The 115,343-nt window shown below is 47.6% G+C and carries 109 protein-coding genes, 3 tRNA genes, 1 other RNA gene and 1 other annotated feature (2 of these 114 cut by a window edge); of the genes, 11 read left to right on the forward strand and 102 right to left on the reverse strand.

Translation table 11 applies throughout. The annotated features are described in order from the left end of the window. Positions 1–109 carry the end of a tyrosine-type recombinase/integrase gene (locus tag DXC57_RS02560; protein WP_118651024.1) on the forward strand. It extends 1,103 nt beyond the left edge of the window, so 109 of the gene's 1,212 nt are visible here — the last part of the coding sequence; its start codon lies beyond the left edge, outside the window; its stop codon occupies positions 107–109. Positions 110–142: 33 nt separating this feature from the next. Here the strand turns inward: DXC57_RS02560 and DXC57_RS02565 are convergent, their stop codons facing one another. The 34 genes from DXC57_RS02565 to DXC57_RS02730 form a co-directional block, all read right to left on the reverse strand. Then, entirely contained in the window at positions 143–1,684 is a 1,542-nt protein-coding gene (locus tag DXC57_RS02565) for a recombinase family protein (RefSeq protein WP_118651026.1), read from the reverse strand. Next, on the reverse strand, positions 1,669–3,318 hold the full coding sequence (locus DXC57_RS02570; RefSeq protein ID WP_033143714.1) for a recombinase family protein: 1,650 nt from the start codon (positions 3,316–3,318) through the stop codon (positions 1,669–1,671). Before DXC57_RS02570 ends, DXC57_RS02565 begins: the two co-directional genes overlap by 16 nt. Next, positions 3,319–4,947, reverse strand: a complete 1,629-nt coding sequence (locus DXC57_RS02575; protein WP_118651027.1) for a recombinase family protein — start codon at positions 4,945–4,947, stop codon at positions 3,319–3,321. Positions 4,948–5,082: 135 nt separating this feature from the next. Next, complete coding sequence (locus DXC57_RS02580; protein WP_005361189.1) at positions 5,083–5,298, reverse strand: DUF6870 family protein; 216 nt, start codon at positions 5,296–5,298, stop codon at positions 5,083–5,085. Positions 5,299–5,486: 188 nt separating this feature from the next. Then, entirely contained in the window at positions 5,487–5,660 is a 174-nt protein-coding gene (locus DXC57_RS02585) for a hypothetical protein (RefSeq protein WP_243101264.1), read from the reverse strand. A 238-nt stretch (positions 5,661–5,898) separates the two neighbouring features. Further along, the gene (locus DXC57_RS02590; protein ID WP_015542925.1) at positions 5,899–6,321 is read right to left on the reverse strand and encodes a hypothetical protein; all 423 of its coding nucleotides are present in this window, start codon (positions 6,319–6,321) and stop codon (positions 5,899–5,901) included. Positions 6,322–6,825: 504 nt separating this feature from the next. Then, positions 6,826–7,218 carry a winged helix-turn-helix domain-containing protein gene (locus tag DXC57_RS02595; protein ID WP_117504585.1) on the reverse strand — a complete coding sequence of 131 codons (393 nt, stop codon included), beginning with the start codon at positions 7,216–7,218 and terminating at the stop codon, positions 6,826–6,828. A gap of 131 nt (positions 7,219–7,349) precedes the next feature. Then, positions 7,350–7,607, reverse strand: a complete 258-nt coding sequence (locus DXC57_RS02600) for a hypothetical protein (protein ID WP_015542931.1) — start codon at positions 7,605–7,607, stop codon at positions 7,350–7,352. Positions 7,608–7,653: 46 nt separating this feature from the next. After that, positions 7,654–7,914: a hypothetical protein gene (locus tag DXC57_RS02605; protein WP_118651031.1), complete on the reverse strand. Its 261-nt coding sequence runs from the start codon at positions 7,912–7,914 to the stop codon at positions 7,654–7,656. A gap of 51 nt (positions 7,915–7,965) precedes the next feature. Then, the gene (locus DXC57_RS02610) at positions 7,966–10,194 is read right to left on the reverse strand and encodes an ABC transporter permease (RefSeq protein WP_182457187.1); all 2,229 of its coding nucleotides are present in this window, start codon (positions 10,192–10,194) and stop codon (positions 7,966–7,968) included. Further along, positions 10,181–10,948 carry an ABC transporter ATP-binding protein gene (locus DXC57_RS02615; RefSeq protein ID WP_002578903.1) on the reverse strand — a complete coding sequence of 256 codons (768 nt, stop codon included), beginning with the start codon at positions 10,946–10,948 and terminating at the stop codon, positions 10,181–10,183. Before DXC57_RS02615 ends, DXC57_RS02610 begins: the two co-directional genes overlap by 14 nt. Before the next feature lie 101 nt (positions 10,949–11,049). Beyond that, positions 11,050–12,063, reverse strand: a complete 1,014-nt coding sequence (locus DXC57_RS02620; protein WP_118651035.1) for a sensor histidine kinase — start codon at positions 12,061–12,063, stop codon at positions 11,050–11,052. Continuing rightward, positions 12,060–12,731: a response regulator transcription factor gene (locus DXC57_RS02625; RefSeq protein WP_118651037.1), complete on the reverse strand. Its 672-nt coding sequence runs from the start codon at positions 12,729–12,731 to the stop codon at positions 12,060–12,062. Before DXC57_RS02625 ends, DXC57_RS02620 begins: the two co-directional genes overlap by 4 nt. Further along, positions 12,718–12,912 (reverse strand): helix-turn-helix domain-containing protein, encoded by a 195-nt coding sequence (locus DXC57_RS02630; RefSeq protein ID WP_118651038.1) that lies wholly within the window; start codon positions 12,910–12,912, stop codon positions 12,718–12,720. The genes DXC57_RS02625 and DXC57_RS02630 overlap by 14 nt, the downstream gene beginning before the upstream one ends. Before the next feature lie 115 nt (positions 12,913–13,027). Beyond that, positions 13,028–13,420, reverse strand: coding sequence for a winged helix-turn-helix domain-containing protein (locus DXC57_RS02635; protein ID WP_055158478.1), 393 nt, complete (start codon positions 13,418–13,420; stop codon positions 13,028–13,030). Positions 13,421–13,544: 124 nt separating this feature from the next. Continuing rightward, positions 13,545–14,315 carry a response regulator gene (locus DXC57_RS02640; protein WP_055201459.1) on the reverse strand — a complete coding sequence of 257 codons (771 nt, stop codon included), beginning with the start codon at positions 14,313–14,315 and terminating at the stop codon, positions 13,545–13,547. A gap of 187 nt (positions 14,316–14,502) precedes the next feature. Next, positions 14,503–16,887, reverse strand: a complete 2,385-nt coding sequence (locus DXC57_RS02645; protein WP_118651040.1) for an ABC transporter permease — start codon at positions 16,885–16,887, stop codon at positions 14,503–14,505. Between the two features lie 14 nt (positions 16,888–16,901). Further along, positions 16,902–17,567 carry an ABC transporter ATP-binding protein gene (locus DXC57_RS02650; protein WP_002586598.1) on the reverse strand — a complete coding sequence of 222 codons (666 nt, stop codon included), beginning with the start codon at positions 17,565–17,567 and terminating at the stop codon, positions 16,902–16,904. Positions 17,568–17,572: 5 nt separating this feature from the next. Further along, the gene (locus DXC57_RS02655) at positions 17,573–17,833 is read right to left on the reverse strand and encodes a hypothetical protein (protein ID WP_004611617.1); all 261 of its coding nucleotides are present in this window, start codon (positions 17,831–17,833) and stop codon (positions 17,573–17,575) included. 182 nt (positions 17,834–18,015) lie between these two features. Continuing rightward, positions 18,016–18,432, reverse strand: coding sequence for a hypothetical protein (locus DXC57_RS02660; RefSeq protein ID WP_004611616.1), 417 nt, complete (start codon positions 18,430–18,432; stop codon positions 18,016–18,018). Between the two features lie 27 nt (positions 18,433–18,459). After that, complete coding sequence (locus tag DXC57_RS02665) at positions 18,460–19,491, reverse strand: HAMP domain-containing sensor histidine kinase (protein ID WP_005361155.1); 1,032 nt, start codon at positions 19,489–19,491, stop codon at positions 18,460–18,462. Continuing rightward, positions 19,488–20,180, reverse strand: a complete 693-nt coding sequence (locus DXC57_RS02670; protein WP_005361153.1) for a response regulator transcription factor — start codon at positions 20,178–20,180, stop codon at positions 19,488–19,490. The genes DXC57_RS02665 and DXC57_RS02670 overlap by 4 nt, the downstream gene beginning before the upstream one ends. An 86-nt stretch (positions 20,181–20,266) precedes the next feature. Next, complete coding sequence (locus tag DXC57_RS02675; protein ID WP_118651042.1) at positions 20,267–22,675, reverse strand: ABC transporter permease; 2,409 nt, start codon at positions 22,673–22,675, stop codon at positions 20,267–20,269. A 365-nt stretch (positions 22,676–23,040) separates the two neighbouring features. Then, positions 23,041–24,450, reverse strand: coding sequence for a relaxase/mobilization nuclease domain-containing protein (locus tag DXC57_RS02680; protein ID WP_118651328.1), 1,410 nt, complete (start codon positions 24,448–24,450; stop codon positions 23,041–23,043). Between the two features lie 88 nt (positions 24,451–24,538). After that, the gene (locus DXC57_RS02685; protein WP_005361132.1) at positions 24,539–24,829 is read right to left on the reverse strand and encodes a CD1845 family protein; all 291 of its coding nucleotides are present in this window, start codon (positions 24,827–24,829) and stop codon (positions 24,539–24,541) included. An 85-nt stretch (positions 24,830–24,914) separates the two neighbouring features. Beyond that, on the reverse strand, positions 24,915–25,259 hold the full coding sequence (mobC, locus tag DXC57_RS02690; RefSeq protein ID WP_055158497.1) for a plasmid mobilization relaxosome protein MobC: 345 nt from the start codon (positions 25,257–25,259) through the stop codon (positions 24,915–24,917). After that, the gene (locus tag DXC57_RS02695; protein ID WP_118651044.1) at positions 25,256–25,954 is read right to left on the reverse strand and encodes a hypothetical protein; all 699 of its coding nucleotides are present in this window, start codon (positions 25,952–25,954) and stop codon (positions 25,256–25,258) included. The genes mobC and DXC57_RS02695 overlap by 4 nt, the downstream gene beginning before the upstream one ends. Continuing rightward, positions 25,954–26,874 carry a DUF4316 domain-containing protein gene (locus DXC57_RS02700; protein WP_118651046.1) on the reverse strand — a complete coding sequence of 307 codons (921 nt, stop codon included), beginning with the start codon at positions 26,872–26,874 and terminating at the stop codon, positions 25,954–25,956. Before DXC57_RS02700 ends, DXC57_RS02695 begins: the two co-directional genes overlap by 1 nt. Positions 26,875–26,887: 13 nt before the next feature. Further along, on the reverse strand, positions 26,888–27,520 hold the full coding sequence (locus tag DXC57_RS02705; protein ID WP_040446595.1) for a hypothetical protein: 633 nt from the start codon (positions 27,518–27,520) through the stop codon (positions 26,888–26,890). Positions 27,521–27,673: 153 nt separating this feature from the next. Further along, positions 27,674–28,042, reverse strand: coding sequence for a cysteine-rich VLP protein (locus DXC57_RS02710; RefSeq protein ID WP_055156923.1), 369 nt, complete (start codon positions 28,040–28,042; stop codon positions 27,674–27,676). A 5-nt stretch (positions 28,043–28,047) separates the two neighbouring features. Continuing rightward, positions 28,048–28,431, reverse strand: coding sequence for a hypothetical protein (locus DXC57_RS02715; protein WP_025580944.1), 384 nt, complete (start codon positions 28,429–28,431; stop codon positions 28,048–28,050). After that, entirely contained in the window at positions 28,428–30,536 is a 2,109-nt protein-coding gene (locus DXC57_RS02720) for a DNA topoisomerase 3 (protein WP_118651048.1), read from the reverse strand. Before DXC57_RS02720 ends, DXC57_RS02715 begins: the two co-directional genes overlap by 4 nt. A gap of 3 nt (positions 30,537–30,539) precedes the next feature. Further along, entirely contained in the window at positions 30,540–30,665 is a 126-nt protein-coding gene (locus tag DXC57_RS02725; RefSeq protein WP_117514294.1) for a DUF3789 domain-containing protein, read from the reverse strand. 65 nt (positions 30,666–30,730) lie between these two features. Next, complete coding sequence (locus tag DXC57_RS02730; RefSeq protein ID WP_118322750.1) at positions 30,731–31,240, reverse strand: SLOG family protein; 510 nt, start codon at positions 31,238–31,240, stop codon at positions 30,731–30,733. A gap of 149 nt (positions 31,241–31,389) precedes the next feature. Between DXC57_RS02730 and DXC57_RS02735 the strand changes: the two genes are divergently transcribed. Beyond that, the gene (locus tag DXC57_RS02735) at positions 31,390–31,704 is read left to right on the forward strand and encodes a helix-turn-helix transcriptional regulator (RefSeq protein WP_005361112.1); all 315 of its coding nucleotides are present in this window, start codon (positions 31,390–31,392) and stop codon (positions 31,702–31,704) included. Between the two features lie 119 nt (positions 31,705–31,823). Here DXC57_RS02735 and DXC57_RS02740 read toward each other — a convergent pair whose 3' ends face one another. From DXC57_RS02740 to DXC57_RS02950, 42 genes are all read right to left on the reverse strand, one after another. Beyond that, complete coding sequence (locus DXC57_RS02740) at positions 31,824–32,237, reverse strand: deoxyuridine 5'-triphosphate nucleotidohydrolase (protein ID WP_005361111.1); 414 nt, start codon at positions 32,235–32,237, stop codon at positions 31,824–31,826. Beyond that, positions 32,234–33,001 (reverse strand): FAD-dependent thymidylate synthase, encoded by a 768-nt coding sequence (locus DXC57_RS02745; protein WP_199596375.1) that lies wholly within the window; start codon positions 32,999–33,001, stop codon positions 32,234–32,236. The genes DXC57_RS02740 and DXC57_RS02745 overlap by 4 nt, the downstream gene beginning before the upstream one ends. Then, complete coding sequence (locus DXC57_RS02750; protein ID WP_223385985.1) at positions 32,997–33,338, reverse strand: hypothetical protein; 342 nt, start codon at positions 33,336–33,338, stop codon at positions 32,997–32,999. Before DXC57_RS02750 ends, DXC57_RS02745 begins: the two co-directional genes overlap by 5 nt. 59 nt (positions 33,339–33,397) lie before the next feature. After that, positions 33,398–34,396 (reverse strand): nucleotidyl transferase AbiEii/AbiGii toxin family protein, encoded by a 999-nt coding sequence (locus DXC57_RS02755; protein WP_118651050.1) that lies wholly within the window; start codon positions 34,394–34,396, stop codon positions 33,398–33,400. After that, positions 34,393–35,010: a DUF6088 family protein gene (locus DXC57_RS02760; protein ID WP_117514335.1), complete on the reverse strand. Its 618-nt coding sequence runs from the start codon at positions 35,008–35,010 to the stop codon at positions 34,393–34,395. Before DXC57_RS02760 ends, DXC57_RS02755 begins: the two co-directional genes overlap by 4 nt. Before the next feature lie 181 nt (positions 35,011–35,191). Then, complete coding sequence (locus tag DXC57_RS02765) at positions 35,192–35,674, reverse strand: hypothetical protein (RefSeq protein WP_015542949.1); 483 nt, start codon at positions 35,672–35,674, stop codon at positions 35,192–35,194. A gap of 62 nt (positions 35,675–35,736) precedes the next feature. Further along, the gene (gene srtB, locus DXC57_RS02770) at positions 35,737–40,638 is read right to left on the reverse strand and encodes a class B sortase (protein WP_118651052.1); all 4,902 of its coding nucleotides are present in this window, start codon (positions 40,636–40,638) and stop codon (positions 35,737–35,739) included. 39 nt (positions 40,639–40,677) lie between these two features. Then, positions 40,678–41,790, reverse strand: coding sequence for a DUF4366 domain-containing protein (locus tag DXC57_RS02775; RefSeq protein WP_117468867.1), 1,113 nt, complete (start codon positions 41,788–41,790; stop codon positions 40,678–40,680). Next, positions 41,780–42,025: a DUF4315 family protein gene (locus DXC57_RS02780; protein ID WP_025577937.1), complete on the reverse strand. Its 246-nt coding sequence runs from the start codon at positions 42,023–42,025 to the stop codon at positions 41,780–41,782. The genes DXC57_RS02775 and DXC57_RS02780 overlap by 11 nt, the downstream gene beginning before the upstream one ends. 18 nt (positions 42,026–42,043) lie before the next feature. After that, positions 42,044–44,722, reverse strand: a complete 2,679-nt coding sequence (locus tag DXC57_RS02785) for a CD1108 family mobile element protein (protein ID WP_118651054.1) — start codon at positions 44,720–44,722, stop codon at positions 42,044–42,046. 33 nt (positions 44,723–44,755) lie between these two features. Further along, positions 44,756–47,032: a VirB4-like conjugal transfer ATPase, CD1110 family gene (locus tag DXC57_RS02790; protein ID WP_117442489.1), complete on the reverse strand. Its 2,277-nt coding sequence runs from the start codon at positions 47,030–47,032 to the stop codon at positions 44,756–44,758. 97 nt (positions 47,033–47,129) lie between these two features. Next, complete coding sequence (locus DXC57_RS02795) at positions 47,130–47,564, reverse strand: PrgI family protein (RefSeq protein WP_117505240.1); 435 nt, start codon at positions 47,562–47,564, stop codon at positions 47,130–47,132. 36 nt (positions 47,565–47,600) lie between these two features. Continuing rightward, entirely contained in the window at positions 47,601–48,347 is a 747-nt protein-coding gene (locus DXC57_RS02800) for a hypothetical protein (protein ID WP_243101265.1), read from the reverse strand. Then, complete coding sequence (locus DXC57_RS02805) at positions 48,344–48,901, reverse strand: MT-A70 family methyltransferase (RefSeq protein ID WP_118447551.1); 558 nt, start codon at positions 48,899–48,901, stop codon at positions 48,344–48,346. Before DXC57_RS02805 ends, DXC57_RS02800 begins: the two co-directional genes overlap by 4 nt. Beyond that, positions 48,901–49,353: a SpoVG family protein gene (locus DXC57_RS02810; protein WP_118651056.1), complete on the reverse strand. Its 453-nt coding sequence runs from the start codon at positions 49,351–49,353 to the stop codon at positions 48,901–48,903. The genes DXC57_RS02805 and DXC57_RS02810 overlap by 1 nt, the downstream gene beginning before the upstream one ends. A gap of 38 nt (positions 49,354–49,391) precedes the next feature. Beyond that, positions 49,392–50,255, reverse strand: coding sequence for a VirB6/TrbL-like conjugal transfer protein, CD1112 family (locus tag DXC57_RS02815; protein WP_005361084.1), 864 nt, complete (start codon positions 50,253–50,255; stop codon positions 49,392–49,394). 10 nt (positions 50,256–50,265) lie between these two features. Next, complete coding sequence (locus DXC57_RS02820) at positions 50,266–50,481, reverse strand: Maff2 family mobile element protein (protein WP_005361081.1); 216 nt, start codon at positions 50,479–50,481, stop codon at positions 50,266–50,268. A 243-nt stretch (positions 50,482–50,724) separates the two neighbouring features. Further along, the gene (locus tag DXC57_RS02825) at positions 50,725–52,569 is read right to left on the reverse strand and encodes a VirD4-like conjugal transfer protein, CD1115 family (RefSeq protein WP_118651058.1); all 1,845 of its coding nucleotides are present in this window, start codon (positions 52,567–52,569) and stop codon (positions 50,725–50,727) included. After that, complete coding sequence (locus tag DXC57_RS02830) at positions 52,566–53,042, reverse strand: PcfB family protein (protein WP_330421660.1); 477 nt, start codon at positions 53,040–53,042, stop codon at positions 52,566–52,568. Before DXC57_RS02830 ends, DXC57_RS02825 begins: the two co-directional genes overlap by 4 nt. Before the next feature lie 45 nt (positions 53,043–53,087). Further along, a complete protein-coding gene (locus DXC57_RS02835) occupies positions 53,088–53,903 on the reverse strand; it encodes a hypothetical protein (protein WP_118174139.1) in 816 nt (271 codons plus the stop codon). Between the two features lie 17 nt (positions 53,904–53,920). Then, positions 53,921–54,337 (reverse strand): DUF3846 domain-containing protein, encoded by a 417-nt coding sequence (locus DXC57_RS02840; RefSeq protein WP_118651060.1) that lies wholly within the window; start codon positions 54,335–54,337, stop codon positions 53,921–53,923. Next, positions 54,334–55,161 carry a hypothetical protein gene (locus DXC57_RS02845; protein ID WP_118651062.1) on the reverse strand — a complete coding sequence of 276 codons (828 nt, stop codon included), beginning with the start codon at positions 55,159–55,161 and terminating at the stop codon, positions 54,334–54,336. Before DXC57_RS02845 ends, DXC57_RS02840 begins: the two co-directional genes overlap by 4 nt. A gap of 18 nt (positions 55,162–55,179) precedes the next feature. Then, complete coding sequence (locus DXC57_RS02850) at positions 55,180–57,108, reverse strand: LPD1 domain-containing protein (RefSeq protein ID WP_227087270.1); 1,929 nt, start codon at positions 57,106–57,108, stop codon at positions 55,180–55,182. Between the two features lie 126 nt (positions 57,109–57,234). After that, entirely contained in the window at positions 57,235–58,137 is a 903-nt protein-coding gene (locus DXC57_RS02855) for a hypothetical protein (protein ID WP_118651064.1), read from the reverse strand. Between the two features lie 82 nt (positions 58,138–58,219). Further along, on the reverse strand, positions 58,220–58,501 hold the full coding sequence (locus DXC57_RS02860; RefSeq protein ID WP_005361060.1) for a hypothetical protein: 282 nt from the start codon (positions 58,499–58,501) through the stop codon (positions 58,220–58,222). Positions 58,502–58,533: 32 nt separating this feature from the next. Further along, positions 58,534–58,758, reverse strand: coding sequence for a hypothetical protein (locus DXC57_RS02865; protein ID WP_055156485.1), 225 nt, complete (start codon positions 58,756–58,758; stop codon positions 58,534–58,536). 13 nt (positions 58,759–58,771) lie between these two features. Continuing rightward, positions 58,772–59,752 carry a DUF3991 domain-containing protein gene (locus DXC57_RS02870; protein ID WP_117514325.1) on the reverse strand — a complete coding sequence of 327 codons (981 nt, stop codon included), beginning with the start codon at positions 59,750–59,752 and terminating at the stop codon, positions 58,772–58,774. A gap of 77 nt (positions 59,753–59,829) precedes the next feature. Further along, positions 59,830–60,702: a DUF6017 domain-containing protein gene (locus tag DXC57_RS02875; protein ID WP_118651066.1), complete on the reverse strand. Its 873-nt coding sequence runs from the start codon at positions 60,700–60,702 to the stop codon at positions 59,830–59,832. Positions 60,703–60,731: 29 nt separating this feature from the next. Continuing rightward, the gene (locus DXC57_RS02880; protein WP_005361050.1) at positions 60,732–61,253 is read right to left on the reverse strand and encodes a DUF5720 family protein; all 522 of its coding nucleotides are present in this window, start codon (positions 61,251–61,253) and stop codon (positions 60,732–60,734) included. A 548-nt stretch (positions 61,254–61,801) separates the two neighbouring features. After that, a tRNA-Thr gene (locus tag DXC57_RS02890) sits at positions 61,802–61,874 on the reverse strand. 45 nt (positions 61,875–61,919) lie between these two features. Beyond that, positions 61,920–61,991 (reverse strand) — tRNA-Glu (locus DXC57_RS02895). Between the two features lie 18 nt (positions 61,992–62,009). Beyond that, positions 62,010–62,083 (reverse strand) — tRNA-Pro (locus tag DXC57_RS02900). Positions 62,084–62,213: 130 nt separating this feature from the next. Next, positions 62,214–62,549 (reverse strand): metal-sensing transcriptional repressor, encoded by a 336-nt coding sequence (locus tag DXC57_RS02905; RefSeq protein WP_022358560.1) that lies wholly within the window; start codon positions 62,547–62,549, stop codon positions 62,214–62,216. Between the two features lie 73 nt (positions 62,550–62,622). Continuing rightward, positions 62,623–65,295 carry a heavy metal translocating P-type ATPase gene (locus tag DXC57_RS02910; RefSeq protein ID WP_118651070.1) on the reverse strand — a complete coding sequence of 891 codons (2,673 nt, stop codon included), beginning with the start codon at positions 65,293–65,295 and terminating at the stop codon, positions 62,623–62,625. Between the two features lie 213 nt (positions 65,296–65,508). Continuing rightward, complete coding sequence (locus DXC57_RS02915) at positions 65,509–66,015, reverse strand: small multi-drug export protein (RefSeq protein ID WP_022358562.1); 507 nt, start codon at positions 66,013–66,015, stop codon at positions 65,509–65,511. Positions 66,016–66,018: 3 nt separating this feature from the next. Beyond that, complete coding sequence (locus DXC57_RS02920; RefSeq protein WP_118628581.1) at positions 66,019–66,594, reverse strand: zinc ribbon domain-containing protein; 576 nt, start codon at positions 66,592–66,594, stop codon at positions 66,019–66,021. Positions 66,595–66,843: 249 nt separating this feature from the next. Beyond that, positions 66,844–69,261, reverse strand: coding sequence for a DUF6449 domain-containing protein (locus tag DXC57_RS02925; protein ID WP_118651072.1), 2,418 nt, complete (start codon positions 69,259–69,261; stop codon positions 66,844–66,846). Continuing rightward, positions 69,236–70,135, reverse strand: coding sequence for an ABC transporter ATP-binding protein (locus DXC57_RS02930; protein ID WP_022358565.1), 900 nt, complete (start codon positions 70,133–70,135; stop codon positions 69,236–69,238). The genes DXC57_RS02925 and DXC57_RS02930 overlap by 26 nt, the downstream gene beginning before the upstream one ends. Then, on the reverse strand, positions 70,122–70,514 hold the full coding sequence (locus DXC57_RS02935) for a GntR family transcriptional regulator (RefSeq protein WP_022358566.1): 393 nt from the start codon (positions 70,512–70,514) through the stop codon (positions 70,122–70,124). Before DXC57_RS02935 ends, DXC57_RS02930 begins: the two co-directional genes overlap by 14 nt. A 183-nt stretch (positions 70,515–70,697) precedes the next feature. Further along, positions 70,698–70,991 (reverse strand): hypothetical protein, encoded by a 294-nt coding sequence (locus tag DXC57_RS02940; protein WP_118651074.1) that lies wholly within the window; start codon positions 70,989–70,991, stop codon positions 70,698–70,700. Positions 70,992–71,320: 329 nt separating this feature from the next. Beyond that, complete coding sequence (locus DXC57_RS02945; RefSeq protein ID WP_118651076.1) at positions 71,321–72,118, reverse strand: TIGR03915 family putative DNA repair protein; 798 nt, start codon at positions 72,116–72,118, stop codon at positions 71,321–71,323. 20 nt (positions 72,119–72,138) lie between these two features. After that, complete coding sequence (locus DXC57_RS02950) at positions 72,139–73,749, reverse strand: putative DNA modification/repair radical SAM protein (protein ID WP_118651078.1); 1,611 nt, start codon at positions 73,747–73,749, stop codon at positions 72,139–72,141. A gap of 286 nt (positions 73,750–74,035) precedes the next feature. Here DXC57_RS02950 and galE point away from each other — a divergent pair, with 286 nt between their 5' ends. Next, positions 74,036–75,061, forward strand: a complete 1,026-nt coding sequence (gene galE / locus DXC57_RS02955) for a UDP-glucose 4-epimerase GalE (RefSeq protein WP_117795725.1) — start codon at positions 74,036–74,038, stop codon at positions 75,059–75,061. Between the two features lie 199 nt (positions 75,062–75,260). Here the strand turns inward: galE and sigK are convergent, their stop codons facing one another. Both sigK and DXC57_RS02965 read right to left on the reverse strand, forming a co-directional pair. Further along, the gene (gene sigK / locus DXC57_RS02960; RefSeq protein ID WP_118651080.1) at positions 75,261–75,890 is read right to left on the reverse strand and encodes an RNA polymerase sporulation sigma factor SigK; all 630 of its coding nucleotides are present in this window, start codon (positions 75,888–75,890) and stop codon (positions 75,261–75,263) included. A 133-nt stretch (positions 75,891–76,023) separates the two neighbouring features. Next, positions 76,024–77,361, reverse strand: a complete 1,338-nt coding sequence (locus DXC57_RS02965) for an MATE family efflux transporter (RefSeq protein ID WP_118651082.1) — start codon at positions 77,359–77,361, stop codon at positions 76,024–76,026. Between the two features lie 475 nt (positions 77,362–77,836). Between DXC57_RS02965 and nhaC the strand changes: the two genes are divergently transcribed. Both nhaC and DXC57_RS02975 read left to right on the forward strand, forming a co-directional pair. After that, complete coding sequence (gene nhaC, locus DXC57_RS02970; RefSeq protein ID WP_107000099.1) at positions 77,837–79,225, forward strand: Na+/H+ antiporter NhaC; 1,389 nt, start codon at positions 77,837–77,839, stop codon at positions 79,223–79,225. A gap of 155 nt (positions 79,226–79,380) precedes the next feature. Then, entirely contained in the window at positions 79,381–80,259 is an 879-nt protein-coding gene (locus tag DXC57_RS02975) for an MBL fold metallo-hydrolase (protein WP_118651084.1), read from the forward strand. Positions 80,260–80,353: 94 nt separating this feature from the next. Here DXC57_RS02975 and DXC57_RS02980 read toward each other — a convergent pair whose 3' ends face one another. The 11 genes from DXC57_RS02980 to DXC57_RS03030 all read right to left on the reverse strand — a co-directional run bounded on the left by DXC57_RS02980 (position 80,354) and on the right by DXC57_RS03030 (position 92,973). Beyond that, the gene (locus DXC57_RS02980; RefSeq protein WP_118523160.1) at positions 80,354–81,148 is read right to left on the reverse strand and encodes an ATP-binding cassette domain-containing protein; all 795 of its coding nucleotides are present in this window, start codon (positions 81,146–81,148) and stop codon (positions 80,354–80,356) included. 44 nt (positions 81,149–81,192) lie between these two features. After that, the gene (locus DXC57_RS02985) at positions 81,193–82,101 is read right to left on the reverse strand and encodes an ABC transporter permease (RefSeq protein WP_118651086.1); all 909 of its coding nucleotides are present in this window, start codon (positions 82,099–82,101) and stop codon (positions 81,193–81,195) included. Positions 82,102–82,193: 92 nt separating this feature from the next. Continuing rightward, positions 82,194–83,273: an ABC transporter substrate-binding protein gene (locus tag DXC57_RS02990; RefSeq protein ID WP_227589780.1), complete on the reverse strand. Its 1,080-nt coding sequence runs from the start codon at positions 83,271–83,273 to the stop codon at positions 82,194–82,196. Positions 83,274–83,358: 85 nt separating this feature from the next. Continuing rightward, positions 83,359–83,696, reverse strand: a binding site (T-box leader). A gap of 292 nt (positions 83,697–83,988) precedes the next feature. Continuing rightward, positions 83,989–84,408, reverse strand: a complete 420-nt coding sequence (locus DXC57_RS02995) for a C-GCAxxG-C-C family protein (RefSeq protein ID WP_107000101.1) — start codon at positions 84,406–84,408, stop codon at positions 83,989–83,991. Positions 84,409–84,755: 347 nt separating this feature from the next. Next, a complete protein-coding gene (argF, locus tag DXC57_RS03000; protein ID WP_022358782.1) occupies positions 84,756–85,658 on the reverse strand; it encodes an ornithine carbamoyltransferase in 903 nt (300 codons plus the stop codon). Positions 85,659–85,660: 2 nt separating this feature from the next. Then, a complete protein-coding gene (locus DXC57_RS03005; protein WP_118468065.1) occupies positions 85,661–86,839 on the reverse strand; it encodes an aspartate aminotransferase family protein in 1,179 nt (392 codons plus the stop codon). Between the two features lie 31 nt (positions 86,840–86,870). Beyond that, entirely contained in the window at positions 86,871–87,737 is an 867-nt protein-coding gene (gene argB / locus DXC57_RS03010) for an acetylglutamate kinase (RefSeq protein WP_107000103.1), read from the reverse strand. After that, the gene (argJ, locus tag DXC57_RS03015) at positions 87,737–88,945 is read right to left on the reverse strand and encodes a bifunctional ornithine acetyltransferase/N-acetylglutamate synthase (protein ID WP_118651088.1); all 1,209 of its coding nucleotides are present in this window, start codon (positions 88,943–88,945) and stop codon (positions 87,737–87,739) included. Before argJ ends, argB begins: the two co-directional genes overlap by 1 nt. Before the next feature lie 295 nt (positions 88,946–89,240). Beyond that, entirely contained in the window at positions 89,241–90,179 is a 939-nt protein-coding gene (argC, locus tag DXC57_RS03020; RefSeq protein ID WP_118651090.1) for an N-acetyl-gamma-glutamyl-phosphate reductase, read from the reverse strand. A 22-nt stretch (positions 90,180–90,201) separates the two neighbouring features. Then, complete coding sequence (argH, locus tag DXC57_RS03025; RefSeq protein ID WP_118651332.1) at positions 90,202–91,593, reverse strand: argininosuccinate lyase; 1,392 nt, start codon at positions 91,591–91,593, stop codon at positions 90,202–90,204. Positions 91,594–91,722: 129 nt separating this feature from the next. Continuing rightward, positions 91,723–92,973: an argininosuccinate synthase gene (locus DXC57_RS03030; protein ID WP_022358444.1), complete on the reverse strand. Its 1,251-nt coding sequence runs from the start codon at positions 92,971–92,973 to the stop codon at positions 91,723–91,725. Between the two features lie 400 nt (positions 92,974–93,373). Here DXC57_RS03030 and DXC57_RS03035 point away from each other — a divergent pair, with 400 nt between their 5' ends. Both DXC57_RS03035 and DXC57_RS03040 read left to right on the forward strand, forming a co-directional pair. Continuing rightward, positions 93,374–94,528 (forward strand): NADP-dependent malic enzyme, encoded by a 1,155-nt coding sequence (locus tag DXC57_RS03035; RefSeq protein ID WP_118490588.1) that lies wholly within the window; start codon positions 93,374–93,376, stop codon positions 94,526–94,528. A gap of 87 nt (positions 94,529–94,615) precedes the next feature. Beyond that, positions 94,616–95,155 (forward strand): DUF4364 family protein, encoded by a 540-nt coding sequence (locus tag DXC57_RS03040; RefSeq protein WP_107000108.1) that lies wholly within the window; start codon positions 94,616–94,618, stop codon positions 95,153–95,155. A gap of 204 nt (positions 95,156–95,359) precedes the next feature. Here DXC57_RS03040 and glmS read toward each other — a convergent pair whose 3' ends face one another. Beyond that, positions 95,360–97,201 carry a glutamine--fructose-6-phosphate transaminase (isomerizing) gene (gene glmS / locus DXC57_RS03045; protein ID WP_107000109.1) on the reverse strand — a complete coding sequence of 614 codons (1,842 nt, stop codon included), beginning with the start codon at positions 97,199–97,201 and terminating at the stop codon, positions 95,360–95,362. A gap of 388 nt (positions 97,202–97,589) precedes the next feature. Between glmS and DXC57_RS03050 the strand changes: the two genes are divergently transcribed. Further along, entirely contained in the window at positions 97,590–98,579 is a 990-nt protein-coding gene (locus DXC57_RS03050) for a site-specific integrase (protein WP_118651092.1), read from the forward strand. Here DXC57_RS03050 and DXC57_RS03055 read toward each other — a convergent pair. Then, the gene (locus tag DXC57_RS03055) at positions 98,515–100,056 is read right to left on the reverse strand and encodes a carboxypeptidase M32 (RefSeq protein WP_118651094.1); all 1,542 of its coding nucleotides are present in this window, start codon (positions 100,054–100,056) and stop codon (positions 98,515–98,517) included. The genes DXC57_RS03050 and DXC57_RS03055 overlap by 65 nt on opposite strands. A 358-nt stretch (positions 100,057–100,414) precedes the next feature. Here DXC57_RS03055 and DXC57_RS03060 point away from each other — a divergent pair, with 358 nt between their 5' ends. Continuing rightward, a complete protein-coding gene (locus DXC57_RS03060) occupies positions 100,415–100,867 on the forward strand; it encodes an NUDIX hydrolase (protein WP_022358438.1) in 453 nt (150 codons plus the stop codon). A 524-nt stretch (positions 100,868–101,391) separates the two neighbouring features. After that, entirely contained in the window at positions 101,392–102,708 is a 1,317-nt protein-coding gene (locus DXC57_RS03065; RefSeq protein WP_118651096.1) for a 6-phosphofructokinase, read from the forward strand. A 203-nt stretch (positions 102,709–102,911) separates the two neighbouring features. Here DXC57_RS03065 and DXC57_RS03070 read toward each other — a convergent pair whose 3' ends face one another. From DXC57_RS03070 to leuC, 8 genes are all read right to left on the reverse strand, one after another. Beyond that, positions 102,912–105,218 carry a SpoIID/LytB domain-containing protein gene (locus DXC57_RS03070; protein WP_243101266.1) on the reverse strand — a complete coding sequence of 769 codons (2,307 nt, stop codon included), beginning with the start codon at positions 105,216–105,218 and terminating at the stop codon, positions 102,912–102,914. 47 nt (positions 105,219–105,265) lie between these two features. Next, a complete protein-coding gene (locus DXC57_RS03075) occupies positions 105,266–106,522 on the reverse strand; it encodes an AI-2E family transporter (protein ID WP_107000114.1) in 1,257 nt (418 codons plus the stop codon). A 120-nt stretch (positions 106,523–106,642) separates the two neighbouring features. Next, positions 106,643–106,823: non-coding RNA, 6S RNA (ssrS, locus tag DXC57_RS03080), on the reverse strand. A 138-nt stretch (positions 106,824–106,961) separates the two neighbouring features. Further along, positions 106,962–107,624 carry an HAD family hydrolase gene (locus DXC57_RS03085; RefSeq protein WP_118651098.1) on the reverse strand — a complete coding sequence of 221 codons (663 nt, stop codon included), beginning with the start codon at positions 107,622–107,624 and terminating at the stop codon, positions 106,962–106,964. 158 nt (positions 107,625–107,782) lie between these two features. Then, a complete protein-coding gene (locus tag DXC57_RS03090; RefSeq protein WP_022359395.1) occupies positions 107,783–108,604 on the reverse strand; it encodes a cell wall hydrolase in 822 nt (273 codons plus the stop codon). Between the two features lie 438 nt (positions 108,605–109,042). Continuing rightward, complete coding sequence (ybaK, locus tag DXC57_RS03095; protein WP_117796452.1) at positions 109,043–109,510, reverse strand: Cys-tRNA(Pro) deacylase; 468 nt, start codon at positions 109,508–109,510, stop codon at positions 109,043–109,045. 40 nt (positions 109,511–109,550) lie between these two features. Continuing rightward, positions 109,551–110,036, reverse strand: a complete 486-nt coding sequence (gene leuD / locus DXC57_RS03100) for a 3-isopropylmalate dehydratase small subunit (protein ID WP_022359393.1) — start codon at positions 110,034–110,036, stop codon at positions 109,551–109,553. Positions 110,037–110,219: 183 nt separating this feature from the next. Then, positions 110,220–111,485 carry a 3-isopropylmalate dehydratase large subunit gene (leuC, locus tag DXC57_RS03105; RefSeq protein ID WP_022359392.1) on the reverse strand — a complete coding sequence of 422 codons (1,266 nt, stop codon included), beginning with the start codon at positions 111,483–111,485 and terminating at the stop codon, positions 110,220–110,222. Positions 111,486–111,748: 263 nt separating this feature from the next. On the opposite strand from leuC, the gene DXC57_RS03110 reads away from it, so the two are divergent. Continuing rightward, positions 111,749–112,633 (forward strand): LysR family transcriptional regulator, encoded by an 885-nt coding sequence (locus DXC57_RS03110; protein WP_118651100.1) that lies wholly within the window; start codon positions 111,749–111,751, stop codon positions 112,631–112,633. A 95-nt stretch (positions 112,634–112,728) separates the two neighbouring features. Here the strand turns inward: DXC57_RS03110 and DXC57_RS03115 are convergent, their stop codons facing one another. The 3 genes from DXC57_RS03115 to ilvN form a co-directional block, all read right to left on the reverse strand. Beyond that, positions 112,729–113,892 carry an acyltransferase family protein gene (locus tag DXC57_RS03115; protein WP_182457191.1) on the reverse strand — a complete coding sequence of 388 codons (1,164 nt, stop codon included), beginning with the start codon at positions 113,890–113,892 and terminating at the stop codon, positions 112,729–112,731. A gap of 145 nt (positions 113,893–114,037) precedes the next feature. Continuing rightward, positions 114,038–115,060 carry a ketol-acid reductoisomerase gene (gene ilvC / locus DXC57_RS03120; RefSeq protein ID WP_118482033.1) on the reverse strand — a complete coding sequence of 341 codons (1,023 nt, stop codon included), beginning with the start codon at positions 115,058–115,060 and terminating at the stop codon, positions 114,038–114,040. Positions 115,061–115,196: 136 nt separating this feature from the next. Then, a protein-coding gene (gene ilvN, locus DXC57_RS03125; RefSeq protein ID WP_118651104.1) for an acetolactate synthase small subunit crosses the window boundary here: on the reverse strand, positions 115,197–115,343 show its 3' portion. The gene runs 354 nt beyond the window's last position; 147 of the gene's 501 nt are visible here — the last part of the coding sequence; its start codon lies off the right edge, out of view — the gene reads right to left on this strand; the stop codon is at positions 115,197–115,199.

Genomic DNA, 115,343 nt, shown 5'->3' on the forward strand with positions numbered 1-115,343 from the left:
AAGCGCCCTGCTGCCGCTTATTCCTCTGCACGGACTCCGGCACCCGTATGTCAAGCCCACGACAAAAAAATTTATAACTTTTTTTGAAGTTTTTCGGGCAGCCTCATAGCTGCCCATAGCTGTTTCAAATGGGTGTTCACGGTTATACCTCCTTTTCGGATTCCTTAGTTTCTAAGAAATCCTGTGTTGCATATTCAATCTCAATCCGATCTCCTGGAAAGACGTAAACTTTGTTGATAAGCCGGTCAATCAGAGCTTTTGTCAGCATGTTGGCGTTTCCGACTTCCTGCACAATTTCCTGTTGTTTCAGCTTAATCTCATAATCACTTTTTATCTGCTTTGTCTGTGCAGTGATGACAGCATGAACATTTTTGGCTTGTACCAGTTCCGTGTCATAAACCGCTTTTCGTGTTCGATAGGTTTCCAAATCAATCTCTCCGAGTGCATACTGCTCATAAAGATGCCGCTTGCTGTCTTGAATAGAACGGAGTTTTTCTTCATGTTCGGCCTGCTGGACTGTCTGCAAATCCAATTTATCCTTATTGCTATCAATTCCCAATGCCGGACACATTTGAGCCCGAATTGTTTCAAATACAACCTGCTCCAGATCTGCCATCTTTATGCGCACACCATGACAAGGAAGCGTTTCAGCCACCTCGGAATGACGGCAATAAAACCACGCACCATTTCGTAGAGACATTGCATGATCGCAGCATCCACAGAATACCTTACCACGGAGCAGATAATCACGCGGCTTTTTATTTAACAGAGAGAAACGCTTAATAGAAGCATTGGCTTTCTCAAATAGATCCACACTTACAATAGCCGGATGATGGTTCGGTATTTTGAACCACTCACTTTCATCCTTTAACTGTGTATGTCGGCTGCCAATCTCTTTTACCTTTCTCTTGCCAATTACATAGGTACCGATATATCTTTGATCTTCTAAAATACGCAGGACCGTTGATGTACTCCAAACGCCGTTTGTTCGGGAAACATTGTAATAGTCCTTGCCTTTAAGTTTGCGATATTCCCCAGGGGTGGGGATATTCATAGCATACAATCTTCTTGTGATCTCGGCTGCGGTGTTGCCTTCAGACGCCCATTGAAATATCATCTGCACATTCGGGGCAACATCCTCGTCCGGTTCCATACGTCCGTCTGCACTCTTGCGATAGCCGTAAGGACAGATGACACTCTGATATTCTCCACGACGCATCTTTGCGTATTTTGCACTTTTGGTTTTCATGGACATATCCCGGCTATAACACTCGCTAATAAGATACTTGAAAGCAATATCAATCCCTCCGGTATCACCTTTGAAATTAGCCGTGTCAAAATCATCACTGACGGAAATAAAACGGGTGTGGTAAAGAGGAAATACCCGCTCAATAAAATAGCCGGTTTCAATGCTGTTACGTCCAAATCGGGAAAGGTCTTTTACAATAATACAGTTGATCTTTCCAGCCTGAACCATTGTTAAAAGTTCCTGCACCGCCGGACGCTCAAAGTTTGTCCCTGTATGACCATTGTCAATAAATTCCAAAATCTCACTGTTATCCCATTCCGGCAGAGACATAGCTTTTTCACGAAGAATCAGTTTTTGATTTGGTATACTCAAACTTTCGGTTTTGAAATCTTCCACAGAAAGACGGATATAAAGGGCAATCACATAGTTGCGCACGGTTCCACCGCCTTTCCCTGAAATTCATTTTTGAAACGGAAGGTTACATGAATATTCCGCTCGTGGTCGATCTCAATTCGTTCAATGAGCCGTTCAATCAGTTCTGCAGTCAGTACATGATCCTGTGCCAGTGTTTTTGCATCCTTTTCCATTGCACGGTATCTGGCAAGCTGGTTGTCCAGGGAGTCCATAGATTTTTCAAATACTTCAATCTCACCAGACAGAGCATTGATAGCATGTTCATAATCCGCTTTCAATTCAAAGTATTCGTCATTTGTCAAAATACCCTGTACAAAATTTTCATATAGGCCACGGATCAGCCGGCGTGTTTTTTCAATTTCCTGTCGTTTGGCCGACATCTGAATTTTCAGCTTATCTTTTTCCTGTTTTTGTCTTGCCTCCAACTGAAAGAGTGGCAGCGACATTCCCAGCGCAACTGTCAGCTCTTTTTCAAGAATATCCGTAACAGTAGAAATCAGTTCTTTCTCCTGTATCATCGCACCTTTGCAGCTATCTTTTTCTACCCGGCTGTTTGTAAGGCAGTGGAACCAGTAAGTGTCGGGTCCTTTCCGGCGCTCGGCGCGTTGCCTGTGAAGGCTTCTGCCACAATCAGTACAGAACACTTTACCTTTGAAAATGTTTGGTGTGTAGGGACGTTTTGGAGTTGCTTTGCTTTCTTCACAGATCTGTTTTCTGTATTCCTGAACTGCATGAAACAACTCATGGCTGATGATCGGTTCATGGGTGCATTTTACAATAATCAGATTATCTTCTCCAGCCTTGACCTGCTGATGATCTACAATCTTTGTTTTCCCTTGCACCAGATCGCCTGTATAAACTTCGCTTTCTAAGATTTTCATCACTGTACGGGTCTGCCATTTGCCGCTTCCGATCAGTCCCGGACTGGTAATCTCGCCAGTGGTCTTTTTATAATGGCTCGGTGCCGGAATCCCCATCTCATTTAGGTTGCGGACAATCCGGTTCAGTGCCACATGTTCATGTGCCCATTCAAAAATCTGTTTTACTACAGGGGCAGTATTTTCATCAATCAGAAGTTTATGGCAATCATCCGGGTCTTTCCTGTAACCGTAAGGTGCCCGTGCACCAATATAGTCGCCATCTTTCATAGCCTGCCGCGCCTGTGCTTTGATTTTTCGCCCAATGTCCAGAGCATAGGCTTCATTGATCATATTTTTCAAAGGCAGCATGATACCGCCATGAAGATTTCCGGAATCCGCTGTGTCAAACTGATCCGTAACAGCAATGAACCGAACATTATGCGCATGAAAATATTGTTCGATATAATAACCTGTGTCAATAGAATTTCGCCCTAATCGGGAAAGATCCTTAACAATCACACAGTTAATGTGGCCTGCTTCAATATCAGATAGCATTTGCTGAAATCCAGGGCGGTGAAAATTTGTCCCTGTTGCTCCGTTGTCGATATAAGTATCATACACAACGAAGTCCGGTTTATCTGAAAGAAAGTCATTCAGTACCAACTTTTGGTTTTCTACTGAGCAGCCCCGCTTTTTGTTATCCTCCACAGAAAGACGGATATACAGAGCCACATGTACATACAAAGATGGTGCCGGCATGGGAGCTGCCGTCTGTTTTCTGCTTTTTCTTGCCATTTAGCCCACCATCCTTTCTTCGTTTTTTGTAGCAATCTGTTCCGCCAAAGAGATTGCTTTCTGATACTCATCCTGGTAATTAAATTCAATATGCAGTTCATCTTTACCCATTACCCGTATGCTTCGGATAAGCTGCATGACTGCCCGACGGTCAATACCCTCCATAGTAGAAAATTTCATAAAATGGTTGATCCAACGGTTTCGTTCGCTTCGGTTTTCCAATACATCTGTAAGTTTATCGTTCCATTCAGCGATTGCCTTTTGGAACAGTTCAATATCTGCATTGTATTTTCGCTTATAAGAGAGAAATTCTTCCTTTGTCAGAATTCCACTCACCAGATTTTCATAGAGTTTTGCCTTAAAGCCCTCGGTCTGTGCCACACGCTTTTCATTTACTCTGATCTGTGCGGCATATTCCTGCGCCAATTCCCGGTTGATCCGTTCCTGACTGATACTGGACAGCAGGGCATCCAGAGAAGCAACATTTTCAATATGTCCTTTCAAACTGTCCTGCACACATTCAATCAGATCCGACTCTTTCAGCATGACCGACGATGTGCAGCCATTCTTTTTGCCGGTCGGGCAGTAATAATAGTGATACTCTTTGTCTTTATAGCGGTTCGTCTTGCGGGTCATACGGCAGCCACAGCATCCGCAGATCAAAATACCGGAAAACAGGTAAACCTTATCCGATTTGGGAGAAGTCCTTGTGTCAATCCTGCGGAGCCGTTGCACCAGATCAAAATCGTGCTTTTGTATGATCGCTTCATGGGTTCCCTCCACACGAATCCATTCCGAAGAAGGTTTGTCCTCACGCTCTTTTAATTTGAAATGGGGCGTTGTCTGTTTGCCCTGGACCAGTGTTCCGGTGTAAGTTTCATCCTGCAAAATGCGGATGATTGTAGTTGCAGACCATTTGCAATCCTTTCGGTCTGTATAGCCACCTTTTGCATGAGGCATTCCGTGATTGCGCTTATACGCTAAAGGCGAAAGAATTCCTAATCGGTTCAGTTCATCCGCTATATGGGAAGCGCTGAATCCCTCCAGCCGTTTTCTGAAAATATCCCTCACAACATTAGCAGCATATTCGTCTACTTCCAAGCTCTTGTGTTTATCGCCGACTTTCACATAACCATAAATGGTAAAAGCACCTACAAAATCCCCGCTGCGCCGTTTTACTTCCAGGGCGCTCCGTGTCTTAACGGAAATATCCCGACAGTAAGCCTCATTCATAATGTTTTTGACAGAAACCGTGAGATCATCGGCAGCGTCATTTTCCGTGTCCACATTATCGTTAATTGCGATAAAACGCACTCCATAGGCTGGAAATACCCTGCGCATATAACGGCCTGTTTCTATGTACTCACGACCTAAGCGGGAGAGGTCTTTGACAATCACGCAGTTAGCTTCGCCTTGTTCGATCATCCGCATCATTTCCTGAAATGCCGGGCGATCAAACAAAACACCACTATAACCATCGTCAATTTTTTCTGCCACAACCTCAATTTCCGGGTGTCGGGCTATGTAGTCATCGATCAGGCGCCGCTGGTTAGCAACGCTGTCACTTTCTACTGTTTTATCATCCGTATAAGAAAGACGGATGTACTTAATCGCTTTGTAAACCTGCATAAAAAAACACTCCTTTCGTTGCACAGAAAAATCCCCGCAATTCAAGAAGTGTGGTTATGCCATATTCAATTCCTTTTCCGATTCTTATTCTACCATGCTTTTACGGAAAAGTCAGCCCCTTTCTTAAAATTGCACCTATCGCAAAATACCCTTGATACATTCTTCCAGGGTAGCACCTTCAGCAGAAAAGCTGGCCTGTACAGTAAAACGCCCACACTTAAAATGGTATGGATTTTTGATTTGCTGAACGAATTCTGCAATCCGTTCATCACGGGAAAGTTCTTTGTTGACAGAGACATCCCGAATGTCTACCAGTGTACCCACTTCACTGACAATGGTATTCAATTCCATAGTATCAACTCCCTTCTGAAAACTGTGTTATCAAAACCACATGAATAGGTCGGATCTATGGTTATTACACACATAAATCCGGCCCATTATATCTGATTTCGATTTTACTGCCGTATTTGCCACGCACCCCGGCAAGTCCTTCTGTTATAAGGACGGGGCTGTTACAGGCTGCGGATAGCGTCACCGCATCATAGTCCCGCATACGCCGCCGCTTTGCCAGAGCAAGCAAACGCCGCAGGAACTCTCCCCAAGTCTTTAGGAAGCTGTGAAGAAGTACCATTATGATCTGCGTCGTTATCGCGTCCGACCTGCCACAGCCGGTTTCGTAGGTTGCGTTTATCGCTCGGACAGCCTGGATCCATCACCTCCTTAGGCCGCCTGTCACCGCGCCGCCCCATCTGCCGCTCGGAACACAGAATGAAGTACCTGTAACAGCGTATATTCGGTTGTCAAGGAACAAGCAAGGGGCATGGCAGACAAATTGATATTGCAGTTGGGGTGGGAGGATGTATATGCTTCCTTACCACACCCGTCCAGCTTGTCCCGCCGAATATGTCCCTCTACTATTCAGTACATTTTTAGGGGCAAAGTTGCCGTCTGTTATAAAATTTCTTTGAAATATTTTTCCAGACTACGTAATCCGGCTTCGATAGAACGGGTGATCCGGCTTTTGTGTGTTCCTTCCGCTTTGGCAATATCTGCTTTGCTCATGCCAAGAAAAAAGTGTGCATAGATTCGTTGGCGCTGCTTTACCGGAAGTTTGGAAAGACCTTTATAAATCAACTCCGTCATTTGGCGCTGTTCCCAAATTTCTGCCGGGTTAAGAGGCTTTTGCAATATCTCACGCTCAATACCTTCGTCTCGATCCAGAGAGTAAAATGCTTTATAGCGGTATGTACGAATCCGATAGGCTTCTTCCAACAACATATATTCCCGAAGCAACAAAGCAACTTCATCCGGCACCTCAACGATCATGTCCTGTGTATAATACGGGTAATAATCCCGAAGATTGATTTTCTTCATAGTAATTTCCTCCAATTTCGATGTTTGAGTTGATGGCAAAAATCGAAATCAGAGGGTGGGCTGCGGCAGCGATAAGGTCTAAGTCTTTTTCTGATTAAAAAAAGGGTACAAAAAAGCGCGCCCGTACAAAGAACAGGCGCGCCAAAGCAGCAGTATGAAATTTTTCCGGGAGGTTGATAGCGAAAATGCTCAAACTTTGTCGAAACCAAAAACGCCGCAATCCATACGAGCTGGACTACGACGTATAGGTGACTGAATGTAAAGCAGTTTATCTGCGGATCTGTGTTGCATAGACGCATAGGCATTTCCTCCCATCAAGGAGGAGCCTGAATCGGCTGCTTGATACCTCCTTGGGAGAAAATTATATCGGTTATGTTTCCTGTATCAGTCCGCAGGCATTCGCTTTTTACTCTTTATATTCGCAATTTTCTACATATTCTGCTCTTAGAATATATGCTACAAAAAGCAAACCCACAAGGGGAAACGACACCTTGTGGGCTCATATTATAGTTGTTCAAATTTATAGCCGATCCCGGCGACACTCTCAATGTAGTTTGGAAGATCCGGTTCAAAACGCAATTTCTTACGCAACTTACTCATATGATTATGAATCGCTTTTCTCGAATAGAAATCACAATCCTCTTTCCAAACCAAATCGGTAATCAGTTCGTAAGTAAAAACACGTTTGGGATTGGCAATGAGCAATGCCAGTATATCAAACTCCTTACTTGTCAAGTTGATAATCCGTTCCCTAACCCTGACAGTGCGGTGTTCCAGACATAGATAAAGCTCGCCTTCTTGTATTTCTGTAAGAGGATTCTTCTCTGCTGCGGAGAAAGTGTGACAGGAATTGAATACTGTTCCATGACTGACTCCTTGTTCCAAAATATATTGCATTAGAGCATTCTTTTGTTCCTCGTTAAGAAGCAGAAATAACTTTTCACCAATCTTCTTGCCGGATTCTTCAATATCAAAAACAGCTAATGTCCCATCACATCATCACCTCCATATTTTGATAAATTTATTGATTAGAGCTCAATTCTTGCTTTCGATGGCTTATCTTCCCAATAGGTAACTTTAATCGTTGTTCCCTTGTCAGGAACGTTGTTTCCTGCACCAATCCATTTTCGGCAGATGTAATCTTTACCGTCTATCGTATATTTGACCTTGATAGTATGCGGAAAGGCTGCGCCATCCATAGCATGAGCGCGGACAGGTTTACGATTCACTTTTAACCACCATTGTTTTGTAACTGAAATTACAGTTCCCATTGTTTCTTTTTCCATAAGTTACCTCCAATGATATTTTTGATTGATAATACCTATTTTCTATTCAACCTTTTCTTTGTTTGTAGCAAATGCGGGACGCTGCTGCGCCAGTGGCCGCCAACTGCACCAGAATCAGCACAGCGAACAGGCCGAAGCTCTCATAATAGAACAGTTCATCCCAAAACAGGAGAACATCACAGAGAGAAGTCAAGGCAACCGTCCAGCGTATGTGCCGGGTCAGCCATTGCCGGAACACCAGCACAAGGGCAACGGGCGGGACGATCAGCAGCGCCAGATTCAAAATCAATGTCGGGGTCAGTTCCATTGCGTCGCCTCCTCGCTTTTGTTGATAAGGTCATTGTAAAATGCAAAAAGGTCAGGCAGATGCAGACTTATTAAACAAGACCCATGTACTAATAAAGTAACTTATTAAAAGGACATCTAAAATAGCCAACACAATCAAAAGCTGCTGTACCAATCGCTGTACTCCGATATACACTGCAATCTGCATATGGAATCCTACAAACAAAAATACAAGGAATGCGCCAGACAAGATAAGAGCCAGTATAACCGGAACACCAAACCATACAGCTAATTGTTTCAAAATCAACTTTCGTATATGTGGTTCTTCAACGCCCATATTTCTTAGAACCCGAAAACGATATTTGTATTTCCCGGAATCTGATAATTGCTGCAAAGCCAAGATAGTAAAACAGGTTACAAACAAGATGATTGCGCTATATGTCAATCCAGTTTGCATAATGAAAATAATAGCAGAATTATCATTAACCTCGATTGTCCGCATGGTAATGTTATAAGTTACAAGCGAATCAGTAAGACTTGAATTTTCAAAGTATGATTTTAATTCTTGAGCAATATCATAAGAAATTGTTTTATCTGCCATCATATACCGGAATGTATTAGCTGATGTCAGTTTATTGCAAATGTGATCTGGTACAATATATATCACACTTTGAAAATTATAAAAATCTTCACCTAAGTCTACTGTATGTGCAGAAATATCAGCAAGCTGTAAATCGCCTCCATCAGTTTTAATAGATTTGTGAGCTTCAAGATACTCCGAAATTGAATCTTGGGGCGTTATGGAAAGCCACTGGGTTGTAAATTCATGATCCCGTAAAGAAATTTCATCATAACCTGCCATCTTTAATAGATGGTTATAGTCGGACAAAGAAATCGCTGTGATGGGTGAGGCATTTTTCCTGCTATTCTCCAGTTGGTTATAAAAGTCAGTTTTGTTTACAAAGTATGTCTTAAAAGAGCAATCATCACGAACAGAAATATTCTTTTCAATGAAAGAATCAAGAAAACTATAATCCGTTACAGGCAGCTCTTTTTCGGACTGTATGCCGATATAACCAGACTGCATACCAATGTAGTCCGAAGAAATCTGTATATCAAAAGGAACTCTTTTTTCCAAAAAACCTTGTGCCCATCCAACAAGGAGTGGTGTTACAAAAAATAATGCCATGGACAATGTAAGTGTGAGGCAAATCAAAGTCATTGAAAGTGTTTTCGATTTTAATTTAGATAACAGTTGTCCAAAAAAGAACAGATTTTCTTCTTTATACTTCTGGCGTTCTTTGATAACCAACAAGTAATTACTAAACAAAACGAAAAATACACTCACTCCAAATACAACACACCAAAACAGAAATCCCATATAAACATTAAAAGCACCTTTATCCATCGGCATTGCAAGGTACACTTTGAAAACTGGCAATATGGAAAGAATAATCAGTTCCAACAGGCAAATACATTCAATCAAAAAGAGCTGCTTTACTGTGTTTTGTTCTTTTCTTCTGAATCTTTCCCTTATATGCGTAATCAACATCAGAATTGGTACAATAATGCTGATTGCAGACCATATTTTGATTACCAGTTCAAATTCTCCGTTAAAGTAGTAAGACAGGGTTCTAATATTATAAAAGGTAATCAGCAGATAAAGGACAAAATTTACTGGAAAGAGTTTGTATATCCATTTGTGGGGGGTTCCCAATATATCATTTTTTCGATCTGCATTTAGCATATCAATTATCTTTATTTTTCGTATCGTGCGAACTTGAGATAAACCAACTGTCGCAAAACATATGCAGAAAAATAGAATCGTCAAAATGATTGTATCTGGAAAAAGCATAAATGAAAATTCAAATGGTTTATGATACATTTGAAGCAACATAGCAGTAATGAATTGAGAAAACACACCACCTAATCCTATCCCCACAATAAGCGAAAAAATTCCCATTATTAGTGATTCTACAAAGAAAAGTCGAGCTATCGTTGATTGCTCCATTCCAATAATACTCTGAATTGCAAATTCTCTTTTTCGCCGTTGTATCATAAAGTGGTTTACATACTGCATAAGGAACATCAGCAATACAGTAATCAATAGAATCGCATATTTAATTCCGTCACCTAATATATCTAAATTAAATTCTGCTCCTATATTCGGATCATAATAATTGCTGGAAATGGAAAGGAAAGCATAAAACATAGATATACACGCCGTCAGAGTGACAATATATATCAAATAGTCTTTTGTAGATTTCTTTACATTTTCAAGTGCTAATTTAGCGTACATCATTCACGCCTCCTCCCATCATGGTAAGGACATCCAAGATTTTTTCAAAGAAAACCCTACGAGAATCACTGCCTTTGAGAATTTCCGTGAAGATTGCACCATCTCTTAAAAAGAGAATACGATTGGCATAGCTTGCCGAAAAAGCGTCGTGTGTTACCATCAGGATTGTGGCGTCAAGGCTTTCGTTAATACTCTGGATTGTGGAGAGCAAGGCTTGTGACGAGTGACTGTCTAACGCGCCGGTAGGTTCGTCCGCCAAGATCAGCTTAGGCTGGTTGATAATAGCTCTGGCACAGGCACACCGCTGTTTCTGGCCGCCGGACACCTGATAGGGGTATTTATCCAGAATATCCGTGATATTCAGCTTTCCGGCCATTTCCCGCACCCGCCCATCAATCTCGCCTGCGGGAACCTTGTTGATAGTCAGTGCCAAGGCAATGTTTTCCGAAATGGTCAGCGTGTCCAGCAGGTTAAAATCCTGGAACACAAAGCCAAGATTTTCCCGGCGAAACCGGGCAATCTGTTTTTCATTGATTTCCGTTACATCGGTTCCATCCAGATAGATATGTCCCGCACTGACGGTATCAATGGTGGAAATACAGTTGAGCAAGGTGGTCTTGCCGGAACCGGATGCGCCCATGATTCCTACAAATTCTCCCTCCTGAACGGAAAAGCTGATGTCCTGAATTGCTTTTGTAACATTCCCGCCATTTCCGTAATATTTTTGGATATGATCCAGTTTCAAAATTTCTTTCATTGTTATCACCTCTGATCTCTATTGTAGAATAAGAACGGCTTCGTTTGTATCAAGTTTTCTTACAAAGTTCTAACAAAAATGTAAGAAGTGCAGAACGGTTCTCAGCTCTGCACTTCATGAATCAGACAGTTAATATGAAAAGAAAGGGAAATGGCTGTGCCATGTTCCGACGACTCCGCCATAATGCCAATACCCAGCTTTTCACAAAGCCGTTTGCATAGGTACAGACCAATGCCCGTGGACTGCTGAACCATACGACCATTCTGACCGGTAAATCCCTTTTCAAAGATACGGGGCAGATCGGACGCAGCAATCCCGATTCCATTATCCTCCACGACAAGAACCACCTGATCCTGCCGTTTATGAGTAGAAATGCGGAGAACCGGCTGTTCCATACGATACTTGACCGCATTGGCGATCAGTTGATTTAGGATAAAACGCACCCACTTTTCATCTGAATAAACCGTGTCCTGCATTTCCTCCACTTCCAGACGCATACCACTTTGGAGCAGCAGATATTTATTATCTGCAATCGCCCCATGCACCACTTGGGACAGCGCCATTTCCCGGACAGAATAATCTTTCTCTGTATGCTCACTACGGGCGTAATAAAGAGCCTGTTCGGTAAAGCGGTTGGTCTTTTCCAGTTCCAGCAGAAGTTCCTTTGTCCAGTCCGTCCGGTGGTTTTCACATAGGAGTTTCATGGCAGTAATGGGCGTTTTGATTTCGTGAATCCATTGCTCAATGTATTCTTTGTACTCCAGGCGTTCCCGCTCGACTTCTCCAATCTGTTCCAACATGGATTTTCCAGCCATTTTCAAAAGCTGATAGTAAACCTGATCCTCGGCCTGTTCCGGCAGCTCCATCACTTCGGAAATGAGGTATCTTTCGGAAAGCTGCTCCGCCATATCCAGAAGTTTTTTCATCTGCCGCTTCCGTTTCCAGTAAGTGAGGACAAGTCCCGTCAGCAAAATCAATGCCCATACAATCAGGATCAATACTACTGCGGAAACCGAATTGCCGCACACCAACAAAAATACAGTGAGTGCAGCCATACAAACAAGGTTCGTCAGCAGAAATGGTAGCCTGTTTTTCCAATATCGTCTGCTGTTCATATCGTGTACCCCTGTCGGTGCTTTGTCTTGATAAAATCCGTCAGACCAATGCTCGCCAGTTTTTCCCGTATGCGGTTGATATTGACACTCAAAGCATTGTCATCCACATATAGCTGATTGTCCCACAAATACTCAATAATATCTCCACGAGAACAGATTTTCCCTCCATTCTTGAAAAGGTAATAGAGAATTTTTAATTCGTTTTTGGTAAGTTCTACACTATGTCCATGATAGTCCAGACTGCTGGACTCCAGATGCAGCACCGCATCTCCATAGACGATCTGTTCCTGCTGCTGTGCGGGATAGGCTTTTTTCAGTAGGGAAGCGATTTTCGCAAGCAGGATTGCTGTGTTATAGGGCTTCGTGATAAAAGCATCGCCACCCAGCATAATGCTGTTTAATTCATCCATATCTGTATTACAGCTCGTTACAAAAATGATCGGCACCTCGGAAAAGGTACGAATTTTAGAGCATAAAGCAAAACCATTCTCTCCGGGTAACTTAATGTCCAACAAAATCAGATGTGGTTTTTCATCCTGAATCTGTTCTGTCACAGCAGAAAAATTCTTTACTCCAATCGTTGTATATCCATTTCCATTCAATAATGTTTGCAATTCTCCTTGTATCACAGGATCATCTTCAATTATCATAATTTTATATCGTTTCATGCTTTCTGCACCTTCTTTGTTTTGTCCGGCCATCAATCGGCTTTTCTGCAGTTTTGGGAATCAGCCAAATGCCGGCCATCTTTACTGCTCCAGAAATACGTTCACCAGCACAATAATAATTTACCCTACGAGGCGTCACACCCCATTTTTCGGCGGCCTCTTTTAATGTCATATATTCCATATCGCACCTCCATAGAATCTATTATAGTTCTTTAGCTCGAACAATACAACCTTCAATATTAAGCGTTTGGAAGTGGATGTTAATTAAAGCCACAAGAAAATCTCGTGGCTTTAGCTTACAAATGTTCAAATTTATAGCCGATTCCGGCGACACTCTCAATATAGTTTGGAAGATCCGGTTCAAAGCGCAATTTCTTACGCAACTTACTTATATGATTATGAATGGCTTTTCTCGAATAGAAATCACAATCCTCTTTCCAAACCAAATCGGTAATCAGTTCGTAAGTAAAAACACGTTTGGGATTGGCAATGAGTAATGCCAGTATATCAAACTCCTTACTTGTCAGGTTGATAATCCGTTCACGAACCCTGACAGTACGGTGTTCCAGGCATAGATAAAGCTCGCCTTCTTGTATTTCTGTCAGAGGATTTTTCTCTGCTGTGGAAGAAGTGTGACAGGAATTGAATACTGTTCCATGACAGACTCCTTGCTCCAAAATATATTGCATTAGAGCATTCTTTTGTTCCTCGTTAAGAAGCAGAAATAACTTTTCGCCAATCTGTTTGCCGGATTCTTCTATATCAAAAACAGCTAATGTCCCATCACATCATCACCTCCATAAAATTTTTCAATTACTCCACAAAGAACAAAACCTGCCGGATCAGCTCCGGGATATTGACCGGGGCGGTGATATAGTCGTTCACGCCCTCATGCCGGTATTCATATTCCGTGGCAGGGTCGTTGTTCTCGGTGAGGATAAAGAACGGCAGAAGCCGGACAGGGGGATTCTTCATTTGGAACATCCCCGCCACCCGCCGTAGCGTATGAAACAGCTCCATTGCTGTGCCGTCCGGCAGTTCCAGATCGCACAAGATCAGTTCTATTTCCTTATCCTCAAAAATCCGGCGCTTGGCTTCCCAAATCGAGGAAACCAGAATCAGGTCAAAGCCCTTTTGTAGCATAGCAGCCCGCAGCACTTCGGCGCTGGTATCTTCTGCATAGACAAAGAGCAGCTTGTGAAAAGTCGGGGCCTTTTCGCCGGATAACTGCCGGTAGGCGTATTCCACCAGCTTATCTTGTAGTAGCAGTCCTTTCATTTTGTCCATGCACAGCGTCGCGCCCCGGCGCATAGCTTCCTGTTCGTAGTCGTCCTTGTCATGACAGGACGCCAGAATAAAAGGCAGCTCCTTGTCTGCGGCCCGCACCTCGTCCAGAAAGTCCATGCCGGAACCGTCCGGCAGGTCGAGATCACAGCAGACCACCAGCGGCATTTCCTCTTGGATGGCAGTCCGCGCTTCTTTCAGCGTACAAGCCGTTTTTACCGGGTAGCCCCGGTGCTGTAAGTATTTTTGCAGGCACCATGTATAGGTGTCGCTGTCGTCGATCAGCAGTATCTTTTTCATGTGTCCTCACCCCCAATATTGATTTACCACAAGCATAAACTACAAATGTTACACAAATGTCCGAGGTGCCTTTGATTTCGACAGAAAAACAGGCTGAATTGTTACAACGCTCGGACATTTCAAAAATTTCTTTGAGAAATGGCGAAAAAAGCGGGGCAGCACACGCCGCCCCGCCGATCCCATACGGCTATTCCATCGTCCTGATTTGCTCAACAAGAGATTGCTTTTTCAGATTTCCAGTTGTGTAAGAAATCAAGGTGAATTGCACAATCAGCAGGATTGCTAAATATATCAATACGATCAGCCACGGAAATGAATAGTAAAAGTATGGATTCATCGTTTTCACAACGACCTGTACGGATAGGAAGCCCAGTCCAGTCCCCAAAACCAATGTTACCAGCGTAGCAAAAACTGAATAAATTAACCCCTCATAGCACAGCATTTTGATAAGCTGCTTTTTACTCAAACCAATCGCCTGTAACATTCCAATTTCCTGCCTACGGGATAAGAAGTTTGTGATTGTCGTATTGACAAGGTTGATTAAAGAAAAGCACACAACAATAACAGCCACGATCAACAATACCCCGAAAGAAAGTTGTTGAAGTCCGCTATAATAAGTGATACTTTCTTTTATGGTTTCCATAACCAAATCGCTATTTCCGTCTATCAGTTGATTTAATGCAGCTTCTACCGTATCATATTTTTTCATATCGGTAATTACGGAAATCGTACCTGTGCAATCTATCCCGGTCGCTTCATTCATAAACTGCTCCGGAAGCGCAAAGCATTTTGAGAAGCCGGAGTAAGAATATTCGTTTACAATGCCCATGACGGTATAGGCCTTTGTGCGAATTTGGCCGGATTCGGTTTTATAGTCCACTTCGACGGTATCACCCAACGCAGCCTCAATATCATAGAGATCGGCACGCTCTTGAAGCAAGACAATTCCATTGCCTGCCACCAGTTCATCATAATCAGTCGTTCCCGCAATTCGCTCTTTCTCCAAATTCTGCTGTTCATCTCGGCAAAAGCCCTGAATCCATTTTCCAGAATTACCATTTACACGATATTCTGCGTCCGTGTAATACCAGTGCTTGATTCCTGTAACGCCATCAATAGATTCTACTGCATTTATAAAATCGGCATTTAGAAAATTCTTTTGCTGCAATCCAGACAAAGAAATACCAGCAGTGTCCCACGATTGATTTGCGTTGAGCTGAATGTTAAATTCACCGACAGGGAAAGCCCTGCCTCTTGCCTCTGCAACGCCATCATAGGAAACTAACATTGTCGAAATCAATACAACCAATACTCCGCCGAGTGAAAGAGAAAGTATTGTTAAAGTGGACTTTGCCTTTTGTCTGGACAGATTCATTTTAGCAAGTGAAGCAGGCGTTATTTTACGGTGCAACACGGAACTTTCTTTCATTTTCCCCTGATAATCGGAATATCGCAATGCTTCCAGCGGAGATACTGCCGCAGCTCTTTTTACAGGAGTATGAATGGCAATCATCACAATAATAAATGCAAAAAGGCCAACCCCGACCGTCACACATAAAGTAGTCAGCCAGTACCAACCGGCAGGAATCAGGAAGTACCCAATCACATTTCCAATAACCAAACCAATCGGGATAGCAATGGCAGCAAGTAATTTCCCCTCGCGGTAAACCATCTTTTTGATCTGCCGTTTTGTAGTTCCGATTGTGCGAAGCTGTCCATAGTTACGGATACTGCTTGCTACTGAAATATAAAAAATCGAATAGATCACAATGCCGGAACCAATGAAAGTTACAAAACCGATCAAGAAATAGAACAGCATATCGCTTCCGTGATTTTCGTCCTTTAAGTTAAAATATGTGGAACGGACAATCACATTATCATCGGAAATTTTTAATTGCTGCGCCAGAGTGTTTGCATAGTTGGTGGCTTCTTCCTCGCTCATGTTTTGAGCGCCTTTCAGCCCAATGTAATAATCAATCATGCCTCCGTCGCCATACTGCTGTCTTACTAATTCTTTCGATATAATGGCTGTATAGCGCCCAATATCGCCGGTTTTCACATCTAAGATTCCCGTCAATTTGAAATCATGGGTAGTGCCGTCAGAAAAGGGGATTTGAATTGTCTGTCCCAATTCATTTGAATAGCCCAAACTATCCAAAAAGGATTCCTGCACTACAATTTCATTCTCCGAAGCTGGTAAATCTCCCGAATAGGGCATACTTTGGGATGTTAGCATATCTGCATTTGCATAAGTAAAGTTCACGGTTGAATGGTTTACCTGTTCAGAAAATGCGTTGAAAAATTCTCCAACCCACGCAATTTCTTCTTGCTTGTATAGTTCCTGTCCCTGTTGTTCAGAAATCGCATGATACATAATCTGCGCTGTTTTTTGGTTGCGGTTTTGCGTTTCCTGCATAACCCCAAAGCCATAGAGTACAATAGCAGATAGCAATGCGCTGGCAAGTACAATCGTCAAAACAATAAAGATATTTCTTTTTCGATTTGCCGATATACTGCGGTTTGATATGCGCTTTACAATGCCGCTGGTATCATTTTCAAAAGGCCATGTCATAGCCTGCCACCTCCTTACTCCACGATCTTACCGTCCTCAATGCGGACGATCCGATCGGCAAGGCGGGCAATGTCGTTGTTGTGGGTGATCATCACAACGGTTTGTCGGAACTCCGCACTGGTACGCTTGATCAGCCCCAGCACCTCGGCGCTGGTCTTGCTGTCAAGGTTGCCGGTGGGCTCGTCGGCCAGCACAATAGCCGGTTTGGTGATCAAGGCCCGGGCGATAGCCACACGCTGCTGCTGTCCGCCAGAAAGATTGTTCGGCATATTTTTCAGTTTATCTTCCAGTCCCAGCAGGTGAACGATCTCGTCCAAAAACTTCTGATCCACCGTGTCCCCGTCCAGCTCCACCGGCAGGACGATGTTCTCATACACATTCAGGATCGGAACAAGGTTATAGTTCTGGAAGATAAAGCCGATGTTGCGGCGGCGAAAGATGGTAAGCTGTTCGTCGTTCATCTTCGACAGTTCTTTGTCCCGGACAATCACATTGCCAGAAGTAGGGGTGTCCAGCCCGCCCATCATGTGAAGCAGGGTAGACTTGCCGCTGCCGGAGGTTCCCACAACGGCCACAAATTCGCCGTCCTCCACGGAGAAGTTCACACCGTCAAGGGCGCGGGTGATGTTCGGCTCTGTGCCGTAATACTTTTTCAGGTCGATAGTCTGTAAAATGCTCATAAAATTCAATCCTTTTTTTGTTTGTTGTAAATGCGGAACGCTGCTGCGCCGGTGGCCGCCAACTGCACCAGAATCAGCACAGCGAACAGGCCGAAGCTCTCATAGTAGAACAGTTCATCCCAAAATAGGAGAACATCACAGAGAGCAGTCAAGGCAACCGTCCAGCGGATGTGCCGGGCCAGCCATTGCCGGAACACCAGCACAAGGGCAACGGGCGGGACGATCAGCAGCGCCAGATTCAAAATCAATGTCGGGGTCAGTTCCATTGCGTCGCCTCCTCACTTTTGTTGATAAGGGTATTGTAAAACCCAAATGTCCGCGAAATGTTACAGCGGCCAAAAAATTTCATTGAAAATCGGGGTGAAATGTTACAACGCTCGGACATTTCAAAAAAATTCACGGCGGACAGCTGGAAATGGTCGTCCGCCGAATCATACTACACAATCTTTTAGATAGATTGATTGTGAAATAATTTCAATCCAATCACCACATCTATCATAAGTTCCACAATGAGAATTATACTAATGGCAACATTAAAATTACATAGGTTATATAATCCGATATAGATTTCACAAGTAAGAAATACAACTTGCAGACACAAATTTAAGTATGTCACTAAATGCTCGTTAGTTCTATTCCACAATCTAAACAGGAACATTGTAAAAATAGGTTTTCCCGTAAAAGCAAAAAGCACTGACAATACCGGCACCAAAAATACATAGTAAGAATCTACTGCATTGCTGGGGGATGTACCTACCCATTGAATTGCTATTTTATCAGGAACAACGAAAAATAAAACAATAGATAAAATAACATTGATTATTAAGATGATTGTTGTTGCTTTGCAAAAATTGATTTTTTTCATGGTGTTTTCTCCTGTTATAAGTGTGCTTTATTTAGTCGGCAACATAATGGAAAATTCCGAACCCTTGCCCGGCTCCGAAACCACTTTGATATAGCCGCCCTGCCGTGTTACGATCTCGCGGGCCAGATACAGGCCAATGCCCACGCCCTGCTGTTCGTGTACTTCTTCCTCACGATAGAAGCGCCGGAAGATGGCGGCCTGATTGCTTTCGGAAATGCCCTTGCCGGTGTCGGCTACTTTGATTTCCACATACATTTCCCACAGCACCACCGACACAGCGATTTTCCCGCCTGCCGGGGTGTACTTCACCGCATTGTCCAGCAGGTTAAAAAGGGCTTCGGATGTCCACTTGCTGTCATGGAAAACGGTCAAATCCTCCGGGCAGTCCACGGACACGACGATTTCCTTTTTCTCTGCTGCATACACAATTCCACTCATGGCCTGTGCCACGGTATCAAAGAGGCGGCCCGGTTTCTTATCCAACTGGATCACGCCCGTTTCCAGCCGGGAAGTTTTCACAAGGGCCTGAAAGAGAAAGTCCAGCTTATCCGTCTGGCTGCGGATTCCCCGGATAAAGTCGGTGCGCTCCGCCTTGGTCATAGGCTTTTCCAGCAGCGTGTCCGTCGCCATTTTCAGATTGCTTACCGGCGTTTTCACTTGATGGGAAATATCCGATACAAGGGTCTGTAACTCCTGCCGTTCCTCGTCCACCCGGCGGCGGTTCTCCTGCATGATCTGATAGAGCCTTGCCAGCCGGTGTCCAATTCTGGCAAGCTGGGTTTCGCTGTCCTCTGGCCGCTGGGGCGCTTCATTTCCGGCGATCATGTGGTCTAAAGTCTGGCATAGGTCAGCGGTAAACTGCGACAGCCGCTTTCCAAACGCCTGCGTCAGTACAAAAATCCCCACAAGGGCGCACAGCAGCAGCGCCCCGCCCGTCAGCAGCACCGCCGTCTGTTTTGTCACAAGAAACAGGGCTATGGTGATCCCGGACATGGAAAGGACAAGCCCCATTGCTACCCGGCCAAACAGCCGCTTTACCGAGAGGTTTTGCAACTTCATTTTGCCTCGCCTCCCGTCCATTGATAGCCCATGCCGTAAACAGTTTTGATGTAGGGCGCGCCGCCGTCGGATTCGATCTTACTCCGAATCCGGCTGATGGAGGTTGTCAGGGTGTGTTCGTCCACAAACTTCTCGTCTATATCCCACAGCTTTTCCAAAAGCTGCCCACGGGTCAGCACTTGCCGGGGATTTTTACGGAACAGGTTCAGCATTTTGTACTCCATCGGGGATAGGGTCAGGGGCTTGCCGTTTAAGGAAGCCGTCTGCTCCGAGAAGTCCAGAAACAGCCGCCCGTCGTCGTAAATGTCCTTGGCCGGTTTGTGGTGTTCCAGCATGGCGAACATGGCTTTGATTTTTCGCTGCAAGGCCCCGATCACAAAGGGCTTTGTGATGTAGTCCACCGCGCCCACCTCATAGCCCCGTATCTGGTCGCTCTCCTGATCGTTAGCGGTCAGGAAAATCACAATGGTGTCCGGGTGCTGGGGCTTTATCAGTTTGCACAGCTCAAAACCGTTGCCGTCCGGCAGGTTGATGTCCAGCAGCACTAAGTCAAATTCCCGCTGGCGTATGGCTTCGGCTGCGGTTCTGGCGTTTAGGGCAGAAGTCACGCCGTAGCCGTCTGCGGTCAGGTTATAGGCCACCATCTTATTCAAAAAACTGTCGTCCTCGACAATTAAAATCTGCTTCATATCCTCACTTCCTTTGCTTTTTGTAGATAGTATAACAGGCAAATGTCCTTTGTTGCAGAAAACATAATTTTCTGATAAAGGAAAATTTACTCCATTGTTTTAATGCGCTCGATCACAGGATGTCTTTTGCTATATCGTACAGAGAAAACGGAGTAAGCGGCCAGTATGAAGAAAAGCGCTACAAAATATATGCTTATTTCTAAAACTGGAAAATGATAAGTCAATGTCCCGAATGTCCCAACCTGATTGAAAACTTTGCAAAGTACAAATCCTGTTAAAGTTCCAATCGTTAAAGTTAAAATAGCCGTACCAGAAACATAATAGAAACATTCTGTTTGCAGCATTTTGGAGAATTGCTTACTGCTCAATCCCACAGACTGTAAAATACCAAATTCCTGCTGTCTTGATATAATGTTTGTCATTAGCGTGTTGATAAGGCTGATTAGCCCAAAAACAGCAATGAAAAATACCAATCCGTATAACGGCATTTTTATGTTATCCATTTCCTCTTGCAGATAAGTAATAATATCGCTGATACTGAAAACTTCTATACCTCCACGATTTTCCGCCAACTGGAAAATCTTATTCTCAACTTCTGTAAGCTGATCTCTTTCCACATCTACAATGCAGGTTATGTTGAAGTTGGAAACATTTTCTTTCATCATAGGTAAGAGTTCCTGCGGAAAATAGAAAGAAGCTGAATCCCCACCGAGATTAGGAGCTTTCCCAATCCCCATTACAGTAAATTCTTCCCATTGTCCATCCGCTGTTTCCACTTTGACTATATCGCCAATTTGAGGAGTGTAATTATAATAGTCGCTTAACAGCTTGGCGGAATTATCTACGATAACTCCTTTTCCGTTGATAAGTTTCTGGCGGTCTGCGGTTCCCTCAATTAGTCCTTGTGAAAAGGCCTCGTACTGATTTTCGGGGATTCCAATTTGGGTAAAGAAATGGCTGTTACCATCCTTGAAAGGAGTGGGAAATTCCATATTTGAAACACAGCCCTGTATAAATTCAATATTCTTTACGCCATCCATATCTGAAATCGTTTCTTCCAAAACTTCATCCAATGGATTTTTCGTTTGAAGTGCATTGATCCCGGCGGGGCGATCTTCCGCATTTGTGTTGGCGGGATCAAGGGAAAGTACAATGTCGCCATTTGCAAATTGCTGTTTTGCCATGCTTTCTACATCAGTTGAATTAAGGTAGGTGGCGGCACACATCAGTAAAACTCCGGCAAATCCCAAAGACAATACGGTTAGTATAGCTTTTTTCTTGTTCCGGGCAAAGCTCATTCGGGCAAGCGAAGATGGCGTAATTTTTCGATGTTCGATCCGCGTTTTTTCTGTCGCCGGTGTATCAGTCGTATTGATTCGCAGCGCCTCAATAGGCGATACCATAGAGGCTTTCTTTACAGGGGTATGGACAGCAATTTTCAAGGCAATTTCTGTAACAAGGGCAATCACAACGGCACATTCCAGTGTAGTCATCCAATGCCAGCCGTCCGGGACGAAACAATAGCCCAAAACACTTCCCAATACAACACCGATAGGAATTGCAGCACAGGATAACAAAAAACTTTCTTTTCGCACGATACGCTTGATCTGAACCGATGTAGCCCCCAGCACACGCAGTCTGCCATATTCATGTGTTTTCCCGATAACAGAAATGTAGAACAGGCTGTAAATAACCAAAGAACAGGCCAGTACAATTAAACTGCTTGCTCCGATAATCACCAATAGCTCCAGCGTGGATTTTTCTTCTGCCAATCCAAAGTAGGTAGAGCTATACATAACATACTGTTCAGGTACACCGCTTTGTTCCGCAATTTCGTTTATCAGCAGTTTCAAAGTTTCGCTGTCCATATTTTCGGTATTTTTCACGCGAACCAAAAGATCGTAACAGTTTGCTTTTTCATACCGGCTATATAAGCCATCCGATACAATGACTTGATAAATACGGGACGCATTACTGCTTTGAATAATGCCGCAAACATGATATGTCTGATTTTTTCCAAAAGGCATATCCAGTGTAACGGTTTGATCCAGTTGAACCGGCAACCCTAAATGCTCCAAATAGGACTGTTCCACAATGATTTCATTTTCTGCCTCCGGCATTTTTCCCAGCAAGTCAGTAACGCCTTTTAGTTCAAGTGCATTTTGATCTCTGTAATACACATCCAAAGTATAGTCATTGATACGGCTCGTTCCCATTGCAGCCTCTTTGCCGACTGCTTCAATCTGGTTGTTATGTTCCAGTTTTTCAAAGACGGTACTGGTACTGTTAATAAAGCTGCCCTGATAGCGTCCTTGCAGATAAAGCCTATTTTCACGGTCTGTTCCGAGATTATATAGTGCTAATACCATCATCAAACTAACTGCAAAAGCAATCGTTATGATAATAAACGCATTGCGTCTTTTATCCGCTTTCATGCTTCGGTCTGCTAATTTTTTTACAATGGCGCTGGTGTCATTCTCAAAAGGCCATGTCATAGTTGTATCACCTCCATATTTGATAAGGCCATTGTAAACCCCAAATGTCCGCGAAATGTTACAGCGGACAAAAAATTTTATTTTTTTGCATTTCTCTGTTATAGCAGTTCAAAATAATAACTCTATTATAGGCAGTTATCAAAGGTTTATCAATGCGGCAACTGTAAACAGATTCTCTGCCAAAGACTCTTAAAACTACTGGCAAGCAATGCAATCTTACGTAAGATTGCGTATTTAGCAGAAATCCCGTTTCCGGAATTCCTGCTAATGCTTGTTGGTGACATATCCCCAAACCCCTGAGATCATTGCCGGTGGCAATGGCTGCGCGTTCCGTTGGAACGCTGAAAACCAAAAGCAGACAAATCTTATTGACGGGATTTTTCTGTGCTGCGCTGCGGTTGTGGTGGGGAAGAAATCTCTAATAGATATTCCACATTGGCCCGAACATTATGAAGTTCTTTCATATCATTTTTGGCCTGCTTATAGGCAGAATAGGCTTTCCGTTTTTGTTCCAGAAGATCGGTGTATTCCTCTCGGAGAGATTTGACAGAGGGGAGCTTTTTGATTCCCAGCTCGTCAAAATGATTCTTTGCCGCCTGGTGCAGCAGAATTTCAGCTTCATGTTCTGTTCGGAATTTTTTGCTGTACCCGGCTTTGCGATATTCTACATAGACAGCCCGCGTTTTCGCATAGTTTACGATCTGTTTTTGCAGCTCGGCATTGGCGTTCATTTTTGACTCCAGATCTTTGATCTGAACGGATAAGGTATTGAAATTAGTGGTAGTGGCGTTGGCTTTTTCCAGAAGATCCTCATAACCCATATCGCCATGTTCTTTTAAGTAGAGCACTGCCTGAGAAAGCTGCTTTAGGTTGAACACTTTTGCCCAGCGCTCATAACCAGAGCCCTTGCCGGAACGGATTGCAACTTCAATATCAACCAGCAATCCAACTTTGGAAACCGTTTTTTTAGAAAAGGCATGGCGGGGTTTTACTGTCCGTGTACCGGCAATCCGTTCTTTGATGGCTTGTTCTGTATAATCGCCTTTGAGCGTATCGCATCGGGTATAATTTTCTTGTCCCGGAACTCGGAACCGAAGATGTTTTCTTTCACGGTTGACTTCCAGCCCAGCAGTTTCCAGCTTCTGTAGAAGTTCCTCAAAATCTTTTGGCTTTTCCTCTAATGCAGCATCAATAGCAATGCGTATCTGCTCCTGAAAGGAAGGCTGCTTTTTATTTCCCAGCCATGTGCCATAATGCTCCCGGCTGGGTTTCGGATTTTCTACAATCGAAAGTCCATGCTCCAAACACAGCTTGTCATTCATTCGCCGGATTGCCCAGGTAGAACCCCAGAAGTTGCGAAATTTTTTCTGACAGTCCAGTGTAGTAGAGTTGATAATGATGTGATTATGGACATGGTGCTTATCCACATGGGTGCAGACAACAAAGGCATGGTTTCCTTTTGTGAGCTTCAGTGCCAGCTCCCTGCCGATCTGATTAGCTTCTTCTGGCGTAACTTCGCCGGGCTTAAATGCCTGACGGAGATGGTAGGCGATCACATCATCTGCACCCTGATTTCTGCCGGTCAGATTTGCATACTGTCGTTTGGACAGAAGAAACTCTGCATCAGCAAGCCGGGTATCACACTCATAGCCATAAATGAATTTTCCAAAATCGGTTTTCTGCGGATTTTCTACATAATCAATAATATCTGAGATCGCAGTAGAGATATTCCGACCTTTTCCTACATGCAGAGGCATCAGTCTTGTGGTCGCTATTTTCGTCACCTCCTTAACTTAATTCCAATCAGAGAAGTTATAATTGCAGAAAAAGAGCGGGGCTGCCTATGCGCCCCGCCAAATCTGCTTAACCAAATATAAAATCCTTTAAGGCACTGTTTGCCCCGCCAATGATCCCTACCAGCCATGCAGCCGCCAGAGGCAGACCGTATGGACTGATAAGAAAGGCGATCATAAGCCATGCAAGACCCGGCAAAAATCCTGCGACAAAGAACAGCACCAATGCCGCCAGAAAGATGATCCCAGAAAGAATCCCAAGTACCGCACCGGAAAGAACCACTAAAAATTTACATACCAGATAAAGAATCCCCGTAACCAGCATAAAGGGAAGTGCCAGTAATTTACCTATCAAACGCATACGCTTTGCCTCCTTTCAGAAGGGCATCTGCCCTTATAAAAATTTTACCGTGACGGCAAAAAGAAAGCAACGGCTTTCCGGCTGTTTATGAAATGTTTGCAAATCCCCGGATCAGTTTGTCCATGCCATCCCAAAGGCTGTCCAGACGGGTGCGGATGTCATCTATATCTGCGGCATAAATATTGCCGGTCTCATTGGCCCGTCTGGTATATTGGTTTAAGTTATTGGAACAAATGCGGAGAAGCCGGATCATTTCCTGAATATCTCCCATATCAAGGTGGATGATGTAACCGTCTACGGCCATCTTTCGCAGATATGCCGACAGGTTGGTAATGCCAAGTTCCGCCATGCGTTCTTTTACCAGTTCGGCCTCCGCTTCGGACATGACAAATTCGACGCGGACGGATTTTTTGTTATGCCCGCCATTCATCGTTCCAACCCTCTTTTATGAGATGAGACCTCCTGCGTCGAAACCGCCGTCTTTGCTCTTTTGAGTTTTTCCCGCAGGGTGGTCTTTTCCAGCTTATCAAGATATTCCTCCAGATTTCCGGCTGTCGCATGATAGCTGCGTTTGAGGCGTTCCCGTTTTAGAATTATCATCAGCTCCGGCTCATTTTCTGGCAGATAAGTCATTGTTTTAGGGACTCCATGCTCTGGCATAAGCCGGTTCATAAATTGTCTCCGTTCCTGATAGGGAATCGTGATAACATTTCCATCCTCAAAAGCAACGGCTACATTTCCGATTGGACAGGTCAATTTTTTCATCCGTTCCACATGTTCTCTATAATTTAGCGGATAGAGATCGCCAAATATTTTTCCGTCCCTGACTTCTTTCAAAGAGATGGCATAAGCCAAAACGGGATCATTTGTCTGCTCCTGGTAAAACCGCCACACTTTGTTTTCATGGCTGCCCTCCAGATAAACTTCCCGTTCGCGCAGGGTATAGGTTCCGCAAGGGCGTGACATCCAAAGAAGCTGTTTATCCTCTGAACGCTCTGACACAGCCAGTTTTGAGATCAGTTCCTTATCCAGGTCAAAGTCCTCTTTATAATGTTGGGTATGAAGATCTACGATACGGGAAAGAGCACCCAAAAGATCTACATCCTCAAATCTTACCCCGGCCATCAGCGTTCCCTTTCCGGCGCCGGAGGGATCATCTGCCTTGCTTCATGCTCCGGTTTGTCTGCTTTCAAACGGTCCATCAAAGACGGCTTTGCTTCCGGCACCAGCTCCCGGATTTCTTCATCCGTCTGTCCGTCTGTCAGATCCGGGCGCACAGGAGGTTCGTTGTTCAGCCTGCCATCCAGCATATTGTAGTTGCCGGTCTGACCTTCCTCATAAAGTTCTGCATTGCGCAGATAACTCTCCGGCGCCTGAAATGGCTGTCCGGCAAACAGAATTTCTCTTTGGGTGGTAAACTGTGCAAGGACCCCATTTTGCAGTCTTGCAAATTCTTCATACTGGCGCAGGGTAAGCCCTCGTTCCAGCATTTCCGCCTGGGTATGCGCCCAGCCTTCTCCATAGAGAAAATAGTACATGTCGGGCTGATCACAGACAAAACACAGGGAATCGTCCTGATTGTCATAGTAAGATGGCTGCATATTCTGGTAATGGCAGCGTTCCTCACGCCCCAAATACACACGGTTGTCCGCACCCAGCATAGCGACCATACCCGCGTAATTACTATGGACCGCAGAGCGGATTTCTACCAGCGGATCTGTTTGAGAAGGAATCTGTCTGCCCGGAATCTCATTTTGTTTTTCCGCTGCATCATTTCTTGGTATCACTTCTTCATGGCTGCGTGCATCCAGCTCCGGTTGAGATGTTCCTTTCCGAACAGCACCGGGCTCCGGTTCTTTTTCTTTCACATAGTATCGGACATTTGCTGTCGTATGTTCGTTGGCTTCCTTTGCATAGTTTTCAGCAGCAGCTTTGGTATCAAACTCCAACGGTTTTCCATTTTCCTTGCACCAGCTTTGTGCCGGTCCGAAAATAGAAGTGCTGCTTCGTACTGCCCATACACCATAGGTCCGTTTCTTTTCCATTCCGCATCCCTCCTTATCGTTCCTGCTGTTTGGAAGTTTGTTGCTTTTTTACCGGGTCTGCCGGTTTTGTTGCTTTTAGCTGCTGACGGAGAGAATTCTTATGCTCCAGTTCGGAATCTGTGATGTTGACATATTCGCCAATGATACAGAGCGCTTCTCCATAACTGCCGGAAACAAATACCCGATCAGACATTTCTTTTGCCTGTTCTTTCAAACCATGCTCCCGCAAAGTACGGGAAGCAATACCCAGCAGATTAAAAATGTTCCCATCTGCTCCGATCAGCGGACAATCCGGTTTATCTGCCAACGCTTCCGGTGTTTCTATAAATCCGCCTAAATAATTCGGCACAAAGTCCGACAGCCATGTGCCGCCATAGACTTCATGGGTCTGTAAACGCCACAGGGCAAGTTTTCCTATATCCAGTTTCACATCATCAAACGGGTAAAGCAGACAGGTCAGTTCGCCGTGCTGAAAAGCAGCCACATTCTCAAACTGACAGCCATCTTTCAATATGCCTGCTTTTGTCAGCATTTCATTGATCCCGTCCACCCACTCTGTCAGATCCCCGCCACAGCCCTGTAAAATCAGTCCTTCCTTATCCGGCATGCGGCGAAGGTCCTCCGCGGTAATCGTGTTGATATTCAAAAAATCGCCTCCTATCGTTTTTGTTAAAATATATGTTTTGTCCGCAACTTAACCTCATTTCAAAGCACCGGAGTATTCTTATACAGCTCCCTTGAAAACAGGTGCAAAAAGCCCTTGAAAATCAAGGACTTTTAAGGCTAAGTTGCGGACATATCATGGTTGGTTTTGCCGCTTCCGGCGTTTGCGTTCCCGCTCGGATTTCCGTCTTGCATAGACCCGGCAGGCAGCGGAACAATATGCCTGGCTGGTTGTAGGAAGATATGCCTTTCCACACACAGGGCATATTTTCTGTCTCATGGAGGTGTCCTCGCCGGTAATGGCTGATTCCAGTGCTGCATCCACCGGCAGCACCGCTTTTTCAAAGTACCTGCAATAAGCACCGGTCCACCATTTATTCAGCATGTAACAAGGGCTGTCCAAAGGAAGGCAGATCTTATCCTGGGAGTCATAGTTGGCGCAAAGCTCCGTAACCAGCTTTCGGATCGTAGCCCGCTCCGAGCGGTTCAATTCTCTCTCCGCCATAACGCCTACCTTTCCGGGGCTCTGCTTTGCCGACCGCTGGAAATTTCGGTTGTATCAGTAACATTCCTGGGCTGTGAAAGGGCATCGGCGATAGAGTTCCGCTTTTTCTGTTTTGGTTCATGGTAAATAAAAAGTTCATTTTTTCCTGGTACATACAACAATCCATTTTCTTCGCAGCGGAAAATATCACATTCTTTGTCTGTTGAAACGGTATAAAAGTCTTTGTAATCATAAGGTGCTTTTTGCCGATCCTGATAGGTACACAGCCCTAAGTTGGGGTCACTTGCCAGCCGTTTCGATATGGCGAAAAAGTCGCCTTCTTTTTTGTGAAATTTTCGTATGGGCGTGAAGTGATAACCGCCATATTCAAAGGTTTTTCGATCGCTCATTTACGCCTGCCTTTCTTTACTGGAAATTCCAGCTTGAAATTCACATATTTACCGCCGGTATCATCCAGAATCACTTCCGCATCATAGGTCTTTCCTGTTTTTTCACTGTAAAGCCCGGACATAGAAATACGGCCCTCTTTCAAAAGAGCCGCTGCCACAGACTTTGTGATGGATTTTTTCTTGCTGGAAAAGAAACGGTTATCTTTCCAAAGAGCAAAAGAACATTCCCTGTTGTCGCAGAAAAAACCTTTCTTTCCTTCATATACCGGGGCTCCGCAGCGAGGACATACCCCTACGGCTTCATGTGCAGTTCCTCTGGAAGAAGGAAACAGATCCGCAAAACGTTCTTCCGGGGTAGTATGTTCTTTTACCAGCGTCCGGCTCATATCTGCAATCTGATCCATAAAAGATGTTGCCGACAGTTCGCCATGTTCCACTTGTTTCAGCATGGATTCCCATTCTGCAGTTAAGATGGGAGATTTGATATTGTCCGGCAGGACTGCGATCAGGTTCTTTCCTTTTTCCGTAGGAATGAGCTGCTTTTTCTTTCGCTGTACAAATCCGGCAGAAACCAGCTTTTCCAGTGTTGCCGCACGGGTAGCCGGAGTACCCAATCCTTTACGCTCGGCATCTTCCGGCATATCTTCCGCACCGGCAGTCTCCATAGCGGACAGCAGTGTGTCCTCCGTATAGTGTTTCGGCGGTGAAGTTTTCCCTTCACGGAGACTTGCTGATACAGCTTCAAAAGTCTGTCCTTCCTGCAGCACAGGGAGAGCGACAGCTTCATTTTCTTTGTGTTCCGTTTCACTCTGCCTGATACTCATACGGTGAATCCGTTCCACCTCTTTCCAGCCGGACTGTAAAATAGTCTTTCCTTTTGCCGTAAAAGTATATCCCTGGCAGTCCAATATAGCGGTGACCGCTTCAAATCGGTGTACCTGCGTTGTGGCACAAAGCAGTCTGACGGCAAGCAGGGTAAGCACATCCCGCTCCCCGGAAGGAAGCTCTGACAGGTCTGTCCGTGCGATTTCCACAGTTGGGATAATGGCATGGTGGTCAGTCACTTTGCTGTCATCTGTTACCCGGTCAATGTCCGGCTCTCCGGCGTAGCCTTTTCCAAAGGGCATATTGTCACGCAGCCACAGGATCAGGGAAGCGGCGGTTGCCTGCATGTCCTTCGTCAAATACTGGCTGTCCGTTCTCGGATAGGTTGCCAGCTTCTTTTCATAGAGAGATTGCACATAATCAAGGGTCTGTTGAGCCGTATAGCCATAAATACGGTTACATTCCCTTTGCAGAGTTGTAAGGTCATAAAGGCGGGGAGGCTGTATAGTTTTTACCTGCTTTTCCACAGAACGCACAAAAGCGGAGTTGTGGTCACAGTCCATACGGATTTTTTCAGCCTCGGATCGTTCCGTCATTTTTTCGCCGGAAGCAGTAAAACCTCCGCAGGTGATTTCCGGCACATAAAAAGGCTTACTGATGAAGGATTCAATATCCGACTCACGCTGTACCAAAAGTGCCAGTGTCGGTGACATAACACGGCCGACATTTAGGGTGACACCATACAGGACAGAAAAAAGCCGGGTGGCATTGATCCCGATCAGCCAGTCGGCTCCTGCCCGGCATACTGCCGCATCATAGAGCTTATCGTAATCACTGCCGGGACGGAGATGGTCAAAACCCTCACGGATCGCCGCATCCTCCATACTGGAAATCCAAAGGCGTTCCATAGGCTTATTACATCCGGCATATTCATAGACCAGACGGAAGATCAGTTCTCCTTCACGCCCGGCATCCGTAGCGCATACCACGGAATCAACCCGTTTGTCCTTCATCAGCCGACACAAAAGAGCAAGCTGTGTTTTCTTATCCTTTGGAACTTCATATTTCCAGTTTTCCGGTAGGATCGGAAGATCCTCATACCGCCATTTGGCATACTGTTCTTTGTAAGCCTCCGGCTGTGCCAGTTCCAAAAGATGTCCCACGCACCAGCTCACCAGATAGCCGGAACCTTCGAGATAACCATCTTTTCTTTCCGTTGCGCCTAATACTGCTGCCAATGACATAGCAACAGAGGGCTTTTCTGCAATCACAAGTTTCAATTTTTATTCCTCCTTCATAGTTTCAAATTCTTTATCCGCAAGTTTTCCGGTTTGCATAAGACACATCAGCATAACGCCGGAAACTATCCCTCCGGCAAAGGTAAGGAAATGTAAGATCAGGTTCCACATAAGCATTCCTCCTAAAAATGGGTAAAGAAAAACGCCCACTTCAAAGTGAGCGCATCAACAGGTATCTATTTTGTTTTTGGTTTCAAGTGATCCGGCAGGACGATTTCTCCAACTGGGATTTCCCGCAGTTCCTTCTTCATCCGATGGGTAAAGCGGATCGTCTTTGCTGTACCTCCGGTTTCCCGTCCGTCATATACAGCGATCACTCGGTCGGAGTGTTCCACCATATAACGATTTCTGTGGGAGTAGACGCTTGGGAGATATTTTTCCTGTATCACAACAACATCCGCACAAGCCTCCAGCAGTTCACGGGTTCTTGTTTTCTTATTTAGGCTGTCCAGACGCTTGCGGTAAGGGATCACTGCGATCAGCTCCAGTGCCGGGGTGGTCTGCTTTCTTTCCAGCACCAGCTCCACAAAATACTGGTCTACGCCATCTGCAAAACCGCTCATAAAACAGGTGAACCCATCTGTAACAGCAGCATCGATCTCATGTGCCAAGGTTGTTTTTATTTTGTTGATCTCATTCTGCGGTAAATCCCTGTGTCCGGTAACACAGCAAGTTTTTCCTTTCATCGGTCATCCCTCCATCTGATAGGTAAAATTCTTCACTTTTCATATAGTAATAGATTTAATTTAGCAAGTCAACGATAATACCCTTTTTCCTTTTGCGGATAATAAAGGGGCGTGAGGTACAATCTATTACAGAATGGGAGGTGAAGGCGATGTATGAAGATTTTGTCCCGGAACGATTAGCGAAGCTGCGGACACAAAAAGGAGTTTCCGCACGCGATATGTCTTTATCGTTAGGTCAGGCAAACAACTACATCAATAATATTGAGAATAAAAAGTCACTTCCCGCTATGCAGTCTTTTTTCTACATCTGCGAATATCTGGGTGTGACACCGCAGGAATTCTTTGATGAAGGAAATACCTACCCGGAAACCTTAAAGGAATTCATTGCAGAGGCAAGACAGCTTGATCCTCAATCCATGCAATATATCCTCGGTATTATGAAAGAACTCAATAGCAGAAAGTAAGCGGTCACGGTAATGGCCGCTTTTTTCGTGACTTTCTTTATTATATTTTATAATGTTCTCGAAATGTCCGCTCCCTATACCGATAAGTATTCAAAAACTGTTCTCCAAACAGCCTTTTTCTATTCGCCGGTACTGCCAAAGCTGCCGGTTCCTCGTTCTGTTCCCAGATCGGTTACAAAATCCGCAATGACGATCGGCGTGATCACAAGCTGCCCGATACGGGCTCCCTTAAAAAGAGACTGCGCCTGATTGCTTACATTGCTGATGATCGCATGGATCTCTCCACGGTAGCCGGAATCCACAGGCGGCAGTTCACAGACCAGACCTTTTACCGCCATGCTGGTACGGGGAAAGATATATCCCGCATATCCATCCGGTATTTCCAGTCCAAAACCCAAAGGAATTTTGGCGATTTCTCCGGGCTGTAAGGTACAGTCATAGGGCAGATAAACATCCGCTCCGGCATCATTGCCATGCGGACGGTAAGGACGCTGGTGCTCCGGTACGCCAAAGTCGATCAGTTTTATTTTCATCGGCAGTCTCCTTCCCAAAGAGCAGGATAATCTTTTTCCAAAATATCCTCCGGCGTCATATTTGCCTGCAGTTTTCGTCCGCAGGTCATTTTCCCTTCCAGACATCGATCCATCTGACAAAAAGGCCCGGTCAGTGATGGGGCAAACAAAGTAGGGCTTAGTTCATAAAGTTCTTTCCAGACCTTTAGCAGCACGATCCTTGTTTCATCTGTATTTCTCCGGCATACCCGCTGGCTGATGATATGTTTCCACTGATAAGGGGTGGCGCTGATGAGCAGTACATTCCGCAATCCCTGGGGCGTGGCATAGCCGGCCGCATCGTGCCCGCTTCCGGCAGTGCACAGGGCTTCATAACATTTCATGCTTTCATTACAGCTTTTTAAGTACAGTTCCCGTACCACTGCCGGAGCCGTCATAATAGAATACGGGACAGCGAAATCCGCCTGTCCCGTATAGTTGCTGTACTGCAGCGATGCACTCATAAATTTTACTTCGTTCTGGTGGCGGGTGATCTGCGCCAGAAAACGTCTGCTGGCGCCGACAATGGCTACCGTGATCACCGCAAATTTCTGGATGGTAGGATGGGGAAGCGCCCCCATAGCTGCTACTGTCTGAACGCTGAATGATTTTTCGTAGAGCTCCATCAGGTCGTCCATTGAGGCAATCTTATGTCCCTGCTGGGTAAGCCTTGCCGCAAAGACCATGTTTTTTTCTGCTTCCGCTACCGCCTGGCAGTTCAAAATTTTTACTTCAATCTGTTTAATTGGTATGTCCCTCCTTTACAATCGCTTTCAGTAAGAACAGATAGTTAAGACTGTCTGTGATCTTTTCGTCCCATGTGTCCATCGGATAAACCACTTCTTCGGCAAAGCACATATCGTATAGAGAAACAATATGCTTTGCCAGCATACCGGCAAGGGCACGCTGGGGCGTTGTGTGCTGTAAAGCTGCCGCTGCCTTAAATGCACCCAGCCGGTCCGGGTCATCCCCGGTGTATTCTTTGGTTTTCCGTTTCAAGGTATCAGCACAGAGCCGTACCTGTTCGTCAAAAACGGCATTGACTTCATTTTGTGTAATATAGCATCCCTCCTTTGAAAACAAGAAACCGGCTATTCTAAAGCATCTTAGAATAGCCGGCAAATAAACGGATATGTAATTGTTTATAGTGTATTGATCTCTTTTTCCAGTTCCCGGACCGCTGCTATGACTGTCTCAAATGTCGGAACATCCCCATACAACATATCCTGCATAGAGTTATAGTCCGCTTCCAATGCTGCAAACCGATATTCCGGCGGGAGTAATTTTAATGTGCCCGGCACAGCCTCCGGGTACTTCGCCCATGATCTGGGATAGAATTTCATTTTGAAATCTACAACTTTCTTCAGGAGGTCAAGCCTGGAAAAAGCAGCTTCTTTAACCGGTGTTGCAGCCATGCGGTAGAGATCATAATAATGTCTGGAATACCGCTGCGGCATTTCCAAATGTTCCGGTCTGTTCGCTTCATGGTGCAGGATTGTGGCTTTTTCCCAGAAGGTCCGTTCCGGGGCAACGGTAAGGATTGCAGTTTCTTTTTGCTCAAAAATCTTCGGATAATATTTTGCCGCGTATGGTTCGATCAGCGCTGTTTTTGCAGGAGTCCACGCTGCCAGCGCACCAATCTCTAAACGGATCACCTGTAAAGTCGCCGTATTCATAAAAAGGTGCGGATAGGCGAAAATGACCGTCTGTTTATCCTTTTCATCTATGTAGACATTTGCTTCACAACCGATTTCCTGGGATAAGCCGGCTTTGACTGCCGGGCAGAATGTTTCGGACAGAAATACTTCCGCACGCGCATTGGCTTCTTTGTTAAAAGCGTCCTGTTTTGTATTGGAACGTTTCTCCCATGGTTCATCTTTGCCATATCCCAATACACGCCAGTCCAGAATCAAATCAATATCTTCTGAAAACCGGCTGATCAGGTGAAAGGCTTTTGAAAGGCTGGTACCGCCCTTAAAGGTAATGGACTCTTTCCATGGTGAGCGGTGAAATAAATAATCCAGCGTAAAACATACCCAAAAGTCTTTTTCCACGATGGCATCATTCAGCCCCATTTTATCTGCTGTATTTCTGAACAGTTCCCTGCGGTCGTTATCTGAAAGTCTTGCTATATTTCTCATTGTACCTTTTCACCTCCACAAATCTGCCGTATCGTATCGTAAACCCAATCCGTAGACTCTGTTGCTTCCTTCAAACAAGCCTGTTTATCTTTGTCTGTCAGTTTTTCGGAAAGCATCTGTATGACTTCTGGCGTAACATTCGATTTGCCAAGCGTTTTTAATGCCTGTATAACCAAACTTGTCATATAGGACAATCCGGTAATCTCCTTATTGGTCCGGTGCTTAAATTCCAGTTTTGTAGAGTTCCACTCGTAGGTCTTATATGGACCATCGCTGATATAGGACCATACTGCTGTTACCTGTGTTGAAAGACCTAACAGGTTCAATGCTGTATTCCCACATGGGGCAATCGTCCAGTGATAACTTCGCGCCAATGCGTTTGCCACCGCTTCCGGGTCTGCCGCCACATATTCATCCAGAAGTTTGCTATATTTTGGTTTTTCATAAACACCTTTCAAAATGCGGCGCAATATTCCTGATTGCACTAAACGACTTAAACTTTGACGAATAGTGGATGTATCTGCAATATCCGCAAAATCAGACATCACAAAAACAGTTCCATCTTCAAGAGAAAGAACACGCTCCCGTATTCGTTTTGTATATCCGTTGTCCACAATACCGCCTCCCTTCATGTCACGAATATTATATATTATTCGTGACATGATTGCAATAGGTCCTATTCCTCTTATTTTGAGTGTTCCCATTAAAAATCTGATGTATACATCAAAAATCAAAAATTTTGCAAGGCAGTACAGTTTTCATATATGTCACATATTTTATATATTATTCGTGACATCAGGCAGTTGGCAGGTAGATCCAGTCGTGCATCAGGCACACGCTGGGTTCATCCTCCCTGGGAACCAGACGGTAGGTACATTCCCCATAGACCGTGCGTTTGTCCTCGATCTCCATGCCATAGGCTTTATAAAAGCGGTATTCCAGATTGGAGATAATGCAGCGCAGGGTTTGCAGAGCCTCCCTCTGAGCTGATACGATCAGGTCACGGTCAATGCTGCGCTTCAAAAACAGCAGCGATTTGTAAAGCTGTACCTCTGTGCGGTAAGGGCGGCAGTCTTTCGTTTCCAGCCATCCGCAAAAAGCGACCGGTCCGCTCTGGATCACACTGCGGTCCGGGTGATAATACTCATAGCAGTCCAGGTTTGCCGTATTCAGAAGATAGAGCATTTCCCGGACTTCATTTTCCGGCATGTCGTAAAACCGCAAAAGCGAGCGGTAAAGATGGACATAGCCGGGAATGGAAATCATGGTATTTACCATAAAATAAAATCCTCCTTGTAAACAGCAGGTGCGGGAGCTTTTGCCCCCGCACCGTCTAAAATCTATATTTCGTTATCTACTTTCACGAGTTTTCCCATGACAAGGAAGCGTCCTGTGCCGCCCGGCGTACAGGTAGAAAGGGTCAGTACCTTATCGCTGCAGGTCACAGTCACATCACTTTCCACCGCAGAACGTTCCTTCATAGCTGTAAGCCAGGTAGTATAAGCACCGTCATCCTTCCAGGAAAGCTGCCAGGGAGAAGTTTCACTGCCGGATTCTTCCGGCTTTGCTGCAAAAGCCGCAAAGATCTCCATGACATAACCCCCCTTCGGAGTAACGAGATACATCTGCCTGTGAGCATCAAAGTAACTTTGTTCATCGTACCGGTTCAGCAGCGCAAACATGGAACCATCCCGCATATTATGACCATAAATGATCGTATTGCGGTCTGAAAAATCTGCCCGGTTTTCATAATCGGCAAACAGGCAGCCAACCTTGTTATAGGTTCCGTCATAAAGATGGTTCAGGTAATATTCGTTGTTGTCGGTCTGCGTTACCGGATAATTGAGCACCGTATCAGGAAGGGAAAGCCATCCGATGATGTCCGGTCCATTTTCACGGAGCGTTTCAAAGTCTACCGAAGGCAGGACAATATCGGCATCGTCCTGTTTTGTTTCTGTCGGATCGGTTGCCTGCTCCGGGGAGTCTGTCTGCTCCGGTACTCCTACATATCCGGCAAGATTCCGATAGGCGTCTTTACTCTCGGCATACTGGTTCAGGTCACGGAACACCAAAAATCCGCTGCCAAGAGCCACCAGAGCGCAGAGTGAAAGGACAGAAGCCCCGACAGCCATTCTTTTCAGGGAAGTCCTGCTGTATTTTCCCTTTTTGAAATAGTACACAGCAAATACGCTGCCGCCGATCAGTGCGGCTGCCAACAGTCCGCCATATAGGAAAATATACGGATCATCCCCGGTCTGCGGTACCGGCTTTTGAGGGGTGGAAGGATTGGACGGAACAGAAGGCTTTTCCGGCTTCCCCGGCTTTTCCGGTTTTTCATTAAAGAACTGGACCGTAGATGTCTGGTCAGCTTTGATCTCCACCGTAGCGGCATCAGGAATGATGTAATCCTTGCTTGCCCGGTTTGCAACTTCTGTTACGGTATAAATACCAACACGAAGGCCCTTGACTTCAATTACACCGGATTTTGGAGTGGTGAATGTCTCGCAGTAGGAGCCGTCCGTGCTCTTGACCTCGATGGCAAAACCATCTTTGCGCCCGTCGCTGGAATCCTTTGTGATCTTTAAGTTGCCGCGGTAAGCCTCATTGGTAAATCCGTGCCCGGCTTCTCCATTTTCCACAACTGCGATCTGTCCATCTTCTGTGATGGAAAAATAGTAAGCGTTTGGGTCAGGCTGATAGCCCTCCGGCGCTTTGCTTTCTTTGATAAAGTAGCCGCCAGCCAGAAGGTTTTCCGCCGTATGATAGCCTGCATCGGTTTCTTTCAGCGTACCGATCTTTTGATCGTCAGGATCATATTCCTGGTTGGCATTGGAATCCGCATACAGGTCGAACACCGCACCGGGCAGGAAACGCAGGAAAGAATTCTTGTCTTTCTTATCCTCCTTTTCCACAGGGGACGGTTCCTCCACAGCTTCGGTTTTAGTTACCTGCACACTGCCGCGGATCAGGGTGTTTTCCACACGGATCTCGATATGCTGTCCGTCTGCACCGATATATACATGGTGCTGCTGCGGGCTTACCGTATAAAGGTCAGGGGCAGAGATCTCCTTGACGATCCAGTGTCCGTAAGGAATGTTCTCAAAGGAAAAACTGCCGTCTTTTCCGGTAACAGCAGTAAGCAGTGCATTTTCTTCGGTAAATTCTTCTGTATCAGGTCTAAACAGTCCCATGAGTGCACCGGCTAGCGTGACATCTTCGCCGCCTTCCGGGTTTTCCCCAACTTTTACACCGTCTACACGCCCGCGGAGAAGTTCATTGGAAACAGCATCGCCTTCATTGACAAGGATCTGTACCAAGGCAGTTTCCTGTCCGGCATATTCAAAGACGACCGGATATTTCTGATCCGAAAGGATATAGGCGCCGTTGGTCGTGCGTTCCTTGACATAATAGCTGCCAAAAGGCAGGTCGGAGGCGAAGGAAGCACTGTAACCGTCGGATTCATCAGACGAAACAGAGACCACTTCCAGAAGTCCATCTGCCGGGATCACGCTGCCATCTGCCGCCGTCAGGTCTGCGGAAGCATAAAGTCCAAAGGAAATATCCTTATATTCCTCGTTCATGCCAAGACCGAACAGATCATCGGTCTCCATTGCCTTGAAAAGTGTGACATCCACTTTCTGTCGTTCGTCATAAAGACCTGTCGCTGCCTGTGTGACCTCCACGGTCTCACCCGCATAGGTCAGTTCCACATATTCCGGTTGAGGATTCAGCACACAACCGGAAGGAGCCTGACGTTCCTCCAGACGGTAACGGCCAAGATAGAGAAGCCCGCTTTTCGCTGTGCCGTCCTCGCCGGTCGTAAGGGTTTCCACAACCGTATCTTTTTCTGCCCGCAAGGTACCGTCACCGGTATAAATATCTTCATCTGCGATCACGTCATAGACCGCTCCGGGAAGTCCGGCAACCTCATACACCGGCTGGTACAGTCCGTCGTTTTCCTGGACAGAAGCAAATACTTCTCCGGTCTTTGTGATGGTAAGCTGGCCTTTCTGCGGCATATTGTACTGAGTGACCGTCACAACCGCCTCGCTGCCGTCAATGGTAAACGGTACCGGCTGATCGGAAAGCACATAGCCATAAGGGGCAGCCACCTCATAAAGTTCATAATCCCCGGCGGCCAAAGGCTCCGGCAGCATCAGCCAGCCCTCGTCAGAAACATAGAAGGTATCCAGTGTTTCCGGGTTCGGATAGTAGACGGTCTGGGTGATAAATTCCCCGGTGGAAAGATCCTTGATCTGAAAACCGGTTCCGGTCACAGGGATAATCTTTCCGGTCTCTGCGTCACATTTTTCAACTTTCAGACGGGCTGTGATGGTGCGGTTGTTCAGGATATAGCTGTAAGTCTTGCCGTCAGAGGAAATGAATACCGTAAAGTCCGGGACAAAGGCTTTGCCTTCCTCGCCTGCGATCTGATGGACCGTATAATGCCCATAAGGAAGCGGTTTACTGGAAGCAAAACCATCCGCATCCGTGGTAAGAAGGTCACGTTCACTTTCCTTTGCCGCGTCATAGCTCCCGGCTGCCTTTAAGTAAACTTCAAAGACTGCGCCTGCTTCCGGGCGTTCGATGATACCAGCATTGGGATCGTCGGTATTTTCGCCCTCAGGCACATCCGGGTCCAGGTCATCGGTGTGCTTGACAAGCTGGATATTTCCGTAAATAACCGTTTCCGTCACCTGATTTTCTGTGGTATTGAGTTCCACTTCATACAGGGAAGGGGATGCACCCACTTCATAAATGGTTTCATTCAGAAGATACCCGGTGCTCGGTTCGATTTCCCGGATCGTCCAGCCATCCCCGCATACATAATAGCGGGTCATAAAGCTGCCATCCGGTCCGGTAGTATAAGTGTCGATCAGTTCGCCATCACGGAAGATCCCATAGGCCGCCCCTGCAAGCGTGGCATCCCCCTGAGCATTTCCGGTGTCAGCATCACTCTTTACCACATGGACGCGAAATTTCTTCAGAATATTGCTGAAATGTACCGAAGAAGTCTGCCCGCTTTCAATGGTCACGTACTGTGCGGAAGGGGTCACATAGCGGTCCACCGGAAGTTCTTTTACCAGATAGGTTCCCGGCAGGAGCTTCTTTTCAATCTGGCCGTTTTCTCCGGTCGTAACTTCCTCATTGACTTCATTTCCCAAAATGTCCGTACCGGAGATATGGAAGGTGATACCGGAAACAATGCCGTCCTCACTGGTCTTGACAAGTTTTGCGGTACCGTAAGTTTCCGTTTTGAATTTTACAAAGAAGGAAACCGGATCGCTGGCGCCGGTCATCATGGTCTGGTAGCCGGGTCTGCCCCAGATTAGCATGTCGTTTGCCACCGGGATATTCTTTCGGAATTCAAACAGCACCGGGTCCATCATCATCTGCCTGCTGGTAAAGGTGTATTCATTTCCGTTTCTTGTCACAGAAACGCCGCTGCCTTTCAAAGCCTCCAGATCGATCTTCAAGTTATTGGTATCTGTGACCGTCAGGGTATAGACCTTTTTTTCAACATCCCATTTCAGTTCCAGTTCCGGTGCTTCGCTTTTCTTAGAAGAAGTAAAGGAAGGGACTGTGGAATGGGAAGCTACCTGTGCCAGAATCCAGTCATAGGCTTTTTCTGCCGGTCGTCCGGCGATCACGCTGAAATACTGGTCGGCGTCTGCGTGGCCGTTTCCGTGGCGGCTGTACGGATCGCTTCTAAGCTGCTGCTGGTATTCCCAGAGGATGATCTGGGTCGCCATCTTATAGTCGTCCTCGTTGATCCCGGAAACAGGGAGCGCCGAACCGGGTTTCCAGCCATAGATTGCAGTCAGGGTGATCCCCCTCCTTGCCTCGGCAGGAAGCAGGTTCAGATATTGGCTGTTGGTCCCGCTTTCCGAAACATAGGTGTTTTCCGAAGTATGGTAAGGAATCCCGCTCTCCACACAGTAAACCTGGTGGCTGATCCCGTCAGAATCCGTCAGCATATAGTGCCGGTAAGCATTGCCCCCGGAACTGGTGTGTACATCGATGGTTCCGTCTGCATGGTAGGCAAGATAGGTGTAAGGCGCCGGGGCACGGTAGTGGTTCCCATCAGAGCCCACATACTGGTCGCCCAGCCAGGAGCTTGCCGTCTGTCCGACAGACATGGCAAAAGCCTGAGCCGGAAGAAGCCCCAAAATGATTGCCATACAAAGCAAAAACGCCAACAGCTTGCGAAAGCCGCGGCGTCTGGTTATGATATGTTCCATGAAAAAATCCTCACTTTCATAAAATCTAAAAGGACAGCCTTATTTGCTGTCCTTGTCGTCAAAATCATCCTCGGAAAGATATTCCGGTTCCCCGTATGCCTCATCCGGGTCAAAGCCTTCGCCATAACCGTCATCCTCAAATTCCGCATCGTCCTCGGCCTGCTGTTTCGGACGCACGATTTTTACATAGTAACCGATCCCGCCGACCGCAAGTAAGGCAGCAAGGATAAACAGGATCGTGCCGACGCTGCCGGTTTCTTTCTTCGGCTTTTCCGGTTCTGCCGGTTTTTCAGTTTCCGCCGGCTTTTCTTTTCCTTTGCAGCCATTTAAGTCATTTTTGCAGACCGGACAGCCGGTATTAACCTTTCCTGCCTCACATTTTTCTGTGCAGTTACAGCTTTCTTCCTGGGGGATCATGCTCATGCTGCCATTGTTCTTTTCTGCAAGTGCCATCAGGTCAGACTCTGTGACGCCGTTTAAGAAGTAGACATTGTTATCTTCCCGTTTCCCGTCGATCACCAGATAAAAGACATTGCCCGCGTCCGTAGTGATGGTGTAAAACTGTTTTTCCCCATCCGTACCGCTGATGTTGTCCTGTACCGTTCCGGTGCCTTCCGGGGTAAATGCACCTTCCGGGATCGCAGAAGTATTTTCCTGCTGTCCGGTACTGTTATCTGAACCGGAAGAATTTCCGCCGCCGGAAGGGGTTGCAGCGTTTGAGCCGGAAGGTTTTTCTTCCTTAGGCGGTTTTGTCTGTGTACCGGACGGACTCTGGGGTGCTGTCGTAGCAGGTTTCTTTTCAGGAGCCGGTTCTTTGTAATACGGATTATCCAGCTTTACCACATCAGAACGGTTGCCGGCATAATCTTTTGCGTATATGCTTACCTGTTTTTCTGTTCCGGCATAATCTTTCAGTGCGACCGACGCTTTCCCGTCGGTGAGGGAGTTGATACGGTTTTCATCAACAAAGACCGCCTCCACGCCGGATAGATCGTCACTGCTTTCTATTTTCAGGGCATCGCCCTCCATGGAAGCAGTCAGCGTTGGAGGTGTGGTGTCTTTGGAACCGCCGGCATGAGCCGTTACAGGTAATGCGCTGACACTTACAAGAAGCGTAAGCGCCAGCAGCAGGGAAAGTTTTTTAAGCCTCATGCACATCCTCCTTCTCCTGCGGTAAAACAGTTTCCGAAGGGGCTGCCTGCTGTGATTTCAAAAAATCCGCAAGCTGCTGGGGCGTCAGTTTGAAACTGCGCGCCACCGCTACATAATCGGTATTTTCCAGCTCTGTTTTCTGTTCCTCCAGCTTATGGAGCTTTGCCTGCATTTCCGCAATCTTTGTTTTGGTCTTTTCAATTTCCTTTTCCAGTTTTTCAATTTTAGGATTCAATTTATTACCTCCAATCTGTTAAGGCAGACGCCCAAATGTATAAAAATGCTGCTGCCAGTAGCTTGTATTGATGTTTGCATAAGAAATCGGGTCTCCACAGTGGATCATCATTCCATTTCCCACATAGATCCCTACATGGCTTGCGCCGCTGGTGTTGTAGGTCCCCTGGAAGAAGATCAGGTCGCCCGGTTTTGCATCCGCACTTGATACCGGCGTACATACACCTAAAAGACCATCCGCGGTCAGCCTTCCGAAATTCCAGCCAACGCCGCAGTTGTTGATCACCCAGGACACATAGCCGGAACAGTCAAAGGAAGTGGAAGGGCTTGCGCCTCCCCATACATACGGATAGCCAAGATATTTTTCCGCCTCGGCCATCATTGCGGCAAACTGTTCATCCGCAAGGGCTTCCGGTGGAATGTCATAATCGAAGTAGTTTCCTGTGCCGCCTGAACCAACTTCCGGCAGGTGCCGTTCGCTGGTATCGCCGGTATCGGCAAAATACAGGGGATTCAAATACTGGCCGTCAACCAGGACTTCTAAGTGCAGGTGGGCCCCGGTAGAATTTCCGGTATTCCCGACCTTTGCAATCACATCCCCGGCTTTGACCTCCTGCCCGGCAGAAACAAGGATCTGGGAACAGTGCCCGTATTTGGTCGTCAGGGTATGTCCTTCGTATGCCTCGCCTTCAATAGCGACACACAAGCCATAACCGCCGGCATTTCCCGCAAGGGTGACCGTTCCGTCATGCCCGGCAAGGATCTCTGTGCCCTCCGTCATCCCGATGTCCACACCGGTGTGATAGTTCTTTTCCCCACTGATGGGATGTACCCGGTAGCCGTAATAACTGGTCACATAAGGGAGCCAGTTGGTGCCAAAGACATTTTTGACATACTGGCGGTTTCCTTTTGTCTGCAGCAGGATCTCGCAGATCTCTTTCTGGTCTGCGTTCATCCGGGAAACGACCAGGTTTTCTAGAGGTGTGACTGTGAGCTTGACATTTAAGATGCGCCATTCATAAGGCACTTCCTCCTGGGTTTCTTCCCCGGTTTCCGGATCAACGGAAGTTTCGGTGCGGTAACGGATCTCGGTTTCTTCTGAAAAGGACAGGGTATATTGTTCCTGGAAAAGCTGCCGCAGCACGCTTTCCACTTCATCGTAAGTAAATCCCTGATAAGCAGAAGTCAGATACCCCATCAGCACATACGGGTCATGCTCGATTGCGCCCAGGTTATACCGGTATTCGTCATAGCCGGGGCGGTCTGATTCCACCCGGTCTATTTCCATTTGCAGATCCGTTTCCCATTCGGTATAGGTAAGCTCCGCCTGGTTGATGTCCTGATCATCTGCAAGATAGGTAGAAGCAGCCAGACTTCCCAGACCGCCGGTCCCGATATTGGAGAACGTGGAAAACAGGGATGTGATCAGGAAAATTACCAAAAGGAGAAGCAGGAGGACAAGGCAGATTACAGGGTGCCGTTTGACCGCATGGACAATACCGACGCTGACCCTCTCTGTTGCGACTGCGGCATTTTTTGCCTGTTTCCCGGCTTCACGGGCAGCCTTGGCATACTGCCTTTTCAGTTTTTGTTTCTGCCATATCCGGGCAATCGCATGTTTCTTCAGCTCCGGGTGGTCGCTAAGAGCCTGCCGGTAAGCAAGTCTTGCGTTTGCTTTTGCTGATTTTTGCTGTAATTTCGCTGCCTTTCGGTAGGGGGCAGTTTTATGCCGGTGATATGCCGTGCGAAGCCCTGCCTCGCCCACAAGTTCAGAGCGGTGGGCTGCCTTGATGCCCACATTTTCATCCTCTGCCTCATAAATCTTTTTATGAGCGTAACCAATGGCAGTATTGGCGCCCGCCTTGACCGGACGCAGGGGTACAGGTCCTTTTACATGGACCTTTTGGGATTTGACCTCCTTTTCAAATTTTAAGTGTTTTTTGGCTTTTCCGGTCTCCGGGTCGGAAACCGTCTCCATGCGCAGTTTCTTCCGGGCAGGTAGACGATTTTGCGCCTGCTCTGCTTTTTGTGCAGTCCGTTCCGCCTTCCGTCTTGCATGGGTGAGCTTTTTATCCTTTGTCTCCGGCGGTAGTTCATCCGCAGTAAATTCCAGCTTGGATGTTTTCGGCGGTTCGCTATCCATACCCTTTTCCTTCTGCGCTGCCTGTTCCTCCGCCTGTGCCGCTTCCTGAAAACGCTGCTGATATTTGTTCCCATGCTGGTGTGTTCGGTAACGGTGTTCCTGACCGGATCTGTCTGTGCCGTTCGGTGGGGCTGAGCCTTCGGAAGAAGGAGCATATTTTCCGGTATCATGGTCTGTCACATCCTCTGTTACAAAAGAACGCCTGGAAGCCTCCTGCCGGAAATTGCTTCGCACGTTGTCCTGTATCGGGGGCGCTGTCCTGGTAGCATCCGGTGTCTCAAAGTGTTCCGAAAAACCATCCAAAGCGGTTGCATACGCTTCGCCCTGTTCCAGCAAGGACGCCGGTGTTTCCGGTGACAGATGGGAAAATTCCGTCTGTACAGGGATGTCCTGCCTGTGTGTCTTGCCGTTGACAGAAGAAGGGGTGTCCCGTGCCCTGCGCAGGTCAAAATCCTGTTCGGTCTGCCTGGCTGCCGGTTGATCCTCCCCGTGGGAATCACGCACCGGCATCCGGGTATCTTTGCGCCTCCTTTGAAATTCCCTGTCGTGTGCCATTGTTCTCACCTCCGATCCATTTTAATTTTTGTCTCACGCTTTGGTCCCCGCTACTTCATCCGGTCTTGTGGTAAGCACGCTGTACAAGAGTGTGTCCTTCGGGAAGTGGTCCACAAAAGGGATGATCACATTTCCAAAGAACAAAAGCCCCTCGCCGGGACCGGAATGGGTCACATAGGAAAGCTGGTGCGGGGAGATTCCCAACTGCTTTGCCAAAATCTGACGGTCTCCCTGGGCCTGGTTGAGCATATAGATAAAGTCCGAGTTCTCAAAAATATTTTCGATCTCACGGGAAGCCAGAAGGTCCTTGACATTCTGCGTTAAACCTGATGGGATTCCGCCCCATTTACGGAAGCGTTTCCAGATCTCCACGCTGAAACTTCCTGTCTGCCCTTTCAAAAGAAGATGGAATTCGTCGATATAGAACCAGGTTGTTTTATGTTTGGAGCGATTGGCCGTGACACGGTTCCACACCGCATCCTGCATGATCAAAAGCCCGATTTCCTTTAAGGCTTTTCCCAGTGACTTAAGCTGGAAACACAGTACCCGGTGTTTATCCATCTGGATATTGGAACGGTGGTTGAACACGTTAAGGGAACCATTGACATAGATTTCCAGCGCCGTTGCGATATTCTGTGCCTCCGGTTCAGACTGTTTCAAAAGCAGCTCGTAAAGATCACCTAAGATCGGCATATTTTCCGGGCACGGGTCCTGCAGGTATTCCCGGTACACCAGTCTGGTACAACGGTCGATGATCGTCCTTTCAATGGGGGAAAGTCCTTCTTTGCCGCCGATGATAAGGTCACACAGCGACAGGATAAAATCACTTTTCAAAGTGATCGGGTTTTCATCATCGGAATAGTCCAGATTGATGTCCATCGGGTTGATGTAGTTCGTGGAAGTAGGGGAAATATCAATGACCTGCCCCTGGGAACCGAACTGCTGTACCAGCGGCCCATACTCATTTTCCGGGTCGGCGATAATGATGTCGTCCTCCGTCAGAAGGAACACATTGACGATCTCACGCTTGGCAGAGAAAGATTTGCCGCTTCCTGGGGTACCGAGAAACAGCCCATTGGGGTTTTTCAGCGTTTTTCTGTTCGCCATGATCAAGTTATTGGAAAGGGCGTTCAGGCCGTAATACAATGCCTCGCCCTCCTGGAACAGTTCACAGGTGGTAAACGGTACAAAGATCGCTGTGCTGCTGGTCGTAAGCCCGCGCTCAATTTCAATCTGGTTCGTACCAAGAGCAAGCGAGGACATAAGCCCCTGTTCCTGCTGGTAATCCAGCCGTTTTAAGGCACAGTTGTATTTCTGTGCCACACCCGAAGCGGCAAAAATATCATTGAACAGCTTCTGACGTTTGGCAGCGATATTTTCCACCAGTACCGTCACAAGGAACATGCGCTCATTGCGGCTCTGTAAATCCTGCAAAAGATTTTTGGCTTCTTCTCCATAGGTGGCAAGGTCGGTGGGAATGATGTCCATGTCATACCCAGATCGGACCGCTTTCTTTTGTTCCTCAATGGTCATTTTCTGCAGGTCCGACATTTTACGCTTGATGTTTCGGATCGCCTGCGCCTGGTCGATAGACTGGATATGCAGGTTGACGGTCACGGCGTCGTTTAAGTCAAGAAGATCCGCTAAAAGCCGGTCGGTAAGCTCCGGCGCCAAAATCTGCAAAAAGGAGACAGCACCGGAATGATCGCCTACCCGGAATGTCTTTCCATCCTTTGAAAAAGACAGCCCGGATGGGGAAATGAAGTCTTTGGTAGAAAGACCGGTCTTAGGCAGATCCGACCACTGGAAATGAAACTTTTCCTGACCGTCCGGGTGAAGCTGGCTGTGAAGAAGCTCCAGACGTTCCAGTCCGTTTAAGGATCTTGCCTGGACTCCAAGGGTCTTGAAATTTGCCAGCACATCCGTTTCAATGCGTTCCAGACGCATTTTCGCAGTACGCAGGTCATCTGCCTCGATCCCAAAGGTAATGTATTTACGTTTGGTGAGACCGTTATTTCCTTTCTGCAACTGGTTCTTTAACATATCCCCGTATTCCCTGCGGATTCCGTCATACTCGTCGCCGCGGGGAGGGATGTCAATGCTTCTGGTAAAATCCTGCATATTGGCCCGCTGGTTGATAAAGGTAAGCTGCACATGGATCGAGGCGTCGAAGTAATTTAAGAAATCGCAGTAACCCTCGAAGATCTGTGCTTTATCATCTGCCTGTGCAAGCTGATAGTTAATATCAAAAAACTGCACCGTTTTGGTGTAAAGGGTATCAGTCAGCCGGCAGATCCCATCCCGGTACATTTCACGGTAGGGAATGCTCTGCTGGACCGTCTGCGGGGCATCTGCTTTCAGCCCGGCAAAAAAGCCGCCTTTTTTAGACGGCTTGGAACGGGCAGACTTAGTTTTGCCCTGCTTTGCATCGGCTCCGGTCTTTTTGGCCTGCCTGATGTTTTTTTGCAGACGCTTTTCCTGAGCTTCCTGCTGCTTGTTTTTTGGCAATCTTTGTAACCTCCTTCTTTGACATAGATTTATACAGGTTATCCGTCCTGTATGGACGGTCCTTCGGCCAGAGCTTATAACGGAGCCGGTTCTTCAAGATCTTTTCTGCCGGCTGCCCGTCACGCTCATACATGGCGAAGAAGAAAAAGGGCATCATCAGCCCGATCATCAAAAGTACAGCCGCCGAATTGCCGATCGCCCCGCGGGTAAAGAAATACACCGGAAGGCCGACAAGTCCGGCAAGGCTGAAACAAATAAGCTGGCGCTTCGTCAGATTGAAGGCCAGCTTAGTCTTAACTTTGGTTAAATCCTTTGGTACAGGTACATAAGGCATCTATACACCTCCCATCGTAATATAATTTCCGGCCCATTACCGTGCACCGAAATCGCGTACCGGTTTCTCCGCAGCCGGACATTCCCGCACTTCCTGAGCCGCATTTTGCAGCCGTGCCAGGACAGAAACAGCCGGCTCTCTCTGACACAGGTATTCCTGGCTGTCTCGGATTCCGGCAATATTTTCCCGAATATCCATATCCACGTCGAACACATCTGAAACCGGCATAAGCCAACGGTCTGCAAAGTATTTCAAAGGATTCTCAAGCGCCAGCACATCATCCAGCATTTCATCCCTGAACTCAAACTTTGTTGTCAGATAGGAATACGCCTCCTGCATGGCTGTAATTTCAGCAGCTTTTTCAATTAAGGATTCCTTATCTCTTGACATAAGGCTTTCCCTGTAAGCAAAGTAATTCTGTCCCAGCCGTTTCATCAGGAGCGTATATTTGTCCTGTGCGGAAGGTTCGCTTGTGAAATGTTCAAATTTTTGCTCTGCATCAATTTCTTTGAGAAGATCACAGATCGGGAAACTGTGTTCATGGTTATTTTCTTCCCAGCACCATCGGGCTACATCCAACGGGTCCTGAAAAGAAAGAAGCGACTCTACTTCCGCCGGAGTAAATACATGCTCAACCTTCAGATAATAGTGGAGTTCCGAAAGTCCCTGTAACTCGTAAATACTGCCGATGTTCTGTGCATCCAGCATATCCGCATGAACCTTCAAACACTCGTCCAGCCGTTCCATAAGCAGCCGCTTTGCATCTTGTTCTATCAAAATCACCCCTTTCGCTCCGGCATAGTCAGCGTACAGTTCACTTCATTGCCCCATACATCCCAGCCGGGTGTCTTTTGTCTTGCAAACAGCTCCACTCTGGGCTGATCGCCCATAAGCTTTACGATTTTATCCCGCACCTCGTCCGGTTTCTTGCTGTGCTGCTCAATATGGGAGATCACAAACTGATGGATTCCCGCACACTGGCGTTTCGGTCGGCCTCTGGTTGCCAGCAGGCAGACCTCCGCGTTTGAGCGGGTCCAAAAGCCCATACCATAAAACCAGCTATCCGCTTTCCGGTTCTGTTTGAGCCATAGAAAAGCCAGCGTTTTATATTTGAAACCCCAGGCATCGATCACCCGGAAGGCTTCATTAAGCTGCGGAAAGGTTGCCCACAGAAAGAGGGCGCTGTCTTTTGCGGCAAGTTCCGATACCGGCAGGGCACAGACTTCTTCAATGCTCATCGTGGGGTAATGGTTTTCCGCAACGCCGCTTCCATGTTTTCTGTCATAACTCCAGGGCGGATCGGCATAGATAATGCCGTACTGTTTCGTTTCCGGCATTAGCGAGCCTGCTCATTCTTAGATGGGGAAGATTTGGCCGGCTGTTCTTTGACCTTACCGGCATTTTCCTTCAATGTACCGGTCAGGGAAGGTTTTTCCGCAGCTCCCTTTGCCGCTTCAAGAGTCGCCTGCAAATTTTCAATAGCCTGGCCGTACCCATCAATGAGAGCATCGTTGAGCTGCTTGCGGAACTCTGCCGTAACCGGCCAGCAGACATCTTTCCAGTTGCCGCCCTTATCCTGGGTTGCGGGCATATTGACATACAGCCCCTTTTCACTGGAACAGATACGGAAGCCGTCGATCTTAAAGCATCCGCCAATCGTAACATTGGCAAACGCCAGCAGGTTTCCCATTGGAGCGATCGGACGCACGCGGACATCCAGCTTCATGCCGTTTGCCATTTCCGGCGTCTGTGTCTCCGATGCCATTTTTTCTGTATTGGTTTTACTCATATATGAAATCCTCCTTTTTAGAATTGGTTTTGTTCATGCTATCTTGCATTAAATATGGATTTGGATAACGAACCTGTCTTAAACAGGGCAAAAGCCAGCAGTACCGTATAACCCGCCGTTCCCCAGATCGCACCGTGCACGTCGCCGGACGATGGGATAGACTGGACCAGCACTGCATAAATGGCGACACAGATCAGGATCAAAAAACCCTGAAAGCCTAGGGCAAAAAGGGAACGCAGATACCCGGTTCCCATTTGTCCCCATTCCCGGTTTGCCATTGTGGAAAACGGGATCGGTGCAAGACTCACGGTTAAATAAATCTCGATCATACGGCCATATACAATGACAAAGATCACGATGGACAGTACCCACATACACAGATTGATGATGTTGGTTTCCAGCCACAGTCCAATCAGTTCCCACATTCCCATTGCTTCAAGCTGGGTTTCCAGGTCAGATAACGCCGCCTGCACATCCAGGTTCCCGTTTATGACACCGGCACTTTGCGACACCACATTTTGGGCCACATCAAAGACCGCCATCACAATCGTAAAACAGTTGGTGAGCAGGTAAGTGGCAACAAAAGTCTTGAAAATCCACTTGAAGATGTTGAATGTATCGAATTCGTGCATGTTGTTCTTTTCGAGAATCATCTGGATCAGTTCATACACCAGAACAAAGGTAAGGATCATGCCCGCAATGGGAATGACGACGGTTTCCGAAAGATTCTGGATCATGGAAAACACGCCGCCATTCCAGCCCTGCGGGGTCTGTCCTACCTGATTTGCCACATCCGCAACCTGGTTGTTGACGGAGTTGAAAATACTGGTGTACTGTCCGGTGATCGCATCGATCAGTCCCTCTTTAATCCAGTCTGTTATCCATTCAAACAGACTGCCCATAAGTCAGCCCTTAGCCGAACAGGCCGGAAAGCAGCGGAATCAGCGTTGCACCAACCAGAGCGATACCTCCGCCTGCCATAAGCTGCTTGATCCCCTGGGATTTTGCACCTGGGTTATCATTTCCGTAACCTTCGAGAAGGTTTACAACACCCCATGCGCCCAGACCTGCGCCCAGGGCGATCACAAGGATCTTCAAAGTATCAATCGCGCTTGCAAAAAATGCCATAATGTTCCTCCTTTAATTTCAGAAATTTTAATTTGTGATATGGCCGTATCAGGCCGGAAACAAAAAAAGCCGCCGCACTGTTTTTAGAAAAAATCTGTTTCAAACAGCACGGCGGCATGGGGCAGGAAAAATCCTGCGGTTATTTACTTTTCAGGGAGAATCACGAATCCTCAAAAATCCTCCTTTCATCGTGACAAAAACAAAGCCTGCCAGGGCGTCATGCTTTGACAGGCAGGAACAACTTTATAAAGTCTGGGAAGCCAGATCTTCGGCTGTGACTTCATAATTGCGGTATCGTTCACCGGGACGCATCGGCATCCGGGTAGAAAGAAACTTTTCGATATTAAAAGCGTTCTTCTCATTAAAATCGGAAAGCAGTTTGTAATTTGGGTGTTTGGTTATATCATATTTCCGGGAGAGGAACGGCCGCACACCCCTGATCTGCAGCAGACATTTACCCCCGTCCATGACTGCCAGTTCATCCACCGACATCAGATCCTTTCCCAGCTTTTGAAAATTTTGTCCGTGGGATTCCTGATTGCCCTTTGTGACACTGGTGTTATACAGGTCGATGGTCTCTTTCCCCAATAGGGAGTTCCAACTTTTTAAGGTGGTTTCTTCTTTGCCTCCTAAGAAAAGAGAGGCGTCACAGTTACCGATGATGGTGTCCAAGTTGTCTTTATACAGGGCTTTGAGCTGGCTTTGCGCCTGCAGCACCAGGCAGGCAGAGATCTCACGGCTTCGGATGGTCGCCATAAGACGCTCCAGGTTCGGGATCTGCCCGATATTTGCCGCCTCGTCGATCAGGCAGCGTACATGGATGGGAAGCCTTCCGCCATATACATCATCCGCCCGCTCACACAAGCGGTTAAACAAAATGGAATAGATCAGACTGATCAAAAATGCAAAGGTTCCGTCCGTATCACTCATAATAAGGAAAAGAGCAGTCCGTTCATCCCCCAGCATATCCAGATCCAGTTCGTCATACATGGTAATTTCCCTGACTTCTTTAATGTCAAAAGGAGCCAGCCTGGAAGCACAGGAAATAAGGATCGACTTCGCTGTTTTTCCGGCAGCGAGCTTATATTTCTTATATTGACGCAGGGCAAAATGATCCGGGTCTTTCTGTTCCAGCGCGTCAAAGAGAAGGTCAACGGCATTTTTGAACGACTCATCATCCTCACGGACTTCCATTGCGTTCAGCATTTCTACCAGTGTGGCAAAGTTCTGTTCGTTTGCCGGAGCCTCATAATAGATATATCCGATCAGTGCCGTATAGAGCAGGGTTTCTGCCTTGACCCAGAAATCGTCTCCGGCTTTTCCTTCGCCTTTGGTATTGGCGATCAGAGTCGTGACGATCTTCAAAATATCTTTCTCGGAGTGAATGTAGGCGAATGGGTTAAAGTGCATACTTTTCTGAAAATTGATCGTATTGAATACCCGTATTTTATAGGGCTCATAGATGATCTTTCCTTTTTCATTACGCACAGGCTTTCCGTCCTTGTCCAGCTTTGGCGTGCCTCGCTGCAACATCTTTCCGCATTCCACAAGAACTGTACCTTTCGGATCGGTGACGACGTAGGAACTGTGCATTTGCATCAGATTGGGCTTGATGAAAAAGCGCGTTTTTCCCGAACCTGATCCTCCGACTACCAGTACATTTTTATTTCTTGCATTGGCCGGATTTTTGGGCCTTCCGTTTAACATCAGTCCTTCACTTTGGGTAAGAATGATATTGTTTTCCGGCTTTGGGTCCATAAACGGGGCAATATCGGCTTTATTTCCCCAACGGGCTGAACCGTATTCCACATTTTTGCGGTATTTCTTAGCGTCTTTCCCTCTAAGATAGACTGCCAGCCGCATAATGGCTGCACCGCATAAACCGATCAGCCAGTCCATTGCCGCCCCCGGCCACATATTCTGAAACGCAAGGGCAAAGCCTTCGGACAGTCCTAACAGCTTTTGGGAAGCGTCTGCTCCAGGAGCCAGACGCACCGCCTCGCCCAGCTTGGCAAATACCAGAAGAAACAGAAGATACGGAAGATGGAGAATGACCTGTTTTTTCAGTGTTTCTGCATCGATCTTCATCGTTCCGGTCCTCCGTGTTCTTTGTTCTTTACACGGTCACGACCAAGCGACTGTGCCAGTTCTTTGAACTTATGAAGCTGTGTAAGCAGCGACGGTCTGCTGCTGCGTGTAAGGTCTTTCTTTGTATATTCCTTAAAAGCTGCCGTCAGTGCATCCGCCTGGTTTGCCTTGAAATATACCGTCCATTTTGGGGGATCGGTCCCAAGTTCCTTTTCTATATGGTAGCGTACCTGATGTTTTCTGGCATACCGTTCAAAAGAGCGGATTCGCCCTGAAACTTCAATGGTATTGGCTCCGGGGTCTTTATAAGTCAGCCGCTTCATGCTGTTGCGCCCGACTTTTGGCATTGTGTGTTCCTGTTCCATCTTTTGGAGTACCGCAGCAATAGCCGCACGCAGTACCCGCCCTGACAGTTTTGCTGCCTGTATAGAAACAGAAACCGTTCGTTGTTCGAGATCTTCCTGCAAGAGCATCCTCCTTTCTGATAAAATCGGTATTTATAATATGGAAATAACTTTTTACCGGCTTTCCCCAAGAACCTGCTGTCGGGAAGCGTGTTCAAAGGCTTTTGCTGCCTGATCGACCTGAATTTTAGCATGTTTCAAAAGCGTCTTGATGATCGTAGCCGGGCGTTCCTGTTCCTCCAGATGATCGACCATCCCTTTGCACTCATCCGGGAGGTATTCCGCCATATCTTTCAACACATCGGAAAAGTTACCCATAAAGCCCCAGCAGCTATCCGACAGTTCCCCGTTTTTATAAAGCTCAAACCCATAACATTCGCCACGCAGATAGGAATCGTAAGCAGCGACTTCGCTGCGCATCAGTGCGTCTGCTTTCTGACGGATAGCACCGGTCATCTTGTCAGCGTCAAATTCCCTTAGGGCATCTTCTTTGGAAACATAGATCCAGCCGACCTGTCCGCTGTCCCATTCTGCATGAGGAGCCCTGCCTGAGAAACTTTCTGTACTCATGGCAAGACCGGAGTGGTCGTAGAGATAGAGGGGGAGCATCAGATACTTTTCCGAAATTACTTTCTGCATTGCTTCATCGATCGCCCGTTCCTCTGTCTTTGGTCCATGCCGGAAACGGCTGCTTACAATGTTTACCATCCGTTCATAGCGTTTCATGCCGGCTTCATCATGTCCTACGGTATCTAAATACATTTCCCGCAGGAAGTCATCTTTGTCCATATAGTTGTGATGGTCGCCCAGCGCATAGCGGGGATGGAAGCATACCATCGTCCCGAAATGTTCATCTACCTCACGGGGAGAGATCAGAATATCGTCCGGCTGCACCATAAGGGCATAAGGTTCATTTACTGCCATTAACATAATTGGCTCCTTTCTTTCTACAAATCCGGGCCGGAATGGTGCATCATCGGTTTTTCCCTGTGTTCGTTGGTGGCAGGCTGTTTGACTGCAATAATCTCGCCGGCAATCCTTGCAAATTTTTCAGGGTACTTAAACTGCTCCCCGTATTTCTCCATCAGATCCGGGGAAAGGTCTGTAAAATCTTCCTCGCCAAGACCAACGATCAGAAAATTCCCGGACACAATATCATAAACGTGGCCGTCATCATCAAAGAGAGCCCGGTTCAGAGGCAGTCCCATCAGCTTGCCTTCATCATTGCAGATCAGAGCCACCGGGTCCTCATACGGATAGACCGCCTGAATGTCTCCACCCACTGCCGCCTGCAAAGATTTCAGACCGCTTTCAACCTCCGCAGCATAAGGGGACTTGCCCGGCTCTACCATTAACACTTTCATAACTGTATATCCTCCTTCTTTTTCATTGCCATACCGGGAGCGGCTGGCGTTTTTTCCTGGGTTTTTGCCACAGAGAGCTTCCCCAGGACGGAAGGCTTCTCCTGGTTTTGGGGCGTAAAAATACCGTCCTCCGAAACCTCGGCGGCATGTTCCGTTTTGGTCTGTTCCAGTCCTTCAACCGTATAACCAGGTAAGAGAGTGCCGTGAACCATAAAATGACGCTCATATTCTTTCGGAATTGGCGGGGAAATTTCCGTGAATAAATGGGAATAGGCTTTCTTCCGCCCGTCCAAGTATTTTATGGCTGCATTCTTATCTGTATATCGTTTCTGGTTTTGTCCGGCAATCTTTTCTCCATATCCCTGCTTCGGGGAATGAATACGGACTTCCCATGTCACATACCAGGCAACCGGAATACTCTGTTTTGTTTCCCTGTCATATTTCGTATCTTCCCAAATACTGCAGGTCATCTGATAGACCCGGTTGCTGATTTTCTGATCCGCCCTCCAGTTATCGGTGTCTTTCCACTGATTGCCGGTATGTACAATCTCCGGTGTACGAAGATATTCCAAAGCCCGGTTGATCGTCTGTGTCGCCGCTGCCTGCTGTTCCCACTGTTTTGCGGCAGCCACCACGAGTTCATAGGCTTTCTGCTCCCCGTCGATACTTCCTTGGCGCATAGCTTCCAGGCTATCGGTTCCCATTGTGATCAGAGTAGAAATGTCCACATTTTCACAAACTACGCTGTGTTCTATTTTAAGCTCTGATCCCGGCGTCAAGTAGTCGCCATATCGGTAGGCATGGTAATCCCTGTTTTCTTCCAAAATGCTGTTCACCTCCTGCTATATTTCCGGCTCATGGTTTTTTCTGGAAACCGTCTGAGCCGGTGATTTTTTATCTGTCGGTCTGTTTGCCGCAAGCTGATCCATCACGGAAGGACGGCCGACGCCGAACATGGATAGCTGACCGTCCGCTGCCTCACGAAGTTCAGAAACAGAGAGGGGAAGCGTTACATCAGCATGGGTCAATAGCTGTTCCCGTTTCAAATCCTGAATGATCTCGTCAAAAACGGCGTTGATCGCACGGCGTTCTTCCCCCACAGGGAAGGCTTTCAATACCTCCATTTCTCCGTCTTTACCGGAAACCAGGGTAAGGGCACAGTCGGCATGGCCTGCCAGATAATCCGATGTGTAGGGCAGTTTGTCCTTGATATAACAGGCAAAGGCTCTGGCTGTCATTTCCACGTTGCTGTCCCAATAACCGCCGTCTTTTTCACATTCTTTTCCCATGCGTACCGAATTACGGTAAAAATCAGTTTCCGTCCGTCCAATCTGCGGAGCTTCCTGCGCCTGCATCCCGGAAAGCATACGCTCAAAAATTTCCAGCCGTTCCCGTTCACTTTTGGGAATTACCCGGCCGGTAACATTCTTCTTAAATGCGCTGATCTGTTCCACAGAGCCGGGTTCGCCGGACAAAAATGCTTCCCGCAAGACTGCGTAGGTTTCCATCTGTTCCTCATTGCCATACCGTTTCAGGGAGGCAAGAACCGAGGAATCCAGCCAGCTTGCCGCATTTTTCCGGGTGCGTTCTGTTTGTGCTTCCGTGCGCTTTGCTGCCTGTTCCGGTGTTTCCGGTTTATACTTCATGGTGTCAATGAGTTTTTGGAACGGCGCATAGAGGCGGGGCTGTTCTGACAGCATTCCTTTTGCGCCCATCTTTGTACCAAGATAATCGTCAAGTCCATGCCACCATTCATGTGCCAGCGAACCGGCCCCGTGCATTTTCGTAAGATTGATGACTGTACGCAAAGGTTCATAATGAGCCGCAGCATTGCCGCTGCCTCTTGCACCAAAAGCGATAGCAAGCGTTCCCTGATAAGCAATATCTTTATCGCTGATCTTAAGGGCTGACGCCAAATCCTTTAGTGCTTCAAATCCCATGTTAAGGGAGGTCTGACGGTCGTTCTGGTTCATCCAGTTTCCAAACTCGCCGCCGCGGAACCCAAATGTATCAAGATAATGCTGTCCGGTGATCTCCACGCCATTCCGATAATCCGGGCCGGTACGTTTGACATGGGCGAGCTGGGGAGGGACAAACCGGATCTTCCCATTTTTGTTCCTGCCTTTGGCAAGTTCCTGCACCCATTTCAGGGCAGCTTCTTTGGTCTCAAAATTGGTCCGCAGGATCGAATAGCCTTTTGTCACATAGTAGGTACCGGGTTTCCAGTCCTCATTTTTAGAATAGGTATGTTTCCCGTCGTTGAAGTGGATCGCATAACCTTTCGGTATTTTCTGCTCTTTGGAAACACAAAACTGTTCCTTTTTTGCTTTCTGAGTAAAGTTGCGCTCAAAATATTCAGCCGAGCGGATCAGCATGGTATTGGACAATTTGTTTGTGATCACGGGATTGTCCTGTCCCTTTTTCGTTGCCCGGTAATGGATTCCGCTTCCCCAGCCCTGTACCTTTTCTAAATATCCATTGTCAACGAAAAAGCGGTCATAGGCTCTCACAGCATCCTCCGCAGTACGGACATCTGAAAGCACTGCCTGCAATTCCCGAACTGTTTTTATATATTCCTTTTGTCTCGCGGTCCGTTTTTCCGGGGTGTCATCCGTGCGGTAATACTGAGGGGAAGCGTTTAAGCCGTCCCTCGCTTTTTTGATAAAATAGACCACGCCAAGAGGAATCCCTTCCTCCAGTATGGCTGCATAGTCCGGCTTTTTCCAGACATTATCCTTTTTCACAAATTTTTCGGCTTCGCGCTCATTCATGGCTTCCAGATCATCTGCATACAGCCCGCGGTCTTTCCACAGGTCTTTTTTAGCACCGCCGATCTTTTCGCCGAAATCTTCATGCACTCCTGCCAATCTTCATCACCTCCAGTCAGTGTAAAATTCTTATCGCTCCGGGGCAGGGCGACGTTCTTCGTTTTTGTGAAGTTGTGGGAGGTTTCCTGTGAGCCGGTCAGTTTCCCTGCGGATCAGTTTGTCCAGAGCGCCTAAATCCTCCGGTGCAATGGCAAACTCCCGGTAATTTTCATACCACAGGCCCGTAGAGATTGCCGCGATGGGCGCAATTTTCTCCGAACCGGATGGAAGAAGGCGATACACAGGGGCTTCGTCATAAAGAAGCATCTGCTTTGCCGTTCCCTGTGGTATGCGGTACTTATCCATATCCGGGTTCTGGGCTGCCTCCATATATTGCATATTCAGGCGTTCTTCTAAATCCTGGGGCATATAACGAAATGCCTGATCCATCCACTGTCTGAACATCGTGGAATAGTGGTACTGCCATTCCGTAACTTGATTCGGGGCATAAGAAAATCCCCAGCTTTTCAGAGCATCTTTTTCGTAAAGCTCCATTCCAGTCCATTCTTTCAGGCTGACCGTAGCCACTGAACCATCTTTGCGTTCGATATTGACGCCGCAGGGATAGAGGATATTTCGTTTTATATCCTGCCGCAGCGTGTCTAAATCCATCATCAGGACATCTCCGTACAAGTGACCGCCCTCTCTGAGATCCGTATGAAACAGGAAAGCCCTCGCTCCGATAAACTCCGTTGTTAAGATCATTTGATGAAGATCTGCCGTAGAACAATAAGCAAACAAAGCGTCGGAAAGCCACATGTGATTTTTCCCCATGATGGCAATGGAATCAGCCCCGGCATTTGTCGCCAGAGAACGCATATTGAATTCGCATTCCCTGAGAAAATCTCCGGCAAAAATATGGAGCTCATACGCAAAGACGGATAAGTCTGTATCGCGGATCAAATGAATCTGCGGTAGTGGTTCCTGATCCAATCAAATTCCTCCTTTCATGTGAAGCAGCTCTTTGACCTGCTCATTTTCCGCAAACGGCTGGCTATCTGTCCCCGCCATTTAATCAATCCCTCCCATCTGCCGGTAGCTGCCCGCCGGCAATCTTGCCGACAATCTCCGGACCGGTTTCATAAATCTGCATGAGGCGTTTTGCTGTGCCGCAAGGCTGTGCAGCTCCGCTAGTCCAAAGACGCACTGTGGATGGGGCAACATTCATCAAAAGCGCAAAGCCCTTTTCGTTCATGTCCAGCTTTTTCATCAGCGATTTAACCATATCGGGGCCGTAGTCTGGACACCGGGAAGCCTCGGCAATCATCTGCAAAGCGGTATTTTCAATTTTTTTCATTTTCAAATCCTCCTGTTATTTGTTTTCCAGCCTTATGCCGGGGCAAAGCTGATCTGGTTGTGTTTCATCCTTTTGGCAAAATCCGGCAACGAATAATTTACCCCGTCAATTTCTGCATGGGTGTCATCCAGACGATGACAAACAGCAAAGTGCCTGTCCCCGTTTCCATAGAACAGGCAGAGTAAACCATTGTCGGGAATGGAAAACAGCGCTTTTCCGGCGCTGTCTGTAAAGCAGATATGTTGAGATCCATTCATGTTGAAATCCTCCCTAAATTGAAACAGCCGCCTCTTTTGGGCGGCGTTGGTGCTGGCTGGTTTGCAGTTGTTCCCGAACCTCCAGCAATTTTTCATTGTAATCTTTTCCCATCCGGGGAGGGTTGACACTTACCCGGATATGACGGAAACGTTTATCCTCGTGGAGCATGGTCTTGATTTTCCGGGCATTGACAAATCCGGCAAGATCGTGGTCCATATAAAGGGTAACACGCCGGATCTCCGGGTGGCGTTCCAGAAAAGAAGTCAGCGCCACATGGGAAGTACCTCCCAAAGACAAGCGGTAACCATTCCATTTCCATCCCTCCAGCTCTTGAAGCGTTGCATGGGAAAGCGCATCAATAGGAGCTTCAAAGACTGCCACATGCCGGCTACCCGGACTTTGCGGGGGATAACAAAAGTTATATCCTTTGTCGCTGCCATAGACATCCTTTTTGAGATTGCCGCCGATACTGCGCATACAGGCGAACTTCGCTTTCCCGGAATCATCTTTCCCTACAAATACACAAACCGGTTCTCCATGATACCGGGCTTCGTAAAAAATCCCGGCTTGTAAACACTGGCGAATGACTTCTGAGCTGATCCCCCGTTTCTGCAAATAGGAGACCGCAGCGGTCGCGCAACGTCTGGCCCAGGGGAGAGAGAATGCTTTCTTTTCCGGTTCTTTTGATACCTGTATTTCTGCCGTACTTCGGTAAGCCGGTGTATGTCGGATTTCGCCACCTACCAGAGCATGAACCGCATCCACAAGACCATATCCCCGAATCTGGATCAGGTAGTCCAGCGCATTGATACTCCGTCCACGGCTGTTCCAGTACCAGTACCTTTTCCCGGTCACATATACCAGACTGTCATGTTCCTTATGCCGGAAATTAGGTCCATCCCGTTTCAGCACACCGGGTTCATGGAACTGCAGGTAAGTAAACAGATCAGCTTCCCGCGCTGCCTGAATCTGTTCTTTGGTTACGCCGGGCATTGTACCGGCACAGTGATTCTTTTCATCGTGCTTTGCCTCCTTCCTGTGATGGAATGAAAAAAGACACCCAAAGGTGCCTAACAGCCGTACAGATCGTGATTGACCTCGGCACGGTAATAGCTGTCCATTGTAGCCGGGGCATTATACAGCGCCGCCAGCAGATATGCTTTGATATTTCCGACCTTCGTCGTGTTCTTGTCGATACAGTCAAAGACATACTCTAAGTGACCGGAATTGATCTTCAGGAACCGGCTCTTGACGATCTCCCGCGGAAAATCATCTCCGGCGATGCGTATGTAAGGGCGTTTCGACAAAATCACTTCAAGCATAAGTTCAAGGGTTTCGTCCAGACGTTCCCTGCCATACCGTAAGACCAGTAAGTCATATTCGATATTTTCTTTGATGATTTCACGATAGGCTTCTATCAGCTCTATCCGATCCATCCCATCCGTGCGGTTTGCCGCTTCCGGCTCTGCCGGATAGATTGATGGATAAGTTATTGATTTATCTTTTTTTGATTTTTTTGTTCTTAATGGATTAGTATTTAATTGTGCCGGATTTTCCTGTTCAGGTTCCGCCTGTTTAGGTTTTGCCTGTTCTGGTTTTACCTGTCTTGGATTTTCCCGTTTAGGTGAAAGCCCTGTGTTTTCGGTACTTACAGGCTGCTCATGGATCGTATATTCAATGTCTCCCAACTGCCCGTTATCATAGCGGAGGCGCTGTCTGGTGAGATAACCATGCCGCTCCAGTTCCTTCAGGGCAGTAGTGATAGAATCCACACCATCCTTGCAGATATGGGCGAGTCCCTTTGTGGTATAATCCCAATCTTCCGGCAGCGACAACATAAGTGATAAAAGCCCCTTTGCCTTTAAGGACAACTCCGTATTGCGCAGATGGTGATTGCTCATTATCGTAAAGTCCTTTGTTTTCTCTACACGGAATACTGCCATTGTACCGCCTCCTTTCTTCGACTATTCCGTTACAAGGCATGATCCCTGCGGTCATAATGGAGATGACCGTCAGAGACCTTCGCATGGTTTTTCAGTTTCACTTCGCCCCGTTCCTGGCTCTCTAAAAATTTCTGATAGCCGGCATCTGTAAGGAACAAGCGCATCTTATCGCCTTTGTCGCCAACAGGGGAATCGTAAGACAATACATCAAAGACGATCATGTGCTTTACTTCTGGATCAAAGCGTTCAAGTGCCATGATGTCATGCCCCTTCAATTTTTCTGCCCCTGATTGTTGTCTGGCCTCGGCGATCTTTTCTCCAATCGTCCGGGCTGGATAGGGCAGACGGTAATTCTTCTGAATATCTTTTACCAAGTCCATGCACTCTGCATTTGACAGAACACGAAGTTTTGCCATAAGACCTTCTGCCGCCTCCCGCTGTTCGGAATTATTTGAATACCGCACGGTCATATAAAGTTCATTCAGGATCTTTGTCTGATAATCGCCCTCCACTTGAAAGAGCAGCTTTTTTTCCATTTCGTTTAATTCCATGTGGATCTCCTTTCTCTCGAAAATGAGTATGAAAAAAGGGCGTCCACCTATAAAAGTGAAACGCCCACGGCAACCAGCGGTCAGACATAAAGCCGGACCGCTGGCACTATTAAATTTTGTCGTTAATAAAACAGCCTCCTTTTTTCTTTATAGTTTTCGTCAATTTTCAACTTGGAAAAGGAATTGAATAAAAGACGACAAACGCTCAAACCCCTTGAAAATAAAGGCTTTTTCTGTTTGTCGTTATTATACCGTAACGGCACACCGCCGCCACTCTGCTGATCGGCTCAAACGTCAATATCCGCACGGTTGCAAGCCGTCTAGGACATTCTGACGTAACAACAACACTAAATATTTACAGTCACGCCTTGAAAGAACTAGATCGAAAAGCCTCTGACGCTCTGGCTGATACCTTATCCAAAAAGGCTAATACAAAAAATTCAGTCCCCGAATAGTCCCCAAAAACACAAAAAGCCGCCCTTTTCGGACGGCATTTTTTATATTCAGATACAAGAAAAACCCTTGATTTACAAGGGTTTCCACTCGTCAGCTCCCTGCCGGACTTGAACCGGCGACCTACGCATTACGAATGCGTCGCTCTACCAACTGAGCCAAGGAAGCATTTTAATTTGAAAAATGCTCTGGAAAACCCAAAGCAACTTTCGATGACCTGTCCGGGAATCGAACCCGGGTTTACGCCGTGAGAGGGCGTCGTCTTGACCGCTTGACCAACAGGCCGTATGTTTTATAATAGAATCGAGGCGACGTGATTCGAACACGCGACCTCTGCGTCCCGAACGCAGCGCTCTACCAAACTGAGCCACGCCTCGATTACATGACGTAGTATAATATAAATCCAGGAGAATGTCAACACTTTTTTTGAAGAATTTTTAAAAATATTTATTATGTTTAATATTTCGCTATAGTTGCTTGTGTTTACTCAATTCAATAAATTTATATTTACTTCATCAGCTTCTGAATGGTCTTGCACAGCTCCTCAACTGCTTCTTCCCCATTTCCCGCCTCTATATCATCGACCACACAGGTTTTGATATGGTTGGACAGCAGGACTTTGGAAAAACTGTTCAGCGCCGCCTGAACCGCTGATACCTGGTTTAATATATCGACGCAGTATCGCTCGTCTTCCACCATCGCCTTCACACCGCGCACCTGTCCCTCGATCCGGTTTAAACGTTTCAGCAGATCTTTTTCTTCGGTCAGATTTCTGTGTTTGTGGCGTTCCGTCTCTCCTCCCTGACAGACCTGCGCTTGTGATTCACATTTACAACAGCCCATGCTTTTCTCCTATCTTTTATCAAAATGCTGCGAAATGGCATATTAATTCCACCATTTCGCAGCTTTTTTCATCCTACTGAATCGAGTCCACCTTATAATCCTGTGCCTCAACCGCCTCTTTCAACGTATCGTCCGCCACATCCGCACTCATGCTTACGACCGCGGTTCCTTTCTCATGGCTGACCTCTGCGCTCTCCACGCCTGCCAGTGCCTCCAACGCCTTCTTTACGCGTGCCTCACAGTGTCCACACATCATTCCTTCGATATTCATTGTCTTTGTCATCGTTATTCCCTCCATATTTATATGATTTTTTTGATTCTCACTTTTTTGCATTTTTTTTGAAACAGTTTCATTTTCATTTGCTGTTTGCCCAATTGACCGGGTGTCTTCTGCCCCCATCCTAACTGCACCTGCGTTTTCTGCCTTTTCTCCACCTTTATTAGCAGTCTTCTCAGCCCTCTTCCGCATCGGATGATCCTTCGATGCATCGTGCATCTTAAACAGATTCAGCCGCAGCGCGTTCGTCACTACGCAGAAGCTGGATAAGCTCATCGCTGCAGCGCCGAACATCGGATTTAATTTCCATCCAAAGATAGGATACCACAAACCGGCTGCAAGTGGAATACCCACAACATTGTAAAAGAATGCCCAGAACAGGTTTTCGTGAATATTTCGAAGCGTCGCACGGCTTAGACGGATTGCCGCCGGAACATCACTCAAACGGCTCTTCATCAGCACCACATCCGCGGCATCAATCGCGATATCTGTACCGGCTCCGATCGCGATACCTATATCGGCACGCGTGAGCGCCGGGGCATCATTGATACCATCACCGACCATTGCCACCTTGCCCTGTTCTTTCAGGCTGCGGATGACACTCTCTTTCCCATCCGGAAGTACTCCGGCAATGACTTCATCCACACCAGCCTGTGCCCCAATCGCCCGGGCGGTCCGCTCATTATCTCCGGTCAGCATGACCACACGGATTCCCATGTTCTGCAGTTCCTTGACCGCCTGCGGGCTGTCTTCCTTGATGACATCTGCCACGGCAATCATACCAGCCAGACGACCATTTTTCATAAAGCACAGCGGCGTCTTGCCTTCCGATGCCAGGCGCTCAAAGGATGCCTGTTCCTGTGCGGACACCGTCGTATGTCCGCTGATATAGGAAAAGCTTCCGCCTGCCAATGAAGCGCCGTCTAACGTACCGGAAAGTCCATTACCCGGCAGCGCCTGGAAATCAGCCACCTCCGGCGCATCCACCTGCTGTTCTTTTGCATAGAGAAGAACCGCTTTCGCCAATGGGTGCTCACTCTTCTTTTCCAGGGAAAGCGCCAGGCTTACCAGCTCCTTCTCAGTCACACCTCCAGACGGGATGACGTCGGTCACACGCGGCTCGCCGCTGGTGATCGTACCCGTCTTATCAAGCGCTACAATGTCCATTTTTCCGGTTTCTTCCAGTGAAACAGCTGTCTTGAACAAGATTCCATTTTTCGCGCCCATGCCGTTGCCGACCATAATCGCAACTGGTGTAGCCAGTCCCAGTGCACACGGGCAGCTGATAACCAGTACGGAAATACCTCGCGCCAATGCGAATCCAAACGTCTGTCCTGCCAGCAGCCAGACAATCGTTGTCACCACTGCGATCGTGATAACCGCCGGGACAAACACGCCGGAAACCCGGTCTGCAATCTTGGCGATCGGCGCTTTCGTCGCCGCCGCGTCGCTGACCATGCGGATGATCTGCGACAGGGAGGTATCTTCACCGACTCTGGTCGCCTCACAGCGCAGATAACCAGACTGGTTGACCGTTGCCGCCGAAACCGGGTCACCCTGTGCCTTATCCACCGGAATACTCTCGCCGGTCAGTGCTGCCTCGTTGACCGCGCTTGCTCCTTCCAGGACCACGCCGTCCACCGGGATATTTTCACCTGGACGTACAACAAATACATCACCCTTCTTTACCTCTTCAATCGGAACCTTTGTTTCCACTCCATCCCGGATGATAACAGCTGTCTTCGGTGCCAGTTTCATCAGTCCCTTTAAGGCATCCGTCGTTTTTCCCTTGGAACGCGCCTCCAGCATTTTTCCGACTGTGATCAGCGCCAGAATCATTGCCGCCGACTCAAAGTAAAATTCATGCATGTAGGACATGACTGCCGTGCCGTTGCCCTTTAACTGTGCGTCCGTCATCGCAAACAACGCATATGTGCTGTAAATAAACGACGCGCCAGAACCAAGTGCTACCAGCGTGTCCATGTTCGGGGCGCGGTGTAAAAGTCCCTTGAAACCGCTGATAAAGAATTTCTGGTTAATCACCATGATAATTCCGGCCAAAAGGAGCTGCAAAAGTCCCATCGCCACATGGTTGCCATCCATAAAGTGCGGCAGCGGCCAGCCCCACATCATATGTCCCATCGACATATACATAAGGACTGCTAAGAATCCCAGCGATGCGATCAGACGGTGTTTTAAGACCGGCGTCTCCCGATCTTTTAAGGCGTCCTCTGCCTCCGACGCGCTCTGCGCCTGCGCTGCAGTGCCCTGTCCTTTCAGGGATGCGCCATATCCGGCATCTTCCACCGCATGAATCACGGTCTCCGGGGGCACATCGCCCTCGACGCCCATCGAATTTGTCAGCAGGCTGACCGAGCACGCCGTGACACCCGGCACTTTCGATACTGCTTTTTCAACCCGGCTGCTGCATGCCGCGCAGCTCATGCCGGTTACTGTATATTGCTTCATGGTCTCCTCCTATCTCTTAACTGTCCTTATAATATACCCCCACAGGGTATATGTCAACCCCAATTTCATTTATAATCTGTAATGGTTCAGTATCTTCACAGTCACGCGCAAAAAGACCCTGTCCGGAGAATTTCCCCTTACAGAGTCTTTTATACATTCGCATCCATGCCGCCCTTTGGCGGGCATAGACATTATTCCATTTTTATCTGTGCATCATCCAAACAGCACGCCCAGCACGCCGTAGGACAGAATCGACATAATCACCGTCGCCAGCGCGATACCGACTAAAATCGCGCCAAATGCCTTGCCAAATTTCATGTGGAGCAGGGATGCCACCAGCGCGCCTGTCCAAGCGCCGGTTCCCGGAAGCGGGATGCCGACAAAGAGCATCAGCCCCCAGAACTCATATTTCTCGATCTGCCCTTTTTTGCTCATCGCTTTGCGTTCCAGCCACAGCGCAATACCACGGAAACACGGAACCTTCTTCATCCACTCCAGCACATGGCGGATCAGAAGCAGGATAAACGGGATCGGCAGGATATTTCCCACGATACAGATCGGGATCGCCCGCAGGATCGGCACGTTTAAGAGTGCCGGTGACGCAGCCAGAAGCCCGCCTCGAAGTTCCAGAATCGGAATCATCGAGATAATGAAGATAATTGCCTCCTTCGATATGACTCCAGATAAATTAGCTGTAAACCATTGTACCAGTGAATCCATAAATTATGCCTGCTCCCCGCTGTTATTTTCATTCTGTGCCGCAGTATCGGTGGTGTTCTCCGAAACAGCGTCCGAAGCATCCGCGGAATCCGCGTCTGGACCAGCCGCGCCTTCTGTTTCTGCGTTGTCAACCGCCTTATCTGCTGCAGCTTCATCCTTCTCTTCAAAGATAGTCTCCTGCATCTCCTCCGGTTCTTCCGGCTCATGCACATCTGCAGATGTCGTCGAATCCATCGGCGCACCGCACCGGCTGCAGAATGCCGCATTTTTCTCCACCTTTGCGCCGCACTCCGCGCAGACTCTTGTGCCCTCTAACTCGGCAATCTCATCCTCCAGGGACGCAATCTTCACAAGCCCAGCCTGGATAGTGTGGAACTCATCTGCGAATTTCCCTTCCAGCTCGCCCTCATGTCTGTCATAGTATGCTTTTCCCAGTGTGATATATGCCTTATTAATCTTATCTTTCTCGGCGGACAACTTCGATTTCAGCTGTAATACGCCTGTAATGTCCTTTACCCGGTTCGCAGCTTCCTTGCTCTTATCGCTGATCACCTTTCCAAGTTCATCGAAAAATGCCATATTTCTTCCTCCTCTGCGGGATATGTACGCCTCAAATTTTGTTCTGCCTGATGTGACAGCGCATCGCTATTCTAAATGCAACGGCAGGTTCATGCAAAACCAAAGCGTCTGATATTTTCTCATAACGATTCAGCCGGTTTTTGCATCAAATACATAAACCGGCTGAACCGCTACGTTTCCCTTTATTTTAGCCCCTACGGGGGAGAAAGTCAATCTTTTGCATCCCTGAATCAACTCCAGGCAGCTTTTTTAATACGCAAACACCCGGTTCAGCCGCATCAATTCCGGTGTCAGGCCAAAGGTCGATTTCACAAACTCCGGAACCTTGCCATAGCGGAACGAGCGCTGGTAGATGCCATACTGACCCGATTCATCCATTTCATAGTCCGCCGCATATTCCCCATCATACAGGACATTCTGACCGGCATCCACCGTATATGTCTGACCTATCTCATTTTCCTCCATTGAATTTACCGAATCCCTCAAATCATCCTCTGAAACTGCCCCTGTGTTCTCTGTACCGGACACATATACTGCAATATTGATCCCCTGATATGCCTCCGCCATTTGATTGATCTGCACCATATCATCCGAAGCGGAGTTTGCAAGAATTTCTGCAATCTGTTCCGGATCTGTAATCGTTACCTCGCGTCTGCTGTTATTCTGAAGATACTCCCGCTGGCGTTTTCCAAGCTCTGTATCTGCCGGTGCCAGCTGATCCTCCGGAATCTTGCCGCCCTGATACTGAAGCACGATTTTTTCTGTATTTTCCGGCGTCACCTTGCTGCCGACCTCGGTGCCACACTGTTTCAGAATCGCGATCGTCTCCTGGAAGGACGGATAAATCGGGTAATAATCAAACTGGTTAAATGTGTCATAATAGCCGCCATTTTTACGAATCACATCAATCATCGCCTGCATCTCATTTGTCTTAAACTGAATCTCCGCGATCGGCATCTCCTCCCGGCGCATATCCGGCGTCAGAGCCATCAGCTCTTTCTGGTATGCAGCAAGAAGTGCCGCTTTCGTCTGCTCATCCGGAAGCTTCACATGGCTGCAGTCCTCTTCCTCTTTGTAATTGATGCCTGCGGCATCGTCTGCCTGTAGGGACAGCACCGGGTACATTCCCAGTTTATAGCTCTGATTTTCATAAATGGAATCTAGCTGTTCCCGCAGCTCCGTTACATTGATCGTGCGGTAATTACGGTAAACGGTTTTTCCATTGTTCAGATGCCAGGACAGCACGATCGAATCATAGCGTGAATCCAGATCCGTCTCACTCATCCAATCCTGTCCGCCGTTCAAATGCTTCCGCTGTCTGGAAGCTGTCTCGATGCCCTGCGCGCCAATTTCCCGCAGGACACGGATTCCATCCTCATCCGAGATCTGCATTTTATCTGCTACATCTCCCTGGGACGCCCATTCCATTCCAACACTGTAGCCATCCCTATACATTCTCGGAGTCACATGGTAAGCCCCTACCGCATTGTTGTCCAGCGCATCACAGTAAATACCCGCGTATGCAACCTTGTCAGCATCCGGCAGATAGCTGTCATATCCTGCCACATCCAGGCGGAACCCCAAGAAAATGGCTGCCACTGCCACCGCACTGATGACAAGCTGTCTCTTATGCGCAAACAAGCTCTTAAAATCGAAATGATAGATAATTTCGATCAGGCAGCTGGTGATGAGCAATCCGCAGATCAAGCCAAACACGGTCCAGATATCATCATTCAGGATTGACCGGAAAATCATTCCGGAAAACAGCGTGATCGGCACAACCAGAAGGAAACGGATCACCGGCTCACTTACCTTAAATGCCATCGCTCTTCCAGCCGCCTCAGACGGGCGTTTCCGGTACAGGAACATTCCCAGACCAAAGAGCAGGGCTGCCAATGCCAATGCAATGACTGCCATCCGGGTGGGATGATCCGAACCAGTTGCCGTGCCGTACCAGAAAACCGGTGAGGTCCGCTCGCACCAGCGCAGCAGGAAATTGCCATTGTCATAAAACGTCATGAAGTATTCGGAAAAATACGTCGATACCACTGCAGCCACACCCGGTCCCCAGCTAAAAAGCACGCCGGTTCCAAGTAAACCCACGATCAGATTGCCTGTCAGAATCACTGCCAGCACAACCGTCATGTACACCAGTGTAAAAAAGCACATATGCTGTACATACCCAATCAGCAGGGTTCCCCATGAAAATGGTGCGCCCTTTACCTGCAGCATCACTCCTGCCGCCAGCAGAAATACCAAATACGGGACTGCCAGATACAGGATACCGTCCAGGCAGGTCACAGTATAAAGCATTTCACGGCTGATCGGAAGGCTGTGAAAAAAATCCGTTTTCTTTTTCGAATGGAGATACGAAAAACCGGACGCTGCCAGCACCACTGCCGCCACAATCAGGATAAATACCAGCATTGCATTCTGGATCGAATACATATGCAGCATCTCATTGGTCAACTTTAATTTTGCTTCTGCTAACGCCGCTTCGACGCTCAGATCTTTAGACAAGTTATCCGGACGCAGCATTATGCTGGTTTCCAGCGCTGTCAGAACCGGAAACAGAAAGAAGCACAAAAGTGCGGTAAGCGCCACGCTCCAGAGACGCTGCTTCGTATTTTCTCTCATATATTTAAAAAACAAGCCTTTTGATGTCATAACCAGCCACCTCCGTTTCACTGATAAAGATCTCTTCCAGGGAAAGCGGTATCATTTCAAAAAACACCGGATGATACGCCTGTAAAATTGTCTGAATCTCTTCCCGTTTTCCGCGCACAGTAAGCGTCAGGAGACTTCCCCTCTGTTCCGTCTTTATAATATCGATTCCCTGCAAATCGCTGCTCCCCACTCCCGCCGGAAGCACACACTGAATCTTGTGAATATTTAACTTCATATCGTCCAGATCCTTTGAGAGAAGCATTCCTCCCTTGTGAAGCAGACCTACATGGTCGCAGATATCTTCCAGCTCCCGCAGATTATGGGAGGCGATGACCGGCGTGAGGTTCCGCTCCTCGATATCATTGGCAAAAAGACTCTTGACCGTCTGCCGCATGACCGGATCCAGCCCGTCAAACGTCTCGTCGCAGAACAGATAATCGGTTCCCGCGCAAATGCCCAGCAGCACAGCGAGCTGTTTTTTCATACCCTTCGAAAAGGTCTGCACCTTCCGCCGGCTTTCCAGTTCAAAATTCTTTAGCAGTTTATCAAACCGGGCTGCATCAAACTTCGGATAAATTCCCTGATAAAACACCTTCATATCTTCCGCCGTTCCATTGCTTAAGAAATACGGCTCATCCGGGATATAAAAGCACCGTGCCTTTACCTTTGTATTCTCAAATACCGTCTCATCATCAACCGTAACGCTTCCTTCGTCCGGCTTTAAAATACCGGCTGCCATCCGCAAAAAAGTACTTTTTCCGGCGCCGTTGGTTCCAATCAGACCAAAGACACTTCCATTGTGAATCTCCGCATGGATATGATCGACTGCCACTGTATCATAAAAACGTTTCGTCAGATTCTCAGCCTTTATCATTTCTGTTTCCTCCTTTCTCACTTCCATAGCTCTGGATGACCTGCTCCTGGAACTCCAGCATCGTGATGCCGGTTCCTTTTGCATCCCGGATCAGAAGTTCCAGCTGATCCCAGATCTCCTGCCGCTTTCTCTCCCGGATCTGCCGGTTATCCGCCACAAAACTGCCCCTGCCCTTAACCGAATAAATATATCCCTGGCGTTCCAGCTCTGCATACGCCCGCTGGATCGTATTCGGATTCATCGACAGCTCCGTTGCCAGACTCCGCACGGATGGAAGCTGACTGTCCTGCTCCAAAATCCCCCGGACCATCAGATCCGACAACTTCTCAACAATCTGCTCATAGAGAGGTCGTCGATCTTTATAATCAATCAGAATCATGCTCACATTCTCCTTTCCTCCATTCTGCCCTGTATCAAAAATCATAAGTGTATTAGTTCATTTAATACAGTTATAGTATACAAAAAGGGCAGTCGATTGTCAACCGACTGCCCTCTTACGATTTTCTTAACAACCTTTTTGGTTATATCCGAATAGAAACAAACTTCTGCAATCAAAGATTGATTACTGAGCCTGTGTCTCCTCAGCTGCCTCAGTCTCTTCTGTTTCAGCCTCAGTCTCCTCAGCTGCCTCAGTCTCTTCCTCAGATGCCTCTTCAGTCTCTTCCTCGGAAACTTCCTCAGTCTCTTCTGTTTCAGCCTCAGTCTCCTCAACTGCCTCAGTCTCTTCTGCCTCTACAGTCTCCTCTGCTGCTGCAGTTGTCTCCTCTGCTTTGCTGCCGCAAGCGGTCAGAGCAGATGCTGCTACCATTGCACTCATAACTAAGATTGCTGCTGTTTTTGTAAGATTCTTTCTCATAATTATTCTCTCCTCTTTAAAACATACGATTTATGTTTTCTTGTACCTCATCGGTACAGGACTTATAATAAAAACAAATTATGTCCAAAATATGAACAGATAATTAACATTCACTAAATAAATCCCATATTTCTTACAAAAATCGAAAGCTTTCGTAAGAAAAATCCTTGTTTCTGTTGGTTTTACATTATTTTTCCAAGTCTTTAAATCTTAATATATATGCGGCAGTTTTCTCGTTTCAATGCTGCTTTTTCCCGGTTTCCAGCTTATTTTTATTCTTTTTTTGTTTCTTCATGAACAATTTTCTCGATTTTGTGTTTATGATTTGTTCACAATTTAGCCAAATTTGAACGGCTGGAACCGGACTGAAATTCCGTCATATATTTCCGGTAGCGAAGCGGCAGGCGCGTTCGCTGGCAGGCTGGATTTTCCCGCTCCTTAATTCCTATCTGATGAAAAAATGCACTCCAGAGCGCCGCATATTCGCTCTGATCGGTTCTCCCGGAAAGCGCCTGCAGGGGTTCTGTCTCAGCCCCGCGCATCATATACCACCGCCCCTTTCCTGTCCAGACTCCCGCTTCCTGATGATTTTTATCATAGATAATAAATGGTTCCGATGGCAGGCGATCCGTAAAATACGGCATCAGCAATGCCGTCACCCGGTTTTTCGGACCAATCTCAGAAAACAGTACCTGATCGGAATATTCCGCAAACCGCATAAATTCTATCTGCAAATGCGCTTCATTGGCAACCGCGCGGTTGATCTGAAAGACTGTCTGCACCGCCGGTATCTGTAAATTGTCCGTGATACGTCTCCCTGCTGCCCCTGCGCCAAATCCACAGACCAGAAACCGGTAGACCGCCTCTGCCCGATCATCCCGTTCACTCAGTGCCGTGCGGTAAATCCAGCTGTACGCCAGTTCTGACAGGGATCTACGCACCGAGCGCACGACTTTCTGCGCCTTGAGCTGATCCACCGCCACCTCCCGGTACTCCGAAAACAGGCTGTAATTATATTCGCCCTGTACTTCCAGCCGCACGTTCTCATGCCCCAAGCGGCTGCTCCAGGCATCATATACTCCTGTGAATATGCCTTCCGGACTGTCTTCACATACAAATACAACCATTTTTCTCTCCTCCGTTCGTTTCATACCTGCGCCATATGAAAATCATCAAACAACGACATCTGGCGGTACAGCCCGCTCTGTGACAGCTGCCACTGCTTCCGCTTTTCTTCACTGACTAGCTGTGCCGCGATCGCATCCTCATGGATCTGCACCGGGTACATCATCCGCCCTGAACAGGTAATGAAGTATACCGCCCGCTTCAACACAACTCCCATCTTTTTCAAATCTTCAAACCGAAGCGCCGTCTGCTTTCTCGCAGCGACAATCCGCATCGCAGACTTTACCCCGATGCCCGGAACCCGCAGAAGCATCTCATACGGTGCCCGGTTTACCTCCACCGGGAACTCTCCCAGGTTCTGCAGCGCCCAGTCGCACTTCGGATCCAGAAACACATTAAAATTAGGGTGTTTTTCACTCAGAAGTTCCGACGCCCGGAAGCCATAGTAGCGCATCAGCCAGTCCGCCTGGTACAGACGGTGTTCTCGCAGAAGCGGCGGTCCGTCCGGAAGATCCGGAAGCAGGCTGTCCTCATTCACCTTGATAAACGCCGAATAAAAGACCCTCTTTAATCCAAAATTCCGATACAGCGCTTCCGCGACTGCAACCATCTGATAATCACTCTCCGGAGTCGCCCCGACAATGAGCTGCGTGCTCTGACCGCCGGGGACGAAATAATTCTTGCTGTTTGAGATATTTCCCAGTCCGAAACTGCCATAGATCGAGCGTCCCGGGATGACACGGGGGATCTCCGGTGTATGTGTCCTTCCAACCCTTTCATCCGTTCCCCCCGGCTCTTTCGACCTCATAAATCCTTTTACACTGTCTCCACCCTGCCCCCACTCCCTCTTATTCAGGCTCAGAATTCCCTTGTCAGCCTCCAGACATTCTTTTTTCCCTTTTCCTATCGCTTTACCACCAATTTCAGTTCTCCCATCTCCCGGAATCTGAATTTCTCCGCACTCTTTCCGCGGAATCCATGCCCCTCTGCTCTCCAGGCGTCCTTCCTGATCCAGCTGTCTCGCGATCCCGGTCTGGATCTGGCGCATCGGGCGCAGTATCTTGTCCCGCGTCTTTCCCGGCGCCAGGCGCGCCAGACCATCAGCCGTCGGAAGCTCCAGATTCACACTCATACGGTCCGCCAGAAAGCCTACTCTCTCAATCAGCTCCGGATCTGCCCCCGGAATTGCTTTCACATGGATATAGCCGTTAAACCGATGGATGCGGCGAAGCCGGTACAAGGTCTGATACAGCAGTTCCATCGTGTAATCCGGCGTGTCCAGCACGCCGGAGCTTAAAAACAATCCTTCTATATAGTTGCGCCGGTAAAATTCCATCGTCAGACGGCAAACCTCCTCCGGCGTAAAGGAGGTGCGAACCGTGTCATTGCTCCGCCGGTTGACACAGTAATGACAGTCATAAATGCACTGGTTCGTAAACAAAATTTTCAGCAGGGAGATACAGCGCCCATCCGAAGCAAAACTGTGGCAGATGCCGTCCACCCGGCTGTTTCCAAGAAAGCCTTCCTTTCCCTTTCTACCCACGCCGCTGGAGGTGCAGGCGGCATCATACTTTGCCGCATCCGATAAAATACTTAACTTTTCTTCGATTGAAAGATTTTCCTGTATCAGCATGAGATTCTGCCTCCTCCGTTCCTCGAACATTAGTTCTGTACTTATCATATCACACTCTCTTTTTAAATGCAAGCCGTTTTTCGAACACACATTCTATTGCCATGCACACTGTATCCGAGCCTTTCCAATTTACGCAAAGCATTGTTAAATTTCCTCTTAAAATATAATTTCGATAACACATGACAGTATTTCTGATTGTTTTCCTCGCAAGCCGCGTTTATAATAAAGAAAGATTGAAGGTATAGAATGAATTATTTTTATAGGTAGGATGAAGGAGGAGTTTACAATGGCTATTTTAGTTACTGGAGGCGCCGGTTACATCGGCAGTCATACCTGCATCGAACTTTTAAACGCCGGATACGAGGTTGTTGTCATGGACAACCTTTACAATGCCAGTGAGGAAGCGCTGCGCCGCGTGGAGAAAATCACCGGCAAGCATGTAACCTTTTACAAGGCAGATATGCTGGATCGCGAGGCAGTCAATGAGATTTTTGAAAAAGAATCCATCGATTCGGTCATTCATTTTGCAGGCTTAAAGGCAGTCGGGGAATCCGTTGCGAAGCCACTGGAATATTACCACAACAATATCACTGGAACCCTGATTCTCTGCGACGTAATGCGCAATCATGGCGTCAAGAAAATCATTTTCAGCTCCTCCGCTACCGTATACGGAGATCCGGCATTCGTCCCGATCACCGAAGAATGCCCGAAAGGCAAAATCACAAACCCTTACGGTCAGACAAAGGGAATGCTTGAGCAGATTTTAACTGACCTGCACGTGGCAGATCCGGAATGGAATGTCGTTCTGCTCCGCTACTTCAACCCAATCGGCGCACACAAGAGCGGTCTGATCGGCGAGGATCCGAAGGGAATCCCGAACAACCTGGTTCCTTATATCGCACAGGTTGCTGTCGGCAAGCTGAAATGCCTCGGCGTCTTCGGCAATGATTACCCGACTCCGGACGGAACCGGTGTGCGCGATTACATCCACGTAGTTGACCTTGCAGTCGGTCATGTAAAAGCACTCCAGAAATTTAACGATAAACCAGACGTATATATCTACAACCTCGGCACCGGCAAAGGCTACAGCGTACTCGATGTTGTCAAGGCTTACGAAAAAGCCTGCGGCAAAACAATTCCTTATGAAATCAAGCCGCGCCGCGCCGGCGATATCGCAACCTGCTACTCCGATGCTACTAAAGCGAAAAATGAACTCGGCTGGGAAGCTCAGTACGGCATTGAGGAGATGTGCGCTGACTCCTGGAAATGGCAGTCGATGAACCCGAACGGATATCGGGACGCTGAGGACTAAGAGATGAAAAAGAATGTGCTTGGCACATTCTCGCGCCGAGCGCGGTCGCTTGCGACATGTTTCTGCTTCGCGCGAGTGCGCATCATTGGCACGTTAGTGCCTTTTTGTGTAATAGGGAATTCCAGGAAATTTCCTATTACATGACAAAAGCGGCTGACAGATGTCCACCCTAACATCTGCCAGCCGCTTTTTCTGTTCTTTATTTGTGTTCCGCAAATCCCCGCCTCATTTTTTCCAGCGCCCGCTTCTCGATCCGGCTCACATAAGAACGCGAGATTCCAAGTCCCTCGGCAATCTCCCGCTGCGTCTGTTCCTTTCCGCCAAACAGCCCGTACCGGCTGCGTAAGACGATTTTCTCTGTTTCTTTTAAACACGCCTCATAGGCGCGGTAAAGCTGTTCAATTTCCTGCTTTAAAATAATGGTTTCCAGAACCTCTTTTCCTTCTGCCTCCAGCACATCCATCCGGCTGACGGTTTCTCCATCTTTATCTACCCCGATCGGGTCATATAACGAGATATCCTTTGCATATTTTTTACCAGCGCGGAAGGTCATCAGAATCTCATTCTCGATACATTTCGCCGCATACGTCGCCAACCGCGATCCCCGCTCCGGATGAAACGTATTGACCGCTTTAATGAGCCCGATGGTGCCGATCGACAGGAGATCTTCCATTTCATAATCTGTACCCTGATATTTTCTGGTCACGTGCGCCACCAGCCGTAAATTTCGCTCTATCAGAGTATTGCGTGCCTCATGGTCTCCCTCTTTCATGCGTTCCAGACAGGACCGTTCCTCTCCAGGTGTCAAAGGCTTTGGAAATGTATGCAAAGAAAAAGCCACCCTGAAGCTTACTTACTGATAGTTTATGCTTCGGTGGCTTTTCCAGTGCACCACTTGCTTTTCCGATTTTAGAAAGGGCGCTAAAAATCATACCATCCAGCCGGTTATAAATCCGCTGCATCTAAAAATATTGATACCTCCTTCTCTTCGCCGCCAAAAAGATAACTGACACCGTCACGGACATACACTCCGCCACGATAATTGCGCCCCAGATTCCGTTCAGGCCCAGGAGCAGCGGCAGAATGATAACCGATGCACTTTCAAACACAAGAGTACGCAAAAAAGCTATCAGCGCCGAGGTCAGTCCATCTCCCAGCGCCGTAAAAAAGGCGGAACTGAAAATGGAGAAACCGCAGAATAAGAACGAAACCGCATAAATGGAATACGCATGTACCGTCATGTCCAGAAGCCCGGCATCATATCCTACGAAAATAGCTGCCAACGGTGCCGCCATCACCTCGGACAGCAGCAGCATGCTCAGAGACGCTGCCGCGATCAGAACCACACTGCGCTTTAGCAGGTTATTTAACTCCTTTTTATTTCCTGCGCCGTAGTGATAGCTGATAACCGGAGCTACGCCGGTCGCATAACCGATGAAAATCGCAAGGAAAATAAAGTCCACATACATGATGGTTCCGTAAGCTGCGACTCCGTTTTCTCCCGCGTAGCGCATCAGCTGCGCGTTATACAGCATGCCGACAATGGACATGGAAATACTGCTCATCAATTCCGATACACCGTTGGTGCAGGCACGTCTGAGCGCTCCTCCATCCCACTTTGGTCTGCGAAGGCGGAGGCTGCTGCTGTTCTTCCGCAGGAAATAAACCAGCGGTATCGTTCCGCCTATGATCTGTCCCATCGCAGTCGCCATCGCCGCTCCGGCAATTCCCCAATGGAACACTCCCATGAACAGAACATCTCCCGTCATATTGAGCACACCCGAAATGATCGTTACAATCAGCCCCAGCTTCGGCTTCTCCGCCGTCACAGAAAGGCTGCCAAACGCATACTGCAGCATTAAAAACGGAAGCGCCACCAGAATGATCCGTCCATACCGGATGCAGTCCGCCAGCATCTCTCCCTTCGCGCCAAGAAAGGCAGCGATCTGCGGTAAAAACAGAATACTGATAACCGCAATTACCAGACCAGAAACAAAGGTCGCAACGATCAGAAGGGAAAAAATCTCCTGCGCCTTCTCACGCCTGCCCTCGCCCATAATCCGGGCGATCAGGGCACTTCCACCCGTGCCGAACATAAATCCCATGGCACCTACGACCATCAGAAACGGCATAATGAAATTGACCGCCGCAAACGGCGTTTTTCCTACAAAATTCGATACAAAATATCCATCTACCACTCCGTAAATGGAGGTAAAAATCATCATTAAAATAGATGGAATTGTAAACCGGATCAATCTCCCAAAACCGAAATGATCCGATAACTGAATCCTCTGTTCCATAACATTCTCCTGTCAAATTTTTAAGTAATTCTGCCATTATATCACGATTCGCATCTTCGATGCTTACCGCTGCTGACGCAGCTATCGTGATCGCCATTCGCCGTTCGCCATAAATCTGCAAGCAGCTTTCTGGCTCACTTGCGCTCATTATATCATAATTCTTCACATCACGGAACATCACCTGCACCTCTTCTCCGTTACTGTTCACGCATACGTGCCCAGTAACGGAATTTGCCGTGGCTTCGCATTTAAATACGGCAAATTCCTGCTGCCACCACGTTTTCTTACGGCACTTTCGGTTCCAAAAGTGCCTACCCGTGAATACTCTCCCCTTGAGCCAAATAATTATTATTCCTACGGTTGATTTTTTCGGAATTATTCTGTATAATGAAAATAAATTTACAATTTAACGCGTTAAACCTCAACGCATTAAATTCAAAAAAACACGACTTTCACATTAGGGAGGAACTATGTTATGAGCGAAGACAAAAAATTAAACATGCCTCAGTCGCTTCTGCTTCTGCTCCTGATCATCGGAGCGGTTGCAGTCTGCATCCGGCTGAAAACGGGCGGACCGATGATTGGACTATTTATGAGCTGGATCATCATCTATCTGTTTTGTAAGGTATTACGCATAAATTATGAGCATGTTGTAAACGGCGCTTATGACGCGATCCGGGTTGTCGTTCCTACCCTGTGCCTGCTCATGGCAATCGGCGTCATGATCGGTACCTGGCTGCAAAGCGGCACGATTGCAACCATCATTGTCGGCGGTTTAAAACTGATCAACCCGACCTGGCTGCTGCCTCTGACCCTGATTTTCTGTGCCGTATTAAGCCTTGTGACCGGAACCTCCTACGGTTCCGTCGGCAGTGCCGGTGTTGCCATGATGGCAATCGGCAACGCGATGGGCATCCATCCTGGCATGGTGGCAGGTGCTGTCATCTGCGGCGCGATGTTCGGTGACAAATTAAGCCCGCTTTCCGACACAACCAACCTGGCTCCAGCGGTTGCTGGCTCTAAATTAAACGACCACGTGCGTTCCATGCTCTGGACCACGCTTCCGACCTTTGTCATCAGCCTGGTTCTCTTTGTAATTCTTGGCATCAGCCAGACTTCAGGCAACTATGAAACTGGAAATCTTCTGACATACATCGATGCCCTGCAAGGTGAGTTTAAACTTGGCTTCATCACTCTGCTGCCAGCCATCGCAATCATTATTCTGCTTTTATGCAAAGTAAACGCGGTTGTCTCCCTTGGTCTTTCCGCCATCTGCGCCGGAGCTGTCTCTTTCTTCTATCAGGGCGCAACTTTGCAGAGTATCATCCGTGTTGCTTACAACGGATACAGTACCAGCATTGAGGAAGGTATTTTACAGACCATCTTAAACCGCGGCGGTATGAGCAGCATGCTTCAGTATGTGGCAATCATCTGCTTTGCAGTTGGTATGGGCGGTATGCTGGATCGCCTCGGCGTTCTCGGCAATCTCTTAAACGCCATCGTAAATCACATCAACAGCGATGGCAGCCTGATTGCAGCAAGCCTTTTAGTCGGCTATGTAACCAGCTTAATCAGCTGTTCCCAGCCGATGTCCCACGTCCTGACTGGAAATATGATGAAACCGCTGTTCAAATCCAGAAAAATCGCACCGGAAATCCTTTCCCGTACCCTTGAGGACGCAGGTACTTTATCCGGTCCGATGATTCCGTGGCACGGTTACTGTGTATACATGTCTGGAACCCTCGGCGTTGCCTGGTCAGTATTTTTCCCATACCTGTTCTTACTGTACTTAACTCCTTTGTTCAGTATTTTCTATGGATTTACGGGAATCTCCATCCGGCATACAGACGACGCTCAAAATTAAACCTTTCACTTGATGAAAACAAAATGATCGAAACATATATGCAGCCTTTGACACGGTGTTTACCTGTGCAAAGGCTGAACACATCTAATTTGCCCGAACTTTTTTCATGATTTCGCGCAAAATATATTACATATGAATTTAGGAGATGAATATTTATGATGGAAACAAAGCTTGTACTTCTCGGAACCGGCACCCCGAACGCCTGCCCGAATGCCAGCGGTCCTTCTTCCGCAGTTGTCGTAGGCGACCGCGCTTATCTTGTAGATTTTGGTCCTGGCGTTGTCCGTCAGGCGGCGAAAGCATACCAACAGGGAATTGATGCCCTGCGCCCGGACCGGCTGATGATCGCATTCTGCACACATCTGCACACCGACCACACGGCCGGCTATCCGGATCTCATTTTTACCCCGTGGGTGCTGGAACGCCCGAAGCCGCTGAAAGTATTCGGTCCAAAAGGCATCCAGAACATGACCGAACATATTTTAAAAGCATATGAGACGGACATCGACTTCCGTATCCACGGCTTTGAAAAAGCCAACGAAAATGGCTACAAAGTCGAAACTACCGATATCCAGCCTGGTATCATTTATCAGGATGACCGCGTGACGGTTGAGGCATTTCCAGTCAGCCACGGTACACTTGAAAGCTACGGATTTAAGTTTACAACACCGGATAAGGTGATCGTGATCAGCGGTGACACGGCTCCGCTTGAGATCGTGGCGCAGAAAGCGGAAGGCTGCGATATTCTCCTCCATGAGGTCGAGTACACCGCCGGACTCTCCACCAGAGAGCCAAAATGGCAGAAATACCACCAGGAAGTTCACACTCTCAGCGTTGATCTGGCAAAGATTGCCGCCAAAGCGCACCCGCGGCTTCTGGTTACCTACCACCGTATCTATCACATGGAAATCCAGGACAACACCCGCGATGTCGAGGCTGAGATGGCGCGCAGAAACACCGCCATTTTGCAGGAAATCCGTGATGCCGGATATGAAGGTGCCGTTGTAAATGGACAGGATTTAGATGTATTCTAAGAAAAATTTAAGGGGCTGTGAAATAAGTCCCTAAACGAAATGGGGATGTAAAAACTCAATCGAATTTTTTTACATCCCCATTTCGTTTTATCTTCTACGCCAGCATCATCCGGTCATTATCAAATGCCTTCTTCTTTTTCTCCGCATAGCAGTCTAAAAGGTCATTCACCCCCATTTTCGCTCTCTCCTCACCGCCCAGATCCAGGATGATCCGGCCTTCATCGAGCATGATCGTCCGATTTCCGGTCGTGAGCGCCTGCGACAGATTGTGGGTGATCATCAGCGTCGTCAGGTGGTTTTCCGACACAATCGACCGCGTGATCTCCATGACCTTATCCGCCGTCGCCGGGTCAAGCGCCGCTGTGTGCTCATCCAGAAGAAGGAGCTTTGGCATGACAAGCGTACACATGAGAAGCGTCACAACCTGTCTCTGACCACCTGACAGAAGCCCTACCTTCGTCTTCATACGGTTTTCCAGATCCATATGGTACTTCTCAAGCTCTGTCCGAAATAGATCCTTTTCCTGTTTGCGGACCGCACTTCGAAATGGCTTCCGATCCTTCCGGGTATATGCCAGCGCCAGATTTTCCTCGATCGTCAGATGCGGCGCCGTTCCTTTCATCGGATCCTGGAACACGCGCCCGATCTGGCGCGCCCTGCGGTGCTCCGACAGAAAAGTGATATCCTGACCATCCAGGAGAATCTGTCCCTGATCCAGCCAGTAATTGCCGCAGATCGCATTAAAAAGCGTCGATTTTCCCGCTCCGTTGGAACCGATGATCGTCACGAACTCCCCATCATCCAGATGCAGGTCCAGTCCGTTCAAAGCGTGGTGCTCGCTCGCCGTACCAGCGGAAAATACTTTGGTTGCCTGTTTTACATCTAACATAGTACATCTCCATCTTTTATCCCTGTTTGTAACTGCTTTCCAGGTTATTGTTCACACATATCTTTTTTTCTCGTCCGTTTCATCTTTGAAAGTCCCATCTGATAACGGATCGCCGGAAGCGCCAGCGCCGCCGCTACGATGCACGCTGATACCAGTTTTAACGCATATGCCGGAAAAATCTGGCTCTTGGTTGCCGCTGCGATGATATAACGGTAGATGATCGAACCGAAAATCGAGGAAAAAAATCCGATTTCCAGACCTCTTTTTCCAACAATCACTTCGCCAATGATGACCGATGCCAGACCTACGACCAGCATACCGGAACCGGAGTTTACATCTGCAAATCCCTGATACTGGGCAATCAGACCGCCGCTGACCGCTACCAGTGCATTGCTGAATGCCAGCGCCGTGATTTTCATCGCGTCTACATTGATGGAGGACGCGCTCACCATCGCCTCATTATCGCCCGTCGCCCGGATGCAGAGTCCCAGATGCGTCCGGAAGAAAAGAATCAGCAGCACCAGGCAGACTGCTGCTGCCGCGATCGCAATCACGAGTCTTGCCGCCTCTTTTGAAAGTCCCAGGCTTTCTGCCGCTTTAAATATGGTCGGAACATTGATGAGGGAAATATTCGGGCTGCTTCCCATCACAATCAGGTTGATGGTGTAAAGCCCGCACATTGTGAGGATGCCAGCTAATACCGCATGAATCCCCATCTTCGTCTGGAGTACGCCTGTCACACAGCCTGCCAGCGCCCCGGCCACAGCTGCTGCCACGATCCCGGCAACCGGATGCCCCGCCAGCGTGCAGACCGCCGAGGCTGCCAGTCCCAGCGTAAAACTCCCCTCCGCCGTCAGATCCGGAATATTTAAAATGCGGAATGTGACATATATTCCAAGCGCCAGTATTCCATATAAAAATCCCAACTGCAGGGATCCGATCACCAGTGTCATGTGTGCTTCCTCCTATTTTCAAGTTCGTTTGTAATTACTCCGCAAATTTCCACAATCAATGAATGTGCGTACCAGCCAGACTGCTCTATATCTTACTCCGCATCCTTTACAAAGGCTGCCTCTTTCTGCACCTCATCCGAGAATGTGATTTCCAGTGCATCGGCTGTATCCTGATTGATTACCATATTGGAAGCCGGTACCACAACAGCTGCAATATCCTCAATCGCAGTTCCGTTTAAGTATTCCAGTGCCATATCTGCGGTCTGTGCGCCGATCTCGGTATCGCTGATCGCAATCGTTGCAAATGCACCGGAATCAACCATAACAGCGGAGCTTCCATATACCGGAATCTTCGCATCTCTTGCCACTTCCGTTACCATCGGCATTGCACTCTGGATGACACTGTCATTCGGTACGAAAATCGCGTCAACCTCACCCGCTAAAGACTGTGCCGCCTGCTGTACTTCAGATGAGTTCGTAACAACCGCCTCTTTATAAGAAAGTCCCTGATCGTCTAAATATTTTTTTGCATTCTCCACGGTGCTGACGGAATTAATCTCGCTTGTATTATACAACATTCCGTAGGTCTTACAATCTGGTGTCAGCTTATCGCTCAGTGCGAAAATATCCTCAACCGGAATCGCATTGGAAGTACCGGTTGCATTCTTATCCGGCTTTTCCATATCGGTAATGACACCCGCGCCGACCGGATTGGAAACAGCGATAAAAAATACCGGAATATCCGTCTCCAGGTTTACCATCGCCTGGGTCGCCGGAGTCGCAATCGTTGCAATCAGGTCAACACCGCTGTCTGCCATCTCCTGGCAGATGGTATTCAGCGCTGCCGCATCGCCCTGTGCATTTTTGTAAACAATATCGACTTTACCACCTGTATATTTTTCAGTCAGCTCCTCCGAGAAACCATCGCGCATATCTGCAAATGCACCGTTATCAATCATCTGGATCACTCCAACCTTGATATCGCCCTTTGCCTCGCTGGCTGCTGTCTCCGATGCATCTCCATTTTCAGAAGCCGCCTCAGAATCAGCCGCTGCTGTCGTTTCTGCCGCATTCGAGCCGCCACAGCCTGCCATCGTCAGTGCCATTGCCGCTGCCATCGCTGCTGCTGTGCCTCTTTTTGCCATCATTCCAAATCCATTCATTTTTCTCATAATACTCTCCCTTTCCGCCATCCTGGCTCTTGCTGATTTTGATTCCCAACGAAATATAAAATCCCCGGCGCAGACAAACTCCTGCGCCGGGGACGAATAAACAAATATCGTGGTGCCACCCCTGTTCTCAGACCTTCAAACTTTATATATAAAAAGCAGATATTCTCACACAATGGAAAATATCTGCCATCCAGTCTGACTCATTCTACGGTACGGAAAACATAGACGTGATTGATAATGCGAAATCAGATATGCTCTCGATACCCTACCCTTTAACGCAGAGCTACGGCTGCAGCTACTCGAATCACTCTTTCACCTCGCATCTCCCAAATCCATTCCATACAGCCCTTCATACCGGTTTCCACCAAGCCCGGCTCTCTGTGATGTACCTCTGTATGTACTCGTTTTGTTCATTGACTTTGTAGTGTCGTATTTAATTTTTTCATAGTTTACCACTATGTTTTTAAGTTGTCAACCCTATTTTCGAATTTTTCTTTATCATCGGCAAAATCGGGTTACTGTTCACAGGTAGGCACTTTTGGAACCGAAAGTGCCGTAAGAAAACGTGGTGGCAGCAGGAATTTGCCGTATTTAAATGCGAAGCCACGGCAAATTCCGTTACTGGGCACGTATGCGTGAACAGTAACAAAATCGGCTGCCCGCGCGTTGCTGTACGGCACTTGCAGTTTCAAGCGTGCCAATTTGTGAGGATGTATTAGAACAATACTTCTCCGATAATCTCCACCGCATCGCTGATGCAGTCCGGACAGGCACGCAGCACATTTCCTGTTTCTACACCCTTCAAATCCCTACAGACCACGCTCTGGTTCTTCTCAAGGAAACGCGCGATGCACTCTCTGGCATCCTTATAAGAAACCGCCTTCGAATTCGCCAGCTCCAGATCCCCGGTACTATCCTTCAGCCCCGCCAGCACAGCCGCCGCCGAAATGGCCCCGCAGGTACCATTCATGCCGCCCATGCCAAGACCAAGCCCCTCCGTCACCTTAAACAGCGCCACCTTGTCCAAATCCACCTTATCCGCAAACGCACACGCCACCGACTGGGCACAATTATACCCCATTGCATGAAACTGAGCCGCCTGCTGCTGACGCGCTGAAATCTCTTCTTTCGTCATACTGATACCTCCTAAAATTTTCTTAATCTGCTAAATTTTTTATATTGTACTATTTATGCCAATTATAACATACATTTCCACTTTTTAAACACCCCAAAAAGCATACAACATACAGCGCCAGAAGCCAAATGCCCTCCGTTGCATTTGCAGGAGTCTTGGTAACTCTTGGCTCGCAGAGATTTGTGTTAGAGTTCAAAATACACCTGTCTGAGCGAAGCGAGTTTGTATTTTGGACTCTGCTTTTAACAAATCTATGCAAGCCTAGTGTTACCGGCTCCGAAACCGCAACGGAGGGCATTTGGCTTCTGGCGCGTCACCTTGCCATTTTTATGCATTTCTATATATTTCTATTTCATCAGCGTAACCATAACCGCCTTCTGGGCATGCAACCGGTTTTCCGCCTCTTCAAAGATCTCAGACGCATGTTCTTCAAAGATCTTCTCGGTAATCTCCTGTCCACGGTAAGCCGGCAGACAGTGCATTACCATCGCCCCCGGTTTTGCCGCAGCCATCAGTTCATCATTGATCTGATATCCCTGGAATGCCTGCTGGCGGATCTTCTTCTCTTCTTCCTGACCCATGGAAGTCCATGTATCTGTAATGACAACGTCTGCATTTTCCACTGCCTTGATCGGATCATTTACCAGTGTAAATGCGTCATTGCCAGCTGCGAAATCCAGCACTTCCTTCGCCGGACGGTAATTATCCGGAGTTGCGATAGATACCTGCATATCCGATTTCAGACCGCCTACGATCAGGGAGTTCGCCATGTTGTTGCCGTCGCCAATGTAACACATCTTGAGCCCTTTCAGTACGCCGTATTTCTCACGGATCGTCATCAGGTCAGCCAGTACCTGGCACGGATGGCAGAAATCAGTCAGACCGTTGATGATCGGGATAGAACCGTATTTTGCCAGATCCTCCACTTCTTTCTGCTCATAGGTACGGATCATGATGCCGTCCAGATAACGGGACAGTACGCGTGCGGTATCCTGTACCGGCTCACCGCGTCCGATCTGTAAGTCGCGGGAGGAAAGGAACAGTGCCTGTCCGCCGAGCTGGAACATACCTGTCTCAAAGGAAACTCTGGTACGGGTGGATGACTTCTGGAAAATCAGGCCGATAGATTTGCCCTCCAGAAGACGATGTGAAATGTGATGTTTTCGTTCATATTTTAACTGATCTGCCAGATCCAGGATCGAGGTAATCTCCTCCGGTGTGCAGTCTAACAGCTTTAATAAATGCTTCATGTCTAAAATACCTCCCTCATAGCAGCGATTGCCTCGTCCATCTCCTCTTTCGTGATGACAAGTGGCGGAAGCAGACGGATCGCCTCTGTACCGGCTGTCAGGACCAGGACGCCTTTTTCCATCAACTGACTGACCATCGCAGCTCTCTCATCTTTGTCCACTACGATGCCTAACATCAATCCCATGCCGCGAACAGTCTTTACCTTTGGAGAACCGATCGCTAAAATTTCCTTTTTCAGGTACTCGCCCTTTTCCTGAACCGATTTCAGGAATTCCGGCTTATTTACGATATCTAATACGGTATTGGCAGCCGCACAGCAGAGCGGATTGCCGCCGAAGGTTGTACCGTGCGTACCGGCGCCCAGTACATCCTGGCATTTCTTATCCGCCATGACAGCACCGATCGGAACACCGCCGCCGAGTCCCTTGGCCATACTGATGATGTTCGGCTGAACGCCGTACTGCTCATAGCAGAACAGGCTTCCGGTACGTCCGATGCCCGTCTGAACCTCGTCAATCAGAAGCAGGATGTCCTTCTCCTTGCAGAACTCGGCAGTTGCCTGTACAAATTCCTTATCAAGCGGAAGGACGCCGCCCTCGCCCTGAATCATCTCCATCATGACAGCGCAGGTCGTACCATCGATCTTGCGCTTCATGTCTTCGATATCATTGGCTGCTGCATAATCAAATCCTTCCGTAAATGGGAAGAAATACTGATGAAACTTGTCCTGTCCGGTTGCCTTTAATGTCGTCACGGTACGTCCGTGGAAGGACTGTTTCAGCGTGATAATCTTATTTCTTCCCTCGCCGTATTTGTCAAAGGAATACTTTCTTGCCAGCTTGATCATACCCTCGTTGGCTTCCGCACCGGAGTTTGCAAAAAAGATTTTTCCCATTCCGGCTGCATCGACCAACTTCTTTGCTGCCTGCACCATAGGCTCGGTGTAATACAGGTTGCAGGCGTGCATCAGCTTATGTGCCTGCTCCGATACCGCAGTCGTCAACGCATCGTTGTCATGACCAAGACTGTTGACACCGATGCCGGAGGTCAGATCAATGTATTTCTTTCCCTCCGTATCCCACAGCGTCGCGCCTTTTCCGTGATCCAGCGCAATCGGAAAGCGGCCGTATGTATGCATGATATATGTTTCTTCGCCCTGTTTGATTTCTTCAAATGTCATAAAAATCCTCCATGCATCTTTCAAACTTTGTTTACGAGAACATGGTTCCTACACCGTCATCGCTCAAAAGCTCGACCAGAATCGAGTGCGGCACACGACCATCCTGGATATTGGCACGTTCTACACCCTGGCGTACTGCCTCAACACAGCAGTCTACCTTCGGAATCATGCCGCCAGAGATCACACCCTCTTTGATAAGCGCCGGAACCTCAGAAACTTTCAGTCTCGGAATCAGTGTCGAATCGTCTTTCGGATCGCGCATCAGACCGCATACATCCGTCAGAAGAATCAGTTTTTTCGCTTTCAATGCTACCGCCAGCTTCTCCGCTGCCGTATCTGCATTGATGTTATAGTTCGTCTCCTCGTCCATGCCTGCTGCCACGGAGGAAACAACCGGGATAAAGCCCTCATTTAAAACATCGAGAACGACTTTCTCATTGACTTCTTTAATATCTCCCACATAGCCGTATTCCGTTCCATCCGGATCGACTAACTGGATCGCCTTGAAGAGTCCGCCGTCCATGCCGCCCAGACCAACGGCATGTCCGCCTGCTTTCTCAAACAGGGAAACAAGGTTTTTGTTAACCTTGCCGCAGAGAATCATCTGGACAATATCCATCGTCTCGCGGTCTGTGTAGCGCAGACCTTTGACAAATTTAGACTCTTTTCCGGTTTTTTTGAGCATCTCCGAAATCTCCGGACCGCCGCCGTGTACCAGCACGACCTTGATTCCTACCAGATTTAAAAGGACGATATCCTCGATCACCGCCTGCTTTAAATCTTCATTAATCATGGCGTTTCCGCCGTATTTTACAACGATAATTTTACCTGCATATTCCTGAATATAAGGCAGTGCCTCTACCAGGACTTCTGCGCTCATTTTTGATCCTGTTTTCATCACGTCCGATAATCTCCATTAATCTTCACATAATCATAGGTCAAATCGCATCCCCAGCAGGTAGCTCTTCCGCTGCCTTCCTGAAGTGTTACATTGATCTCCACTTCATCCTGGCTTAAGATTTTCTTTGCCAGATCTTCATCAAAATCAAGTCCTCTGCCGTCCTCACAGACCGCAATGCTGCCCTCTTTGGAAGCAAACTCGACTAACACTTTCTCCGTGTTAAACTCAGCTCCGGAATAGCCCATCGCGCAGAGAACGCGTCCCCAGTTCGCATCGGAACCGAACATTGCTGCTTTGGTCAGGGAAGAACCGGCGATGGATTTTGCCAGTACCTCGGCTGTCTCCTCGTCCTTCGCTCCCTTCACGGTACAGGTCATCAGCTTGCTTGCGCCCTCGCCGTCTGCCGCAATCTTACGAGCCAGATCCTGCATAACCGTCTGCAATGCCTCGCGGAATGCCTCATATGCCGGATCTTCTGCAGTAATCTCCGCATTGCCAGCCATACCATTTGCCAGAACGGTACACATATCGTTGGTGGAAGTATCGCCGTCAACAGTCACACGGTTGAAGGTACGTTTTACATTGAATAACAGCGCCTTGCGGATCATCTCGCTGCTGACTGCACAATCGGTTGTGATGAAGCACAGCATCGTTCCCATATTCGGGTGGATCATGCCGGAACCTTTGCAGATACCGCCGATGTGGCAGGTTGTTCCATCTATATCAAATTCAACAGCGATCGTCTTCACTTTTGTATCGGTCGTCATGATCGCTTCTGCAGCTACCAGGGAGTTGTCATATTTCATCTCCATCTCGCCTGCATGAGCCTCGATCGCCTCAACCGGAAGCGTCTGACCGATGACGCCGGTCGATGCTACGATTACATTTTCCTCCGAAACGCCCAGCGCACGCGCGCCTGCCTTTGCCTGTCTTCTTGCATTCTCCATGCCAAACGGAGCGCACGCGTTCGCATTTCCGGAATTGACAATAACCGCCTGTGCCTTTCCGTCGGCCAGATGTTCCTTTGTCAGTAAAATCGGTGATGCCTTGACGCGGTTGGTCGTATAAACCGCCGATGCGTTGCAGACACAATCCGAAAGGATCATCGCCAGATCCTTTTTTGTATGAGATTTGCGGATTCCACAGCGCATCGCGCCCGCTTTAAATCCTTTTGCAGCACAAACGCCGCCTTCGATTATCTTCATATGACATTCCTCCTGTCATTTTTAATGTACTCTCGGAATCTTTCTGTGCTTGATTTTGTGAGATGTTTTTTTGTCAGTTGTGCCCAAATTTCTGAGGCGTACGCGGTGCGTACGTTGATGAAATTCGGGTGCGGCTGGCGGAAAATCAGCCACAAAAGCAAGTGCAGAAAGACTCCGAGAGTACATTTTTATATAACTTCGCGTCTATAGTCCCCCGCAGCTATTTTATGGTTTTATCTCTCAACCCCAAAATATCTAAAAAAACCATCTGCCATTCTTTTATTATAGCACTTTTCTATAATGCCAGTCCAGTTGTCTCCTCAAATCCGAGCATCAGGTTCATGTTCTGAACGGCTGCGCCTGAAGCACCCTTTCCAAGATTATCAAAGAGCGCCGTCACCATGGTCTGTTCCCCGTGACCATTGACAATCAGCTCCAGACTGTCTCGGCCTGCCATATCTGCCGCCGCGATCATACCGTCATATCCAAACGGATGTACCTTAATGAGCTTCTGTCCGTCATACCAGCCAGCCAGCTTCTCATAGATATCTTCCGCGGTCGGCCCGCCGTTTAAGAGGCGGTTCTGAAGCTGGATCGTGACCGCCATTCCTTTATAGTAGTCATCCACGATCGGACTAAAGACCGGCGGATAATCAAGTCCGCAGACCTTCTGCATCTCCGGTAGATGCTTATGTTTCAGCGTCAGACCATAAATACGGGGTGCGAAATAGCTCTGCGGCTTCTCCGGCGATTCATACTCGGCAATCATCTTTTTACCGCCGCCGGAATAGCCGGTCAGGGAAAAGACTGTCATCGGATAATCCTTCGGGATGATCCCCTGCGCCACCAGCGGATAAACGGAAGTGATAAATCCAGTTGCATGGCAGCCTGGATTCGCCACCCGGCTGGATGTTTTGATCGCCTCGCGGTGCTCCTTTGAAAGTTCCGCCATGCCGTACGCCCATCCTTTGGCTGTCCGGTGCGCGGTAGATGCATCAATGATGCGCGCCCCAGAACCTTCCGCCAGTGCAACTGCCTCAACCGCTGCCGCATCCGGCAGGCACAGGAATACGATATCCGCCGCATGAATCAGCTTTCTTCGCTCTTCCATGTCCTTGCGCTTTGCCTCATCGATCAGAAGCAGCTCGATGTCCCCTCTTTTCGCCAGACGATCGTAAATCTGCAGTCCGGTTGTTCCTTCTTTTCCGTCTATATAAATCTTCGGTTTCGCCATTGTTCGTCCCCCGTTTCCTGTCCTACTCCTGAACCTTGTGTTCGCTTACAAATTTCTCAATCACCGAAATCTGGCGGGTTACTTCTTCCGGAGCCGGTCCGCCGATTACCTTACGTCCACGTACACAGGTCTTCAAATCAATCGCTTCATATACATCATTTTCAAAGACATCGGAATGTGTCTTGTACTCTTCCAGTGTCAGATCGGCTAAGGACTTGTCCTCGCGTACACACTGGGCTACCAGCTGTCCGACGGTCTTGTATGCGTCACGGAACGGCATTCCCTTCTTGGTCAGGTAATCTGCACAGTCCGTTGCGTTGATGAAGCCTTTCAGAGCCGCTTTCTTCATATTGTCTTTCAGGATCTGCATCGTGGAGAACATTGGAGTCAGCACGCGCAGGCACTGTTTTACGGTGTCAATCGCATCAAAGACTGCCTCTTTGTCTTCCTGCATATCCTTGTTGTATGCCAGCGGAATACCCTTTAACATGGTAAGAAGGGTAAACAGATCGCCGTACACACGACCGGTCTTGCCGCGGACCAGCTCACAGACATCCGGATTTTTCTTCTGCGGCATGATGGAGGAACCGGTTGAAAATGCGTCATCCAGCTCTACAAACTTGAACTCCCAGGAACACCAGGAAATAATCTCCTCAGAGAAACGGGACAGATGCATCATCAGAATGGATAACGCTGCCGTCAGCTCTACGCAGTAATCACGGTCGGAAACACCGTCTAAGGAGTTGTTGGTCACTCTGGTAAATCCAAGCTGCTGGCGTACAAAATCACGGTCGATCGGATAAGTCGTGGAAGCCAGTGCGCCGGATCCGAGCGGCATATCATCCATGCCCTCTAAGCAGTTCTCCAGACGGATTACATCACGGCGCATCATATTGGCATATGCCATCATATAATGTCCAAATGTAACCGGCTGTGCACGCTGCAGATGTGTATAACCCGGCATAACAGTTTCCAGATTGTTCTTTGCGCTCTCGCAGAGTGCTTCCATGAAATCGAGAATTTCCTTTTTGATCGCCACGATCTCTTTCTTCACGTAAAGACGCATATCCAGTGCAACCTGATCATTTCTGGATCTCGCCGTGTGAAGACGTTTTCCGGCATCGCCGATGCGCTCGGTCAGAATCTGCTCTACATTCATATGAATATCCTCATAATCCTGTGAGAAATGAATCTTACCTGCCTCAATATCCGCTAAGATACCTTTCAGTCCTTCGATAATCTTGTCTGATTCTTCCTTCGCAATGATGCCCTGCTTGCCCAGCATAGCCGCATGGGCCATGGAGCCTGTGATATCTTCCTTATAAAGACGACAGTCAAAGGAAATCGATGAGTTGAAATCATTTACCTCCAGATCTGTCTCTTTTCCGAATCGTCCTGCCCATAACTTTGCCATAAGTGTAAACTCCTTTTTATTCTCTGATTTAGAACCAATGCGACCATTGGAACCGGCAGATACCGGAAAACCAATGGTCACCATCGGCTGCGGGCTTGTCGCCTGCAGATTATTTATTATTTTCCTAAATTATTCTACGCTCGGAAAATGCTCGCCGGTCTTTGCCGCCAGAACTTCGTCGTTCAGGGCGCGAACCTTGATCGGAAGTCCGAACAGGTTGATGAATCCAGCGGAATCTGCCTGGTTGTAGCAGTCATCCTCATCAAATGTAGCCATGCCTGCGGAATACAGGGTGTATGGAGATGTAACAGATGCCGGAATGATGTTGCCCTTGTAAAGTTTCAGTTTTACATCTCCGGTTACGGTCTCCTGTGTGGAATCAACAAACGCGCTCATTGCTTTGCGCAGCGGTGTGTACCACTGACCATTGTATACTAACTCAGCGAACTTGAGAGCCAGCTGCTGTTTGTAGTGCTGTGTCTCTTTGTCCAGAGTGATTTCTTCCAGTTTCTCATGAGCCTTGTAAAGGATAGCTCCACCAGGAGTCTCATATACACCACGGCTCTTCATGCCAACCAGACGGTTCTCTACAATATCCAGAAGTCCGCAGCCGTTCTCACCGCCTACCTTGTTCAGAACCTCGATTACCTTCTCTGCATCCATCTCCTCGCCGTTTACACTGGTCGGAACACCTTTCTCGAAGTGGATGGTTACATAAGTAGCTTTATCCGGTGCATTCTCCGGAGATACGCCTAACTCAAGGAATCCAGGTTTGTTGATCGGAGCCTCGTTTGCCGGATCCTCCAGATCCAGACCCTCATGGGACAGATGCCACAGGTTCTTATCCTTGGAGTAGTTGGTCTCTTTCGTAATCTTTAACGGAATGTTGTGAGCCTCTGCGTACTCGATCTCTTTTTCACGGGAATTCAGTTCCCAGAAACGCCACGGAGCGATAACATCCATCTGCGGAGCAAATGCCTTGATAGCCAGTTCGAAACGAACCTGATCGTTTCCTTTACCGGTACAGCCGTGGCAGATAGCGTCTGCGCCCTCTTTCTTCGCAATTTCAACGATTCTCTTAGCGATAATCGGACGAGCGAAGGAAGTACCTAACAGGTAATGCTCATAAGTAGCGCCAGCCTTCATGGTCGGGATGATGTACTCATCTACGAACTCTTTCTTCAGATCCTCGATGTACAGCTTGGAAGCACCTGTCTTTAATGCCTTCTCTTCCAGACCATCCAGCTCCGCACCCTGACCTACGTCAGCGGAAACTGCAATAACCTCACAGCCATAGTTTTCTTTCAGCCACGGGATTAAAACCGATGTGTCCAGACCGCCTGAATATGCAAGAACAATTTTATTATATTTCTTAGCCATTTTTCATTTCCTCCAATCATTTGCCTGCGTGATGCTTTTTTCTTTGTCCATCCAGTCAACTAAGACCGGCAGATTTATATGCCTCACGTGAAATTACCCAGATTATACCTCCTTGATCCTAATTATGCAATACTTTTTTTGCATTTTTATGAATAATTTTTGTATAAAAACGTGTTTTATGCATTTTTCATGTGTTTTATGCATAAAAATAACATTTACGGACTTCATTTATATGCTATGCTACATGATAGGTATAAGTATTATAAATAAGTGGTACTGTGTGTGTACAGTAACATGGTACTGCCCTTCCTGCATTCTAAAATATGCATCTTGATTTAAAATGTCAAAATTGCTATTATAATGTAAGAATAAAATGAAAGCATTCGAAAGGATAAAAACCATGACGATCAATGAAAAAGCACTCGAACTTCATGAAAAATGGAACGGCAAGCTCGATACCGTCTCCAAAGTACAGGTAAAAACCAGAGAGGATCTGGCTCTGGCATACACACCGGGCGTTGCAGAACCATGTAAGGTAATTGCAAAAGATCCGGAAGCTGCATACCGCTACACCATCAAGTCCAACACTGTAGCCGTTGTCTCCGACGGAAGCGCCGTTCTGGGACTTGGCAATATCGGACCGTTAGCAGCTATGCCGGTTATGGAAGGAAAAGCCGTTCTGTTTAAAGAGTTCGGCGGCATCAATGCATTCCCGATCTGCCTCGACACACAGGACACCGAGGAGATCATCGAGACAGTTGTCCGCATTGCCCCGGCATTCGGCGGTATCAACCTGGAGGACATCTCCGCACCGCGCTGCTTTGAGATCGAGGAACGTTTAAAGAAACTGTTAAACATTCCGGTTTTCCACGATGATCAGCACGGAACCGCCATCGTCGTACTGGCAGGCATCATCAACGCCCTGAAAGTAACCGGCAAGAAGAAGGAAGACTGCCGCGTTGTTGTCAACGGCGCCGGAAGCGCAGGCGTTGCCATCACCAAACTGCTCTTAAACTACGGATTCCCGCATATCACCATGTGTGATAAGACCGGTATGCTCTGCAAGGGCATGGAAGGGCTTAACTGGATGCAGGAAAAGATGGTCGAAGTTACCAACTTAGAGCACAAGACGGGCACACTTGCCGATGCATTAAAAGGCGCTGACATCTTCGTAGGCGTGTCTGCTCCGGGCATCGTTTCCCAGGAGATGGTTGCTTCCATGAATAAGGATTCCATTCTCTTCGCAATGGCAAACCCGGTTCCGGAAATCATGCCGGATCTGGCAAAAGCTGCTGGTGCAAGAGTCGTAGGAACCGGACGTTCCGATTTCCCGAACCAGGTCAACAACGTTCTCATCTTCCCAGGCATCTTCCGCGGCGCTCTGGAAGGACGCGCAACCGCTATCACCGAAGAAATGAAACTGGCTGCTGCCAACGCAATTGCTGCTCTGGTTGATGACAGCGAATTGAGCGACGAGAACATTCTTCCGGCAGCATTTGATCCGCGTGTAGCTGACGCTGTTTCCAAGGCTGTGAAGGAACACATTAAGAAATAAACGTAACAATTCAAGCGATTCTCGCATTTACCGTAAGAACCGCACAAAATTTACACCGTTACGAAATAATAATAAAGGAGTTTTTCCATGCTGGCTGAACCGATGACACTTTACAAACTGATGAATCTCTATATGCTGCACCAGGTCAATTTTCCGCTGACCAACGCGCAGCTCTCCAATTTTTTCCTGGATCGCGAGTACACCACGTATTTCACACTCCAGCAGGCCTTGAACGAGCTTCTGGATGCAGGTCTGGTAAAAAAGGAAACGATGCGGAACAGCTCCCGCTATGAGATCACTAAGGAGGGCGAGGAAACGCTGGAATTTTTCGGCAAAAACATCTCTCCTGCCATCGTCAGCGACATGGATGAATACCTGAAACAGAACCGCTTCCGCATGCGAAACGAGGTAGGACTGATCTCCGATTTCTATAAATCGACCAATCAGGACTACATCGTTCACTGCGAGGTGCGGGAAGGAAAAGCCGTTCTTGTCAATCTCGATATCTCCGTTCCGGATAAGGAGCAGGCGGAAATCATGTGCAATCACTGGAAGGATCGAAGCCAAGAGATTTATGCTTATGTGATGAAATCTTTGATGAGTGAGCATGGAGTGGAGAAAAAATAAGGACGATAAAAAAATCGCATACGAGACGAAAAAGAGAGTCCTCCGCGTGATTGCAAAATCACACGGAGGACTCTCTTTTTCTGTTTAGTTTCAAGCAAAAAACAAGGTCTGCGTCTGACATTTTATGCCTTTTTGCAAACCTTGTCTTTTCTTCCCATTTATATTACTTTTTCCAGATCTATAACAACACCATAAAAAGCTCTATTACTCTACCGTGACACTCTTCGCCAGGTTTCTAGGCTTATCTACATCCAGTCCCTTCGATACACTTACATAATATCCCAGCAGCTGCAGCGGCACAACCGCTAAGCTCGGTGTGAAGTGCTCGTCAGTCTTCGGTATATAGACTGCGAAATCGACGGTGTCTTCAATATTGTAGTTGCCTGCAGTTGTGAGTCCCATGAGGTAGGCGCCGCGGCATTTTACTTCTACCATGTTGCTGATCATCTTCTCATACAGGGCTTCCTGAGTCAGGATGCTGACTACGAGGATACCATCCTCAATCAGGCTGATGGTTCCGTGTTTTAATTCTCCGGCTGCATATGCTTCGGAATGGATGTAGCTGATCTCTTTTAATTTCAGGCTGCCTTCCATGCTGACTGCGTAGTCGATGCCGCGGCCGATGAAGAACACGTCTTTTGCATTGGCATATTTCGCTGCGAACCACTGGATGCGTTCTTTGTCATCTTCGAGCAGCTTCGCGATCTGATCCGGCAGTTCCTGCAGGGCTGCAAGGAGTTCTTCATATTTTTCTTCTGTGATCGTACCGCGCACATGGGCAAACTGTACGCCCAGAAGATATCCGGCAACCAGCTGTGTGCTATATGCCTTGGTAGTCGCCACCGCGATCTCCGGACCTGCCAATGTGTAGAAAATATGATCTGCCTCACGCGCAATCGTGGAACCTACTACATTGACAATCGCCATCGTAGGAACACCCTGGCTCTTTGCCAGACGCAGGGCTGCCAGGCTGTCGGCTGTCTCGCCCGACTGGCTGATGATGATAACCAGACTGTTCTCTTCCAGAATCGGGTTCCGGTAACGGAACTCGGAAGCCAGCTCGACGCGGACCGGAATACGCGCCAGATCTTCGATCACATACTGCGCTGCCACGCCTGCATGGTAAGCAGAACCGCATGCTACGATATAAATACGCTTTAACGAACGAATAACATCATCGGAAAGTCCTGCCTCGGTCAGGTCAATATGACCATCGCGGATGACTGAATTTAATGTATCCCGAACCGCACGCGGCTGTTCATGGATCTCCTTAATCATGAAATGCTCATAACCTCCCTTTTCAGCAGCTTCTGCATCCCACTCAATCGTCACAAGTTCTTTCTGAATCTCTTCCTGATCAATATTATAGAAAGTAACCTCTCCCTTATGTAAGCGTCCCAATTCCTGGTTGCCGATATAGTATACCTTGCGGGTATATGGAAGCAGGGGCGGAACATCCGACGCGATAAAGGATTCACCCTCGCCTACTCCGATGATCATCGGGTTATCCTGACGGGCTACAAAGATCTCCTCCGGATAATCCTTAAACATAACCGCCAGTGCATACGTGCCACGGATACGCATCATCGCACGCGCCATCGCATCGAGCGGTCCCTCGTTGTATTTCTTATAATAATGATCGATCAGCTTTACAGCCACCTCTGTATCAGTATCTGAATAAAACGTATATCCATTTTTAATCAGTTTTTCGCGAATTTCCTGATAGTTTTCGATAATACCATTGTGAACCGCTACCACGCTGCGGTCATCCGTGCAGTGCGGATGTGCATTGTTCTCAGACGGCTCCCCGTGTGTCGCCCAGCGGGTATGACCGATACCGCAGTTGCCCCGCATTGCGCGTCCATTGTCTGTCTTCTCTGCCAGCGCGCGCAGACGTCCCTTCGCCTTTACAACCTCCGGTACACGTTCTCCATCTCTGACTGCCAGACCTGCTGAATCGTATCCACGATATTCAAGCTTCTCCAGACCCGCTAATAAGATCGGAGCCGCCTGCTGGTCTCCTGTATATCCTACGATACCACACATACAATTATTCCTCCTTTTTCCAACCAGGCGAGCCGCTGCCATCATACCGCCTCAGACACTCCCGCCTTCGTATCTCTATCTCAAGAATATGATAAATCTATTGATTCTTCAAAATAGAATCTTCTATAAAATATGTCGTTTATCCCTAAATAGCGCCTGACCGGCACCTTCGATATAGACTTTCTTCTCAGTCATGTACATATTCTGTCTCATTATACCAAAAAAGAATCTTCTTGTCAGCATTTGCTGTAATATTTTCGTCAGTCATCATATAGACACATCTCATTTTAAAACCATCCGCCATAAGCAGTCACATATTTCTTCTGCATATCCACCTGTAAAATAACTATTGTCCACGACAACTATTTTTTATACAGGAGGTTTCATCATGAAAAACGAAACAATGTACTTTAACGATCTTCTTTCCATCTGGCTGGAAAAGCAGAAACAGGCGCGAGCCCTGTCTACCTATGTGAAATACCGGCATCTGGCAGACCGTTATATCTCCCCTTATTTTAGATCCATCCAGCTTTCAAAGGTCGATCTGCCTATGCTTCAGACATTCCGCAATTCCCTTTTATCCCCGGATTCCCTGCATCCGCTTGGGAACGGAACTATCCGCTGTATTCTTCTGCTCGTCAACTCCATTCTGCGTCTTTCCTATGAAACCGGGCAGACAAACGGCATTCTCTATCTCCCGCCCCGTCTTCCAAAAAAGCGCCCTGAAGTACCTGTTTTTACCCTTCAGGAACAGAAACAGCTCGAACACTATCTAACTGCCCATACAGGAATCTCCGAAGCCGTCATCTATCTGGGACTCTATACAGGGCTGCGGGTTGGAGAACTCTGCGCCCTGCGTTGGGAAAATATTCATTTTTCCGATCGCTATCTCCATGTCCGACACACGGTGCAGCGCCTGACGCGCCTTGACACAACCCATAAATCAGAACTCATTTTATCCGGTCCCAAAAGCATCTCCTCCAACCGTTTGGTTCCCCTGCCCGCTTTCCTTCTGCCGATCTTACAGCCATATTCTCATCCGGAACACCCGGATTATTTTCTGCTGTCACAATCTGCCAGCTCCCCGATGGATCCGCGAACCTTCCAGAATCACTACCAGCGCATTCTATCACAAGCCGGACTGCGCTATCTGAATTTTCATGCAATCCGACACACGTTTGCCACCCGCTGTATCACAAATGGCATGGATCCCAAAACGCTCAGCGAAATTCTGGGACACTCCGATTTGAAAGTCACGCTTGAATACTATTTTCATTCCTCTCTGGAATTCAAGAAAGAACAGATCGACCGCCTTACTGCACTTTCTCCGGCCGTCCATACTTCTCTTCCAGATATGCCACATAATATGACGGATTAAAATCTTCCCCCGTCATATCGCGCAGGATCTGACGGCTGTCCTTCAATTTGCCATACTGGTGAATATTTTTCCGCAGATATTCACGGATTTCTCCCAGGTTTCCTGCCTCCAGTAGTTTTTCTACCGGCAATTCCTTCTTCATCTGGTGATAAATCTGCGCGCCAAAGGCATTTCCTAATGCATAGGACGGAAAATAGCCGATCGATCCCTGTGACCAGTGAATATCCTGCAGTACGCCCTCCCGATCCGTGGACGGGCGTACTCCCAGGTATTCTTCATACTTATCATTCCAGATTTGCGGCAGTTTCTCCACCTCCAGATCCTCCTCAATCAGCATTTTCTCAATTTCATAGCGCACCAGCACATGCAGCGGATAAGAAAGCTCATCCGCTTCCGTCCGGATCAGCCCCGGAACGGTTCTATTAACCGCCGCCAGAAAATCCTCCAGACTCGTCTCCGTCAGCGGGCTTCCAAACATCTGCGCCACTTTTCCATAAATCGGTTTCCAGAATGCATAGCTGCGTCCCACGATATTTTCAAAGAAACGGGACTGGCATTCATGCATTCCCATCGAAGTTCCCTGCCCCACCAGCGTCTGTGTCAGGTCATCCCGGATACCAAATTCATAGATAGCATGTCCCGTCTCATGCAGCACGGAAAAAATCGAAGAATCAATCCGTTTCTGATAATGCGTCGTGATCCGTACATCATGATTATGCAGATTCGTCGTAAACGGATGGGCGCTGAGTGCCAGTACTCCCCGGTCAAAATCAAAGCCCTCATATTCTGCCAGGAAACGCGCCGCCTCTGCCTGCGCCGCCTCCGGATAATCCGCGGATAAAAAGGCGTCCGGAACCATCTTCGAGCGCTCTGCCGATTCTTTCAAAAGCGGCACGATTTTCCCTTTCATCAGCTCAAAAAATGGATCCAACATCTCCATATTAAAACCTTTTTCGTAGGTATCCAGCATCACATCGTAAAGCTTCTGTCCCGGCTTTGCCCGGTACGCCGCAAATTTCTTCTGATAGGAAATAATCTCCTTCAAAACAGGGGCAAATGAAGCAAAATCATTTTTCTCTCGCGCACGCGTCCAGATTCCCGTCGCACGCGCCGTAAGTTCTGCATACGCACGGTATTCCTCCGGCGGAATGCAAGAAAGCCGCTCCTGCTCCTCGGCTGCTTCCCGGAGAATTGCCGACTGAACCTCATCAAATACGCCCGCATTCTCTTTTTCTGCCTTTTGGCAGACATCCAGCAGCTCCTTAAAACGCATTGACGCCAGAATCTCCTGATACTGCTCCGAAAGTGAACCTATCACCCGCGCAGTATGCTCTGCTGCACCCTTCGGCGCCAGCGTCTCATCATCCCACTCAAACAAAACCATCGACGTCTGAAGCGCCATCGCCCGCTCCAAAAGAGACTGCAGCTCCTCAAACTGTTTGTTTACATTCTGATTCTTCTGTTCTGTCTGTGCCATTTTCCTGCCTCCTGTCTTTTTTTCGTAATTCTATCATCCAAATTCTGTGTATTTTTTAGGTTCCGCTGCACATATGCCTGCATTCTTTTGTAATATGAGCCATTTCCATCTTCATCATACCAGATTTTCTTTCTTCTGTTTCTTATATCTTTCTTATGATTTTTTAGAGTTCACACATTGTGCAAACTGTAACAGGATTTTCTCATGATGCCTTATGTGACTTTCCAATCTTGCATAATCATGCAAAACGCGGTATACTAAAACCAGTTTAAATCATATGCATAAAGCTGGTTCCCGGCACACGGATATACGCCACGAATCAACTTCCATGCACACACCAGGACAGGAGGGATTGCAGATGATCGAAGCAACGAGCTGCGGCGGTGTGGTTATATTTCGGGGAAAATTACTCGTTCTTTACAAAAACTACCGGAACAAATACGAAGGCTGGGTTCTTCCCAAAGGAACCGTAGAACCGGGCGAAGACTTCAAGCAGACCGCCCTCCGGGAGGTTCATGAGGAGACTGGCGTCGCCGCCTCCATCATCAAGTACATTGGCAAAAGCCAGTACACCTTCAACACCCCTCAGGATACCATCGAAAAGACCGTGCACTGGTATCTGATGATGGCGGACAGCTATTACAGCAAGCCGCAGCGCGAAGAATACTTCGTCGATTCCGGCTATTACAAATTTTACGAAGCCTACCACCTTCTGAAATTTTCCAACGAAAAACAGATCCTGGAAAAAGCCTACAATGAGTATCTGGATCTGAAAAAGGCAAATTTGTGGGGGAATCGGAAATACTTTTAATCACAAGAACAAAGAGGCTGTTGCAAAATCATTACCAAAAATAGATGATTGAGCGGCAGCTTCCATTTCTCTGCAAGCTAATCTGGGTTAAAATTCGCGGTTTTCCTGTTAAAAAAGGCTTTTCGGTAATTTCCTATGAAACAAAAAAACACCCCGTCCGCTGCACAAAGCCAACGAACAGGGTATTAAAAAGGGGAGGATAAGTATTCAAAAATTTCTCTTTTGTGATACTAACAGTATGACCCGTTTCTGCTATTCTATACATCTATCTCCAAATTTTTATACGCCTTTTATCTGCTTCCGAGTATCCGCTTTTCATATTATTTATCATATATGCCTTTTTCTCTTGCTTTCTTCCTCTCTTTCCGTTACAATAGATACGTTTTGAGTTGTACTTTTTAATTTATTTTTACCTCTATGAAAAATACAACTCCAGCAAATCATTTTATGTACATTTTTATATTGATTTAAAACTTTTTATATCATAAACCTTGTACTTACCTCACAAAAAGGAGATTTACCTTATGAACAAGAAAAACATCTTAGTCGGACAGTCCGGCGGACCGACCGCGGTTATCAACGGGAGCCTTTACGGTGTTATCTGCGAAGGTGCGCGCCACAGCGATGCGGTTGGCTGCGTCTACGGTATGATAAATGGAATCGAGGGCTTTCTCGCGGATTCTTATATGAACCTTTCAGAAACACTCTCCGATGACGATCTGGAACTTCTTCGCCTGACTCCGGCGGCGTATCTGGGTTCCTGCCGTTTTAAACTCCCGGAGAATCTCTCCGACAGCTTCTACCGCGTCCTCTTTGAAAAACTGGAACGGCTGGACATCGGCTATTTCTTTTACATCGGCGGCAACGACTCGATGGACACCGTCAGCAAGCTTTCCCGCTATGCGGTGCAGATCAAAAGCCCGATCCGCTTTATCGGCATTCCCAAGACGATCGACAACGATCTCGTCCTGACCGATCACACGCCGGGATACGGCAGCGCTGCCCGCTATGTCGCTGCATCCGTCCGTGAAATTGCGCTGGACGCCTCTGTCTATCAGCAGAAATCGGTCACCATCGTTGAGATCATGGGACGCCATGCCGGATGGCTGACGGCTGCCTCTGCCTTAGCACGCAAGGAAGCCGGTGACAATCCGCTCTTAATCTATCTGCCGGAAGCTCCATTTGAGCTGGCACAATTTAATGACGACTTAAAGAAAGCGTTTGAAAAGACAGCGAATGTCATCGTCTGCGTCTCCGAGGGCATCCGCGACCACGGTGGTCGTTTTATCTGCGAATATTCAACCGAAGCCCAGGTCGACACCTTCGGTCACAAAATGTTAGCCGGATGCGGCAAAATTCTGGAAAATTATGTCCGCAACCAGTTCGGCGTCAAGGTGCGCTCGGTTGAGCTCAACGTCAACCAGCGCTGCTCCGGTCTCACCGTTTCCGGTACTGATTTAAACGAGGCTGAAATGGCAGGTCGTTTCGGCGTCCAGGCAGCCCTGGACGGTCACACTGGACAGATGGTCGCATTTGAGCGTGAGACTGATACAGCTGCTTCTGAACCTGTTCATGCAGCTGCTGCCGTTTCAAACGCTGCGGACTTAGGCGCAGCATCCGCTTCATGCGTAAAACATCGTAACACTGTATATAAAATTCATCCAGTTCTCAAGGATGTCAATCTGATCTGCAATCAGGAAAAGAAAGTACCTGCTGAGTGGATCACGAAAAACGGTACCGATGTCAGCGATGATTTCCTGGCTTACTCGCAGCCGCTGATCCAAGGGGACGTTTCCCATATTATGGAAAACGGACTTCCAAAATATTTGTACCGAAAATAGTCCGTCACGCAGTATAACTGCTTCATCCTTGAATCCATACAAGCAGCAGAAAAAGAGACGCTTCTTTCATTTTACGGATGCGTCTCTTTTCTACTTAATTATACATAATACCTGAATTTTTTCTAAATTTACCCCAATCACACACTCTTATCATTTGAGGAGGAATCCTGACCGTGCCCTTTCAGCGCAGCCATCTTCTAAATCTAATCTTCCTCACAATCCCGAATTTCAACCCCATCATAAAAGAACATCAGAATCTCTTCATAATTCTTGCCTTCGCGCGCCATCTCCTGTGCGCCGTTCTGGCTCATGCCGACTCCGTGACCGTAGCCTCCGCCCCAGATGGTAAATGTGCGGATGTCTTTTTCCTCATCCCTGGCAGTTTCATCCACCGAGAAAAAGGCACTCGGTAGCGTACTCCATCCTGTCAGTTCGGTTCCGTCATTTTTCTTATAAACGAGTGATTCCGAGCCGAGGACACTCCGGATCTGACTCTGACCTTTCAGTGTCTTGGTTCCCTCGCTTCCGACGATCTGCACCGTCTGCGCGATACCACCCGTACCGCGGGAAGTCACAAAAATACCCTGAATCTCGCCGATGGTATCTACCTTCTGCTGCAGCTTCTTATTCGTGATCGTTGTTTTCCAGCGGTACATCGGGAACGAGGAATCATAATTCTGCTCACCCTGTCCCTGGATAAACTTGAGAAATGTGTCGTTGTCCGTCAAATCCGGAATCTTCTTCTTTTCCGTCAAACCGATCCCTTTCAGATACGGAACCTCGTCTTTGCTGGCGCCCCAGATCGTTCCATCGGTCGAATATCCGCAGGAAGTTGAAAAATAATACGTCTCCGCCGGGGTATCGTTGTAATATACGATCTTCCCGTCCGTCTCCTTGACTGCCAGATTCGTCCGCTCACTGCTCTCTGTATTATTGTACACCTGATAGTTCGTGCTGTCATCAACGTGTGCACCGTAACGGCTGTAGGCATTCGCCTTGATCTGCCGGTAGGCATACGTCCGTGCGCAAACTGCCTGCGCCTTGAGCGCCTCCAGCTCATAATTGGATGGCATCTCGCTCGGCACTACGCGTGTCAGGTAATCTTCGACGTCCAGCTCATTGATCAGAAGCAGCCCATCCGACTCCTCGCTCAACTCGAAGCTGCCGAAATACGACGGCGTTCCCTGCGCCCGCTTGGTGCTCAGGATGCGGATCTCCTTCTGCGGATCTTCCAGCGTGATCGTCATGCGCCCTTCTTTCAGACGGTCATCGCCAGGACTCACGGACAATTTCGTTCCCGGGCTCAAAGTCTCCTCTGATTCGCCCCAGGTCACATGCATCGTGCTGTCCGACTGGAGTACCACTTTCGTGTGAAACAAGGAGGAATAATCATCATTCATGATCAGCACGCGGATGTTCGTCGCTGAAAAATCATGATTTAAGAGTGCTGCGCAAACCTTTTTGCCAGCCACGACAAATTTTCCCAGATCATAGCCGACCAGCACATCCCGCTTTTTCTGCTCCTTGACGACTCCATATGTTTTATACACTTTAAAATCATCGTCCAGTTTCAGCGTTCCGTACCCGTCAATCTCGATCGTATCATCCTTGACCGAGAGTACCTTTCCTTCGATCATGTCTTCCTTGAGCGACAGCTTGCGGATCTTGCCCTTATCCAGCTCGACATCCGCCAGCACGCCATCGGTACGATCCTTGAGCTTTTCTTCCTCTGGAAATGTCCGGACGATCGTGCCAATATACACATTCATCCCACCCGATTCTCCCGGAACGATCCAGACATTCTTATATGTAACTTTTTCAGACTGTACGCCGCACAGCGTGATGATCGAACCATCACGCTCATAGACCTCGATCTTCCGATCGATGCAGGCATCCAGCGACACGCCCTCAAAATTCATCGTTCCCTGATCCGTATATGCCGTCCATGCCGCTGCTTCCTTCACATTTTTCGGTGTTCCATAAAGCACCAGCTTCTGTTTTTTGACCGCGTTTTCCGAATCTGCCTTTTTTAAGAATGACTCATAAAACAGCCACCATTCTTCCTTCGGCATTGCCTTTTTATATTTATTTTTAGATACATTCAGGGCGCTCGAAAGCCCTTTGGAAACACGATCCGCCGCATATGCCGCTTCGCCATAGGTCAGTGCGCCCATCGCGTAGCTTTTACTTATCTTCTCGTCTCCCGGCTCCAGATAGCCTTCCTCAATCATATAGTCAATATATTTGGCATACCATTCATCCTGATCCGGCGTTCCAAAATGGCTTCCGTGTTCTCCCTGCGACGCAACGATGTCGTCCCGGTCTGCAAATGATAACGCCATAGCTTTCGATGCCATGGCGCGTGAAATATCATTATCCGAGTGATCCAAAAATACAATTGCAAAGAGCAGGAGTGCCAGAAAAGCCGGAATCGCCACTGCCCAGTAAACCAGCTTTTTAGGTTTCAGAGGCTGTACTGCCTTTCGCGATCTGCCTGTTTTCTTTTCCATATTTCTCCAGCCGCCTTTATTTTTTAACTGTCCTTTCTCATTCACAGTCACTTTTTATTTAACTCCATAAACGTTCCTGTTTTCTCATCAATGTGGTCTAACTTCCGGTATTCGTCTGTCTCCATCGGCAATTTTCGAAGCCGCAGTGACCGGTGCACCGCGCGGGAGATCAAGTCATAGATAACCGCAAATGCCGGTACAGCGATAATCATGCCGACGAAACCAAAGAGTCCGCCAAAGAAGAGAATCGAAAACAGTACCCAGAAACTCGAAAGTCCTGTCGAATTGCCCAGGATCTTCGGTCCCAGAATATTGCCGTCAAACTGCTGCAGAAGCAGAATCCAGATGAGGAAATACACACACTGGAGCGGACTGACCAAGAATACCAGGAACGCTGCCGGTATCGCACCGATGAACGGTCCAAAAAAAGGTATCACATTCGTCACACCGATAATGACGCTCAAAAGCATCGGGAACGGCATATTTAAGATCGTCACACCGATGAAACAGATAATACCGATAATGAGGGAATCCACCAGCTTGCCGATGATGAAGCCGCCGAACATCTGATTGATAAACCGGAGCTCCTCGATTACCAGATTCGCCTGTCTTAGATTCAGGCAGCCATAGACAATCTTCTTTCCCTGTGCTGCCAGTGTATCTTTGATATTTAGCAGATACACCATGACGATCAGACCGATCAGCCAGTTTTTGATAAATTCCAGGACACCCAGCACGCTGCTGGAAAGGCCTGTCACGATCTGTCCAATCCGGTGCATATCAATGTTGGTAAACGATTTCTCCGCCCAGTTCTGAAAAACTGCCAGGTTATTTTCAAAACTGCTCAGAACCATATTTTCGATCTCCGGATTATTTTTCAAAATACGCTGAATCCATTCATACACATTCTGCACATACAGCGGAAATGAATCCTGAATGCCAATCAAACTCTCGATCAGCTGCGGGATCATAAGCTGGAACATCCCTACCACAAGCACAATAACCAGCCCCAGACATGCTGCCGTCGCAAGCATCCGGGCTGCACCACGGACGTATTTGGAATTCTTAGTGACAGAGCCAAGGGTCTTTTCCACGATCCCTGCTACCCAGTTATATGCCGGGGCGGTCAGATACGTCAGCACCGCACCGCAGAGAATCGGCGCAAGGATTTTCACAACCTTGCGGGTGCCCGCCGACACCACATCCCAGTGTTGGATGCTGAACCAGAGCAGTATGCAGACCGCAATCACCGAAACTGCCGTCATACCCATATAAATGTATTCTTTGAAATCTCTTTTTTCCATACTTATGTTCTTATCCGTTCCTCTTTTCTGATTTTACAATGTGCTTCTGGAAAATGTTACATTTTCTTTACACACTTTCTTTTACAGAGAAAGCAGCGATTGCTCGCTGCTTTTATCCTTTGTAACCCCAAAATGCCGGCTCTTACCATATTGACGCCTAGCGCTGCTAGGTGGGCAACCTCACTTAGATTTCTGTCTTCCACTCGAGAGGAGGCCTGACATCCATCTAAAAATATCGGAATCCCGTTAGTCAAAATGTAGGTTCAAAAAAAGCAAGAGTTGTCGAGCATCCCAGGAATTACAAATATTCTCTTTTGATACGGCTATTATACCGCAAGTCGGATGTTTTTTCAAGTTCCATTTTCTGATAATGCGGTCAGGTTGTTACTGTTCAGGTTATCCATCTCTCTATCTCTTTTAAGAAGCTTCTTTTTGTCTTTTATACTTCTCCCCACTTCATCAGGAAATCTCCCAGCTCTTCCACCGTCTCAATCTGGTAGTCTTCCCCATTTTCCGTAAATTCTTCCCGGGAACCATATCCATACAGCACTGCCGCACATGGGAGCTGATTTTCATGCGCCCCGATAATATCGTGCTTCCGGTCGCCCACCATGATAACCTTCGATTCCTCCGGTGTTGTTCCCAGACGGTCCAGCGTGTAGGCAATCACATCGCCTTTGCGGACCCGGATCTCCTCCATATCCGCCCCGCCAACCAAGGTAAAGTAGGAAAGCAGATCAAAATGCTCCAGAATCTGAATAGCAAACGGTTCCGGCTTTGAGGTTGCCACCGCCAGCGTAAGACCGGCATCCTTTAAACGTGTCAGCATCTCCCGAATTCCCGGATAGACTTTATTTTCAAACATTCCCTGTTTCGTAAAATATTCGTGGAAATGGCCGATCGCTTCGCGCGCCTGCGCTTCGCTGAATCCGTAATATTCTTTAAAACTGTCCGACAGCGGCGGTCCGATAAACGGACACAGTTTATCCAGATCCGGCTCATCGATCCCGTATGCCTGCAGCGCATACTGGACAGACTTTGTGATGCCTTCCTTCGGATCTGTAAGGGTTCCGTCGAGGTCAAATAGTATGATATGGTTCATATGGTTCGTTCTCCTTATTGTAGTCCGCAGTGCATTACTCCGCAGCACACCAGCTTGAAAAAACTACATTTTCATTGCTTACGACCATTCTAATACATTTTACGCCAAAAAGAAAGACAACTTTTCTCCAGCCATCTTTCTTTTCTGCTTTTCACTCTTTATTTGTAAAATTCATGTCCACCATGCTGCATGACATAGGTCAGCTTGCCATCGAACCAGCGTACATTGGAGGAAGCAGAGATTCCGCGGTTCATGAAGTACAGGGCGCCGCCCGAGTAATCCTCGCCTTCCAGTGCACGGTTGACGCAGTCAATTGTCTGCTGCGTTACCTTACAGCTGTTGATCGTTCCATCCAGTACCGGTGAGAACTGGGATGGTTCGTACACAACGGCTTTAACGCTGTTCGGGAATTTCTTGTTTTTCACCCGGTTGATGATTACATTTGCAACCAGTATCTTTCCCCTGTCGTCACACACACCCGCCTCCGCCTGCACAATTTTCTGCAGAACACTGTAATCTTCATCGCTGTAAGAGATGACTGCGCGTTCCCGGCGCTCCCGTTCTTCTGCTTCCTGCGCCGCCTGCTGGGTCTGCATTCGTACTTCTCGTTCGATTACCTCTACTTCCAGAGCTTCCTTCGCAAGTTCATCCTGAATCCCCTGCTCCAGTCTCTGTCCAAGTAGATGCTGACTCTCCTCGTTGGAGGCGAGAATCGTAAATTCTGATAAGCTCTCTGTCTCTGTCGTTTCTTCTGACTGCAGCATTTCTGTCAGTTCCACATCATCCGGATATTCCCGGTGTGCCGAGGCTGCATTTTTGCCAACGCCGCCAAAACTGACCGAATTAAATGCTATCACCGTCACAACCGCTGCCCCCGTCATCAATACGGCTGCGGTCCGGTACATCCTTTTTGTCACACGGACAAATAATGCCTTTATAAACTGATAAGCAGTCTGAAGAAATGTGTCAATGCTTGGCATACACTCTCCTCTTTCTATCAGTGCAGTCCTCCCAAAACCGGTCTGACTGCCATTTAACATCTGCGGCATCTTCTTTGGCTGTCTGATTTTTTCTGACAGCTAAGGACAGATCCTCTCTGCCTGTGCCGCTTCCTTCAAGTGACGGGAGACATTATATGTGGTTTCCGGCTTCAAAGTCAACGTCTTTTTTACATTTTTGTGACAAATCACATTCTCATTTAACTTTTCCTTAATATTTATGTGAGTATTTTATAAACTTTTTTGCTTTTTCTTCCCAATTTTTATAAACTTTGGCTGGTATAAAATTTTCATTTTTTTACAATTCTGTTAAATTCTGCCCGTCAAAAAAACAGGCGAATCAAGTCGCCTGTTTTTTATGTCAACTGTAATAGAACAATTATGGTATCTGTAAAGGTGTCAGACAGACTCCTTACCACTCTAGATCAGCGCTACAAACTGTGCATCCACATATTTTGCAAGTTCCTCCGGATTCAGAATGACCTGAACACCTCTCTGACCCGCGCTGATGCTGATTTTGTCGAAAATCTGCGCTGTTTCTTCTATATAAGTAGGGAACTTCTTTTTCATGCCGATCGGGGAACAACCACCTCGCATATAGCCAGTCAGCGGAAGAAGTTCCTTCATATGGATCATCTCCACTTTCTTGTCCTTGGAAGCCTTTGCCACCTTTTTCAGGTCCAGCTCCTCATCGACCGGGATACAGCAGACCAGATAGCCGTTCTTATCGCCCTTTAAAACGAGCGTTTTGAACATCGTGTCATGGTCCATCCCCATCATATCCGCCGCATGGCTGCCGGATAAGTCGTCCTCATCTACTTCATACTCGCCTGCTTCATAATCGATTCCAGCCGCGTCTAAAAGACGCATTACGTTTGTTTTTGTCATAAGCTAAACCCTTTCTGGAGACAGATTTAGTGCACTCCTCTTATTTCTGGTTGATATAGTTTACCAGTCCACCGGCTGTGATGATCTTCTGCATGAACTCCGGGAACGCCTGCCCCTGGAAGCTCTGGCCGGTGGTTTTATCGGTAATCACACCGCTGTCAAAATCAACCTCTACCTCATCACCAGCCGCGATTGCTTTTGCAGCCTCCGGGCACTCGATGATCGGCAGACCGATATTAATAGAGTTGCGGTAGAAAATACGTGCAAACGTCTCAGCAATAACACAGCTTACTCCTGCACATTTGATTGCCAGCGGCGCATGCTCGCGGGAAGAACCGCAGCCAAAGTTCTTATTTGCTACGATGATATCACCCTTCTGTACTTTATTTACAAACTCTTTATCAATATCTTCCATACAATGTTTTGCCAGCTCGTTGCCATCCGGAGAGTTTAAGTATCTTGCCGGGATGATAACGTCTGTATCTACATTGTCTCCATATTTAAATACATGTCCATTTGCTTTCATTTCTATATCCTCCTGCGATTTATCCTGTTATTTTATTCCAATTCACGAGACGGCACCTGCGATTGCAGGAACCCCTTCCCCGAACCGTAATATCCGTTTGTAACTGTTCAGCACCTTCACAGTCACCCGCAGATCTACTGAACAGTTACATCCGTTTTACTTATTCCTAAACTTTTATGCCTATTACAGTCCCAGTTCCGCCGGTCCGCTCACTTTTCCGGTAATGGCGCTGGCTGCTGCCACTGCCGGGCTTGCCAGATAAATCTCAGAATCCACGTGTCCCATACGTCCAACGAAGTTACGGTTGGTCGTGGATACACATCTCTCGCCTTCTGCCAGGATACCCATATAACCGCCCAGGCACGGACCGCAGGTCGGAGTGCTGACAACGGCACCAGCCTCGATGAAGGTCTCTAAAAGTCCCTCTTTCATGGACTGTAAATAGATCGCCTGTGTCGCCGGAATCACGATGCAGCGCAGACCTTTTTTCACTTTTCTGCCCTTTAAGATCTCAGCTGCGATACGCATATCCTCGATACGTCCGTTCGTACAGGAGCCAATGACAACCTGATCGATCGCAATGTCACCCACCTCATCGATCGTTCTCGTATTCTCCGGAAGGTGCGGGAAGGATACGGTCGGCTTTAACTCGGATAAGTCTATGGTGTACTCTTCGTCATACTCTGCATCCGGATCTGCCTCATATACCTTGAAATCACGTTTAGAATGCTCTTTTAAGTACTCGATGGTCTTCTCATCAACCGGAAAGATACCGTTCTTGCCGCCTGCCTCGATCGCCATGTTGCAGATCGTGAAACGGTCATCCATGGAAAGGTTCTTGATGCCCTCGCCGACAAACTCCATGGAACGGTACAGCGCGCCATCTACGCCGATCATACCGATAATGTGAAGAATGACATCTTTACCACTGACCCATTTTGCCGGTTTGCCGATCAGGTTGAACTTGATCGCGGACGGTACCTTGAACCAAGCCTTACCGGTTACCATGCCAGCTGCCATATCGGTACTGCCGACACCTGTAGAGAATGCGCCAAGTGCGCCGTATGTACAGGTATGGGAATCCGCACCGATGACTGCATCACCTGCTACAACCAGACCTTTTTCCGGAAGGAGTGCATGCTCGATTCCCATCTCTCCTACGTCAAAATAGTTGGTGATATCATGACGACAGGCAAATTCACGACAGCATTTGCAGTTTTCCGCCGACTTGATATCCTTATTCGGGATAAAATGATCCATAACCAGCGCAATTTTGTCATGATTGAATACCGTCTGGTTGTCCATCTTCTTCATCTCATTGACCGCTACCGGCGTTGTGATATCATTTCCAAGAACCAGATCCAGATCTGCTTCGATCAACTGTCCTGCTTTTACCTCTGCAAGACCCGCGTGCGCTGCCAGGATCTTCTGTGTCATTGTCATTCCCATGATTTATTTCCTCCTGCATATACATACTTGGTAACGGCTCCGATGCCCTTACTGTTATAGGAAAAAACTCTGTTCCAACGGTGCCGCTGCCATCTTTTACTTTTTTATGTTTGTATTATAGCACCGGTTCTGTTATAATACAAATATATATTATTAATAGATACTATGAGTCGAAGTTATAGTGTCACTGTTCACGAGTAGGCACTTTTGGAACCGAAAGTGCCTACTCGTGAACAGTAACTTTATAGATATAAAGGAGTATTATGGAACAACATTTAACCCAGTACCGTATTTTCTACGCCGTTGCACGCGCCGGCAATATTTCCCGCGCCGCCAAGGAACTTTTTATCAGCCAGCCCGCGATCAGCAAATCAATCAGCAAGCTGGAAGAAAGCCTCGGCATGGCACTTTTTATCCGCAATTCCCGCGGCGTCTCCCTGACCGCAGAGGGACAGGTCTTATTTCAGCATGTGGAAGCCGCCTTTGAAGCTCTGGAGCGCGGTGAAAATGAGCTAAAACAGATCCAGAACCTCCACATCGGACAGCTCAAGATCGGCGTTAGCAACACTCTGTGCAAATATATTCTTCTTCCTTATTTAAAAGGATTTATTGCACAGTACCCGCACGTCCGCATTTTGATTGAAAGTCAGGACACTGCACGCACAATCTCGATGCTGGAACAGCAGAAGCTCGACATCGGTCTGATCGCCGAGCCGAAAAACCGCCGCAGCCTTTCGTTTCTTCCAGTCATGCGAATCGAGGACACATTTGTCTGTACCCGGTCGTATCTAGAAAATCTTCGGATCCGCGAAGGTGCCGACGTCGATCCGTTCGAATCCGGGACAATCCTGTTGCTCGACCGCAGCAATATGACGCGCACCCACATTGATGCGTACTTTGCAGAGCACGGAATTGAACCAAAGCAGATTTTAGAGGCGACGACGATGGATCTTCTGATTGAATTTGCCAAAACGGGGCTCGGAATCGGATGTGTGATCCGCGAGTTTGTGCAGGAAGAATTAAAGGATGGTTCGCTGATCGAACTCCCGCTGGAAACGCCAATCCGAAACCGGACGATTGGATTTGCTTATCATCCGTCGGCGATGACGCGGACGATGAATGATTTTGTGCAGTTTTGTTCGGAATGATGAAATAATTAGCAACACGGAGGGAAAAGATCCGGCGCATGGTGGTCGAACTTCCATACGCCGGACTTTTTCTGTTTAGTTCCTATTTTTCAATTTTATTTTAAAATATTCTTCGCACATTTCCACACACATGGAAATATTTTCCCATCTACCAGCCAGACATACACTTTCGAACAAATTCCAATTAAAATACAGCTCAGAACCAGATTCACCCCGATCGCCAGCTTCTCCCCCGCCTCGGAATAAATGCTGTAAAACCAACAGGAAAAGCTGGCAATCACAAGCCAGTGCGTCAGGAAGATTCCCATGCTATACTCGCCGATCCACAGAATGATTTTTTTGAGAGTCTCCGGAAGCCAGGTTTCCAGACCGCCGAGCCAGAAGAGACGGAAGCCTAAAATCATCAGGAATGCAGCAACATGACCATAGAATTCCATGGTTCCGAGTCCGCCTGGAAATCCATGCGCTCCCAATGTGGTTCCGATCCAGAAAGATTTTCGAACGAACCAGATGCTGAAAATCCAGAGGGCAGCACCAAAAATGCCATATTTTTCTTCTCCATCTTTAAGCAGATTCTCTTTTCGCTCTCTTTCTTTCATGGACTTTTCAACTGCCCGCATCAGCAGACAGATCCCATTTCCCAGAAGCAGGCAGATATAAAAGCTGTTCATTCCGATCAGCACTGCCGCGACACCTGCCAGAATCAGGATTTTCTGGCGGGTTCCTACTTCCCGGAGGGCGGATGAAAGTACAAGAGTCAGAATACTTCCCATGAAAGTGTAGGTCAGCATCCAGGATGGACCATAGTACGTTGAATCCGCCTTGAAGATTGTATCAAACCAGGCATAGCGGATCGCCTTCAGACCGCCTGGCAGATAGCTGTAAAAGTTGCTCAGCCACTCATTTTCCAGACGCGGCGCAACCCGCACCGTGTAGAAGAGACCGCCCCGGTAAAATAGATATGCCAGCAGAAAGGTGACCGTCAGCGGGCAGGTCAGTTTCAGATAGCGGCGCAGGATCTCTAAGCTCCACGAAGTAAACCGCCCGGAATATACCTTATCAGCTATCAGCATTCCGCTGATCATCAAAAAAAGACTAACCCCGAAGGTTCCATAGCGGAACAGGGGAAGCGGTCCTATTTCCATCAGCGCATTTACCTTATTGCTGCCCCAGCTCCCGAATGTACCGAACCAGTGACTTCCAAAAACCGCCAGACAGGCGTATGCCTTGATTATATTTACGTCATCATAGCGTTTCATCCGCGTTTCCTTTCCCATTCATATAAAAAGAATGTACCTTTTTTGTGTAATCGAACATTCCAAAGAATTTCCTATGAAACAAAAAAACAGGACCGCTGCAAACCTGCAGCAGCCCTGTATAAGATTTCCTATATTCGAAAAACGATTAGTTGTTGATCAGCTTATCGTTCTCGTTGTTCCAGCTGTAAAGCTTACGGATCTCTGCGCCGACTTTCTCAGACGGATGCTCGGAAGCAAGCTTTCTCATAGCCTGGAAGTGTACCTGACGACCTGCCGGGGACATATCCAGTAAGAACTCTTTTGCAAAGGTACCGTCCTGGATATCGGACAGAATTTTCTTCATAGCTTTCTTTGTCTCAGCGGTAACGATCTTCGGTCCGGTTACATAATCGCCGTACTCAGCTGTGTTGGAGATGGAGTATCTCATACCAGCGAAACCAGACTGATAAATCAGGTCTACGATCAGCTTCATCTCGTGGATACACTCGAAGTAAGCATTTCTCGGGTCATAACCAGCCTCACACAGAGTCTCGAAACCAGCCTGCATCAGAGCACAAACACCGCCGCAAAGAACTGCCTGCTCACCGAAGAGGTCTGTCTCAGTCTCGGTACGGAATGTAGTCTCCAGAAGACCTGCTCTAGCGCCGCCGATACCAAGACCATAAGCCAGTGCACGGTCAAGTGCCTTGCCTGTATAATCCTGCTCTACTGCTACCAGACACGGTGTACCCTTACCAGCCTGATACTCACTTCTTACAGTGTGACCCGGTGCCTTCGGAGCGATCATGGTTACATCGACATTCTTCGGCGGTTTGATGCATCCGAAGTGGATGTTAAAGCCATGAGCGAACATAAGCATGTTGCCCTCTTCCAGGTTTGGCTCAATGTCTTTCTTGTACATATCTGCCTGAAGCTCATCGTTGATCAGGATCATGATGATATCAGCCTGTTTTGCAGCCTCTGCTGCGGTGTATACTTTAAATCCCTGTGCCTCTGCTTTTGCCCAAGACTTGCTGCCCTTGTAAAGACCGATGATAACATCGCATCCGGACTCTTTTAAGTTCAGGGCATGTGCATGACCCTGGCTGCCGTAACCGATAATAGCAATCTTCTGTCCTTCTAATAAGGATAAATTACAATCTTCCTGATAGTAAATCTTTGCTGCCATTTTTCATTTCCTCCTTGGATCTAACAAAAATAAAATAAATTTATTATAAAGCATAGACCGGCGCCTCTCTGTGCGTCTTTGGACCAAACTTTGTAAACCTGTTGAATGCCTTGTATCCAGTCTATCGACGGATGTACTATGGCAGATAGCGGATATCATCCGCACCTCTGGAAAGACCGGTAAGACCTGTTCTGGCTAATTCCAGAATCTCATAATCTTCCAGAAGATTAATCAGCGCGTCCTGTTTGGACTGGTCGCCTGTCAGCATAACAGTGACAGATTC

Source organism: Clostridium sp. TF06-15AC (assembly GCF_003481165.1).
Lineage (GTDB): Bacteria > Bacillota > Clostridia > Lachnospirales > Lachnospiraceae > Otoolea > Otoolea fessa.

Bases quoted from the DNA above. Each gene is read 5' to 3' on its own strand.
- DXC57_RS02665 (WP_005361155.1), bottom strand. From the start codon at position 19,491: ATGAAGTTGCAAAACCTCTCGGTAAAGCGGCTGTTTGGCCGGGTAGCA.
- DXC57_RS02585 (WP_243101264.1), bottom strand. From the start codon at position 5,660: ATGGATCCAGGCTGTCCGAGCGATAAACGCAACCTACGAAACCGGCTG.
- DXC57_RS03070 (WP_243101266.1), bottom strand. From the start codon at position 105,218: ATGGAAAAGAAAACAGGCAGATCGCGAAAGGCAGTACAGCCTCTGAAA.
- DXC57_RS02930 (WP_022358565.1), bottom strand. From the start codon at position 70,135: ATGATAAAGGCTGAGAATCTGACGAAACGTTTTTATGATACAGTGGCA.
- glmS (WP_107000109.1), bottom strand. From the start codon at position 97,201: ATGTGTGGTATCGTAGGATATACAGGAGACCAGCAGGCGGCTCCGATC.
- mobC (WP_055158497.1), bottom strand. From the start codon at position 25,259: ATGAATGGCGGGCATAACAAAAAATCCGTCCGCGTCGAATTTGTCATG.
- DXC57_RS02980 (WP_118523160.1), bottom strand. From the start codon at position 81,148: ATGTTAGATGTAAAACAGGCAACCAAAGTATTTTCCGCTGGTACGGCG.
- DXC57_RS02660 (WP_004611616.1), bottom strand. From the start codon at position 18,432: ATGAAAAAAATCAATTTTTGCAAAGCAACAACAATCATCTTAATAATC.
- DXC57_RS02825 (WP_118651058.1), bottom strand. From the start codon at position 52,569: ATGAAGATCGATGCAGAAACACTGAAAAAACAGGTCATTCTCCATCTT.
- DXC57_RS02630 (WP_118651038.1), bottom strand. From the start codon at position 12,912: ATGGAATATATGACATTAAAAGAGGCCGCCGAAAAATGGGGTGTGACG.
- DXC57_RS02670 (WP_005361153.1), bottom strand. From the start codon at position 20,180: ATGAAGCAGATTTTAATTGTCGAGGACGACAGTTTTTTGAATAAGATG.
- DXC57_RS02725 (WP_117514294.1), bottom strand. From the start codon at position 30,665: ATGTGGAACCTGATCTTACATTTCCTTACCTTTGCCGGAGGGATAGTT.
- argH (WP_118651332.1), bottom strand. From the start codon at position 91,593: ATGGCAAAGTTATGGGCAGGACGATTCGGAAAAGAGACAGATCTGGAG.
- DXC57_RS03090 (WP_022359395.1), bottom strand. From the start codon at position 108,604: ATGCCAAGCATTGACACATTTCTTCAGACTGCTTATCAGTTTATAAAG.
- DXC57_RS02575 (WP_118651027.1), bottom strand. From the start codon at position 4,947: ATGCAGGTTTACAAAGCGATTAAGTACATCCGTCTTTCTTATACGGAT.
- srtB (WP_118651052.1), bottom strand. From the start codon at position 40,638: ATGGAACATATCATAACCAGACGCCGCGGCTTTCGCAAGCTGTTGGCG.
- DXC57_RS02910 (WP_118651070.1), bottom strand. From the start codon at position 65,295: ATGAAGCAATATACAGTAACCGGCATGAGCTGCGCGGCATGCAGCAGC.
- argF (WP_022358782.1), bottom strand. From the start codon at position 85,658: ATGAAGCATTTATTAAAGCTGTTAGACTGCACACCGGAGGAGATTACC.
- DXC57_RS02810 (WP_118651056.1), bottom strand. From the start codon at position 49,353: ATGAGTAAAACCAATACAGAAAAAATGGCATCGGAGACACAGACGCCG.
- DXC57_RS02880 (WP_005361050.1), bottom strand. From the start codon at position 61,253: ATGGAATTAAACGAAATGGAAAAAAAGCTGCTCTTTCAAGTGGAGGGC.
- DXC57_RS02715 (WP_025580944.1), bottom strand. From the start codon at position 28,431: ATGAGCGATCGAAAAACCTTTGAATATGGCGGTTATCACTTCACGCCC.
- DXC57_RS02650 (WP_002586598.1), bottom strand. From the start codon at position 17,567: ATGAGCATTTTACAGACTATCGACCTGAAAAAGTATTACGGCACAGAG.
- DXC57_RS02940 (WP_118651074.1), bottom strand. From the start codon at position 70,991: ATGAGAAAGAATCTTACAAAAACAGCAGCAATCTTAGTTATGAGTGCA.
- DXC57_RS03085 (WP_118651098.1), bottom strand. From the start codon at position 107,624: ATGAACCATATCATACTATTTGACCTCGACGGAACCCTTACAGATCCG.
- DXC57_RS02730 (WP_118322750.1), bottom strand. From the start codon at position 31,240: ATGAAAGGAAAAACTTGCTGTGTTACCGGACACAGGGATTTACCGCAG.
- DXC57_RS02990 (WP_227589780.1), bottom strand. From the start codon at position 83,273: ATGAGAAAAATGAATGGATTTGGAATGATGGCAAAAAGAGGCACAGCA.
- DXC57_RS02950 (WP_118651078.1), bottom strand. From the start codon at position 73,749: ATGCTGATACAGGAAAATCTTTCAATCGAAGAAAAGTTAAGTATTTTA.
- DXC57_RS02965 (WP_118651082.1), bottom strand. From the start codon at position 77,361: ATGGAACAGAGGATTCAGTTATCGGATCATTTCGGTTTTGGGAGATTG.
- DXC57_RS02785 (WP_118651054.1), bottom strand. From the start codon at position 44,722: ATGGCACACGACAGGGAATTTCAAAGGAGGCGCAAAGATACCCGGATG.
- leuD (WP_022359393.1), bottom strand. From the start codon at position 110,036: ATGAAAGCAAATGGACATGTATTTAAATATGGAGACAATGTAGATACA.
- DXC57_RS02675 (WP_118651042.1), bottom strand. From the start codon at position 22,675: ATGACATGGCCTTTTGAGAATGACACCAGCGCCATTGTAAAAAAATTA.
- DXC57_RS03035 (WP_118490588.1), top strand. From the start codon at position 93,374: ATGACGATCAATGAAAAAGCACTCGAACTTCATGAAAAATGGAACGGC.
- DXC57_RS02870 (WP_117514325.1), bottom strand. From the start codon at position 59,752: ATGCCCGGCGTAACCAAAGAACAGATTCAGGCAGCGCGGGAAGCTGAT.
- DXC57_RS02595 (WP_117504585.1), bottom strand. From the start codon at position 7,218: ATGCAATATATTTTGGAACAAGGAGTCAGTCATGGAACAGTATTCAAT.
- argJ (WP_118651088.1), bottom strand. From the start codon at position 88,945: ATGAAGATAATCGAAGGCGGCGTTTGTGCTGCAAAAGGATTTAAAGCG.
- argC (WP_118651090.1), bottom strand. From the start codon at position 90,179: ATGGCGAAACCGAAGATTTATATAGACGGAAAAGAAGGAACAACCGGA.
- DXC57_RS02580 (WP_005361189.1), bottom strand. From the start codon at position 5,298: ATGGAATTGAATACCATTGTCAGTGAAGTGGGTACACTGGTAGACATT.
- DXC57_RS02795 (WP_117505240.1), bottom strand. From the start codon at position 47,564: ATGCCTTATGTACCTGTACCAAAGGATTTAACCAAAGTTAAGACTAAG.
- ybaK (WP_117796452.1), bottom strand. From the start codon at position 109,510: ATGACAAAAACAAACGTAATGCGTCTTTTAGACGCGGCTGGAATCGAT.
- DXC57_RS02695 (WP_118651044.1), bottom strand. From the start codon at position 25,954: ATGGCCGGGGTAAGATTTGAGGATGTAGATCTTTTGGGTGCTCTTTCC.
- DXC57_RS02570 (WP_033143714.1), bottom strand. From the start codon at position 3,318: ATGGCAAGAAAAAGCAGAAAACAGACGGCAGCTCCCATGCCGGCACCA.
- DXC57_RS02915 (WP_022358562.1), bottom strand. From the start codon at position 66,015: ATGGATTCACTGGTACAATGGTTTACAGCTAATTTATCTGGAGTCATA.
- DXC57_RS02600 (WP_015542931.1), bottom strand. From the start codon at position 7,607: ATGGAAAAAGAAACAATGGGAACTGTAATTTCAGTTACAAAACAATGG.
- DXC57_RS02655 (WP_004611617.1), bottom strand. From the start codon at position 17,833: ATGGAACTGACCCCGACATTGATTTTGAATCTGGCGCTGCTGATCGTC.
- DXC57_RS02945 (WP_118651076.1), bottom strand. From the start codon at position 72,118: ATGGTTGTATTTGTATGTGAAGACAGTCCGGAAGGCATATTCACAGGA.
- DXC57_RS02925 (WP_118651072.1), bottom strand. From the start codon at position 69,261: ATGACATCAAAAGGCTTGTTTTTTAAATATATGAGAGAAAATACGAAG.
- DXC57_RS02850 (WP_227087270.1), bottom strand. From the start codon at position 57,108: ATGAATGAGCGCGAAGCCGAAAAATTTGTGAAAAAGGATAATGTCTGG.
- DXC57_RS02605 (WP_118651031.1), bottom strand. From the start codon at position 7,914: ATGGAACTGACCCCGACATTGATTTTGAATCTGGCGCTGCTGATCGTC.
- DXC57_RS02840 (WP_118651060.1), bottom strand. From the start codon at position 54,337: ATGAAAGTGTTAATGGTAGAGCCGGGCAAGTCCCCTTATGCTGCGGAG.
- DXC57_RS02875 (WP_118651066.1), bottom strand. From the start codon at position 60,702: ATGGCAGTATTCCGTGTAGAGAAAACAAAGGACTTTACGATAATGAGC.
- DXC57_RS02975 (WP_118651084.1), top strand. From the start codon at position 79,381: ATGATGGAAACAAAGCTTGTACTTCTCGGAACCGGCACCCCGAACGCC.
- DXC57_RS03115 (WP_182457191.1), bottom strand. From the start codon at position 113,892: ATGAAACGCTATGATGACGTAAATATAATCAAGGCATACGCCTGTCTG.
- DXC57_RS02610 (WP_182457187.1), bottom strand. From the start codon at position 10,194: ATGATGTACGCTAAATTAGCACTTGAAAATGTAAAGAAATCTACAAAA.
- DXC57_RS02835 (WP_118174139.1), bottom strand. From the start codon at position 53,903: ATGTTAATGGCAGTAAATGAACCTTATGCCCTTATGGTGCAGCCGGAC.
- DXC57_RS03040 (WP_107000108.1), top strand. From the start codon at position 94,616: ATGCTGGCTGAACCGATGACACTTTACAAACTGATGAATCTCTATATG.
- DXC57_RS02735 (WP_005361112.1), top strand. From the start codon at position 31,390: ATGTATGAAGATTTTGTCCCGGAACGATTAGCGAAGCTGCGGACACAA.
- DXC57_RS02790 (WP_117442489.1), bottom strand. From the start codon at position 47,032: ATGTACCGGGATGGGATCTGCCGGCTGACTGATACCCTTTACACCAAA.
- DXC57_RS02645 (WP_118651040.1), bottom strand. From the start codon at position 16,887: ATGACATGGCCTTTTGAAAATGATACCAGCGGCATTGTAAAGCGCATA.
- DXC57_RS02985 (WP_118651086.1), bottom strand. From the start codon at position 82,101: ATGACACTGGTGATCGGATCCCTGCAGTTGGGATTTTTATATGGAATA.
- DXC57_RS02775 (WP_117468867.1), bottom strand. From the start codon at position 41,790: ATGAGGCTTAAAAAACTTTCCCTGCTGCTGGCGCTTACGCTTCTTGTA.
- DXC57_RS02685 (WP_005361132.1), bottom strand. From the start codon at position 24,829: ATGCGTTTGATAGGTAAATTACTGGCACTTCCCTTTATGCTGGTTACG.
- DXC57_RS02620 (WP_118651035.1), bottom strand. From the start codon at position 12,063: ATGAACAGCAGACGATATTGGAAAAACAGGCTACCATTTCTGCTGACG.
- DXC57_RS02920 (WP_118628581.1), bottom strand. From the start codon at position 66,594: ATGGCATTTTTCGATGAACTTGGAAAGGTGATCAGCGATAAGAGCAAG.
- DXC57_RS03030 (WP_022358444.1), bottom strand. From the start codon at position 92,973: ATGGCTAAGAAATATAATAAAATTGTTCTTGCATATTCAGGCGGTCTG.
- DXC57_RS02590 (WP_015542925.1), bottom strand. From the start codon at position 6,321: ATGAAGAAAATCAATCTTCGGGATTATTACCCGTATTATACACAGGAC.
- ilvC (WP_118482033.1), bottom strand. From the start codon at position 115,060: ATGGCAGCAAAGATTTACTATCAGGAAGATTGTAATTTATCCTTATTA.
- DXC57_RS02625 (WP_118651037.1), bottom strand. From the start codon at position 12,731: ATGAAACGATATAAAATTATGATAATTGAAGATGATCCTGTGATACAA.
- DXC57_RS02635 (WP_055158478.1), bottom strand. From the start codon at position 13,420: ATGCAATATATTTTGGAGCAAGGAGTCTGTCATGGAACAGTATTCAAT.
- DXC57_RS02860 (WP_005361060.1), bottom strand. From the start codon at position 58,501: ATGAAAAAAATTGAAAATACCGCTTTGCAGATGATTGCCGAGGCTTCC.
- DXC57_RS02755 (WP_118651050.1), bottom strand. From the start codon at position 34,396: ATGAGAAATATAGCAAGACTTTCAGATAACGACCGCAGGGAACTGTTC.
- argB (WP_107000103.1), bottom strand. From the start codon at position 87,737: ATGAAAACAGGATCAAAAATGAGCGCAGAAGTCCTGGTAGAGGCACTG.
- DXC57_RS03060 (WP_022358438.1), top strand. From the start codon at position 100,415: ATGATCGAAGCAACGAGCTGCGGCGGTGTGGTTATATTTCGGGGAAAA.
- nhaC (WP_107000099.1), top strand. From the start codon at position 77,837: ATGAGCGAAGACAAAAAATTAAACATGCCTCAGTCGCTTCTGCTTCTG.
- DXC57_RS02765 (WP_015542949.1), bottom strand. From the start codon at position 35,674: ATGGTAAATACCATGATTTCCATTCCCGGCTATGTCCATCTTTACCGC.
- DXC57_RS02815 (WP_005361084.1), bottom strand. From the start codon at position 50,255: ATGGGCAGTCTGTTTGAATGGATAACAGACTGGATTAAAGAGGGACTG.
- DXC57_RS02905 (WP_022358560.1), bottom strand. From the start codon at position 62,549: ATGGGCTGTTGTAAATGTGAATCACAAGCGCAGGTCTGTCAGGGAGGA.
- DXC57_RS03110 (WP_118651100.1), top strand. From the start codon at position 111,749: ATGGAACAACATTTAACCCAGTACCGTATTTTCTACGCCGTTGCACGC.
- DXC57_RS02935 (WP_022358566.1), bottom strand. From the start codon at position 70,514: ATGATTCTGATTGATTATAAAGATCGACGACCTCTCTATGAGCAGATT.
- galE (WP_117795725.1), top strand. From the start codon at position 74,036: ATGGCTATTTTAGTTACTGGAGGCGCCGGTTACATCGGCAGTCATACC.
- DXC57_RS02615 (WP_002578903.1), bottom strand. From the start codon at position 10,948: ATGAAAGAAATTTTGAAACTGGATCATATCCAAAAATATTACGGAAAT.
- DXC57_RS03055 (WP_118651094.1), bottom strand. From the start codon at position 100,056: ATGGCACAGACAGAACAGAAGAATCAGAATGTAAACAAACAGTTTGAG.
- DXC57_RS02820 (WP_005361081.1), bottom strand. From the start codon at position 50,481: ATGGCATTTTTTGCAAGCGCGATTGATACTTTGAAGATCCTTGTGATC.
- DXC57_RS02995 (WP_107000101.1), bottom strand. From the start codon at position 84,408: ATGACGAAAGAAGAGATTTCAGCGCGTCAGCAGCAGGCGGCTCAGTTT.
- DXC57_RS03050 (WP_118651092.1), top strand. From the start codon at position 97,590: ATGAAAAACGAAACAATGTACTTTAACGATCTTCTTTCCATCTGGCTG.
- DXC57_RS03065 (WP_118651096.1), top strand. From the start codon at position 101,392: ATGAACAAGAAAAACATCTTAGTCGGACAGTCCGGCGGACCGACCGCG.
- DXC57_RS02830 (WP_330421660.1), bottom strand. From the start codon at position 53,042: ATGCTCTTGCAGGAAGATCTCGAACAACGAACGGTTTCTGTTTCTATA.
- DXC57_RS03005 (WP_118468065.1), bottom strand. From the start codon at position 86,839: ATGACATTTGAAGAAATCAAACAGGGCGAAGAAACATATATCATGCAT.
- DXC57_RS02700 (WP_118651046.1), bottom strand. From the start codon at position 26,874: ATGGAAAAGAAACGGACCTATGGTGTATGGGCAGTACGAAGCAGCACT.
- DXC57_RS02710 (WP_055156923.1), bottom strand. From the start codon at position 28,042: ATGGCGGAGAGAGAATTGAACCGCTCGGAGCGGGCTACGATCCGAAAG.
- DXC57_RS02865 (WP_055156485.1), bottom strand. From the start codon at position 58,758: ATGAATGGATCTCAACATATCTGCTTTACAGACAGCGCCGGAAAAGCG.
- DXC57_RS03075 (WP_107000114.1), bottom strand. From the start codon at position 106,522: ATGGAAAAAAGAGATTTCAAAGAATACATTTATATGGGTATGACGGCA.
- DXC57_RS02640 (WP_055201459.1), bottom strand. From the start codon at position 14,315: ATGAAAAAGATACTGCTGATCGACGACAGCGACACCTATACATGGTGC.
- DXC57_RS02740 (WP_005361111.1), bottom strand. From the start codon at position 32,237: ATGAAAATAAAACTGATCGACTTTGGCGTACCGGAGCACCAGCGTCCT.
- leuC (WP_022359392.1), bottom strand. From the start codon at position 111,485: ATGGGAATGACAATGACACAGAAGATCCTGGCAGCGCACGCGGGTCTT.
- DXC57_RS02805 (WP_118447551.1), bottom strand. From the start codon at position 48,901: ATGCCGGAAACGAAACAGTACGGCATTATCTATGCCGATCCGCCCTGG.